The 115,343-nt window shown below is 50.5% G+C and carries 94 protein-coding genes, 1 other RNA gene and 2 pseudogenes (2 of these 97 cut by a window edge); 52 read left to right on the forward strand and 45 right to left on the reverse strand.

All coding sequences use genetic code 11. The annotated features are described in order from the left end of the window. The 13 genes from EHT25_RS08375 to EHT25_RS08435 form a co-directional block, all read left to right on the forward strand. Positions 1 to 1,586, forward strand: partial view of an FAD-dependent oxidoreductase gene (locus tag EHT25_RS08375; protein WP_124873199.1) — the 3' portion only. Its footprint begins 217 nt before the window's first position; 1,586 of the gene's 1,803 nt are visible here — the last part of the coding sequence; its start codon lies beyond the left edge, outside the window; it ends in the stop codon at positions 1,584 to 1,586. Positions 1,587 to 1,660: 74 nt separating this feature from the next. Continuing rightward, a complete protein-coding gene (locus tag EHT25_RS08380; protein ID WP_124873201.1) occupies positions 1,661 to 4,174 on the forward strand; it encodes a glycerophosphoryl diester phosphodiesterase in 2,514 nt (837 codons plus the stop codon). A gap of 18 nt (positions 4,175 to 4,192) precedes the next feature. Next, complete coding sequence (locus tag EHT25_RS08385) at positions 4,193 to 5,926, forward strand: sodium:solute symporter family protein (protein ID WP_124873203.1); 1,734 nt, start codon at positions 4,193 to 4,195, stop codon at positions 5,924 to 5,926. 29 nt (positions 5,927 to 5,955) lie between these two features. Further along, positions 5,956 to 8,007: a glycoside hydrolase family 2 protein gene (locus EHT25_RS08390; protein WP_124873204.1), complete on the forward strand. Its 2,052-nt coding sequence runs from the start codon at positions 5,956 to 5,958 to the stop codon at positions 8,005 to 8,007. Next, complete coding sequence (locus EHT25_RS08395; protein WP_124873205.1) at positions 7,982 to 10,264, forward strand: FAD-dependent oxidoreductase; 2,283 nt, start codon at positions 7,982 to 7,984, stop codon at positions 10,262 to 10,264. Before EHT25_RS08390 ends, EHT25_RS08395 begins: the two co-directional genes overlap by 26 nt. A gap of 888 nt (positions 10,265 to 11,152) precedes the next feature. Further along, complete coding sequence (locus tag EHT25_RS08400) at positions 11,153 to 11,707, forward strand: peroxiredoxin (RefSeq protein ID WP_124873206.1); 555 nt, start codon at positions 11,153 to 11,155, stop codon at positions 11,705 to 11,707. A gap of 100 nt (positions 11,708 to 11,807) precedes the next feature. Further along, positions 11,808 to 12,398: a carboxymuconolactone decarboxylase family protein gene (locus tag EHT25_RS08405; protein WP_124873207.1), complete on the forward strand. Its 591-nt coding sequence runs from the start codon at positions 11,808 to 11,810 to the stop codon at positions 12,396 to 12,398. Between the two features lie 185 nt (positions 12,399 to 12,583). Continuing rightward, a complete protein-coding gene (locus tag EHT25_RS08410; protein WP_124873208.1) occupies positions 12,584 to 13,588 on the forward strand; it encodes a cytochrome c in 1,005 nt (334 codons plus the stop codon). A gap of 191 nt (positions 13,589 to 13,779) precedes the next feature. Then, complete coding sequence (locus EHT25_RS08415) at positions 13,780 to 14,403, forward strand: response regulator (protein ID WP_124873209.1); 624 nt, start codon at positions 13,780 to 13,782, stop codon at positions 14,401 to 14,403. Between the two features lie 311 nt (positions 14,404 to 14,714). Further along, positions 14,715 to 15,053 carry a hypothetical protein gene (locus EHT25_RS08420; protein ID WP_124873210.1) on the forward strand — a complete coding sequence of 113 codons (339 nt, stop codon included), beginning with the start codon at positions 14,715 to 14,717 and terminating at the stop codon, positions 15,051 to 15,053. A 289-nt stretch (positions 15,054 to 15,342) separates the two neighbouring features. Continuing rightward, positions 15,343 to 18,165 carry a TonB-dependent receptor gene (locus EHT25_RS08425; protein WP_185731300.1) on the forward strand — a complete coding sequence of 941 codons (2,823 nt, stop codon included), beginning with the start codon at positions 15,343 to 15,345 and terminating at the stop codon, positions 18,163 to 18,165. Positions 18,166 to 18,307: 142 nt separating this feature from the next. Further along, positions 18,308 to 18,580 (forward strand): DUF4242 domain-containing protein, encoded by a 273-nt coding sequence (locus tag EHT25_RS08430; protein WP_124873213.1) that lies wholly within the window; start codon positions 18,308 to 18,310, stop codon positions 18,578 to 18,580. 32 nt (positions 18,581 to 18,612) lie between these two features. Continuing rightward, positions 18,613 to 19,119 (forward strand): OsmC family protein, encoded by a 507-nt coding sequence (locus tag EHT25_RS08435; protein WP_124873215.1) that lies wholly within the window; start codon positions 18,613 to 18,615, stop codon positions 19,117 to 19,119. Positions 19,120 to 19,200: 81 nt separating this feature from the next. Here EHT25_RS08435 and EHT25_RS08440 read toward each other — a convergent pair whose 3' ends face one another. Further along, positions 19,201 to 19,785, reverse strand: a complete 585-nt coding sequence (locus EHT25_RS08440; RefSeq protein ID WP_124873218.1) for a Uma2 family endonuclease — start codon at positions 19,783 to 19,785, stop codon at positions 19,201 to 19,203. A 41-nt stretch (positions 19,786 to 19,826) separates the two neighbouring features. Then, a complete protein-coding gene (gene hemH, locus EHT25_RS08445; RefSeq protein WP_124873220.1) occupies positions 19,827 to 20,894 on the reverse strand; it encodes a ferrochelatase in 1,068 nt (355 codons plus the stop codon). Between the two features lie 161 nt (positions 20,895 to 21,055). Here hemH and EHT25_RS08450 point away from each other — a divergent pair, with 161 nt between their 5' ends. Then, complete coding sequence (locus EHT25_RS08450; RefSeq protein ID WP_124873222.1) at positions 21,056 to 21,991, forward strand: hydrogen peroxide-inducible genes activator; 936 nt, start codon at positions 21,056 to 21,058, stop codon at positions 21,989 to 21,991. Here the strand turns inward: EHT25_RS08450 and EHT25_RS08455 are convergent. The 4 genes from EHT25_RS08455 to EHT25_RS08470 form a co-directional block, all read right to left on the reverse strand. Next, a complete protein-coding gene (locus tag EHT25_RS08455) occupies positions 21,988 to 23,247 on the reverse strand; it encodes a DEAD/DEAH box helicase (protein WP_124873224.1) in 1,260 nt (419 codons plus the stop codon). The genes EHT25_RS08450 and EHT25_RS08455 overlap by 4 nt on opposite strands. Positions 23,248 to 23,310: 63 nt before the next feature. Continuing rightward, positions 23,311 to 23,880, reverse strand: a complete 570-nt coding sequence (gene ybiA, locus EHT25_RS08460) for a riboflavin biosynthesis intermediates N-glycosidase (protein ID WP_124873226.1) — start codon at positions 23,878 to 23,880, stop codon at positions 23,311 to 23,313. Between the two features lie 53 nt (positions 23,881 to 23,933). After that, a complete protein-coding gene (locus EHT25_RS08465; RefSeq protein WP_124873228.1) occupies positions 23,934 to 24,191 on the reverse strand; it encodes a hypothetical protein in 258 nt (85 codons plus the stop codon). A 64-nt stretch (positions 24,192 to 24,255) separates the two neighbouring features. Further along, entirely contained in the window at positions 24,256 to 25,338 is a 1,083-nt protein-coding gene (locus tag EHT25_RS08470) for a complex I subunit 1/NuoH family protein (protein WP_124873230.1), read from the reverse strand. 194 nt (positions 25,339 to 25,532) lie between these two features. On the opposite strand from EHT25_RS08470, the gene EHT25_RS08475 reads away from it, so the two are divergent. The 3 genes from EHT25_RS08475 to EHT25_RS08485 all read left to right on the forward strand — a co-directional run bounded on the left by EHT25_RS08475 (position 25,533) and on the right by EHT25_RS08485 (position 30,342). After that, complete coding sequence (locus EHT25_RS08475) at positions 25,533 to 26,855, forward strand: cryptochrome/photolyase family protein (protein ID WP_229311470.1); 1,323 nt, start codon at positions 25,533 to 25,535, stop codon at positions 26,853 to 26,855. Between the two features lie 92 nt (positions 26,856 to 26,947). Then, positions 26,948 to 29,305, forward strand: coding sequence for a TonB-dependent receptor (locus tag EHT25_RS08480; RefSeq protein ID WP_124873232.1), 2,358 nt, complete (start codon positions 26,948 to 26,950; stop codon positions 29,303 to 29,305). After that, a complete protein-coding gene (locus EHT25_RS08485) occupies positions 29,305 to 30,342 on the forward strand; it encodes a DUF4249 domain-containing protein (protein ID WP_229311471.1) in 1,038 nt (345 codons plus the stop codon). The genes EHT25_RS08480 and EHT25_RS08485 overlap by 1 nt, the downstream gene beginning before the upstream one ends. Here the strand turns inward: EHT25_RS08485 and EHT25_RS08490 are convergent, their stop codons facing one another. Further along, a complete protein-coding gene (locus EHT25_RS08490; RefSeq protein WP_124873237.1) occupies positions 30,343 to 31,593 on the reverse strand; it encodes a lytic transglycosylase domain-containing protein in 1,251 nt (416 codons plus the stop codon). Positions 31,594 to 31,850: 257 nt separating this feature from the next. Between EHT25_RS08490 and EHT25_RS08495 the strand changes: the two genes are divergently transcribed. The 3 genes from EHT25_RS08495 (at position 31,851) to EHT25_RS08505 (ending at position 34,971) form a co-directional block, all read left to right on the forward strand. Beyond that, complete coding sequence (locus EHT25_RS08495; protein ID WP_124873240.1) at positions 31,851 to 32,666, forward strand: hypothetical protein; 816 nt, start codon at positions 31,851 to 31,853, stop codon at positions 32,664 to 32,666. 229 nt (positions 32,667 to 32,895) lie between these two features. Next, positions 32,896 to 33,477, forward strand: coding sequence for a DUF2911 domain-containing protein (locus EHT25_RS08500; RefSeq protein WP_124873242.1), 582 nt, complete (start codon positions 32,896 to 32,898; stop codon positions 33,475 to 33,477). 420 nt (positions 33,478 to 33,897) lie between these two features. After that, complete coding sequence (locus EHT25_RS08505; protein ID WP_124873244.1) at positions 33,898 to 34,971, forward strand: sensor histidine kinase; 1,074 nt, start codon at positions 33,898 to 33,900, stop codon at positions 34,969 to 34,971. Between the two features lie 63 nt (positions 34,972 to 35,034). On the opposite strand, the gene ssrA is transcribed toward EHT25_RS08505, so the two are convergent. Both ssrA and EHT25_RS08515 read right to left on the reverse strand, forming a co-directional pair. Beyond that, positions 35,035 to 35,406, reverse strand: a transfer-messenger RNA (tmRNA) gene (gene ssrA, locus EHT25_RS08510). 37 nt (positions 35,407 to 35,443) lie between these two features. Next, positions 35,444 to 36,073, reverse strand: a complete 630-nt coding sequence (locus tag EHT25_RS08515; protein WP_124873246.1) for a hypothetical protein — start codon at positions 36,071 to 36,073, stop codon at positions 35,444 to 35,446. A 209-nt stretch (positions 36,074 to 36,282) separates the two neighbouring features. Here EHT25_RS08515 and EHT25_RS08520 point away from each other — a divergent pair, with 209 nt between their 5' ends. Further along, positions 36,283 to 39,639, forward strand: a complete 3,357-nt coding sequence (locus tag EHT25_RS08520; RefSeq protein ID WP_229311480.1) for a ThuA domain-containing protein — start codon at positions 36,283 to 36,285, stop codon at positions 39,637 to 39,639. A 461-nt stretch (positions 39,640 to 40,100) separates the two neighbouring features. Here EHT25_RS08520 and EHT25_RS08525 read toward each other — a convergent pair whose 3' ends face one another. Then, the gene (locus EHT25_RS08525) at positions 40,101 to 41,663 is read right to left on the reverse strand and encodes a DUF1501 domain-containing protein (RefSeq protein ID WP_124873250.1); all 1,563 of its coding nucleotides are present in this window, start codon (positions 41,661 to 41,663) and stop codon (positions 40,101 to 40,103) included. A gap of 86 nt (positions 41,664 to 41,749) precedes the next feature. Then, positions 41,750 to 43,300, reverse strand: coding sequence for a DUF1800 domain-containing protein (locus EHT25_RS08530; protein WP_124873252.1), 1,551 nt, complete (start codon positions 43,298 to 43,300; stop codon positions 41,750 to 41,752). 473 nt (positions 43,301 to 43,773) lie between these two features. Here EHT25_RS08530 and EHT25_RS08535 point away from each other — a divergent pair, with 473 nt between their 5' ends. Continuing rightward, positions 43,774 to 44,565, forward strand: coding sequence for a hypothetical protein (locus tag EHT25_RS08535; protein ID WP_124873254.1), 792 nt, complete (start codon positions 43,774 to 43,776; stop codon positions 44,563 to 44,565). Positions 44,566 to 44,639: 74 nt separating this feature from the next. On the opposite strand, the gene EHT25_RS08540 is transcribed toward EHT25_RS08535, so the two are convergent. The 6 genes from EHT25_RS08540 to EHT25_RS08565 all read right to left on the reverse strand — a co-directional run bounded on the left by EHT25_RS08540 (position 44,640) and on the right by EHT25_RS08565 (position 54,088). Beyond that, complete coding sequence (locus EHT25_RS08540; protein ID WP_124873257.1) at positions 44,640 to 46,346, reverse strand: FAD-dependent oxidoreductase; 1,707 nt, start codon at positions 46,344 to 46,346, stop codon at positions 44,640 to 44,642. Positions 46,347 to 46,368: 22 nt separating this feature from the next. Further along, positions 46,369 to 47,091 carry an SGNH/GDSL hydrolase family protein gene (locus EHT25_RS08545; RefSeq protein ID WP_124873259.1) on the reverse strand — a complete coding sequence of 241 codons (723 nt, stop codon included), beginning with the start codon at positions 47,089 to 47,091 and terminating at the stop codon, positions 46,369 to 46,371. A gap of 261 nt (positions 47,092 to 47,352) precedes the next feature. After that, positions 47,353 to 48,774: a RagB/SusD family nutrient uptake outer membrane protein gene (locus EHT25_RS08550; RefSeq protein ID WP_124873261.1), complete on the reverse strand. Its 1,422-nt coding sequence runs from the start codon at positions 48,772 to 48,774 to the stop codon at positions 47,353 to 47,355. Between the two features lie 119 nt (positions 48,775 to 48,893). Further along, positions 48,894 to 52,373 carry a SusC/RagA family TonB-linked outer membrane protein gene (locus tag EHT25_RS08555; protein WP_124873263.1) on the reverse strand — a complete coding sequence of 1,160 codons (3,480 nt, stop codon included), beginning with the start codon at positions 52,371 to 52,373 and terminating at the stop codon, positions 48,894 to 48,896. Then, the gene (locus EHT25_RS08560; RefSeq protein WP_124873265.1) at positions 52,370 to 53,389 is read right to left on the reverse strand and encodes a FecR family protein; all 1,020 of its coding nucleotides are present in this window, start codon (positions 53,387 to 53,389) and stop codon (positions 52,370 to 52,372) included. Before EHT25_RS08560 ends, EHT25_RS08555 begins: the two co-directional genes overlap by 4 nt. Before the next feature lie 24 nt (positions 53,390 to 53,413). Then, on the reverse strand, positions 53,414 to 54,088 hold the full coding sequence (locus EHT25_RS08565) for an RNA polymerase sigma-70 factor (protein ID WP_124873267.1): 675 nt from the start codon (positions 54,086 to 54,088) through the stop codon (positions 53,414 to 53,416). 743 nt (positions 54,089 to 54,831) lie between these two features. Between EHT25_RS08565 and EHT25_RS08570 the strand changes: the two genes are divergently transcribed. Both EHT25_RS08570 and EHT25_RS08575 read left to right on the forward strand, forming a co-directional pair. Beyond that, positions 54,832 to 57,696, forward strand: a complete 2,865-nt coding sequence (locus EHT25_RS08570; RefSeq protein ID WP_124873269.1) for a PVC-type heme-binding CxxCH protein — start codon at positions 54,832 to 54,834, stop codon at positions 57,694 to 57,696. Positions 57,697 to 57,806: 110 nt separating this feature from the next. Further along, complete coding sequence (locus tag EHT25_RS08575) at positions 57,807 to 59,066, forward strand: FG-GAP repeat domain-containing protein (protein WP_124873272.1); 1,260 nt, start codon at positions 57,807 to 57,809, stop codon at positions 59,064 to 59,066. A gap of 129 nt (positions 59,067 to 59,195) precedes the next feature. Here the strand turns inward: EHT25_RS08575 and EHT25_RS33430 are convergent, their stop codons facing one another. Further along, positions 59,196 to 59,306, reverse strand: a complete 111-nt coding sequence (locus EHT25_RS33430; protein ID WP_124873581.1) for an Lrp/AsnC ligand binding domain-containing protein — start codon at positions 59,304 to 59,306, stop codon at positions 59,196 to 59,198. A gap of 442 nt (positions 59,307 to 59,748) precedes the next feature. Between EHT25_RS33430 and EHT25_RS08585 the strand changes: the two genes are divergently transcribed. Together EHT25_RS08585 and EHT25_RS08590 are read left to right on the forward strand one after the other, a co-directional pair. Next, on the forward strand, positions 59,749 to 59,937 hold the full coding sequence (locus tag EHT25_RS08585) for a hypothetical protein (RefSeq protein ID WP_124873274.1): 189 nt from the start codon (positions 59,749 to 59,751) through the stop codon (positions 59,935 to 59,937). Between the two features lie 184 nt (positions 59,938 to 60,121). Then, positions 60,122 to 60,886 (forward strand): carboxypeptidase-like regulatory domain-containing protein, encoded by a 765-nt coding sequence (locus EHT25_RS08590; RefSeq protein ID WP_124873276.1) that lies wholly within the window; start codon positions 60,122 to 60,124, stop codon positions 60,884 to 60,886. A 778-nt stretch (positions 60,887 to 61,664) separates the two neighbouring features. Here the strand turns inward: EHT25_RS08590 and EHT25_RS08595 are convergent. Then, a complete protein-coding gene (locus EHT25_RS08595) occupies positions 61,665 to 62,435 on the reverse strand; it encodes a hypothetical protein (protein ID WP_124873278.1) in 771 nt (256 codons plus the stop codon). A gap of 346 nt (positions 62,436 to 62,781) precedes the next feature. On the opposite strand from EHT25_RS08595, the gene EHT25_RS08600 reads away from it, so the two are divergent. After that, on the forward strand, positions 62,782 to 63,072 hold the full coding sequence (locus tag EHT25_RS08600) for a response regulator (protein WP_185731301.1): 291 nt from the start codon (positions 62,782 to 62,784) through the stop codon (positions 63,070 to 63,072). A 31-nt stretch (positions 63,073 to 63,103) separates the two neighbouring features. Here the strand turns inward: EHT25_RS08600 and EHT25_RS08605 are convergent, their stop codons facing one another. The 10 genes from EHT25_RS08605 to EHT25_RS08650 form a co-directional block, all read right to left on the reverse strand. Further along, positions 63,104 to 63,868 carry a slipin family protein gene (locus EHT25_RS08605; RefSeq protein WP_124873283.1) on the reverse strand — a complete coding sequence of 255 codons (765 nt, stop codon included), beginning with the start codon at positions 63,866 to 63,868 and terminating at the stop codon, positions 63,104 to 63,106. A gap of 76 nt (positions 63,869 to 63,944) precedes the next feature. Then, positions 63,945 to 65,888: a KUP/HAK/KT family potassium transporter gene (locus EHT25_RS08610; protein ID WP_124873285.1), complete on the reverse strand. Its 1,944-nt coding sequence runs from the start codon at positions 65,886 to 65,888 to the stop codon at positions 63,945 to 63,947. Positions 65,889 to 66,013: 125 nt separating this feature from the next. Next, positions 66,014 to 66,229: a hypothetical protein gene (locus EHT25_RS08615; RefSeq protein WP_124873287.1), complete on the reverse strand. Its 216-nt coding sequence runs from the start codon at positions 66,227 to 66,229 to the stop codon at positions 66,014 to 66,016. A gap of 176 nt (positions 66,230 to 66,405) precedes the next feature. Continuing rightward, a complete protein-coding gene (locus tag EHT25_RS08620; protein WP_124873289.1) occupies positions 66,406 to 67,053 on the reverse strand; it encodes a hypothetical protein in 648 nt (215 codons plus the stop codon). Between the two features lie 261 nt (positions 67,054 to 67,314). After that, positions 67,315 to 70,491: a putative Ig domain-containing protein gene (locus EHT25_RS08625; RefSeq protein WP_124873291.1), complete on the reverse strand. Its 3,177-nt coding sequence runs from the start codon at positions 70,489 to 70,491 to the stop codon at positions 67,315 to 67,317. Between the two features lie 486 nt (positions 70,492 to 70,977). Beyond that, positions 70,978 to 71,322, reverse strand: coding sequence for a hypothetical protein (locus EHT25_RS08630; protein ID WP_124873293.1), 345 nt, complete (start codon positions 71,320 to 71,322; stop codon positions 70,978 to 70,980). A 288-nt stretch (positions 71,323 to 71,610) separates the two neighbouring features. Next, a complete protein-coding gene (locus EHT25_RS08635) occupies positions 71,611 to 75,549 on the reverse strand; it encodes a hybrid sensor histidine kinase/response regulator transcription factor (protein ID WP_124873296.1) in 3,939 nt (1,312 codons plus the stop codon). A gap of 247 nt (positions 75,550 to 75,796) precedes the next feature. Then, on the reverse strand, positions 75,797 to 76,453 hold the full coding sequence (locus EHT25_RS08640) for a triple tyrosine motif-containing protein (RefSeq protein ID WP_124873298.1): 657 nt from the start codon (positions 76,451 to 76,453) through the stop codon (positions 75,797 to 75,799). Beyond that, entirely contained in the window at positions 76,386 to 76,766 is a 381-nt protein-coding gene (locus EHT25_RS08645) for a hypothetical protein (protein ID WP_124873300.1), read from the reverse strand. Before EHT25_RS08645 ends, EHT25_RS08640 begins: the two co-directional genes overlap by 68 nt. 229 nt (positions 76,767 to 76,995) lie before the next feature. Continuing rightward, positions 76,996 to 78,381 carry a serine hydrolase gene (locus tag EHT25_RS08650; protein ID WP_124873303.1) on the reverse strand — a complete coding sequence of 462 codons (1,386 nt, stop codon included), beginning with the start codon at positions 78,379 to 78,381 and terminating at the stop codon, positions 76,996 to 76,998. A gap of 134 nt (positions 78,382 to 78,515) precedes the next feature. Here EHT25_RS08650 and EHT25_RS08655 point away from each other — a divergent pair, with 134 nt between their 5' ends. The 4 genes from EHT25_RS08655 (at position 78,516) to EHT25_RS08670 (ending at position 82,216) form a co-directional block, all read left to right on the forward strand. Next, complete coding sequence (locus EHT25_RS08655) at positions 78,516 to 80,213, forward strand: histidine kinase (RefSeq protein ID WP_124873305.1); 1,698 nt, start codon at positions 78,516 to 78,518, stop codon at positions 80,211 to 80,213. Further along, positions 80,194 to 80,892, forward strand: a complete 699-nt coding sequence (locus tag EHT25_RS08660) for a LytR/AlgR family response regulator transcription factor (RefSeq protein ID WP_124873307.1) — start codon at positions 80,194 to 80,196, stop codon at positions 80,890 to 80,892. Before EHT25_RS08655 ends, EHT25_RS08660 begins: the two co-directional genes overlap by 20 nt. 88 nt (positions 80,893 to 80,980) lie before the next feature. Then, positions 80,981 to 81,379 carry a hypothetical protein gene (locus EHT25_RS08665; RefSeq protein ID WP_124873309.1) on the forward strand — a complete coding sequence of 133 codons (399 nt, stop codon included), beginning with the start codon at positions 80,981 to 80,983 and terminating at the stop codon, positions 81,377 to 81,379. Positions 81,380 to 81,526: 147 nt separating this feature from the next. Continuing rightward, positions 81,527 to 82,216 (forward strand): outer membrane beta-barrel protein, encoded by a 690-nt coding sequence (locus EHT25_RS08670; protein WP_124873311.1) that lies wholly within the window; start codon positions 81,527 to 81,529, stop codon positions 82,214 to 82,216. Between the two features lie 148 nt (positions 82,217 to 82,364). Here EHT25_RS08670 and EHT25_RS32955 read toward each other — a convergent pair whose 3' ends face one another. The 4 genes from EHT25_RS32955 to map form a co-directional block, all read right to left on the reverse strand. Next, entirely contained in the window at positions 82,365 to 82,559 is a 195-nt protein-coding gene (locus EHT25_RS32955) for a hypothetical protein (RefSeq protein WP_124873313.1), read from the reverse strand. Positions 82,560 to 82,607: 48 nt separating this feature from the next. Then, entirely contained in the window at positions 82,608 to 83,006 is a 399-nt protein-coding gene (locus tag EHT25_RS08680) for a TerB family tellurite resistance protein (protein ID WP_124873315.1), read from the reverse strand. Between the two features lie 61 nt (positions 83,007 to 83,067). Continuing rightward, positions 83,068 to 84,042, reverse strand: coding sequence for a hypothetical protein (locus tag EHT25_RS08685; RefSeq protein WP_124873317.1), 975 nt, complete (start codon positions 84,040 to 84,042; stop codon positions 83,068 to 83,070). A 138-nt stretch (positions 84,043 to 84,180) separates the two neighbouring features. Then, positions 84,181 to 84,960: a type I methionyl aminopeptidase gene (gene map, locus EHT25_RS08690; protein ID WP_124873320.1), complete on the reverse strand. Its 780-nt coding sequence runs from the start codon at positions 84,958 to 84,960 to the stop codon at positions 84,181 to 84,183. 335 nt (positions 84,961 to 85,295) lie between these two features. Between map and EHT25_RS08695 the strand changes: the two genes are divergently transcribed. From EHT25_RS08695 to EHT25_RS08735, 9 genes are all read left to right on the forward strand, one after another. Further along, the gene (locus tag EHT25_RS08695) at positions 85,296 to 86,216 is read left to right on the forward strand and encodes a Kelch repeat-containing protein (protein ID WP_124873322.1); all 921 of its coding nucleotides are present in this window, start codon (positions 85,296 to 85,298) and stop codon (positions 86,214 to 86,216) included. Between the two features lie 630 nt (positions 86,217 to 86,846). After that, entirely contained in the window at positions 86,847 to 87,575 is a 729-nt protein-coding gene (locus EHT25_RS08700; protein ID WP_124873324.1) for a hypothetical protein, read from the forward strand. A gap of 211 nt (positions 87,576 to 87,786) precedes the next feature. Beyond that, the gene (locus tag EHT25_RS08705) at positions 87,787 to 90,558 is read left to right on the forward strand and encodes a YVTN family beta-propeller repeat protein (protein WP_124873327.1); all 2,772 of its coding nucleotides are present in this window, start codon (positions 87,787 to 87,789) and stop codon (positions 90,556 to 90,558) included. 508 nt (positions 90,559 to 91,066) lie between these two features. Continuing rightward, positions 91,067 to 91,570 carry a response regulator gene (locus tag EHT25_RS08710; RefSeq protein WP_124873329.1) on the forward strand — a complete coding sequence of 168 codons (504 nt, stop codon included), beginning with the start codon at positions 91,067 to 91,069 and terminating at the stop codon, positions 91,568 to 91,570. Between the two features lie 178 nt (positions 91,571 to 91,748). Continuing rightward, positions 91,749 to 92,156: a hypothetical protein gene (locus tag EHT25_RS08715; RefSeq protein WP_124873331.1), complete on the forward strand. Its 408-nt coding sequence runs from the start codon at positions 91,749 to 91,751 to the stop codon at positions 92,154 to 92,156. 233 nt (positions 92,157 to 92,389) lie between these two features. After that, positions 92,390 to 92,869, forward strand: coding sequence for an outer membrane protein assembly factor BamB family protein (locus EHT25_RS08720; protein WP_124873333.1), 480 nt, complete (start codon positions 92,390 to 92,392; stop codon positions 92,867 to 92,869). Positions 92,870 to 92,876: 7 nt separating this feature from the next. Further along, positions 92,877 to 93,494 carry an outer membrane protein assembly factor BamB family protein gene (locus tag EHT25_RS08725; RefSeq protein ID WP_262707822.1) on the forward strand — a complete coding sequence of 206 codons (618 nt, stop codon included), beginning with the start codon at positions 92,877 to 92,879 and terminating at the stop codon, positions 93,492 to 93,494. Between the two features lie 729 nt (positions 93,495 to 94,223). Next, a complete protein-coding gene (locus tag EHT25_RS08730; RefSeq protein WP_124873338.1) occupies positions 94,224 to 94,673 on the forward strand; it encodes an Hsp20/alpha crystallin family protein in 450 nt (149 codons plus the stop codon). A gap of 99 nt (positions 94,674 to 94,772) precedes the next feature. Next, positions 94,773 to 95,087, forward strand: coding sequence for a hypothetical protein (locus tag EHT25_RS08735; RefSeq protein ID WP_124873340.1), 315 nt, complete (start codon positions 94,773 to 94,775; stop codon positions 95,085 to 95,087). Between the two features lie 204 nt (positions 95,088 to 95,291). On the opposite strand, the gene EHT25_RS08740 is transcribed toward EHT25_RS08735, so the two are convergent. Beyond that, positions 95,292 to 95,708 (reverse strand): hypothetical protein, encoded by a 417-nt coding sequence (locus tag EHT25_RS08740; protein WP_124873342.1) that lies wholly within the window; start codon positions 95,706 to 95,708, stop codon positions 95,292 to 95,294. Positions 95,709 to 96,163: 455 nt separating this feature from the next. Here EHT25_RS08740 and EHT25_RS08745 point away from each other — a divergent pair, with 455 nt between their 5' ends. After that, positions 96,164 to 97,639 (forward strand): SLC13 family permease, encoded by a 1,476-nt coding sequence (locus EHT25_RS08745; RefSeq protein ID WP_185731304.1) that lies wholly within the window; start codon positions 96,164 to 96,166, stop codon positions 97,637 to 97,639. A 121-nt stretch (positions 97,640 to 97,760) separates the two neighbouring features. Here EHT25_RS08745 and EHT25_RS33435 read toward each other — a convergent pair whose 3' ends face one another. From EHT25_RS33435 to EHT25_RS08760, 4 genes are all read right to left on the reverse strand, one after another. Beyond that, positions 97,761 to 98,096 (reverse strand): transposase family protein, encoded by a 336-nt coding sequence (locus EHT25_RS33435; RefSeq protein WP_185731305.1) that lies wholly within the window; start codon positions 98,094 to 98,096, stop codon positions 97,761 to 97,763. A gap of 144 nt (positions 98,097 to 98,240) precedes the next feature. Then, positions 98,241 to 101,132 carry a CheR family methyltransferase gene (locus tag EHT25_RS08750; RefSeq protein ID WP_124873346.1) on the reverse strand — a complete coding sequence of 964 codons (2,892 nt, stop codon included), beginning with the start codon at positions 101,130 to 101,132 and terminating at the stop codon, positions 98,241 to 98,243. A 53-nt stretch (positions 101,133 to 101,185) separates the two neighbouring features. Further along, on the reverse strand, positions 101,186 to 101,863 hold the full coding sequence (locus EHT25_RS08755; protein WP_124873348.1) for a hypothetical protein: 678 nt from the start codon (positions 101,861 to 101,863) through the stop codon (positions 101,186 to 101,188). A gap of 301 nt (positions 101,864 to 102,164) precedes the next feature. Beyond that, entirely contained in the window at positions 102,165 to 102,683 is a 519-nt protein-coding gene (locus tag EHT25_RS08760) for a transposase (protein ID WP_185731306.1), read from the reverse strand. A 55-nt stretch (positions 102,684 to 102,738) separates the two neighbouring features. Here EHT25_RS08760 and EHT25_RS08765 point away from each other — a divergent pair, with 55 nt between their 5' ends. The 3 genes from EHT25_RS08765 (at position 102,739) to EHT25_RS08775 (ending at position 104,805) form a co-directional block, all read left to right on the forward strand. After that, complete coding sequence (locus EHT25_RS08765) at positions 102,739 to 103,458, forward strand: OmpA family protein (protein ID WP_185731307.1); 720 nt, start codon at positions 102,739 to 102,741, stop codon at positions 103,456 to 103,458. Positions 103,459 to 103,518: 60 nt separating this feature from the next. After that, positions 103,519 to 103,785: a hypothetical protein gene (locus tag EHT25_RS08770; RefSeq protein ID WP_124873355.1), complete on the forward strand. Its 267-nt coding sequence runs from the start codon at positions 103,519 to 103,521 to the stop codon at positions 103,783 to 103,785. Positions 103,786 to 104,238: 453 nt separating this feature from the next. Then, positions 104,239 to 104,805: an HD domain-containing protein gene (locus EHT25_RS08775; RefSeq protein ID WP_185731308.1), complete on the forward strand. Its 567-nt coding sequence runs from the start codon at positions 104,239 to 104,241 to the stop codon at positions 104,803 to 104,805. Positions 104,806 to 105,153: 348 nt separating this feature from the next. On the opposite strand, the gene EHT25_RS08780 is transcribed toward EHT25_RS08775, so the two are convergent. Further along, positions 105,154 to 105,420 (reverse strand): hypothetical protein, encoded by a 267-nt coding sequence (locus tag EHT25_RS08780; RefSeq protein ID WP_221622252.1) that lies wholly within the window; start codon positions 105,418 to 105,420, stop codon positions 105,154 to 105,156. A 566-nt stretch (positions 105,421 to 105,986) separates the two neighbouring features. Here EHT25_RS08780 and EHT25_RS08785 point away from each other — a divergent pair. Next, complete coding sequence (locus EHT25_RS08785; protein WP_124873362.1) at positions 105,987 to 106,829, forward strand: hypothetical protein; 843 nt, start codon at positions 105,987 to 105,989, stop codon at positions 106,827 to 106,829. 247 nt (positions 106,830 to 107,076) lie between these two features. Here EHT25_RS08785 and EHT25_RS33305 read toward each other — a convergent pair whose 3' ends face one another. After that, entirely contained in the window at positions 107,077 to 107,370 is a 294-nt protein-coding gene (locus EHT25_RS33305) for a DNA/RNA non-specific endonuclease (protein WP_262707818.1), read from the reverse strand. After that, positions 107,327 to 107,818 carry a DNA/RNA non-specific endonuclease gene (locus tag EHT25_RS08790; protein WP_262707823.1) on the reverse strand — a complete coding sequence of 164 codons (492 nt, stop codon included), beginning with the start codon at positions 107,816 to 107,818 and terminating at the stop codon, positions 107,327 to 107,329. The genes EHT25_RS33305 and EHT25_RS08790 overlap by 44 nt, the downstream gene beginning before the upstream one ends. Positions 107,819 to 107,987: 169 nt before the next feature. Here EHT25_RS08790 and EHT25_RS08795 point away from each other — a divergent pair, with 169 nt between their 5' ends. Continuing rightward, on the forward strand, positions 107,988 to 108,437 hold the full coding sequence (locus tag EHT25_RS08795) for a CHRD domain-containing protein (RefSeq protein ID WP_185731309.1): 450 nt from the start codon (positions 107,988 to 107,990) through the stop codon (positions 108,435 to 108,437). A gap of 114 nt (positions 108,438 to 108,551) precedes the next feature. On the opposite strand, the gene EHT25_RS08800 is transcribed toward EHT25_RS08795, so the two are convergent. After that, positions 108,552 to 108,959: a response regulator gene (locus EHT25_RS08800; protein WP_124873366.1), complete on the reverse strand. Its 408-nt coding sequence runs from the start codon at positions 108,957 to 108,959 to the stop codon at positions 108,552 to 108,554. A gap of 330 nt (positions 108,960 to 109,289) precedes the next feature. Here EHT25_RS08800 and EHT25_RS08805 point away from each other — a divergent pair, with 330 nt between their 5' ends. The 4 genes from EHT25_RS08805 (at position 109,290) to EHT25_RS08815 (ending at position 111,696) form a co-directional block, all read left to right on the forward strand. After that, entirely contained in the window at positions 109,290 to 109,535 is a 246-nt protein-coding gene (locus EHT25_RS08805) for a hypothetical protein (RefSeq protein ID WP_124873369.1), read from the forward strand. Between the two features lie 160 nt (positions 109,536 to 109,695). Next, positions 109,696 to 110,804, forward strand: a protein-coding gene (locus EHT25_RS08810; protein WP_229311472.1) for an IS3 family transposase whose coding sequence is annotated in 2 segments (ribosomal slippage) — positions 109,696 to 109,942 and positions 109,942 to 110,804 — 1,110 coding nt in all. Because the reading frame shifts where the segments join, the coding sequence is not laid out codon by codon here. Between the two features lie 39 nt (positions 110,805 to 110,843). Beyond that, positions 110,844 to 111,008 (forward strand): hypothetical protein, encoded by a 165-nt coding sequence (locus EHT25_RS32960; protein WP_221622253.1) that lies wholly within the window; start codon positions 110,844 to 110,846, stop codon positions 111,006 to 111,008. A gap of 265 nt (positions 111,009 to 111,273) precedes the next feature. Next, positions 111,274 to 111,696: a BLUF domain-containing protein gene (locus tag EHT25_RS08815; RefSeq protein ID WP_124873373.1), complete on the forward strand. Its 423-nt coding sequence runs from the start codon at positions 111,274 to 111,276 to the stop codon at positions 111,694 to 111,696. A 59-nt stretch (positions 111,697 to 111,755) separates the two neighbouring features. On the opposite strand, the gene EHT25_RS08820 is transcribed toward EHT25_RS08815, so the two are convergent. From EHT25_RS08820 to EHT25_RS08830, 3 genes and pseudogenes are all read right to left on the reverse strand, one after another. Beyond that, positions 111,756 to 112,871: a hypothetical protein gene (locus EHT25_RS08820; RefSeq protein ID WP_124873375.1), complete on the reverse strand. Its 1,116-nt coding sequence runs from the start codon at positions 112,869 to 112,871 to the stop codon at positions 111,756 to 111,758. Between the two features lie 591 nt (positions 112,872 to 113,462). Beyond that, positions 113,463 to 113,738 (reverse strand): annotated as a pseudogene (locus EHT25_RS08825) (hypothetical protein); the annotation flags it as partial. A 62-nt stretch (positions 113,739 to 113,800) separates the two neighbouring features. Then, entirely contained in the window at positions 113,801 to 114,283 is a 483-nt protein-coding gene (locus EHT25_RS08830) for a nuclear transport factor 2 family protein (protein WP_185731310.1), read from the reverse strand. Between the two features lie 329 nt (positions 114,284 to 114,612). Between EHT25_RS08830 and EHT25_RS33440 the strand changes: the two are divergent. Both EHT25_RS33440 and EHT25_RS08835 read left to right on the forward strand, forming a co-directional pair. Continuing rightward, positions 114,613 to 114,900, forward strand: a pseudogene (locus EHT25_RS33440) (Arm DNA-binding domain-containing protein); the annotation flags it as partial. Positions 114,901 to 114,927: 27 nt separating this feature from the next. Next, positions 114,928 to 115,343 carry the 5' portion of a tyrosine-type recombinase/integrase gene (locus tag EHT25_RS08835; protein WP_229311473.1) on the forward strand. Its footprint extends 523 nt past the window's final position, so the window shows 416 of its 939 coding nt (coding positions 1-416); the start codon lies at positions 114,928 to 114,930; the stop codon falls past the right edge of the window.

The following is a 115,343-nucleotide window of genomic DNA, read 5'->3' on the forward strand; positions in this document are numbered from 1 at the left end:
GCAAATACCAGATCTGGGTTCGCACGAAAGACTGGGCGCCGTTTCCGAAAGGTCCGGGCAAATTTCAGGTTGTTCTTGACGGAAAACCGCTGAATCCGGTTTTCGGCGAAAGCGGTTCCGACGCCTGGAAATGGTACAACGGGGGCGAAATCGACGTTAAAACCGATCAGCTGAAACTCGCACTCCACGACCTGAGCGGTTTTAATGGCCGCTGCGACGCCATTCTGTTTACCAACATACCCAAATTTACACCTCCCGATAAACCGGCTGACCTGACTGCTTTCCGGAATAAATTGCTGAACCTGTCCGACAAACCCGCCGAAGCCGGAAACTTTGATCTGGTGGTGGTTGGCGGAGGCATTGCCGGAACCTGTGCCGCCATTTCGGCCGCCCGAATGGGACTGAAAGTAGCTTTGATTCAGGATCGACCGGTTTTGGGCGGTAACAACAGCTCCGAAGTTCGGGTGCATTTGCGGGGTGATGTGGACAAAAACCATTACCCGAAACTGGGCCGGATCGTCCGCGAAATGGATAACGGCGATCCCGGAAATGGCCACCCGGATGCGCAGGAATACGGCGATGCCCGGAAAACCGCCATTGTGAAAGGTGAACGCAACATAACGCTCTACCTGAATACGCACGTTTACAAAATTGAGAAAAAGGGCAGCGCCATTTCCGCCGTGATTGGCCGCGACATTGCCACCAACAAGGAAGTACGGTTTACAGGAACGTATTTTTCCGACTGCACGGGCGACGGAACGCTGGGCTATCTGGCCGGGGCCGACTACCGCTTTGGTCGCGAAAGCAAAGCCGAAACGGGTGAATCGCTGGCGGCCGAAAAATCGGATGATTTCACGCTGGGAACCTCAAATCTGTGGGCGTCGCTGGACCGCGATACGGCCACTACCTTTCCCGAAACACCCTGGGCGCTGCCGTTTTCGGATGAATACCACATCGACGAAGCCCGCTCGGACTGGCAGTGGGAAACCGGTTTTGGCAATTATAACACCATCACCGACGCCGAGAAAATCCGCGACCACAACCTGCGGGCGATCTACGGCAACTGGTCGTACCTGAAAAATCACAAGAAAGACAAATACGCCAAACGCGAACTGGCGTGGGTGGCCTACATCGGCGGCAAACGCGAGTCCCGGAGGCTGCTGGGCGATTATGTGCTGAACCAGATGGACATTCAGGAAGGCAAACAGTATTCAGATGGCACTGTGACCGCCACCTGGACAATCGACCTACACTTTCCGGACGCCCAAAACAGCAAACACTTTGAAGGTCAGGAGTTTTTCGCCGGCACCAAGCACATCAAGGTAGCGCCGTACACGATTCCGTACCGCTGCATGTATTCCAAAAACATTCCCAATCTGTTCATGGCGGGCCGGAACATCAGCACCACGCACGTGGCATTCGGCAGCACCCGCGTCATGCGGACCTGCGGTATGATGGGCGAGGTGGTCGGTTTTGCAGCTTATGTAGCCAAGAAATACAATACGTCACCGCGCGGGGTTTATCAGGAACATTTGCCGGAATTCATGGCGATTATCAAGGACGAACCGACGGCGGCAAAGCCGTAAATCGACGAATGACGATCGACCATTGACCATCGTCGGCGGTCAATCGTCAAAGGTCAAAAAACGAACTAACTACCATGAAATACAGCCTTAGTCTATTACTCGGATTTGTCAGCCTATGCGGTTTTTCTCAGAAACCGAAAACCGTCGGGTTGTCGAACGACCGGGTGCAACTGATCTGGGAATCAACCGCCAGCGGCTGGCGGTTGCAGAAAGTAGCGGTGCAAAAAAACAAGCAGTGGCAGACACTCGCCCAACCATCGGGCGAAAACACCTTGCTCTACGCAGCCGAAAAACCGTCGGACAAACCGGAGCGTACCTTCAAGGACATTACGGGTGCCGAATTCCCCGGTCACGAATACCATTATCAGCAGGTTCAGTGGGCCGAATGTACGAGCCCGGTTTCGCTGAATACCGCTGGACAAGCCATTCATTTTTTTCCGAAAGAAGCCCAGCAAACCGGTAAAAATCTGACGTTCAGGCAGGAAACCGACGCGGCTTCGATCAACACTGAATGGACGCTGGACCCGAAGTTTCCGCAGGATGTCATTGTCAAACAAACGCTGACAGCGAAAAAAGGCGGTTTTTTCTCATTGGCCAGTCCAACACTCGCTACGGTTTCGGAACAAAACCTGTCGTGGGCGACGGTGCCGGGGTATTTTCAGGGCAATAAACTACAGCCGAATTTTGTGCTGGCTTACGCCTACGGCCACGGTATTCCGCAATTGCCGGTGGTCTACCGCGAGCGCTGCGCCAGTACGCTGTCGCCGATGATCAGCACGAAAAACGGCCTGACGCTCGCCGTGATTCCGGAACCGGGTCTGGCGCGCGATCCGTGGGCGAACGACAAAATCACGCAGCTCGACTGGAACATCGGCTTGTCACACATGAACCGCAAAGCTCAGTTGTCGCCGACGCTGTATTATCCGGTTTTGGGGGAACCGAAATCGACCTTAAAACCGGGCGAAACCATCACGTATACGTTCCGCTACAGCCTGACCGACGGCGACTGGTTCAAAGCCCTGAACCACACGGTGTACGATATTTACCAGTTCAAGGAGTCGCTGGCGCTGCGGAAAAGCAGGCAGTCGCTGACCGATCGCATCCAGAAAATGCACCAGTACCTGATCGACCCGAAAACCTCGCTCTGGAACGTGGAAGAGTATGAAGGCAAGAAAATCGGGGCGCAGTCGTACCTCGGCGGGGTGGTCGGTTCCGACAAGGATGCCATGAAAAATTCGGATTACGGCGCAATGTGGATGCTGGCCACGGCCACCGGCGATTCGGCGCTGACGAAAAATGTGCTGCCTTATGCCGAAAATTTCAAGCTCGTTCAGCAGGAAACGAACAACGGTTTTTTCAAAGGCGCCGTGGAAGGACAATATTACCTGGCCAAATCGAAAAAGTTTGTGGAAGAATGGGGTGCCGTGGTTGAACCGATTGCGCTGACGTATTACACGATGCTCGACATTGGTAACATGTTACTGTTTGAACCGAACGACGCCGAGTTGAAAGAGCGGTTACGGTTTGGGGCCGAGCGTTTGCTGACCTGGCAAAAACCGGATGGCAGTTGGGCGGTGGCTTACGACAAGAAAACGGAACAGGAAATTTTCAAAGATATTCAGGACGTCCGGCCGACTTTTTACGGCATGATCGTCGCCCACCGCATCCTGAAAGACCCGAAATACCTCGCTGCGGCCCGTAAGGGTGCGGATTGGCTGATCAAAAATGCCGTTGAAACCGGGAGCTTTCTGGGGGTTTGCGGGGATGCCCGTTACGCGCCGGATTTTGCCACCGGACAGTCGGCGCAGGCTTTTCTGGATTTGTACGACCTGACGAAAGACGAGCGGTACAAAGCGGCCGCCATTGAGTGCGCCAAAATTTACACGACCTCGATTTACACACACCCGATTGCCAGCCACAAACCGAAAACCGTCAACGGCGTTGCGCGCGAAGACTGGGAAATCAGTCAGGCGGGTTTAAGTTTCGAGCACGGCGGGATTTTCGGCTCGGCGGGTCGGCACGGACCGATCCAGTTGTGCAGCCACGCGGGCCTGTTCATCCGGATGTATGGCATGACCAAAGAGCCCATTTTTGCGGACATGGCGCGGGCCGGTGCCATTGGACGGGATGCGTTTGTGGATGCCAAAACCAGTGTGGCGTCGTATTACTGGCAGGCCATGAACCGGGGCGCCGGACCGTATCCGCACCACGCCTGGTGGCAAATCGGCTGGCTCACGGATTACCTGCTGGCGGAAGCAAACCTTCGTTCGGGCGGCAAAGTGGTTTTCCCGCGCGGTTTCGTGACCCCGAAAGTGGGTCCGCACCAGACCTACGGTTTTGCCGCAGGAACCGTCAATGGCGAAAAAGCGAATCTGGTCATTGACGAAAAGCTGGTGACGATCGACAATCCATCCGTCGATTACATCCTGGCGAAATCCGAAACAAAAGACAAGGTATTTGTGATTCTGCTGAACAACAGCGCCCAGCCGTCTGATTTTCAACTAACTGCGAAAGGCCGGAAAGCCACTAAGAAGCAATTACCGGCTTTTGGATTTGAGGTGATAACGATTGAAAGCCGAAAGTTGTAAACCCAACAATCAAAGAACTTGAATACAACCATTGATACCATCGTCATCCTCGTTTTCTCCGCCTTTGTGCTTGGAATCGGGATGCTGTTTGCCCGGACCGGACGCAATCTCAAGTCGTTTTTTGCGGGGGGAGAAGCCGTGCCCTGGTTCATCGGCGGGCTGTCGCTGTTCATGAGTTTTTTCTCCGCCGGTACGTTTGTCGCCTGGGGTTCCATCGCGTACAAGCACGGCTGGGTCGCCATCACGATTCAGTGGACCATGTGCATTGGCGCGCTGGTCACCGGTTTGTACCTGGCCCCGCGCTGGAAAGCGACGGGTGCCTTAACCGCGGCCGAATACATCCGGAAACGGCTCGGGCTGACGGTTCAGAAAGTGTACATTTTCATTTTTACCCTCGTATCGGTTTTTATCAAAGGCTCGGTTCTATACCCGGTGGCGAAACTGGTCAGTTCGTCGCTGAACCTCCCCCTGATTCCCTGCACCATCGGTTTGGGCATTTTCATGATTGCCTACACCGCCGTCGGGGGTCTTTGGGCCGTCATGGTGACAGATATTCTGCAATTCGTGGTTCTGTCGGCTGCCGTGTTCATTCTGCTTCCCCTGTCGCTGGATCGGGTGGGCGGTTTTGACGGCTTCACGAACGCTGTTCCGGACGACTTTTTCAACCTGCTCAACGGCGAGTATACCTTCGGCTTTGTGGCGGCTTTTGTCATTTACCACATCTGTTACATCGGCGGCAACTGGACGTTCGTGCAGCGGTACACGAGCGTCGATAGTCCGAAATCGGCGCGAAAAGTGGCGTTTCTCTTTGCCGGATTGTATCTCGTCAGCCCGGTAATCTGGATGTTACCGCCGATGATTTACAAAGCCATCAATCCTGCGCTTACCGGTCTGGACACCGAAAACGCCTACCTGATGATTTGCAAGCTCGTCCTGCCGCCCGGTTTACTCGGACTGATGCTGACGGGCATGTATTTCTCAACCTCGGCCAGCGCCAATACGGCTCTGAATGTGGTGTCGGCGGTTTTCACTAACGATATTTACAAGGGGCTAATCAATCCGCAAGCGTCTGACAAACAATTGATTCGCGTGGCCCGGGGCTCGTCGTGGTTTTTCGGTTTTGGGATGATTGTTATTGCGTTGCTGGTTCCGAAAGCGGGCGGTATTGTCGAAGTGGTGTTAAGTATTTCGTCCATTTCGGGCGGTCCATTGCTGGCTCCTCCCCTCTGGGCTCTGTTTTCCAAACGCCTGACCGGGAAAGTAACCCTCGGGATTACGAGCATCGCGCTGACGGTCAACCTGTTTTTCAAAGCCATTTCTCCCTGGTTGCTGGATTTCAAGCTCAGTCGGGGTACCGAAACCATCATTGGTGTTGGCCTGCCCTTACTGCTTCTGCTGGCCTACGAACTCTGGGCGCGATCGCGTGAAAAAGTAGCGAATGAATACCTGGATTACCGCGCGGCAGCCCAGCAAAAAAGGGACGAAACTGCCGAAGCGGCAAGCGAAGAGGAAGCAATTGAAATTAAAAAGCAAAACCGGTTCGGCCTCCAGGTCATTGCGGTTTCGCTGGTTTTTACCGGCGTCATGCTGCTCGGACTGAGTTTCCTGACCACGCAGGGAGCCGTCATCACGGCGGTCATTTCAGCCGTAGTGCTGGTTTCGTCGCTGATTCCATGGTCGGCATCCCGCCGGGTTCAAATCCCTTCAGGATTGCAACAAACGGAGAAAATCGTCAAGTCGAATCACGGATAATCGGGAGAAAAATTTTCATACTTAATAGAATGAGACACAGACAAATCCTAATTACAACTTTATTTCTCCTTCAACTGGCCGCTGTGTCGTTCGCCCAATACACCATTCGCGATCCGAAAGCGATTCCCCTGAACGGGGAATGGGTGTTTGCGATGGACCCGAACGACGTGGGCGAAACCGGCAAGTGGTACCGGGAAGATGCGCCACTCAATCGCTGGAACAAAGTGACCGTGCCGCATTGCTTTTCGGTCGATCCGCGCTACCAGTTTTATACCGGAACCGCCTGGTACCGCCGGACATTTCCGTGGCAACCCACCACCGGCAAGCGGGTGCTACTCCATTTCGATGCCTCGTACTACGAAACCGATGTCTGGATCAATAACCGCAAAGTCGGGACGCACGAAGGGGGTTATACGCCTTTCCATTTCGACGTCACGGATTTCCTGAAAGCCGGTACGAATACCATTGCGGTTTCGGTCAACAACAACACCTGGCGACACGGTACCATCCCCGGCTCGAAAGACTACAACGAACCCAACGATCCGTTTCCGGGCTGGATTAACTACGGCGGCTTGATCCGTCCGGTTTACCTGACTGCCGAACCGGAAGTCTATACCGAAAACGTAAAAATTGAAGCCATTCCCGACCTCGCCAAAGGTACATCAACGCTCACAATCCGGACCCGCATCCGGAATGCGGGCGGTCAGGCAGTTTCGCCGAAACTCACCTTCCGGGTTGAACAAAATGGCAGGCTGCTGACACTCAACTGGAAACAGCAGCCGGGCAGCGTAGCTCCGAACCAAACGGCAGTTCTGGTTGCGGAAACCGCGCTAAAACCGGCCGACGTGAAACTCTGGAGCGTCGATCAGCCGACCTTGTACGATGTGCAGGTGGTGGCTGCCAGCGATACGGTTAAAACGCATTTCGGAATTCGGAAAGTGGAAGTTCGGAATGCCCAGTTGCTGCTGAACGGCCAGCCGATCAAGGTTGCGGGTGGAAACCGGGTAGTCGATTATCCTCATTTGGGGTCGCTCGAACCGGATTGGGTGGTTGAAAAAGACCTGCGGCTGATGAAGGAAGCGGGCATGGAATTTCAGCGCCTGACGCACTACACGCCCTCCGAAACCGTCTACGACTGGGCCGACCGCAACGGCATGCTGATCATTACGGAAGCCGGAAACTGGCAGCTGACGCCGAGACAGATGGACAACGACACCATCCGCACCAAGTTCCGCCAGCAGTTCCGCGAGATGGTCGAACGCGACTGGAATCACCCCAGCGTCATCGCCTATAGTGTTGGAAACGAGTACCTTTCCGAACAACCTGCCGGGCAGCGCTGGACCAAAGACATGATTGCCTACGCCCGCGAACTCGATCCAACCCGGTTGTATACGTTCGCATCGATGCGGTTGAACACGCTGCCGAAAAAACCGGAAGACGAAGCCACGCAATATTGTGATTTCGTTTCGACCAACACCTACGGCAACCACGCTAACATCCTGAAACACATCCATTCGCTCTATCCCGACAAACCGATTTTCATCAGTGAATACGGCACCCGGGCGGATGGCAAAGACGGCGAAGCGGGTCAGGTGAGTCACCTGGAGAAATTCCTGAGCGACATCCGGCAACTGCCGTACGTGGTTGGCGCTTCGTGGTGGTCGTACAACGATTACCTTAGTCGGCACGACGGCACCAATCCCGACGGCACTCGCCCCTGGGGGCTGGTTCGGCACGACCGTTCGAAGCGGCCGCTGTATAGCACACACCAAAAAGGGATGGCGCCGGTGACCGTTGAAAAAACCGCCTGGGAATTGGGGCCGGAAGGGGTGCATCAGCTTAAGTTACGGATCACCGCTCGCCAGGATTTCCCGGCCTATACCCTCAAAAATTACCAGCTAAAAACCACCGGGCAAACCCGGACCTTGCCCGATCTGCAACCCGGTCAGAGTGTCGATATTACGCTGCCGGTCAGTGGTTTTGACAAAACACTTACCATCGAACTAACGAAGCCGACTGGCTTTACTATTCTTACGCAAACGATTGATCTGACGAATGATACGCGAACAAGCAACCGATAAACGAGGTCCCAAAACCGTCCGGCACGAGGCTGATCTGATAGTAGTAGGTGGAGGACTTTCCGGTACCTGTTGTGCCGTTACGGCGGCCCGGGCGGGCATCCGCGTCGTGCTGGTGCAGGACCGGCCCGTACTGGGTGGCAACTCTTCCAGCGAAGTCCGGCTGTGGGTGCTGGGTGCCACCTCGCACATGGGGAACAACAACCGCTGGGCGCGCGAAGGCGGTTTCATCGACGAATTATTGCTCGAAAATCTCTACCGGAACCCGGAAGGTAATCCGCTGATTTTTGATACGATTGTGCTGGAAAAAGTGATCAATGAGCCAAATATCAAGCTGTTACTGAACACGGCGGTTTACGCAGTCGAAAAATCCGATGCGGAAACGATCACCGGTTTGAAGGCATTTTGCAGCCAGAACAGCACGGCCTATGAGCTCGTAGCGCCCCTGTTCTGCGATGCATCGGGCGACGGCGTTGTGGCTTTTCAGGCCGGAGCCGCGTTTCGGATGGGCGCCGAGTCGGCGGAGGAGTTCGGGGAGAAATTTGCCCCAACCGCCGAATACGGCGAATTGCTGGGCCATTCGCTGTACTTTTACTCGAAAGATACCGGCAAACCGGTCCGATTCGTACCTCCCTCCTACGCCCTGACGGACATCACCCAGATTCCGCGTTACCGCCGGTTTAATACCAAAGAATTTGGCTGTCAGCTGTGGTGGATCGAGTACGGCGGTCGGCTCGATACCGTGCACGATACCGAAACCATCAAGTGGGAACTCTGGAAAGTGGTCTATGGCGTCTGGAACCACATCAAAAATTCCGGTCAGTTTCCCGAAGCCGAAACGATGACGCTGGAATGGGTTGGTCAAATTCCGGGCAAGCGCGAAAGTCGCCGGTTCGAAGGCGATTACATCCTGAAACAGCAGGACGTGGTCGAACAACGGATGCATCCCGACGCCGTGGCTTTCGGGGGCTGGTCGCTGGATCTGCACCCCGCTGACGGCGTTTTTTCCGAAAAACCGGGTTGTAACCAATGGCATAGCAAGGGCATGTACCAGATTCCGTACCGCTCGTTTTACAGCCGCAACATCAAAAATCTGTTCATTGCCGGTCGGATCATCAGCGCGTCGCACGTGGCGTTTGCCTCTTCGCGGGTCATGGGAACCAGCGCTTACGGCGGACAGGCCGTTGGCATGGCGGCGGCACTCTGTGCGAAAGACGATTTGCTGCCCCGCGACCTGACTGAACCGGCCCGCATGAAAAATTTGCAGCAGGAGCTCTTAAAAACCGGTCAGCATATTCCCGGCCTGCACCTTCACGACACCGCTGATTTGACGCAGAAAGCTACGCTTTCGGCTTCGAGTGAATTGTCACTGAACGAGTTACCGCCCAATGGCCCGCTGTTGCCACTCACTTCCTCAGCGGGTCAGATGCTGCCGTTGCCTGCCGGAAAAGTGCCGGGCCTGACGGTTTGGGTCAGTGCGGATCAGGATACAACGCTGACCGTTGAATTGCGCCGGAGTAGTAAACCGGACAATCACACGCCGGATGTAACGCTCCAGACGCTCAGCGTGCCGGTCAAAAAAGGCAAGCAGGAATTGGAATTGAACGTTGAGGCAACGCTGGAGGAACCGGGGTATGTTTTTGTGCTTTTCCTGAAAAACGAACACCTCAGACTGCAATACAGCGCCCTGCGCGCAACCGGAATCCTGTCGGTTTTTAACAAGGTCAACGCGGCCGTTTCCAATTTTGGCAAACAGGAACCAACGGAAGACATCGGCGTGGATGCCTTTGAATTCTGGACACCCGAACGCCGTCCGAAAGGCCAGAATATTGCGATGAAAATCGAATCCGGCATTGCACTTTTCGGGGTCGAAAACCTGCGCAACGGGATTCAACGACCGACGAATCAGCCGAATGCCTACGTGGCGAATCCGGCCGATCCGAATCCAACGATTACGGTAAGCTGGCCGGAAACGCAGACGATTGGCCGGGTTGAATTGTTTTTCGATGGCGACTTCGACCACCCGCTCGAAACCGTGATCATGACGCACCCGGAGACGGAAGTGCCGTTTTGCGTTCGTGAATACATTCTCTGCAACGACCGCAAAGAGCGCGTTTTTCACCAAATCGATAACCACCAGACCCGCAATACCGTTCGCTTCGACCAGGCGATTGAAACCCGCAGCCTGACGATTCACCTGAAAGCCATGAACGGCCCGGTTCCGGCGGCTTTGCTGGAAATACGTTGTTATTCCAACTAGAAATACAGCGACCAACCGGTTTTATTCCCACCCGAAGTCAACGGGTGGGAATAACTGTTTATAATTCAGGTAAAAGGAAAAAGAAATTAGTCGTTTTCATAACTAATCTTGCCAGACTTGCGTTATACCAGGTATAAACCGCTGCTTCACCATCATCGATTTTGGCCTTCTGACAGAAATTGGTTGTCAGGTTCCCATTCTTCCATTTTGTAAAGCGCTGAATTTCAGAGTAAGTTGCTGGTTACCGGGCCGGTCTGATCATGCACAACTGCCTACCATTTTTTGACCGCTCATTCACCATTAAACAATTGGAGAAAATGACACGTTTGATTAATTCGCTCAAAGAAAAGTTAAAGGCACTCGGAAATAGCTTATTTGGCTGGAATCAGGAACCGGCGCCCGTGTATCAACCAATTCCGCTGCCTCAGTCAACGCCTAAATTTCCTCGTAAGAAATAATAACGATTTAGGGAATCCGTCGGAAATATCCGGATAGCGTTAACCTCCGCATCCAGACAACCGGGAGCCGTCAGGTAAGGTCTTTCTGCGCTATGAACCGCTCAAGACTACCTGAAGCCTGCTATACATTGAAAGTCAAATCAGAATTGCAAAATGAGCCAATCATTCCTGCAGTTTTGCTTTGACTTTTTTGTTTATAATCATTATTTAACTTGTTCTCGATAAAATTACATTACTCGATTATTATAAAAAACATATTATTTTTAATTATTTCAACCAAGACAAATTTGACTTACTGGTTTTTAAGGAGTTAAAAATCGCATTGATTTTATCTATATCCAATCAATAAATCGGATTTACATCCCAGCCCGTTTTTTTGCATTTTTGTACAGAATTTAGAAACTACAACCTGTACAAATAAATCCAATCCATGAAAAATCAAATTGTTTCTGTTGGTTCCGTATTTCCTGATTTCAAAAAACTGGCCGTAGTATCGCTGGAAAAAGGCAATGAGTTTTATGAAATATCGTCGGACGATCACAAGAATGCCGGTAAATGGCTGGTGATGTTCTGGTGGCCGAAAGACTTTACGTTTGTGTGCCCGACCGAAATCGCCGAATTCAACAACAAGTTCGAAGATTTCGCCGATCGTGATACGATTGTCATTGGCGCTTCCACCGACAGCGAATTTGTGCACCTGGCCTGGCGCAAAAACCACGACGACCTGCGTGGGCTCAAATTCCCGATGCTGGCGGACACCTCAAAATCACTGGCCGAAGAACTGGGCATTCTGGAAGCCAACGAAAAAATCGCTTACCGCGTTACGTACATCGTTGATCCTCAAGGCATTGTTCGCTGGGTATCGGTTAACGACCTGTCGGTAGGCCGGAACGTCAATGAAGTGATCCGCGTTCTGGACGCCCTCCAAACCGACGAGCTTTGCCCCTGCAACTGGGTGAAAGGCGAAGAAACACTTAACGCATAATTTCAATTTGCGATTGTGTGAATGAGCGATTGTGTGAGTAAAGAAGCGTAATCTTCGATCAATTCACTCAATTGCTCATTTACTTAATCACTCAACACATATGACGACTACCGTTCAAAACGAAACCGTACTATCGCTGCTGACCAATCTGGGGTTGGACACATCGGCCAGTTATCCCGCGTTGGAGACGCTCGGACAGGTTGACCACCGGTACCTGCGCGACCTGAAAATCAATGTGGGTAATGTGCTGAACAGCAGCCAGAATCTATCAAAAAAGCACGCTTATTTGTTGGCTTTGTCAGTAGCGGCCAACGAAAAACACCAGCCACTGATCGACAGTTTTTCCAACATTGCCCGTCAGGAAGGTGCAACGGATGCCGAAATTGCCGAAACGCTGGCCTGCACCTCGCTGTTGAGCACCAATAATATCTTTTATCGTTTCCGGCATTTCACCGGCAAGGAGTATTACCAGCAAACCCAGCCGGGCATTCGGATGAGCATCATGATGAACCCGGTTTTGGGAAAAGAATTTTTCGAACTGGTGAGCCTCGCGGTTTCCGCCGTGAATGGCTGCGAATTGTGCGTCCGTTCTCACGAGGAAAGTGTCCTGAAACACGGTGCCAGTGAAGCACGGGTGTTCGATGCCATTCGGCTGGCGTCCGTCATTAAAGGACTAATTACTGTCCTGTAAAAGTACTTAGTAGCGGTTCATCAATAAAAATATACACTTCATCGACAAACCTGCGGGGCTTTCGTGCATCGCAGGTTTTTTTTGTTTGCCAAATAATAAAACAAGTAACTTCCATCACCGCTTTCCAATTCCTTTTCAATAAGTTTACAGGGAATAATACCTAATCCCACTACAAAGACTATAGCATGAAAAAAATCGTACGAATTTTGCTGATTTTTCTGGGTGTCGTTGTACTGCTGGCGGCCGGAGGAATCGGTTACCTCAAGATGGCGCTGCCCAATGTCGGACCAGCTCCCGAATTGACCATTAAGACCGACTCGGCCCAGGTTGCTCGCGGGCAATACCTGGCCAATCACGTTGCGGTTTGCGTCGACTGCCACTCGGAACGCAACTGGGCGCTCCCCAGCGGGCCGATTATTCCCGGCACTGAAGGAAAAGGCGGTGAAGCCTTTACGCGCGAAATGGGCTTTCCGGGAAGCTATTACGCCCGAAACATTACACCCGCCCACCTGAGCGGCTGGAGCGACGGCGAAATTTACCGCGCAATCACGACCGGGGTTAGCAAAGACGGTCATCCGTTGTTTCCGGTGATGCCGTATCTGAACTTCGGTCAGACGGACCCCGACGATATCAAGGCGATCATTGCGTACCTGCGAACCCTGAAACCGATCGAGAACAAGTCGATTCCGAACCCCGAATCGGATTTTCCGATGAGTCTGATCATCAACACCATCCCGACAAAAACCGAAGGAGTAAAACGCCCGGAGCCAGCCGACTCCGTTGCGTACGGCAAATATCTGGTGACCTTTGCCAGCTGTGGCGAATGCCACACGCCCGTCGACGACAAAGGGCAGCACCTGGCCGGTCTGGAGTTTGCCGGTGGTCGCGGGTTTCCGATGCCTACCGGAACGGTTCGCTCGTTGAATATAACCCCGGACCCAGAAACCGGCATTGGTTCCTGGACCAAACAAGCTTTTATTGATCGGTTTAAAGCCGCCATTCAGCCGAATTTCAAACACCCGGCGACGCTCGAACACGCGGAATTCAATACCATTATGCCCTGGACCATGTACGGCGGAATGAGCGAGCAGGATCTGAGTGCCATTTTTGCGTATTTGAAAACGGTAAAACCAGTAAAAAATGCGGTTGTGAAATTCACGCCGAAAGGAAAAGAAGTCGCATCCCGCTAATCAAATCACTCTGTGAAGGCCCGTCCACAGGCGGGCCTTTGCCATTTCCAACCATCGGTTTTCCGGTTTCAGCCTTCCATCGTCCGGTTTTAAGTTATCGGTTCGGTTCTTCTCACTGCCGTTCAATCAAATAGTTAGTGAATTTCCCGGGAAAAACCCGACTATTGCGGGTGTTTACAGCACCTGAACCGATGATCTACTCAATTGCACTTCTGGACGACCATCAGGTTGTACTTGAAAGCTTTGCGAATCTGCTCGCAACGTTTGACCGCGTCCGTGTAGTTGGGACAGCCAATGACCGTGCATCCTTGCTCGACATCCTGGATCATAACCCGGTTGATGTGCTGATAAGCGACCTCATCATGCCTTCGCTGAACAGTACGGAACTCATTCCCGTATTGAAAAGCCGGTACAAGAATCTGGCGGTGCTGGTGCTGTCCGGCTCCTACGACCCCGCCCTGGTCCGGCAGGTCATGCAGGCAGGCGCTAATGGGTACATGACCAAAACCGCCGATAAATCCGAGCTTTTTGACGCCATTCTGGCCGTTGCGGCCGGTCGTCGACACATCGACAGCCGGGTGTTTTCGATGGAAGAAACCATATCGAAACCGGTGGAAAGCAATCCATTGTCGGAGCGTGAATCCCAGATTGCCAGCCTGATTCTGGACGAATTGTCGAGCACGGAAATTGCCGATCGCCTGTTTATTTCGTTTAACACCGTGGAAACCCACCGCAAGCGGATTTACCAGAAACTGGGCGTAACAACCGCGCTGGGCCTGATGAAGTTCTGGCTGAAGCGGGGTACCATCAAATAAGGTACTGGCCTCTTTCACCCTGCTTTTGCTTTCCTACCAGATCCTGGTCAAAACCGCCATCCAATTCCGCTACCGGAGTCCCGATTTACCTGGTCATCCTGCACCGTATTCGGATTCTCTTTCCCAAAACAATACGGCTTCATGAAGCGCCAAAACGGCGTTTAGCGCCGGAAAACCGACTGCTTTTCGTAAAAATCACCGAATTCAGTGACACGAAATCACCTGATTCAGTGATTTTTATTCCTGGAAGAAACCGGAAATTTGCAGCAGTAAATAACACATACACACCATACTTAAATACCATTGACGTTTTGAAAGCACGTAGTTTAGCCGCCGTATCCGTTACCGCCACGGTTTTACTGGCTTTGCCCCTGATACCCCATTCCCCACTTACAGACGACACTGCCTTTTTGTCAACATTCTACGGGGCCCAACCTCCGACCATTGTCATTCAGCAGTGCGACTGGTTCTCTCAAATTGATCGCGAACCGTTCCCACGGTTGAACCAGGAAAACCTGTCCGACATCCGGGTTGCGCAGACCCCAACGTCTTCACTGAACACCGCCGTTTTCCGCGACCTGTGGCTGATAGCCCGTTTGTATCCGGTTTACCAGACCGGGGCAACGATTTCCTGGTTGTTTATGCTCTGATGCCTGTTGAACCCACCCCATCTGACTTTGGTCTATTACCTATGAAGACTGTGATTATCTCGCTTTTCACCATTTTATGTGCATTAACCTGGCTCGGATTCGGCCAGATTGATCTTTCCGATCCGGACCAGGACGACATCACCTGGGATGAGATTGATGATGATTTGTGGCCTTAGTAACCACTTACTACCTTTAGTAAATATAACATCTTCAATTTATGATTGACTTATACAAAGTTAAAGCGGTCCTTCCCGGGCTAGTCTGTTTTTCCCTGCTCATAACGGGCGTGATGGCACAGGGAGTCCAGGGACGCATCACAAACGGAGCTTCGGGCGCGGCTATCCCGGGTGTCAGCATTGTGGTTTCGAATTCAACAACGGGTACCACCACAGACGAGAATGGTGCATATTCGTTGCCTTTGAGTGCGGGATCGCATACACTCCGGTTCAGCTCGCTGGGCTTCGAAACCCGTAGCGTTTCGGTTCAGACCACCAACGAAAAACCGGTTGTGCTGGATGTAAGTATGCATGAATCCTCGTCCAGTCTGGACGAGGTAGTCGTGGTGGGTTCCCGGTCCCAAACCGCCCGTACCAACATCCAGACGCCCGTACCGGTCGACGTAATCGGAACAAAAGAGCTGAAAGCATTTGCGCAAACCGACATTTCACAGATTCTGAATTACGCAGCTCCTTCGTTTAACTCCAACCGGCAAACGGTTGCCGACGGAACGGACCATATCGATCCGATATCGTTACGCGGGCTTGGCCCCGACCAGGTATTGGTGCTGGTCAACGGCAAACGCCGGCATACAACGGCACTGGTCAACATCAACGGCACGTTCGGGCGCGGAACCGTCGGAACAGACCTGAACACCATTCCGGCTGCGGCCATCGAACGCATCGAGGTGTTGCGCGATGGCGCTGCGGCCCAATATGGCTCCGACGCCATTGCCGGGGTGATCAACCTTGTTTTGAAAAAAGAAACACCCTGGACGGCCAGTCTGCTCTACGGGCAACACGCATCGAACACGCTGGGACGTTCCTTTGCCGACGGCCAGACTACCCAGTTTGATCTGAACAAAGGGTACAAAGTTGGAAGCCGGGGGTATATCAACATCGGGGCGCAATACCTCAATCGGGGTGCCACCAACCGCGGTGGCATCGACACCCGGCCCCTGCTGTACAGCGGTTTGCCAACGCGGGGAGCGAATGAGTCAGAGTCCGATTTTGTAAACCGCTACCGGGTGCTGAAAACCGACGACGACGCCAAAGCACAGGCGGCAGGCCTGGATCGGAACAACATGCTGGTCGGCAATTCGGCCATTCGGAATCTGGGCGTGCTGGCCAACGGCGCATTCGGGATTGGCAAAACCGCCGAGATGTATTTTCAGACCGGTTTTACCGACAAGCAGGGCAAAGCGGCTGGTTTTTACCGGATTCCGTCGCAAAGTACCCAAATTGACCTGTCGATTTATCCAAACGGTTTTTTGCCAACCATCAATACGCGTGTGCAGGATGTTTCCTTTTCCGCCGGGGTTCGGGGGCAAGTGGGTGGCTGGCAGTTCGACCTGAGTAACACGTTTGGTCAAAACCGCATTCGTTTCGATATTACCAACACCGTCAATGCGTCGTTGCCCACCGGCACCAGTCCAACCGGGTTTTATGCCGGAACGCTGCGGTTTGCCCAGAACACGGTCAATGCCGATGCCAGCAAACGGCACGAACTGAGCGGAGTAATAACGGCCCTGAACACGGCTTTCGGTGCCGAATTCCGAATGGATTCGTACGAGATCCAGGCCGGGGAAGAGTTGTCTTATTCGTTCGGGCAACCGTCCAAAAACATTGAAGGTCGCAAAATCGGCACGTCGTTTACGGCCGCCGGAGCGCAGGTGTTTCCCGGTTTCAAACCGTCGAATGCCTTGTCCAAATCTCGCACCAACACAGGTGTTTATGCCGATTTTGAAGCCGAATTTGGGCCCCGCTTGCTGCTGGGAGCGGCCGGGCGTTACGAAAATTACAGCGATTTTGGCGGTAATTTTTCCTACAAAGCTACGGGTCGTTACACGCTTTTCCGGGACATTTCCGTGCGGGGCGCATTGGCGACCGGTTTTCGGGCTCCGTCGTTACACCAGCGCTTCCTCAACAACGAAAGCACCCAGTTTGTCAACAACGTCCCGCGCCAGATTTTGACGGTTAATAACGACAACAGCGTGGTGCGGCAGTTCGGCGTTGGTTCGTTAAAACCGGAATTGACGAAGACCTACAGCCTTGGTTTGGTGGGGAAATTAGGGAAGGGCGTTACATTTTCGGTCGATGCGTACAAAATTCTCATCAAAGACCGGATTGTTTTCTCCAGCCAGTTTGTGCGGGAAGCCGATCCTTCCGGTATTGTCAACACCATTTTAAATACCGTTGACCCGAACCAGCAAATCAACAGCGTTCAATTTTTTACCAATGCCATTTCGACCCGCACCCTGGGGCTGGACGTTGTGCTGACCGATCGCATCCGAATCGAAAAAAACAGCCTGACGCTGACGGCTGCGGCAAATTTCAACAATACGAAGGTAACTCAAATCAAAGGGTCTGATCAAATTGAAAAGAATGCCGATCTGTACGCCAAATTGTTCGACCGAACGGAAAAATCGCGGTTTGAGTCGTCAGTGCCGCGCAGCAAAATTAACCTGAGTGCCACTTATACCGCGGGAAGATGGGATTTTCTGCTGCGTACCGTGCGGTTTGGGAAAGTAACGTTTATCAGTACGACGGACCCATTCAACAACGATGGGACACCCCGGATGGTAGACGGCGTCCCGTATCCGACGGCCAATGACCAGACGTTTTCGGCCAAATGGATAACGGACATCACGGTTACTTACCGGTTTTTGAAAACCGTCTCGGCGAGTATTGGTGCCACCAATCTATTTGATGTATACCCCGACCAGGCTTACATCAACCCCCGCAATAATGCAACCAATCTGTCGGGCGATCCCACCACCCGGTATTCCGGCAACCTTGACAACACCTCGAACGGGCGGTTTTTGTACAGTCGGGCGGTTACCCAGTTTGGGTTTAATGGGCGATTTTTGTTCGGCCGGGTAAACGTCAGTTTTTGAAGAATTTTAGTGCCATTGACCGGCATCCACCGTAACGGGTTGCCGGTCATCAAAGAAAAGCGGAGTCCAGAAACCGCTCAAAAAACGGGGCGCAACCGAAAAGCCTGATGAGTAGGAAACCATACATAAACAACAAAAAACCATGCCAAAGTACGTAATTGAACGAGAAATCCCCGGAGCCGGTAACTTGACTGCCGACCAGTTGAAAGGTATTTCGCAAACTTCCTGTGGGGTTCTCGATAAAATGGGACCACAAATTCAGTGGGTTCAAAGCTATGTCACGACCGATAAAATCTATTGTGTTTACAACGCTCCGAACGAAGAGATGATCTACGAACACGCCCGGCAAGGCGGTTTTCCGGCCAACTCGGTCAGTAAAGTTTCCACGATTATCGACCCGACTACTGCCGAATAAGTTCTTTGATCAGTAGTTGTGTAAATTGCCGAATGAAATCGGAAGAACTAAGAAGTCTGCAAGCTCCGCTGAAGGATCAGTACCGGGAACAACCGGAATCCGCTCTGATTACGCTGAAGGCCGAAGGGCGGCTGGGCGAAGGCATTTCCTGCAAAGTAGAAACCGGCCGGGCAATAGCGGAGGCCGGTTTGCATCCGGCAACGGGCGGCAACGGTTTGCTGGTTTGCTCGGGCGACATGCTGCTGGAAGCCCTGGTGGCCTGCGCCGGAGTAACCTTAGTAGCCGTCGCAACGGCCATTGGTGTCGAATTAAAAGGCGGAAGAATACGGGCCGAAGGTGACCTGGATTTCCGTGGAACGCTGGGCGTTGCAAAAGATGCGCCGGTTGGCTTTAAAAATATCCGCCTTTTTTTCGTGCTGGATACGAATGCGACGGAAGAACAGTTGCAATCTTTGGCGAAGCTGACCGAGCGGTATTGCGTCGTTTACCAGACATTGACCCGGGGCGTTTCCGTAGAAACTTCGTTTGACAGGCAATAAAGCACAGTGAACAGAAATTCATTTCAATGGCTTAGATGTGGGCCGTGAAATGAAAGGGGCCCGTCGTCTGGCGGGCCTTTTCTATTCCTGGTCTTCCTGAAGATCAACGCCGAGGTAAATCTCGCTCATCGGGATTTCCGCATCGACGGATTCCAGTCGGACAGTTTGTGATAGTTTCCAATACGATGCAATCCGCCAGAGATCATCGTCTACTTTCGTAAATACATCGACCAAAATCTGATTTGGGATAATTTGAACGTATTGGCGAAACGACGGTATTGGGCGGTATAACCTGAATTTCGCGCGTTTATCAAACCCTTTCGTTGATGGGGAGAAAACCTCAATAATCACAACCGGGTTGGTTGCCGCATTCTTATGCATTTCACCCGTCTGTACTGGACCACAGATAATGCTGGCAGCGGGATAAACATATTGATTCTGAGAAATGGCAAGTGCCAGATCGGAATTATAAATTCGACCCGGTTTACCTTTCAGGTTATTCCCTAATTCGCGGGTTGTATTTGTGGCAATCAGGCTATGCTCCGGAGTTCCTCCCGCCATACCATAGATCTGGCCACCAACGTATTCGTATTTACTGTCCGATTCCTGAACCAGCGCAATGTACTCCTCGACCGTATAGCGAATTTTCTCGGCGATTGGCTCCATGAGGTATTCGGTTCTGAAGCGAGTAAGTTACAGAAAAGTCGTCAATAAGCCGCCCGTTTCACCAGATCGACCAGCGTTTCGATCCAGATCGGGCTGTCGTTCAGGCTCTCGACCAGTTGCCAGTGTTCTCCGCCGTTTTTCTCGAAGAGCTCCTTGTATTCTACGCCGACTTCAATGATCGTTTCCAGACAGTCGGCCACAAAAGCCGGTGAAAACGCCAGCACCCGTTTGGCTCCTTTCTGCACCAGTTGCGGAATTACTTCGTCGGTATACGGTTTTATCCAGGGATTCTTGCCCAGCCGCGACTGAAAGGAAGTCGTGTATTTTCCCTCCGGAATACCCAGTTCACTCACCAGCCGCCGGGTGGTGTCGAAACACTGCGCACGGTAACAGTACTGATTCATGGCGTGCATCGACTGACAACAATCGCCGAATTTGCACACCTGACCGGTTACGTCGCCTTTCAAAATCTGACGTTCGGGCAAACCGTGGTAGCTAAACAGAAAATGGTCGTATTCCTGCTGTGCCATGTATTTACGACCCAGCCGAACAAACCCTTCGATAAATTTGGGATGGTCTGAAAACCGGTTGGTGAACGAAATCTTTGGAATGACCTGCCATTTCCCCACAATTTCCATCACTTTTTCATACACCGAACCCGTGCTGGCCGACGCATATTGCGGAAAAAACGGAATAACAATGATTTCCGTCAAACCAAGTTGCTGAAACGCCGTAAGCCCCGCTTCGATGCTCGGATTCTGATACCGCATCGCCAGCCTCACCACATAATCCTCGCCCAGCGCAGTTTGCAGCTCGCGTTCTACGACCTCACCATAATACTTTAAAGGTGAGCCATTTACCGTCCAGACATCCTTATAGACTTTTGCGGATTTGGGAGCCCGAAAGGGTGCAATAATACCGTTCACCAGAAAGGTTCGGGAAACAACCGGAATGTCGATCACCCGGCCATCCATCAGAAACTCACGCAGGTAATTCCGCACGTCCGGCACCGACGGGCTATCGGGCGTACCCAGATTCACAATCAGAACACCGGTTTTTCCGGGTTGTTTCTGCGCGGTTACGGTTTGTTGCAAAACGGGTATCTCCATACCGGGTACTTCTTAAATGAATAGCTGAAATAACAGGTCAAAATTACAACCTTATCGGTATCAACTCAATCAATATGTTTTATTTTTACATCGAAATTATTGATAATCATTCAAACCACCTCAACCGGTTATTACCATCCAGCCATTTTAGCCATTTAAAAATGACCCTTTCCCAATTAGAATACATTGTTGCCGTTGATACGCACCGCCATTTTGCCACGGCTGCCGATCATTGCCACGTCACGCAGCCGACCTTAAGCATGCAGATTCAGAAGCTGGAAGATGAATTAGGGGTGTTGTTATTTGATCGGTCGAAACAGCCGGTGGTTCCGACGGAAACCGGTCAACTCATTCTGAATCAGGCGCGGGATGTGCTGCGAACCGCCCGACGAATTCCGGAAATTGTCAAAGAATCAAAAGAAGATTTTAGCGGTGAACTTCGGTTGGGCATCATACCGACCCTGGCACCGTACCTGCTGCCGTATTTCATCGGTCAGTTTATCGATCGTTATCCCGCCGTAACCGTCCAGATTCAGGAAATGATGACGGAACAGGTGTTGGAACGACTGAAAAACGGGCAGATCGACGTTGGTATTGTTGTCACGCCATTGGACGAAAACGGACTGTTGGAAATCCCGCTGTTTTACGAACCGTTCGTCGTGTATGCCGCCGACTCCCACCCGTTATTTCAAAAAACCGCTATTTCGGCAACGGATTTAAAAACGGACGGTTTGTGGTTATTAACCGAAGGGCATTGCTTTCGAAATCAGGTAGTTAGCCTGTGTGGAACAGACAAAAGGCAGAACGGGAGCCAACCGCTCCGCTACGAAACCGGATCGCTCGAAACGCTCATCAAGCTGATTGATAAACAGGATGGTTTTACGCTCCTCCCCCAGCTCGCAACGGTTGATATGGACACTACCCGAAAGGCCCGCACCCGGCCCTTCGAGGCTCCACAGCCGGTGCGGGAAGTCAGTCTGGTGATGCACCGCAGTTTTCTGAAGCGGAAACTGATCGATGCCCTGAAGCAGGAAATTATCAATCACCTGCCCGTTGAACTGACTACGAAGAAAAAGAATACCGTTATCGGTATTTAACGCCGTCCAAAACGACGCCGGTTTGAGCCCCGGAATGCATTCTCACTCCGGTTTCCGGTGGCTCCACTGTTCGTTTGGGGTCTTGCCGCAGATGCAGTTCCCGTCGAAGCAATTGCGGTTTCCATCGGATACGGATGGTTATCAATCACCGGAATAGTTTTGGAAATCAACTTATTGATATCCCGCAGGTATTCTTTTTCTTCCGAATCACAGAACGACAGCGCAATCCCGTTGTTGCCCGCCCGTCCGGTCCGGCCAATGCGGTGAACGTACGTTTCCGGAATATTCGGTAATTCGTAATTGATCACGTGCGAAAGCTCTTCCACATCGATTCCGCGCGCGGCAATATCCGTTGCGACCAAAACCCGCGTTTGACGACTTTTGAAATTTGACAAAGCGCGTTGACGGGCATTTTGTGACTTATTCCCGTGAATGGCTTCTGCCGGAATACCGGCTTTCAGCAAGTCTTTGGCGACTTTGTCGGCACCGTGTTTCGTTCTGGCAAAAACCAGCGCCGAAGCGATCGCTTTATCATTCAAAAGATGAATCAATAAACGTTTTTTATCGACTTTGTCCACAAAATAAACCGCCTGTTTGACCGTCTCCGCCGTCGAAGAAATGGGGGTTACTTCCACCCGAACCGGTTTTCGCAGAATCGTATCTGCCAGTTTGGAAACTTCCGGCGGCATGGTTGCGGAGAAAAACAGCGACTGCCGTTGCGAAGGCAGTTTGGCAATTACTTTTTTGACATCGTGGATAAATCCCATATCCAGCATCCGGTCGGCTTCATCGAGCACAAACAGTTCGATGTTTTGCAAATGGACAAACCGCTGGTTCATCAGATCCAGTAACCGACCCGGTGTAGCGATCATAATATCGACACCCGCTTTCAGGGCCAGTGTTTGCGAATGCTGCGGGACGCCCCCAAAAATAACCGTATGACGAAGATTAAGGAATTTTCCGTAAGCCGAAAAGCTTTCGCCAATCTGAATGGCTAATTCACGTGTCGGCGTTAAAATCAGGGCTTTAATGGGGCGGGGACCGCGATCCGACAATTTTTGTTCACTCAGAATCTGGAGAATGGGAATGGCAAAAGCAGCGGTTTTTCCCGTACCGGTCTGGGCGCATCCCAGCAAATCCTTCCGTTCCAGTAAAATGGGAATGGCCTGTTCCTGTATAGGTGTTGGAGTTGTATAACCTTCGGCACTCAGAGCCTTCAGAATTGGCTCAATGAGCGATAATTTGGTAAAAGACATGTGTTGAATTTAGGTACTTACATTCGTACAACCCGTTCAGGACAAATAAAGTGCCATTGCTGTTTATTCCGCAGCCCGATGTTCCGTGTTCTTCAACATATCGCGGACTTCCATTAACGCAAAACCCAACAAATTCCGCCCCGGCCATTTGACTGGATTTTCCCGATTGGGATGATCAGCCGCCAATCCAATTCCCCAAATGGCGTCAACGGGACTGGCTTCCACCAGAATGCGTTCGCCAGTTTGAATAAGGAAGCTTTTTAAAGACTGATTCTGGGCGAATTTGTAGAAATTGCCCTTTCTGACTATGTCATAACACTGGCCGGTCCAGCTTGCCGCATCGAAATTCCGCACCTGCCTTCCCCATTTCTTCGCTTCACCGGGCGATTTGCAGCGAAGGATTTCCTTTAATACGGCTTCGTCGCCGAACAGCCGGGCTTTTTCAGCCATCATCCAATGTTCGGCTGTTTTATAAACAACGTTCTCAACGGTAAATGGAGCTCCCCACCACTGACTGAAGCAACTTTCACCAATCTGTCCATCCTTTCGGGGCTGATGTCCCCAGAAAAATAGATACTTTAATCGGACTTCTTCGTCCAACCGGTTAATCAGCCAGGGCAAACTGTATTTCATTGGATTTCACAGAAATCAATAACTGCTTTCAAGGTCAATAAATGCCAAAGAGTTTAGTTTTCTAATTGACGCAAATCGACATCTTTTAAAAGTTCCTTCATTGAATCATATTTCATCTGAAAGGCTTCATCAGCGGTTTTGTAAACCGTATCTTTTCCGTCCTGAATCTTTTGATTTGCGTTCTCAGCAAATAATTCTTTTCCAATTCTGTTAACTTCTTCTCTAAAATCATCAAAATCTTCCCGAGACCAATCATTCCATGAGCCAGCCATATCTAAGATTTTCTGATAGTTTTCGTCTTTTATGGTCATAGCTATTCGTTTTGATGAAATGTCTGTTTATTGAATCAGTTATTTTCATTAGTGGAAAATACTCTCACACCATCAACAACCGCCAGACGCCGGAAATCAGCAGCAGGATCAGGCCGACCGGCGTCAGGACCTTCCAGCACAGAAACATCATCTGATCGACCCGGACTCGGGGCAGCGTCCAGCGAACCCACATCTGCACCAGAACCGCAAGCATCGCTTTCGAGAACAACCAGAACACGCCGGTAATATTGCCCCAGACCGTGCCAGGCAAACCGCTCGTCCAGTCGGCCAGCCGAACGGGGCCGAGATTTGGCAGGGGCGTGTTCCAGCTTCCGAGAAACAAAATCGCGCCCAGAAACGAAACGAGCAGCATCATGGCGTATTCAGACAACATCAGCAACGCAAATCGCATGCCGCTGTATTCGGTGTTGTAACCACCCACCAGTTCAGATTCGCCTTCGGGCAAGTCGAAGGGCGCGCGGTTGCTTTCGGCCAGCGTCGTGATGAAGAAAATGACGTACGCAACCAGTAGAAACGGATTGCGCAGAATGTTCCAGCTAAAAATACCGCCCCAGTTCGTCACATCGACGCCCAATGCTTTCAGGCCGAACAGGTAATTGGTTTCTTCCGCATAAATACCCTGCTGAAAGCTGATGTCCTGCAAATTCAACGTCTGGCAAATCATGACTGCGCAGAGAATCGTCAGGCCGAGCGGGATTTCGTAGGAAACGATCTGAGCGACGGAACGCATCGCCCCGAACAGCGAATACTTGTTGTTGGAGCCCCAGCCCGCCATCAGAATTCCGATCACATCGACGGACACAATCGCCATCAGGTAAAATACGCCGACATTCGTAGCCGAGCCCTGCAAATCGGGTGTCAGGGGCAACACGGCATATCCGGCAAAAACCGACGCAAAAATGACCATCGGGGCCAGCAGAAACAGCCGACGGTCGGCGGCTTTGGGCACAATATCTTCTTTTTGCAGCAGTTTCAGTAAATCCGCAATCAGTTGCAGCAAACCGAATTTCCCGACTTCCATCGGCCCCAGGCGATCCTGAATAAAGGCCGAAACCTTGCGTTCGAGGTAAACGCCAACCACCACAAAACTGACTGAAATGCCTAAAAAGATCGGAAGTGCGAGCATATTTGTACCTACGGGTCGCACGGGCGTCCCCGTTCAGTCCGTGTTTGAATCCTATCACTGGAAATTGCTGAGATTTTCAGCAATGCAGCTTAATAATTTTCAAATATAGGGATGCCGGGTCTAAATTACGGACTTTAGTCCGCAGGTACATAAACATTTCCACTGAACCGGCCGTTGCCCAGAAAAACCATCGTATGTCAAAATCCATTTCTGAACCCGTTGTCCTGTTCTGGTACCGCCGGGATTTGCGCCTGCACGACAACGCCGGGCTCTACCACGCGCTTCGCAGCGGCTTTCCGGTTTTGCCCGTTTTTATTTTCGACCAGACCATCCTCGACGCGCTGGATGACAAGCAGGACCGTCGGCTGGAATTTATTCACCACACGATTCTGGAGATGCAGCAGGAGTTTCGGGCAATCGGAACGTCGTTGATTGTGCGCTACGGAAAACCGCTGGAGGTGTACAAAGAGCTACTCAACGAGTTTGATATACAGGCGGTTTACACCAATTATGACTACGAAGTGTACGCCAAAAACCGGGATAAAACCATGGCGGATATGCTGTATGAAAACGGAGCGGAGTTCTATGCTTACAAAGACCAAACGATCTTCGACCGCGACGAGATACTGACCGGCAGCGGCTCACCCTACACGGTTTTTACGCCCTACAGCCGCAACTGGCACAACAAACTGAACGACTTTTACCTCAAATCGTATCCGACCCAAAACTACTTTTCGAACTTTCTGAAAACCGCTGCCCACCCCATTCCGAAGCTGGAAGAACTGGGCTTCAAGCCATTGAACGAGCCGTTTCCGGGAAAAACCGTCCGGTCGGAACTGCTGAATCAGTACAAAGAAACCCGCGATTTCCCGGCGGTCAGAGGAACCAGCGAGTTGAGCATTCACCTCCGGTTCGGCACCGTCAGCATCCGCGAACTGGCCCGCAAAGCCCGGGAACGCAACTTCACGTTTCTGAACGAACTCGTCTGGCGGGATTTTTACTTTCAGGTCCTCGATCATTTTCCCCATGTCGAGACCAGTTCCTTCCGGCCCGCGTACGACCACATTCCGTGGCGCAACAACGAAGATGAATTTCAACGCTGGTGCGAAGGCCGAACCGGTTATCCGATTGTGGATGCGGGCATGCGGCAACTCAACGAAACGGGCTGGATGCACAACCGTGTCCGAATGATTACAGCCAGTTTTTTGTGTAAACACCTGCTGATCGACTGGCGCTGGGGCGAAGCGTATTTCGCTAAAAAACTGCGCGACTACGATCTGTCGGCCAACAACGGCGGCTGGCAGTGGGCCGCCGGTTCGGGCACGGATGCTGCGCCGTACTTCCGGGTTTTCAATCCAACCCTTCAGGCCCAGAAATTCGACCCCAAAGGCGAGTACATCCGGCGGTGGGTGCCGGAGTTCAATTCGCTAGCCTACGTTCAGCCAATGGTCGAACACACGATGGCGCGAAACCGGGCGATAGAAATGTATAAAAAAGGGTTCGCCGATTCGAAATAGGCCCAGAAATAGTATTAATAAAATTGTAACTTGGATGATTACAACTTTATCATACGTTTTGGTGTCTATACGAATACAATCTGCTGCCGCGCATGCGTAATCGATACTTTTATTGCTTTGCTCTTTTATTCCTTAGCCTTCAACAACTTATTGCCCAGCGGGTTACCTTAAGTGGAACGGTCATGCGGGCCGATACGGCGCTGCCCGTCGTGGGTGCAAGTCTATTTGTGGTGGAGTCCGGCGCGGGTACAACTACCGACGAACAGGGGCGGTTTTCGTTTTCACTGCGCCCCGGTTCCTACCACATTCAACTGTCGGCAGTCGGTTTTAAGTCCGAACGACCGTTCATTGTCGTCAACGCCAATCGCACGGCGGTTTTCAAACTGATTTCCCAAACCTTTGAACTGGATGAAGTACAGGTTCGCGATCGGCGCGCGGATCAGAATGTGAAGGATGTTCGGATGAGTCAGATTCAACTGGATGTCCGGCAGCTCAAAAAAATGCCGGTCGTTTTGGGCGAACCGGATATTCTGAAGGCGCTGACGCTTCAGGCCGGGGTTTCGACGGCGGGCGAAGGCGCGGGCGGTTTTAACGTACGCGGGGGCCGCACCGACCAGAATCTGGTGTTGCTCGATGGCGCGCCGATGTACAACACGTCGCACTTGCTCGGTTTTTACACGAACGTCAGTTCGGACGTCGTGCAGGATGTCAACCTGTACAAAGGCAGTTTTTCGTCGCAATATGGTGGGCGGATTTCGTCCCTGCTGCTCGTCAACACCAAAGCGGGCAACAGCGAACGCTGGCGGTTGTCGGGCGGAGTCAGTCCCGTCAGCGGACGGCTGGTGGTCAATGGTCCGATTGCGAAAGGGCTGACGCTGATGGCCGCTGGGCGGGTGGCTTATCCGAACTGGATTCTCAAATCGTTTCCGGAACGGAGCGCGGCCAAACAAAGCCGGGCCTTTTTCTACGACGGAAATCTGAAACTCAACTATTCACCCAACGCCATTAATACGTTTTCGCTGTCGGCGTATCGCAGCGCCGACAGTTTCAAATTTCCCGGCGACACGACCTACGGCTGGCAATCGAACGTGGTATCGGGACGGTGGAGCAGTCTGTTGCGTCGGAATTTACAACTGAATGTCAATGCGTTATACAGCGGTTATCAATACCACGTCGATGGAGAAACCGAAGGATATACGTTTCGGTTGACTTCATACATTCAGCACCGGGAGGTGAAAGCCGATCTGTTTTATACGCTTTTCGAGAAACACAAATTACAAATCGGGGCCAACGGGATTTTGTACAAAATTCAGAAGGGCGATCAGCAGCCAACGGGTGCCAATTCGAGCATCAATCCGAAACAACTGGAACCCGAAAATGCCCGCGAACTGGGCGTATATGGCAATACGGAATGGATTCTGACGCCATCGATCACGTTGCAGGCCGGTCTGCGGTATTCGGCTTACGCGCAGCTTGGACCGCAGACGGTTTATCGCTACGCCGGACAGGTGCCCCGTACGCCCGAAACCGTGGTTGACTCGACGGTTTATGCCGACGGAAAAACCATCCAGACCTACGGCGGTTTTGAACCCCGGCTGGGTTTGCGGATGCAGGTATCGCCGACGATGTCGCTGAAACTAAACTACAGCCGAAACCGCCAATACATTCATTTAATCTCCAACACCACCGCCATTACGCCCTCCGATTTCTGGAAAGTCAGCGACTCGTTCGTTCCCGCGCAGGTAGCCGATCAGATTGCCGTTGGGGTATTTAAAAACCTGAACGACAACGCCGTAGAACTTGCCATCGAAGGCTATTATAAAAGCATCGACAACCTGGTTGAATACCGCAACGGCGCCACGTTGCTCCTGAACGAACGACTCGAAACCGATTTGCTGCGGGCGCACGGCAAGGCGTACGGCGTGGAGTTGAGCCTGGCTAAAAACAAGGGGAAACTGACAGGGCAGTTCAATTATTCATACGCCCGCTCGCTCGTGGCCGTGCAGACGGCGTTTAGTGAGTTACAGGTCAATCAGGGTGCGTATTATCCGTCGAATTTCGATAAACCGCACAACCTGAATATCCAGACCCGGCTGGCGATGCGCTACAACTGGACGTTTACGACCAACTTTGTTTACAGCACCGGCGTTCCGGCCACCTACCCCGACGGCCAGTACGTTTTTGCCAACCAGCCAACGCTGAATTATTCCAAACGCAACGCCGACCGGGTGCAGGATTACCACCGGCTCGATATTGCCTTTTCGAAAGATACGCGCCTGAGCAACCGGCAAACCCGGTACAGCATCTGGACCATCGGCATTTACAATGTCTACGCCCGTAAAAATCCGTATTCGGTGTATTTCAACCGGGCTAATGCGCGATCGGAAGCTTACCGGCTGGCGGTTTTCGGCACTGTCATTCCGTCAGTTACGTATAATTTTAATTTTTGATGAAACAACTTCTTTTATTCTGGATGATCGCTGGTGCCGTGTCGGCCTGCATCGACCGGGTTTCGCTGCCCATCCGCAACGAAGCGCCCCGGCTGGTGGTCGATGGCCTGATTACGAACGAAAAACCGCCGTACAGCGTCCGACTCTCCTATTCCGGTAGTTTTACGTTCGATCAGGACACTCCGCAGGATCAGAAAATTACAAATGCGACGGTTACGCTCAAAGACGATGCGGGACATTCGACGCCCCTGGTGCATAGCATGTTTAATCAGGGCTATTACCAGACAACCGATTCGTCATTCGTTGGCCAACCCGGTCGTTCCTACACCCTGACGGTCCGGCTGGCCGACGGAAAAACCTACGTTTCGGCGCCCGAAAAGATGCCCGCCGTGCCGCCCATCGACAGCGTTTATGCTAAATTTACGGCTACCGAAAGCGTCACCCTTCCCTACCAGTATTACATTTACCTCGACGCAACCGACCCGGCGGCCCAAGCCAATTATTACCGCTGGACGGCCTTCACCTACACCGCCCGCCGTTCGACCGGCATCCCGTGTTGCCTGGGATGTCCGGGGAAATGCTACGACCGGTGCTGGTTGAAGTATTTCAGCCAGGATATCACCATTTTATCGGATAACGGTGTGAACGGAAACCGGTTGCGGCAACGGCAGGTAATGCGGTCGCCCATTTACACACCCGGCCCAACACTGATTGAAGTACAGCAGTTTAGCATGACGCCCGCGGCCTATCAATTCTGGAAGCTTTTTAAAGAGCAACAATCCCGAACCGGCACCATTTTCGATCCGCTACCGGCGTCGGTCATTGGGAACATCGCCAATGCCAGCGACAGCAAAGACCAGGCTTTAGGCTATTTCGGCGCATCGGCGGTGGCTCGAAAGCGGTTTCGGGAACGGGGTGACGAAACCTACGGCACGGCTATTTATGGCTACATTAGTTCGGTTCTGGTGCCGGAAGGCGACTGCCGACAAACCTACGGTTACGCGACTCCCGTGGTTGAGCCGCCCGGCTGGTTGTAGTCAAAGCACTTTCCAGTCAACGAGCCAGCCGCGACCACCCGGTTTTAGCTGGTCGGCTTTCGGGAGCGGAACACCCGCCAAACCGGTTTGCTGATTCAGACAAATGAGGGTCAGCTTGTAAGGAAGTTTGTCTACCGTTGAAACTATTTTGGTCGAACGCAGAAAGAGTTGTCCCGATTGAGTATCGACATCGTCAACGACCGCATAGACAACATCATTTTTACCCAATTTCTGGTCGCCGATCTGTACCTCGGACGTGATCTTGAATTGCCACGTTTGGCCCACCGCCAGTTTACCCGGTTTGACCAGTTCGGCCTGCACATCGCCTTTGAACAAAACCGCATTGGTTGCTTTTAACTGCGACAACGCGCCCAGCAGGCTATCGACGGAAGCGGTTTCAAACCGTAGTTCCATGCTTTCCTTCGGTTCGATGGCCAGCCCGACCGGCTCCGGTTCTTCGGTCGGAATCAGTCCCTTCGCCATCGCTTCGGCCCGCTCCCGTTCGTAGGAATTTCCCGCCGACGCCATGAGGTTGTTCGTCAGGTATTGGCCCGGAAACTGAAAAAACTCCTTGACAGCCACGATTTTATAGAGATAATCGCTCGTCTCCGGATTCATCGACAGAAAATAATAATTCGACTCCTGCTGCTTCTTCATGTGCGACTGCATCCGGCCAATACCGCCATTGTAGGCAGCGGCTACCATCGTCCAGGAGCCGAGGTTCCGATACAGAATCCGCAGGTAGCGACAGGCCGCGTCGGTAGACTTGAGCAAATCTTTGCGCTCGTCTACTTTGTCGGTGAATTTCAGCCCCAGTTCACTGGCGGTTTCCGGCATCAGTTGCCAGTAGCCCATCGCGCCTTTTCGCGAAACCGCATCGGCTTTGAGGCCGCTCTCGACCACCGCCAGATACTTAAAATCATCGGGAATCCGGTATTTTTTCAGGATCGGTTCAATAACCGGAAAGTATTGAGCGATGGCCCGGCGACGGAAATTGATGAGGTGGTTTTGCGACGAAATATTCCGCATCAGCGCCATCGACAGGTTGTGAGCCACGGCCCCGCTCTCCACCGGAACCGGTTCTCCGCAGAAATTGACTCCCGCCGGTTGGGGTGCCGAAACCGTTCGGGCGGGCGCCCGACGCCCGGTTTTGTGGGAATAACGCTGGGCAAAAACCGTAGCCGGAACCAGTATGCCCAGCAGACTTATAAAAGTTATTGTCGTGAAGATTGGTTGATGACGCACGCTCATTCTACCTGGTTGTCAGTGTAAAAACCCCCAATTCCGGGTTTGTGTTCCTACCAGACGTGGTTTTTAGGGAAAGGTCACCTTTCAGATCGTTTTTTGGCTGAGCCCTAAAGATTCCACCAGGCTGATCGACTGGCCGGAACAGCGTATACCGGGTCCGTATGATAAAACTTTCACTTGTTTTGCAACCCTTTTGCTTTAACTAAACTCTACCCCCTTAGTAATCAGTCCAATCCTATCTACAAAACCTTATTTTTCCTATGAACTCGTTTCCCCGAATGGCCCTTTTTTCGGCCACAATCGTCCTTTTGTTCGATTCCTGCGCCCTCGACGATCACCAACCGGTGCCCTCCATCCAGATTCCTGATTGCCCAATCCAAACCTATAGCGTTGTTGAAAAAAGTTCGTTTCGGGAAGGCCAGAATCGGGATGAGCCATTTCAGATCAATGGCCAGGACGTTCTGGTCGGGAAATTACGAAGTTATACGTATCAATTCGATGATCAGAACCGGGTCATTGAATCGCATTACATTCGTCATTTTGCCAGCCCGGTCGACCGAAGGGAGACTTACGAATATGGAACAGACAAAGTAATCCACAAAGTTTACGATTTCGGATCGTCATCTCCGTCGCTGGAGGAAGAAATTCCGCTGAATGCGCAGGGCTTGTGGGCCAAAACCGGTCGGACCTACGACGCAGACGGTTATTTGATTGAAGATACCAGTGAATTTGGAACGACCAATTATACCATTGCCGACGGTAATGTGGTCCGCATCGAATACCGCTCGACGCCGGGTGGCCCGGTTTCCAGTTACCGTACGTACGAATACGACCTGACCAAGCCGAGCCTTCCGAACATCGATGTAACTTTCAGGGGAAAAGCCAGTAAGAATCTGGCGCTTAAGGAGACCAACTATACCTACTCCGGAACGGAACCAACGGTTACTTCAGTTGTCAACTTTAACTATATAGACCAGGGTAATGGTAACATTCGCCGGTATTACGAGTTTACCGAATCGAATGTAAAGTATTATGCGCTACTCGATTATGCCATCACCTGTCAACCTACCCGGTAATTCGGGCAGGCAGCGCGATTCACTCATTTGCTCTTCCTAACAACACTTGCTAATCAACACCTTGGCGCATTTTTTAGGAAGAGCTGATTGATGTACCGGACCGTTTCAGTCGGCAGGTCAAGCGGTTTTTTCTGATCTATTCTTCCAATTGTGCTGTGTGACGCGCCCGGATTCTGTATATTAGGCACGAAAAAACCGCAAGTCGACTGAATAATTTCACAAAAACCTCATGAAAAAAACCGTACTGTTTCTTGGACTGCTTTTCCTGGCCCTGACCGGAGCAAATGCGCAAACGTTTACCTTTCGTGGCATCGACAAATCGCCGATGGACATGGCCTATTACCCCGACGATTACGCCCATGACCGCAAGTTTGCCCCTGCTAAAATCGGCTCGGACAAGGCAATGGTTCGGGTGGTTTACAGTCGGCCCGGGAAAAACGGACGGGAGCTTTTCGGAACGAAACTGGCACCCTACGGCAAGGCTTGGCGGGCGGGTGCGAACGAAGCCCCGGAAATCAAATTTTACCAGGATGTGACCTTTGGCGGCAAAAAAATAAAAGCGGGGAATTACGCCCTGCTGGCCATTCCAACCGAAAAAGAATGGACGATCATCCTCAGCTCCGACCTCGACCAATGGGGCGCCTACAGTTACAACGAAGCCCTCGACGTAGCCCGTGTGACGGTTCCGATACAAAAATCGGACAGCGTTATCGAGAACTTTTCCATCCAGTTTGCCAAGAAGGATGCCAAAACCGCTACCATGTACATGGGCTGGGACACGGTTCTGGTAGCCGTGCCGATTGAGTTTTAATTCCTGTTTCAGTGGACAAACCTGGAGTTTGTCCACTGAAACAGGAATAGAACGATTTACAACCTACAATCTGCCTGTGCCGGTTTTACTGTTTACCTGACTCGATTGGTTTTTATGCTCCAAAAAATACGCGTTAAGATAGCCGGATATGTGTAAAGTAATGAAAAGCAGGAACCACTTTGAAACCGCTCGGGATCGGGTTTATCGGTAAACAAAGAGTTTAATAGCCATTCGTAGTGTAACCAACAACCAACCTACCTATCAACCTGTTCCCCCTTTACCTTTGACCTCCTTGCTAGCTGTCCTGCGGTGGCAGCGAACGGGTTTACTCATCTGGATATCAAATGTATCTTATGCGGTTTTGTGAAACGGCTCACGAAAAGGAATTTAGATCTATTTGCCTGATTTAGTTTCTTACTTATGAAACAATGGTTTATCCTGGATCGCAGCGACTGGCTGCTGCTTCTGGGACAGTACCCCGTTATTCCATTTGTCAATTATTTCATACTGGGTGAGCCTTACCTCGCCGATGTTACCCTATTTCTGTTTGTCACAACTTCTACTTCAGTAACGTACCTGTTGTTTGTCTGGGTAATGGATAGTTGGCGTAAGTACATCCTTTATCGCTTTCCGGCATTGCAACAATCCACCCAACGGATTGGGGCGTCATTGAGTGTATACATAATCCTGACCTGGCTGTTGTGCGGGATCAACTTTGGGTTTTATGAACTGGCGGATTCCCCCGGTTACCAATTTTCAATGGCTAAATTTGGTGGCGTAGGCCTGCTCGGTACGGTGTTCAACGTGCTGTCTGCGAGCATTTTTGAAGCTCTTTATTTTCACAGCCAATGGCGACAGACCCTGGTGCGTGAATACGAACTAAAACAACTGAATATTCAGCAGCAACTCGACGTACTGAAGCAGCAGGTCAACCCGCACTTTCTGTTCAACAGTCTCAACTCACTCATCACACTCATTGGCGAAGACCCCGACCAAGCTGAGGTCTTCGCCGAAGAACTCAGTTCGGTTTACCGCTATGTGCTGCGGACCAATCGCAACGAGGGTATCAGCAGCAGCGGACCCGACTTAACTCAGCACCTAACCGATCTCGACTCGGAACTGCGGTTTATTCAGTCCTACTATCATCTGCTGAAAATGCGTCACGGCTACGGGTTGGATTTGGTGGTAAGCGTCGATGAGCAGTTTGGTCCTTACCGACTGCCTCCGCTTACGTTACAATTGCTGGTCGAGAACGCCGTAAAACACAATATTACGCTCCCCGATCAACCGTTACGCATTCAGATTCGTACGACCGAACGGGGTATGTTACAGATTCTCAACAACATCCAGCGTAAATACGTGCGGGTATCAAGTAATGGCGTAGGGCTGAGTAATATTCTGGCGAAGTATGCGATGCTAGGACAGCCCGCCCCTATTATCGAGGAAGTCAATAGTGCGTTTATCGTCACGCTTCCACTCATTAAAGCAACCTGAGGGAAGGCAAAGAGAAATAGGCCTTGCATTAAAAATGCCGCTTCCAAGATCAGAAGCGGCATTTGGTGGAGACGCAGGGAGTCGAACCCTGGTCCAGACAAGGAAACCGTCGTGCTTTCTACATGTTTAGCTGCGATTGGGATTGTCGGGAATCGGTCAGGCTCGCATCAGGCCAAACCTCATCCGTAGGTGCTTGTGTCTTACCCGGCCGTTAACACCATAAACCGGGCCAGCACTGCGAGTCGATGCCTCCTGATCCAGCCAGCAGTACGTAGGCCGGGGAGACAATGGCTATTGGTTAATCCTCCGGATTAAGCAGCCATGGCGTAGTTATATTCGCCAGTTATTGTTTGAAGGTTTGTTATACAGGAAATGCCCTCAACTCCCGACATGCTTACACGCAGCCTCATCAAGCTGTCAATTCCGGTCGTCCCCAGAAACGTGTGTAGGTTTTAACGCAAAGCTACGGAAATTAGTTTTCCTTTCCCGCATTGATTTTTTCCGACGCCATCAAACTGTTCAGCCAGACCGCATACAGACCGGTTTCAATGGCCACCGCCCGCTCCGCATGCCCCTGCCAGTCACCAAAAAAGGTTTCCATCTGCCGCAGCATTTCGGCCAGATGCCCTTCTTCTTCCACAATAATCGACCGGACGTTTACTTTGCTCCCCGCTTCGGTCAGCACGTCCTGATACACCGGATACAACTCGTCGGCCCGCACCTCGATGGCGTAGGTCACCAGCAGATAAGCCGCGTATCTCAGCTCCGTCCCCGACAGGCCCAGGGCGGTTTTCAGGTACCGGCACACCTGCACGTCGAGCCGGTTCAGATAGGCATGGCTGTCGGTGGGGGCCAGTAGAAAGTCCGGTTCGTAAGTCGGACAGTCGGTTTTGGCAAGTTTCTGAATTTGTTTTTTAAGGTAATAAGCGTGCCGGGCTTCTTCGGCCGCGTGTTTCAGCATCAGTAAATCGACGGTGGTTTTGGGTTCGGCCGCCGAAATCTTGCGGGCGCCGGTATTTTCCATCATCGAGAGCGTATTGAGCCAGCGGGCGTGCAACGAATCGTTGGCCACTATATTCGTTAACAGGTGTGTAAATTCCATTTAAAAACGTGAATAAGTACTCCGCAAAGATACGGCATTGAGGTGGGTAGCGGAACGGTTTTTTTTGTACTTTTGAAGCTTTGGAAAACCCTATTTGAAATCCAAATCGTTATAAGGGGATTTTTCCAGACAACAGCGTTTTTTAACTAACCTTTATGTATTCTTACAATCCCCAATCCTCGTTTCGCTTTCGGGCGTTTCGCTCCTGGATGCTGGTGTGTTGCCTGACGGTTTCGGCCTTGTGGTCGGTGGCCCAGACGCCCCAGAAACGATTATTAGTTTTCTCCAAAACCAAAGGTTTCCGGCACGCGTCGATTCCCGTCGGCAAGTTGGCCATCCTGAAACTAGGTAAAGAGAACGGTTTTGCGGTCGATACCACCGAAAACGCGGGCCAATTCACCGAAGCCAATCTGAAACGCTACAATGCCGTTGTTTTCCTGAGCACCACGGGCGATGTCCTCGACGATCAGCAACAGGCCGCTTTCGAACGCTACATTCAGGCCGGTGGCGGCTACGTTGGAATTCACGCAGCGGCCGACACCGAATACGACTGGCCTTGGTACGGTAAACTGGTGGGCGGGTATTTCATGAGCCACCCCGGCAATCCGAACGTCCAGGAGGGCGAAGCATATGTTGTCAGTAAAGACAACGTGTCGATGTTCGGATTCCCCGATCGCTGGAAGATCAAGGACGAGTTCTACGACTTTAAAAACGTCAATCCTGACATAAAAGTCCTCGTCAAAATCGACGAAAAAACGTATAAAGAAGGCAAAATGGGTGACAACCACCCCATGTCGTGGTTCCACGAATACGACGGCGGCAAGGTGTTCTACACCAACTTTGGTCACCCCGACGAAACCTATGCCAACCCGGTTTACCTCAAACATTTACTCGGTGGGATTCAGTATGCGGTTTCCGAAAAACTGGATTATTCCAAAGCCAAGACAATGCCGTTCCCGGAAGAAAACCGCTTCGACAAGGAAATACTGGCCGAAAAGCTGGACGAGCCGACCGAACTGGTGGTGCTCGATAATGGAAAAGTGTTGTTCACCGAACGTAAAGGCGCACTGAAAGTATACGACCCGAAGTCGAAAGTCACCAAAGTTGTCGCCAATCTGCCGGTGTATACGAAGCAGGAATACGGTTTGATGGGGATGAACATCGACCCGAAATTCAAAGACAATCAGTGGTTGTATCTGTATTATTCGCCAACCGCCGAGAAGTGGAAAGCCGACACCGCCCAGCACCTGTCGCGGTTTAAGTTCGATGCCGAGAAAAATGAGCTGAAAATGGAAAGCGAGCAGGTGATCCTGCGGGTTCCGGTTAAGCGCGATGACAAATGCTGCCACACCGGCGGTTCGGTGGCCTGGGACAAGTCGGGAAATCTCTACCTGTCAACGGGTGATGACACCAACCCCTTCGAGTCGCGCGGTTTTAGTCCATCCGACGACCGGCCCGGCCGTGAAGGTTTCAATGCGCTGACGACATCCAGCAATACAATGGATTTACGCGGCAAAATCCTGCGCATCAAACCGCTCGACGATGGCACGTACGCCATTCCCGAAGGCAATCTGTTTCCGAAAGGAACCCCAAATACCCGCCCGGAAATCTACGTGATGGGAAATCGGAATCCGTATCGGATTTCGGTCGATCAGCGCACCGGTTTTCTGTACTGGGGCGAAGTTGGTCCGGATGCCGCCAACAACATCGAAAAATACGGTCCGCGCGGTCACGACGAAATCAATCAGGCTCGCAAAGCCGGTTATTACGGCTGGCCGCTGTTCGTGGCCGATAACCGGCCGTACCGCCATTACAATTTCGCCGACAGCACCTCCGGCCCGGCTTTCGACCCGGCCAAACCGATCAATCCGTCGAAACTGATCAAAGGTATCAGTGAGTTACCGCCGGCGCAAAAAGCGTTTATCTATTATCCGTACGCCGATTCGCCGGAATTTGGCCCAATTGTCAGCAAAGGCGGCCGGAACGCGATGGGTGGACCGGTTTATTATTACGACGATTATCCGGAAACCGCCGTGAAATTCCCGCGCCACTACGATGGAAAATTCTTTGCTTACGACTGGATTCGCGACTGGATTCACCCGGTGACGATGACCAAAGAAGGTGATTTCGTGAAAATGGAAACCTTCATGCCGAATACGAAATTCAGCCATCCGATCGACATGCAATTCCACAAAGACGGTTCTTTGTATGTGCTCGAATACGGCCAGAACTGGTTCGCCCAGAACGACGACGCGCGCCTGTCGCACATTACCTACAACGCCGGAAACCGCAAACCGCTGGTCGTGGCCAGCGCCAGCAAAACCGTTGGAGCGGCTCCCCTGGCCGTGAAATTCGATGCCAAAGGCTCGCTGGATTACGACGGTGATGCGATCAAATACGAGTGGACGTTCGGCCCGGGTTTACCCAAAAGCACCCAGGCCGCTCCGGCGTTCACTTACGCCAAACCGGGTGTATATTACCCGACGCTGAAAGTTACCGATGCCGCCGGAAATGTATCGACGAAGAAACTGGAAGTTCGGGTTGGTAACGAAGTTCCGAAGGTGGAAGTCGCCGTGAAGGGCAATCAGACGTTTTTCTTCGATAACAAACCGGTCGAATACGAGGTAAAAGTCGCGGATAAAGAAGATGGTAGTTTGACGGCGGGTAAAATCAGCCCCGAAGACATTACGATGACCATAAACTACCTGGAAGGTTTCGACAAAACGTTGCTGGCGCAGGGTCATCAGGCCAATGTCGGTTTTGCCACCGGAAAACGCCTGATCGAACTCAGCGACTGCAAAGCCTGCCACAGCATCGACAAAAAATCGATTGGCCCGGCCTATCAGGACGTAGCGAAGAAATACGCGAAAGAACGCCGGACTGAGATTGTCAACAAACTGGCCACCAAGGTCATCGAAGGCGGTGGCGGAGTCTGGGGCGAACAAGCCATGAGCGCCCACCCGCAGTTGAAAGTCGATGAGGTCAAGGAAATGGTGAGCTACATCATGTCGCTGGGCGATAAGCAGCAAGTCGATAAAAAACCGCTGAAGGGCACCTACACCGCTCAACCGAAGGAAAAGGACGGTTCGTATCTGTTCTCGGCCAGCTACACCGACAAAGGCGGTTCGGTGATCGGGCCGCTGACGGGAACGTCGACGGTGGCGTTGCGCAGTGCCAAAATGAAAGCCGCTTCGTACGATGGTGGAAAGGATGTTACGAAATACAAACTACCCTCCGGAAATGAGATCGTATTCGGTGCTAAATCAGGCGGTTATATCTTCTTTGACGGCATCGACCTCACGGCCATCCAAAGTTTGACTGTTATGGGTTCTGCATCCAAGCAATACATGGCGGGAGGTACGCTCGAAATTCGGCTCGACTCCCCCACCGGAACCGTAGTCGGCACCGGGGAGGTGAATAGCAACGCCATGGAAGCCGTCAGCATTGCCTTTAAAACTCCGGTAACCGGTCAGCACAAGCTGTATTTCGTGTATGTCAATCCAGCTGCCGGGTCAAAGCCGTTGTTTGCGCTGGATAGCATTCAGTTTAACGCCGGAACGATGTAAGTCGAAATAAAAAAAGAAAGTGTTTCGCGGAGTTGAGCGGAGAAAAAAAGAGTTTAACAGCGCTTTCCTGCGTTACTCCTTTTCTCTCCGCTCAACTCCGCGAAACACTTTTTTATGCGCTATTCCTTCCTTTCGTTGTCTGATTATTCTTTTCAGTCCCAAAAACCGGGCGTAGTAACTTTGTACACTACAATTGCACAATCTTCCTTATAACAAGATTTAAGTGTAACTACTTACTATTCGCTGGTAAGTAGTTACTATGCAATAGTAACTTAATAAACTCCTTCGGAATAGAATAATAGTACAATCACCGTCTGACAATTGGGGTATATTCGAAAAATCATGACACTATTTTTCAATTCTGCCAGGGATTCGGCAAACCAGACTAAGGAGAAGTTGGTGAAGACTGAAAAATCCGGGAGGCAAAACTAAGTATTTACTACCAAAAAACCATTTAAACTTCAACGCGCTACCATCAGGCGTTTGGTGAACGTTCCGGTAGCGGTTTCGACTCGAAGCAGGTATTGCCCGACCGGCAAATTACCGACGTTGAACTGGACTGAAATAGATGTCGGGCGCGATGTTCTTACAGGCAAAACCCGCCCCTGCATGTCGGAAATCTGCATCAGCTTGATTCCCTGGGCCAGCCAGTCCGATTCCAGCACCACCTCGCTCGACGCCGGGTTGGGATACAATCGGGCGTCGGAAAGCAGCGGTTCGACCGCCGTAACGGTTTGCCGGAAAACCGGAGCAACCGGAAAATCCCTGAATAACGTGGTGGTTTCGGCACCGGCGTCGGCCCCAAACCAGTCGGTCAGGATGGCGGCATACACCTGCCGGAAATCCGTTTGCATCTTCAGGTTGTTGGCATCCAGATCGCTCAGGTTTGGATTTTTGCCCACCATCGTGGTTTTGACGGCATTCCCAAAAACAAACATCGGTGCCGATGTTCCGTGGTCGGTCCCCAGACTGCCGTTGGATTTGGCCCGCCGTCCAAATTCCGAAAACGTCATACCCACCACCCGATCGGCGACGTTCAATTGGGTCAGATCGTTTTGAAACGCCAGAACCGCATCGGAAAGTGTTTTGAGTAAATTCGCATGCGTGCCTGTCGTCGTATCACTGGCTACAACCTGGTTGGCGTGGTTGTCAAAACCGCCCAGTGTCAGATAATACACCTTCGTCTGCAAACCGCCACTGATCAGTCGGGCAATGATCTTGAGCTGATCGCCCAGGGCGTTTTTGTCGGGATAGGTCACCAGATTCTTCCCTTTCCCCGCTGCGGTTTTGATTTGGGCCGCGTAACTGACCGAACTGGCCTGCTGCTTCCGAATGTAGTCGATCTGCTGACCGGCGTACCCCGGAAGTGTCGACAACGGATCTTTGGGCGTATCCCCCACCAGCCGGGCAAAGGTGTCGGGATTTTCGAGCACAACAGCCATCGAGGTAGTCGGGCCCAACAAGGTCGTTGCGGTTACGTAACCAATTTGAATTGCCGGAGGATCGGGCAACTGATCGGTCGGGTATTTCTCCGGAAATCCCGGAAACCGGTTGTCGAGATAACGACCGGTCCAGCCCGAAGCCGAGGTTTTGTCCGAATCGACGCCCGTCATCCAGATGTCACTCGCCCGAAAATGGGAAAAATTGGGCGTTGGGTACGAAACGCCCTGCACAATGCTCAGTTTGCCGTCGTTAAAAAGTTGCTGCATTCCCGCCATGGCCGGATGCAGACCGGTTTCGGCGTAGTATTTCAGTTTCAGCGCTTTGGCTTCGGGAATGGCAATATTCCCCCGAAAACCGGCCGACGTATACACGCTCATCTGGTCGAGCGGAATAACCATGTTCAGGCCGTCGTTGCCCCCCTGCAATTGAATGATAACCAGCACCCGGTCACTCTGCCCGGCGAGACTGATCAACGATTGCACCAACGACGATGGCCGCGCAAATGCTTTGGCGCCATACCCGTCGATCAGAACCGGCAGCAGCGACGATGCTGCGCGTTGTAAAAAATGACGACGCTTCATAGGGTTGAGTGATTGTGCAAATGAGTAATTGAGTGAAAAGCTGACGCGAAACATGCGCTAAACCGCTCATCCACTAACCCATTCAATTAATAAATCTGATACTCGGCCATTCGGAAAATGTATTGCAGAAAAGCGGTCAGTTTGATCTGGACGGCCTGTTTTTTGGCTGCATCGTTCGGCGATTTTACGTAATCATTCCACTCGCCGGTCCATTCATAGCGCGGAATCGAATTGAGCAGAACCGTATCCGTCAAAAAGTCTTTTTGCGCCTGCGTAAGCGAAACAGCCAGTAACTGCCCCGTCAGATCGTTCACCAATTTGGCCGGGTCAGTCGGATCGGACAGCGTTTTGACGTACGCCAACACATCGATCACCGGTTTCCCGTTCAATTTTAAGGCATTGGTGGTCAGCGCATCGCCGAACGAACCACGAAGGCCCAGCGTCGTTGAGTTAATCCACTGTTGGTAAAAACCGGTCTGGTAAAAAGCGGTCCACCCGAAAACCGTTGGCGGATTCAGCAAATCCTGCTGCTGTTCCCTGACCCGGGCATACATGTAATTTCCGACCTGGTAAAAAGCCGGTAAACTCTGGGGCGAATCCGGCGCCAGAACTCCCCAGAATCGCAGCGTGCCGACCACCAGATCCACCGGCGATTTAATGATCGCTCCCCGCAACGCTTCATCAAAGAAATGCTGACTTTGAAAAAGAGCCGATAAAACCGGTTTCAGCTCAAAGTTATTTTTTCGGAAAAGCTCCGCGAGCGGCTGAATAAAATTGGCTTCAACCTCCGCCGGAATTTCCGAATTAACAAACCACCGGTAGAGTTTGCGGCAGATGTACCGGGGCGTTTCCACCTGGCGAAGAATCATGTCGATCAGCTCATTCAGTTCATCCAGCCCGGCGTTGTTGCCCGTGCGGCCTTTAATCACGGTATTCTGATACGCAGCCGAGAATTTTTTATCCGTTGTGTCGTGCCGGTTTGCCCGAAACGTGCTGCCAATGGCCGCGTTGTTCACGTCGCGATAACCGGTGTCGGCCCAGCCCGTCAGTACTTTCGCGGCCGCTTTTACATCGTCTTCCGTATAACCGCCGTTGCGCCCGATGGTGAAAAGTTCCTGCAATTCGCGGGCGTAGTTTTCGTTGGCAGTCCCCACTACGTTCTGGTTGCCATTCAAAAACCGCAACATGGACGGATCCTGGGTAATGGCGATCGTAAATGCTTTGAAATTGCCCAGCGCGTGTTGCCTCAGCAAGCTGTTGTAACGGTACGTGAAGCGGTAATCGTTGACGGTCGAATCATTGGTTACAAAATGGTTCGACCAGAACAGGGTCATCTTTTCGAGCAGCGATATGGGCTGGTTCAGCATCAGGTTCGCCCACCAGTTTTTTATGTAAACCTTTAATTTCCCCGTATTAACCGAATCGAATGGCAGGTCATGGAAGGCTTTGCCGGTTTCCAGCGCTAGTGGTGGCGTTGGCGTTGGTTGATCAGCCAGCAACGTCGTAACAACTTGGGCCACTGTCTGACCGGTCAGCGATTTAATCTGGCTGGCAGTTGACCCAAACGTCGTTCGTCGGAGCAGGTGGCCTACCTGCTCGGCCGTCAGCGGTTTTGAGTACGCATCGAGTAAGGCCACGTAAGGACAGAGTTAGTTTGTGTAACTGACTGACCATAAAAGGTAGCATAAGGTTTAATCAATTGCCAGTAATTAATTGGTTTTTAATCGCTTCCGGCCAATTCCGCTGGTCTGCCGGGGATGAGTGGGTGGTTAAAAAAAAGCCCGGCCATTGCTGGTCAGGCTGTGTTGTGCAGAGTAAATCAGAAAGTATCGTCACAAGTTTACCAATAAATCAGTGAAAACAAAAACCGGTTCATAAAGTTCGGCTTTTCAGCTATTCAGCTCGTTTCCAAATCATTGGATGTCCACTTCTGAAAGGTAACCATTCAGGCACTAGCTATTTACCCAAAACCGCCAGCTATCAATCGGAACTGGCAAGTTACCTCCGACGGATTGTACTTTTATTCCGTAATCGAACCAGCCGCCGGTCGGTATCGGGCGCACGTTCAACGAATCCAGATTCCGATGAAATCCACTTCATCATTCAAACTATGAACGCATTACTATTTCGGCTTTGTCTGCTGGCAACGGCCTGCTTTTTATGGGGATGTGACCCCGACGATAACATCCTGGTAGTGAGTGTATACAAAGGGCATACGCTCCAGCTAGTCGACCACATGAGCGCTCGAAGCATCGGCCAGTACAATCATCAGGCGGTTTTACGGTTTGACGGAAAAACCGTCAGCGATTACAACGTCGGATTTCCGCTGCTGCCCGAACAACATCCGGATTGGGTCATTCGGAACTACGATCTCGAAATGTCCAGTCCCGATCAGACGCCCTGGACGGTTTATATGTCACCTAAAACGTTCAGCCGCGCCGAATTCGACCAGATGATTGCCTGTTTTGAAGCCAAATGGAGTGATTTTGATACCACCCTGACCAACTTCCGCACCCCAAGTTACGGCAAGCCCGGACGCATCGAGCGAATCGTGTACGGTGAAGCCCCCCGTGAACTGGTGTTTCATCCCAAAAAGCTCCGCTATCAAACCGTTTATGGGCGCAAAGGCGAACCCGAAGAAACGTTTACCATCAAACCCGACGGAACCTGGTATTTTCAGATTGCCAGCAATGGCGATGGCAGTCGTTTCGTTGCCAATGCCGCCAACGGCATGCTGATGGCGAACAATGGGCAGTTGATCATCGAAAAACCGCTGGTCGTCGACAGCCCGATGTTGAGCGTCCGACCCGAAATGGCCGGTTTATCCGATTCGGATTACTTCCAATCCTTTGCCGACTCGACCGGAAAACCGCTGTTGAGCGTGATGAAATACCCGTATTAAGGACGTTTAAACCAATGAACAATGAATGGCTTGCTACTCTCTTTTACTCCTGGCATCCTTCATTGTTCATTCACTTACAACGTCAGTCGCTGCCCTTCTTTGAGCAAAACCGCCTGCAGTTTGGCGTAGGGCACCTGCTGAACCGAAGTCTTGTTTTCAATCGCCAGCACGGCCGCTGTGGCCGCCGATTGGCCCAGAATCATGAAAACCGGTTCCATCCGAATTGAGCCGTAGGCGATATGCGAACTCGACACGCAAACCGGCACGAGCAGGTTTTTGCACTGGTTTTCTTTGGGAACAATGGCGCCGTACGCAATGGAATATGGTTTGTCGGGATGTACGCCGATGTCGCCTTCGTTCTGCACAAAACCGTCTTTCTTCACAAACCGCTGCGCATTGTGGGCATCCAACGCGTACGACCCCATCCCGACCGGATTCGGTACGACGGTTTTGCCCAACGCGTCGGCTTCCTTCATGACGAATTCGCCAATCATGCGTCGGGCTTCGCGGATGTACAACTGGTGCGGCCAACCGCCATTGTCTTTGAACTCATCCTTCGGCAAGCCCCACTGCTGCATCGCTTCGTGAACATCGGCCGGAATTTTCGGGTCGTTCTGCAAATAATACATCAGGCCTTTCTGGTACAGCTCGTGGTCGCGAATGATCGCTTTCCGGCGCTCGTAAGTCGCATTGGGGTAATCGTAGTTTTTGCCCAGGTAATCGGTGCTGAATGGGCCGTGGTTGTTGGTATCGGTTTTGCGGTTCGGAATCGGGTCGTATTTGTCGAAGGTTTCGCGCCAGCCGATGGCAAACACGCGAGCCAGCAGCTCGTACCGGGCCGGATTATAGCCCGCCGGTTTCGGGAACGGCACCCGGTTTTCGGGGTGATTGCTGAGGCACATCCGGAAACAGTACGCCTGAATTTTGTTATCGCCCGTGCCATTGACACCCGGGACTTCCGCCGACACTTCGGGCAGCAAACCGCTTTTCGGATCACCCGCAATTTTATATGGGCTGACGTCCTTGCTGAAGTAGTGCCGGTGCTGAAAAACGCCCACCTGAAGGCCATTGTGGGTCTCGTTATACACGCTGTTGGCTTCCCGACCCACGTGGTATTTGACACCCGCAGCCGCCATCAGATCGCCTTCATAGGTCGCGTCGATGAACATGCTGCCTTCGTAAACCGTGCCGCTCAGCGTTTTAATCGACTTGATTACGCCGTTCTGTTTCTGAATGCCTTTGGCCGATCGGTCGAGCCATTCATTGCGGTAGATCGTCAGCTTGTTTTCCTTCACAAAATCCTCAAAAACCTGCTCGGCTGCGTGCGGTTCAAAAATCCACATCGTCCGGTTGGTACCATCGAGCGCGGGCGTTCCCTGGCCTTTGTTGCCGTATTCGCTCCGTTTTTGCCACATCCATGAAGCATCTTTCTGGTAATGCTCATAAAGCCGGTGGTAGAACTCGCGCGAAAGGCCACCGATGACTTCCTTGTTGCCCGTATCGGTGAACCCCAAACCGCCCGACGACAAACCGCCCAGGTGTTTATCGGGTGATACGACAATCACCGACTTGCCCATCTTCGTGACCTGAACAGCCGCCGTGACCGCAGCCGCCGTTCCGCCGTAAATGATGACATCAGCTTTACGCGTTGTCGTTGGTTTAAGTTTGGCCGTGCGGTAGCCCGGCAGTAAAATCAACGCGCTAAGGAGGACGATAGAAGCCGACCATTTCGCGGTCAGCTTGCTCAGCACGATTAAAAGCTGGGAGTTGGAAGTAGTCATAGAAAAATCTAAAAAACGACCTTCAGGCCGTAACGAGTTTTTGAAGGTATGCGGGATAATTTCTGCCCTGATCGTCGCCGTGGGTAATGCTGTCGCCGAAACAGACGATGCGGTTTTTAACCAATTGCCGCTGACTCAGAAACGTATAAACCGCCACCGCCATCGTCCGGTATCCTTCGGGCGTGGGGTGGATGCCGTCGGTTTTGTTGCTGTTGGCTTCGTTTTTCAACAAGCTGCTTGCCTCCAGGCCGATGTTACCCACGGTTTCAAAAATATGGTGCATATCCAGCAAAGGCGAATGCGTATCCGCAGCTACTTTCCGAATGACGTCATTCATCGCATTTTTTCGGGCGGTATGGCCTTCGGGCTGATAAAACGACGGGTCGTGGCGGGTCATCAGGTAGGGTTCATACACCGGCAGAATCGTCATCAGCATAACCTGGCTATTCACCGCCATCAGTTTCGAGCAAATGCTCCGCAGATTCCGCTCGTAGTCGGGCAGGTGAACGTGCTTTTTACTGTTTACGTCATTCGTACCCACCATTAGAATGGTCAGTTCGGGCCGCAACGCCAGGCAATCCTTCTCAATGCGGGCCAGTAAATCCACCGTATTGTTGCCTCCAACCCCGGCGTTGGTAACCATCGGATTCAGAGCAGCGGTTTTCGGCTGACGATTTTCTACGAGTTGCCAGTTGAGAAGTGGTGTAACGGCAATAGTGCTTTGCAAAAACGTTCGACGATGCATTTTTAAAATTGAAAGCTGACTGCGGTTTCCTATTTATGATTCTCAAACTAAACCAGGATTTTAAATAACAAGCATTTTCAGTCCCGTAGGGACACAATGTTTGTAGTAAAAAGGTGGCAAATGTTTCCCGCGTGCCTTTAGGTACGCAATTTTGACCTGTCAGATTGCGTACACGCCAGAATGCGAAAATCCAGCTATTTCTACAAATATTACGTCCCTAAGGGACTATACTCACGGCCTAATTGCCGATTGCTCTAAAGATCAATACCCCGGATTCTGGTCCAGTTTCGGGTTCACATCCCGTTCCGTTTGGGGAATGGGAAACAGGTAATGGTGTTCGGCGACGGGGATGGTCGGGTTCTGGGCTTTCATCGCACTGATCAGCCGTTTGGTGCGCACCAGATCATACCACCGATGCCCTTCGAAAGCCAGTTCCAACCGCCGTTCCAGCAGCAGACTATCGCGAAACTGGGCCTGACTGAGGTTCGCCGTCAGGTTCGGCAAACCCGCCCGGTTGCGGATTCGGTTGATCGTCGCGTAGGCGTCAGCGCTGTTGGCAGCCTGTTCGTTCAACGCTTCCGCGTACATCAGCAACACGTCGGGATACCGGATAATCGGGTAATTATTCCCGCCGTCACTCGTACCGGTCGAGGTGGGATCGAGGTATTTGTAAACGTAACAAGGGAACAGCACACTGGCCGGTGCGGCAGGCGTGGTGGTAGTCGAATAGAGCCTCAGCGTTACATTCCGGCGTTTGTCGTCCGGGCGGTAGGCTTTGTACAGGTTTTCAGTCGCGGGATCATCGCCAAATCCGGACACGCCGTTGACGCGGTCGAAGTTCGGACGCATATAGCCCTGCATCAGGCTTCCTTCGCCAAAACCGCCACTCAGCGCCTGCATTTCAAAAACCGCTTCCTTGCCGTTTTTATTGGCGATCAGAAACGCGTCGGCAAAATTGGCCCACAAATCGTATTGCCCCAGATCGATCACTTCCTTCGCCTTGGCCGCTGCTTTTGGCCAGTCCTGCCGGGTCAGGTATACTTTGGCCAGATACGCTTTGGCCGCGCCCTTCGTCGCCCGGCCCCGGTCGGCCGCCGAATACGTCACCGGTAGAGCGGTTTCGGCATCCGTGAAATCCTGAATGATCAGTTTATAAACGTCGTCGACGGAAGCCCGGGCGACGGCCAAATCATTCAGTGAAGTCGTTTCCGTCGTAATAAGTGGAACCCCACCGAAATACCGTACCAGCGTGAAATAATAAAACCCGCGCATGAATTTCGCTTCGGCCACGTACCGGGCTTTCAGGTCATTGTCCATCGTAATACCAGGAACCCGATTAATAACGGTATTGGCCCGGTTGATAGCGGCATACACCGTTGACCAAATCGCCTGAAAGGTGTTGGTTGCGGGGGTAAACGTGTACTTGTCGAGGTCGTTTTTGGGTTGATTGGCGGTCGAGCGGCCATTCCCCCATTCGGCGTCGTCGGTGGCCTGATCCTGCAAAATCCACATCACCTGACCGTATAAATTCTGGCTGTTCAGCGGATCATAAACCGCACTGACAGCCGCTTTGGCATCGTCGGCATTTTTGTAAAAATTGGCCGGTGTAAAACTCGATTCAGGCTTCTGGTCCAGCACTTCGCAGGACGACAGGAGGCAGAGGAGGAAGAGGTATCTTTTCATGATCTAAGTCGTTAGAAATGAATAATTAACAATTAACAATGAATGGAAAACCGAGTGCTGTCTTTTCGGAAATACGGACTGTTAATTGTTTATTCGGGGTCGCCCGGCGGTTAATTCGATTAAAATCCAACATTTAGTCCGAACAAAAGCGTTTTCGTGGCCGGGTAGCTGGCGTAGTCGAAGCCCTGGCTGCGGCTGTCCTGCCCAAACCGGTTTACTTCCGGATCGTAGCCCGAATAGCTGGTCCAGGTCAGGAAGTTCTGGGCGGTAACGTACACGCGAACCGACTGAATTTTCAGGGCCTGAATCACCGACGTCGGCAGGTTGTAGGCCAGCTGGAGATTCTTCAGCCGCAGGTACGACCCGTCTTCAATCTGCCGGGTCGAAACGCGGTTGGCGGGGCGGGTTGTCGAAGCCCGCGGAATGTCGGTGTTGGTGTTGGTCGGTGTCCAGCGGTTCAGTACATCCCGGTCCTGATTGGTGGTTGCGTTCAGGTATTCCAGCTCATACCGGTTGGCATTCAGGATGTTATTACCGTAAACGCCCTGAAAGAAAGCCGTCAGTTCGAAGCCCTTAAACGAGAACGTATTGCTGATGCCACCGATAAATTTGGGTTGCGCCCGGCCAATAATCGTGCGGTCGTTGTCATCAATTTTCTTGTCGCCGTTCAGATCGGCGTACTTGCGATCACCCGGTTTTCGGGCCTGCGGATCGGTCAGTGCCGTTAGCTCGTCGGTGGTTTGGTAGAGGCCGTTGGTCACGTAGCCAAAGAACGACCCCAGCGGTTCGCCAACCCGGATAATCCCGGAATTCAGCCCCTGGCCAATGTTGGCGACACTTCCGGCAAAAATCTGGGGTGCTCCGCCAATGTCGAGCACCTTGTTGCGGTTGGACGCAAAATTCAGGTCGGTATTCCATTTAAAAGCCCCGTCGATGTTGCGCGACGAAATGCTGAATTCAAGCCCTTTATTTTCAACCTTCCCGAGGTTTTTGATGGCACTCGAAAAACCCGACGTACTCGGAACGGTGACGTTCAGCAGCAAATCTTTCGTCCGTTTCAGGTACGCATCGGCGGTCAATGTGATCCGGTTATTCAGAAAACCGACGTCAATTCCAAAATCAGCCTGCGTGGTGGTTTCCCACGACAAATCCGGGTTGGCAATCTGATTCGGCCCTAAACCGGTCGAAACCGTGTTGCCAAATACGTAGTTCTGGGTTCCCAGCAGCGAATAGGCCGGGTAGTTTCCAACACCGTCCTGGTTGCCGGTCGCACCGTAGGTCAGCCGGACTTTCAGGTCGTTCACCACGCGGCTGCTTTTCATAAATGCTTCTTCCGAAACCCGCCACGCCAGAGCCGCCGAGGGAAAATAGCCGTTGCGTTTGTTGGTCCCGAACCGGGAAGAACCATCGGTCCGGAACGAAGCAGTTAACAGGTATTTGTCTTTGTACCCGTAATTAATCCGGGCCAGATACGACCGCAATCCCCAGGTTCCGATGCCCGATTCGGGTGTCAGCGGTACCGAACCCGACGCCAGGTTGCTCGAACCAAGGTTGTCATTCACAAAATTACGCGACTGCGCCCGGCTGGATTCCGTGCGGTTGGCCTGCTGCGTATACCCAATCAGGGCCGTAATATTGTGGATCGTATTAAAGGTTCGGGTGTACGTCAGCAGGTTCTCATTAAGCCAGGTTATCGATTGGGCGTTGTAAATAGTCGCGGACCCGCCCTGTGCCAAACCGCTCGAAACCGAGCGCGGGAGGTACGAATCCTGTTTTTGTAAAACCGCGTCAATGCCCAGCGACACGCGCAGGCTTAGGCCGTCAATGATCTGATAATCACCAAAAATGTTTCCGAAAACACGGTAAGCCGTGTTGCGGTTTTTGTTGTCGCGGGCCAGCGCCACCGGGTTGTCGGCGGTAAAGGCGAGCGCCGGATCGGTCAGCAAATAGGAACCGTTGGGCGTCGTCACCGGCAGAATGGGCGGGAATTGCAGTGCCGCAATCGTGACCAGACCAGCACTGCCCAGATCGCCGTCCGAACGCGCCTGATTGGTGACCGTCCGATTGACAGTCAGGCTATTACCGATTTTGATTTTACTGGTCAGCTTGCGGTCCAGGTTTACCCGGAACGAATACCGGTCGAAATCGGAGTTGACGATAATCCCGTTCTGTTTAAAATAACCGCCCGCGACGGCGTACTGGGTTTTTTCATCCCCGCCACTAAACGAAAGCTGGTAATTGGAAATGGGCGCCTGACGGAAAATCTCGTCCTGCCAGTCGGTGCCCACGCCGAAGGCATCAACCTGAGCCTGGGTGTAAACCGCCGGACGACCTTCGTTGGTATTGGCGTCGTTGACAAACTGCGCGTACTCCCGGGCGTTCAAAACCGGGTATTTCCGGCGGACATTTTGAACTCCGTAATAGCTCTCAAACGAAATGGTCGACTTTCCGGCTTTTCCGCGTTTGGTCGTGATAATCACCACGCCATTCGCCCCACGCGATCCGTAAATAGCCGTCGAAGACGCATCTTTCAGCACCGAAATCGATTCGATATCGCTGGGATTGAGCGTACTCAACACGTTGAAATTCGAGCCCGAACTGGCCCCATCGTTTTTAAACGGAATGCCGTCGATGACGTACAGCGGCTCGTTATCACCCTGTATCGAGTTGCCGCCCCGAATCCGGATGCTGGTCGTACCGCCCGGTGCACCTGAGTTCTGGGTGATCTGCACCCCGGCCGCCCGGCCCTGCAACGCCTGATCGAGCGAGGTAACGGCCACTTTCTTAATTTCTTCCACCGGAACCGTGGCCACCGCACCGGTCAGGTCGCTTTTCTTGACCTGTCCGTAGCCGACTACCACCACTTCGTTCAACGCTTTGGTATCCGGAACCAGTTGAATATCAATTACCGAGCGGTTTCCAATCACCTGTTCCTGACTCGCATAACCGACAAAACTGAAAACCAGTGTGACGTTCTCGTTGGGAACGCTGAGCTGATAGCGACCCTCGGCATCGGTGGACGTTCCACGCGGAGAGCCCTTCACCACCACACTCACGCCGGGAAGTCCTTCACCGGTTTCGCTCGTTACCCGGCCGCTGACTTTTACATCCACCGGGGCCACGCCGATCAGTTGGGCGGGTGAAATAGCGGTCAGGCCTGCCAGCGGAATGGGGCCGCTTTCGGCCGCGGAGGTGTTGGTCAATGGGGGCAGACTGTTGGTGGAGCGATCGCTGTTTTTGGGCGGCAAAATCAAATATGCGCCTGAACGTAGCTTCTTAAACCGCAGTCCGTAACGTTTTAGAACGGTAGTCAGATTCGTTTCCAGCCGGACGGTCAGATCAAGCGGTTCGGTCGGGCTGAGGTTTCGTCCGACAACCGATTCCTCGAACAGAATATCGACGCCATAATGCGCCTTCAGTTCTAGTAAGGTTTGCTTTAACGTCAGATTGGTGCCCGTCGAGGCCGCGGTTTTGCCCGCCTGCGGGGTGTCGATCTGCTGGGTTGTCCGGACCAGGGCGAGTGTCTGGGCGACGGTATTGCCGTAACCGACGCTGATCAATAACCCGGTTGCCAGGGCGAGGGGTAACGATTTTCTCATTGGGTAATGGAGTTTTCGGAAACAGTTGAAAAAATGAGATATTGGTCTAGGTGGCTGAGCCGCAGGTTGAGCAATTCCGCCAGGGCCTCCGCCAGTTCGTCGGACGATCCGGCCCGGATCGTTCCGGTCAGTTTCCGGCGGGCCAGCGCCGGGTCGGAAAGCTGGACATGGACCCCAAAAACCGCCTGAATCTGGCGGGCCACTTCGCGCAGGGGCGTGTTATTAAAACTAAACAGGCGATACCGCCAACTGGCAAATCGCGCCGTATCGGCCTTGGGCTGCAAATGAAGCGAGCCTTTGTCGTCGAGCAGCACCCGGTCGCCGGGTTTCATCAGCAGATTCTGCGGGGGCTGATTTTCGGAGGCATAGCGCAGATTCACCTTGCCGCGTTTCAGAACCACCTCGGCTTTGGCCGCCCGGCTGCGCACCGAAAATTCGGTTCCCAACACTTCTACATCCAGCCCATTCATGTCCTGCACTACAAAAGGCTGGTTGGTCGAAAGGTGTTTGACGTCGAAAACCGCATCACCCGTTAGGGCCACCCGCCGGGAAAGCCAGCCGTAGCCGATGCGGGGAATGGTTACCGATGAATTGCTGTTGAGCGCGATCGTTGAGCCATCGGGCAGGCTCAGCGACCGGAGCTGGTGCGAGCCGGTCGAGATGGTTTTGTACAGGAGCGGTTTTTGAAAAAACCAGCCCCCGGCGAGCAGTGCGAGTGCTACCGAAGCGGCAGCCAGCCAGCGGAGCGGTTTTTGAAACAAGCGGGCGTCTTCCGGAAGCTGACGTACCAAGCGGGGCTGTTCTTCGGCCGGATTTTCCATCCGCTGACGGAATAGATCGACGTGATGGGTCAAATCGGGGGCGTATTGCGGGAAGCTCCGCTCCCATTCATCCAGCCACTGAAAATACATTTCCCGGCTGGTTGGTCGGTTGAGCCATTCACCGATCACTTTCTGTTGCACCGAGGTTGCCTGGCCGGCAAAGTAGGTGAATAGCAATTCTTTAGTAGGTTCCATGAGGTGGAAGTATGGCGTTGATGATTACGGAAAAACCGTCAGCAGCAGCAGGGCCCAGCCAATCAGCTTTTGCTGCCGGAGAAACTGTCGAACGGTCGAAATGGCCTGTAGCAGGTGGTTTTCGACGGTTTTGGGCGAAAGCGACAGTTCCGCGGCAATTTCTTTGTAGGATTTCCCTTCGAAGCGGCTCAGCAGAAACACCCGCTGGCGTTGGGGAGACAGGCGCTGAACGGCCTGTTCGAGTGCCCGGTAGAGCTCGTCCTGCTGCAGGAGCCGGTCGGGCTGAGTGGCTTCCAGATCGGCCTGCTCGAGGTCGTCGGGCAGGGTTTCCTGCCGGTTTAGTTCCCAGCGCAAACTGTTGTAGGCCCGGTTGCGCACGGCCTGGTAAAGGTAAGCCCGGTACGAGCCCTTCACCTGCCTATACAGTGCCTTCTGGTAGAAGGTATAAAACAGATCCGCCACCACGTCTTCAGCCACCTGCCGGTCGTAGACGAACCGGATCGCGTGGCTGCACAAAGGCGCAAAATACTGCCGGAAGAGCAGCTCGCAGCCCAGTTTGGGGTCCGTATCAAACGCATTGCGAATGAACAATTCCGGATCGGTCGTCGCGGGGATTTCGGTGTCGTTCCGCAGCAGGGGCGTCAACCCGATGGAAGTCGGATCGGGAATGCGTCGGAATGGAAACGAGTTGACAGACATCGAATGAAGGGTCTAGTATAGCGAAGACAAGTTAGCGCCGGAAATCCCCCAATCGAATTTTATTTATTATTTACAAAATACAAATTTAAAAGACATTAGCCGATCGGCGAGCGTGAGAAATCAGCAGATAGCTATAATTCATGCGGATTGGCTGTCAGCAGCCCTGTATTTTTTTAAAATCGCTGGTATTCTGGGTCAGTCATGTAAAAGTATGCACCAATGCGGTAGCGGCAATGATGGCATCCGGAAGGTTGATCTTGTGTTTTTTGCGTATCGCAATCGATCCCAAATCCAGAAAAGCCCGAAGACGTTTCATCGATTCATCTTTGCCATTAAATCCCGGTACTTCAATGTAGACAATAATCAAGATATTAACTTCCTCATGAATATCGAATCAAGCGTCACTGCCACAGGTTCCGGAAGCAGCTCACCTGCATAATCAATGACGATATTGGAATCTAAAAGATAGCTCGATCCCATTCCTGTCTGGATTTTTCAACGTATTGATGCATTTCAAGAACCATCTTTTTGAAATAGAACCCCAAAATCCGCCGGTTTTTTCGGGGTAGCGATTGACAACGGGCCAGTCTGTCCAACAAAAAATTTGCACAAACAGGCTCTGCAAACCTTTGCAATCGGGCTTCGATTTTCCAGAATCGGATTTTGGCTCGTTCCGGTTTGACCGCGAAAGATTTTCTCCTAATTTTAACTAAATATTCCTAAGCAACTTACGACCTGTTACCATGTACGAACTTCGTTTGCTCATTCCATTTCTCATTACTCTTTTTTCAATTCCTAATATTGACTACCCGGTTCTATCGGCCAAAACCGCTGTCGCTCCGGACACGGCAAAATACGACCGGGATTACGCGCTGGAGGCTACCATGCTCGGTTACTTCGCCAAAGACGGTACGCGAAATCCAACCCTGAAAGCCAACAAAGGCGACCGCGTCCGCATTACGATTACCAACGGGGAGGTCATGACGCATGACATCACCCTCGAAAAACTGAAGCTGAAGAGCAAAACCATTCTGGAAAAGGGTTCCAGCACGAGCATTGTGTTCAAGGCGGAGCAGAACGACACCTATTACTGTTCGGTTCCCGGCCACCGCGCGGCTGGCATGGTCGGCACGATTGAAATTGTGGAAGGCACGATCTCCAACGCGACCATTGCCGGACAGCAGCCGATGAAAAACGGCCAGCCGCTGAACCTCAACTTTGAAACCGGTACTTTGAAAGACTGGACCGCCAAGGGCGATGCGTTTGCCAATCCGCTGATCAACGCCGACCCGTCGCCGGTTCACGAAAAAGAAATGACCATCGGTTTTGCCGGAAAATACTTTCTAAGTAGCGGTGGAACAACGAATTATAAACTAACCGGCACGTTGACCTCCGTTCCGTTTACCGTTACACAGCCGTTTGCCGCTTTCCGGGTTTCGGGCGGAGCATTACTCGATACGCGCGTTGAGATTGTACAAGCCGAAACGAATAAGGTTATTTACCAGATTACGGGACAAGGTCGTGCCACGCTGCAACCCGCCGTTGTCGATCTGCAACCGTACCTGAACAAGGAAATTTTCATCCGGATTATTGACAACGAAACCGGTATTTCGCAGATTCCGTACATTCCGAACGACAAATGGGCACACATCAATTTTGATGAATTCCTGTTCTATCCCACACGCCCGGAATTTCCGAACGAACTGAAACAGAAAGATATTATTATTCTTCCGCCACTGGATCCGGTTCTGCACGCCGGACTTTCGGGTGTTGAAGCGGCCAAGGCCATGACGCTGCCGAAAGGGTTTAAAATTACACTGGCGGCTTCCGAACCGGACATTATCAAACCCATCTGTTTTACGCTCGATGCGCGCGGACGGCTTTGGGTGGTGGAATCCCACACCTATCCGGTTCCCGCGCCCGAAGGCCAGGGCCGCGACCGGATTCTGATTTTTGAAGATACCAACGGCGACGGTACGCTGGACAAAAAGAAAGTGTTCATCGAAGGACTGAATCTGGTCAGTGGCATGGAGCTGGGTATGGGTGGAGTGTGGGTCGGGGCGGCCCCGTACCTGCTGTTCATCCCCGCCGATTTCAAAAACGACAAACCCACCGGGCCACCGCAAAAACTGCTCGACGGCTGGGGAACGCAGGATACACACGAAACCCTGAACAGCCTGCGCTGGGGGCCCGATGGGTGGCTCTACGGCAACCACGGTGTGTTTACGCATTCCAACGTCGGGAAACCGGGCGCGCCGGATTCGGAACGGAAGAAAATCAACGCGGGCGTCTGGCGGTTTCACCCCACGACGCAGGAGTTTGAGATTTTTGCCGAAGGCACGAGCAACCCCTGGGGACTTGATTTCAACGACTACGGGCATGCGTTCATCACGGCCTGCGTCATTCCGCACATGTACCACATGATTCAGGGCGGGCGCTACCAGCGTCAGGGTGGCAAACACTTCAACCCGTATACGTACGACGACATCAAAACGCACGCCGATCACGTGCACTGGCTGGGCGAACGCGGCCCGCACGCCGGTAATTTCCGCTCGGCAGCAGCCGGGGGTGGACACGCCCACGCCGGAGCCATGATCTACCTCGGCAACAGCTGGCCGAAGGAATACCGCAATGATATTTTCATGAACAACATCAACGGAGCCAAGCTGAACAACGACCACCCGATTCGCGAAGGATCCGGCTACAAGGTGACACACCGGCCGGATTTTCTGACCATGAACGACTCCTGGTCGCAGTGGCTGAACATGAAATACGACCCCAGCGGATCGGTTTTTGCCATCGACTGGTACGACAAAAACCAGTGCCACAGTTCGAACCCGGATGTACACAACAAGACGATGGGCCGGATTTTCAAGATCACCCACGAAAACGACAAATGGGTGCAGGTCGATCTCTGGAAGGCTTCGGACATGGAACTGGTGAAATACCAGTTGCATCCCAACGAATGGTACGTGCGGCAGGCCCGGGCGATTTTGCAGGAACGCGGCCCAAACAAGAAGGTGCACAAAGCCCTGAAAGAAATTCTGGCCAGTAACCCCGACGAAACCCGGAAACTCCGCGCGCTCTGGGCTTTGCACGTCACCAAAGGATTGACGGAAAAAGAGTTGACCGACCTGCTCAGCAGTGAAAGCGAATACGTCCGGAGCTGGGCGATTCAGTTGCTGGCGGAAGATAAAACCGTGCTGCCCGAAACGCTGAAACGGCTGGCCACCCTGGCCCAAAACGACAATTCGGCGCTCGTACGGCTTTACCTGACCTCGGCCATGATGCGGCTGGAACCGGGCCAACGCTGGGAAGTGATGGACGCGCTGGTGCAGAAATCGGTGGACAAAGACGACCACAACCTGCCGCTGATGGTGTGGTACGCCATCGAGCCGCTGTCGGTGCTGGATGCGAAGCGGTTTTTGCAGATGGGCGAAAAAGCGAAGCTGCCCAAAATCATGCCGTATACCATTCAGCGGGTGGGCGCCATTGGCAGCAACGACTCAAAAAAAGCACTGAAGGCTTTGAATGATCGACTTGGCAAAGGGCATTCGCACGAAAACCACGAAAGTCAGATGCTGATCGGCAAATACCTGGGCGAATGAGAATAATGAACAATGTAGAATGAACAATTAACAATGAAAAAGGTCTGACTACCAATAGCTTAAAAGTTGTTAATTGTTCATTCTACATTGTTCATTCTAATTCAAGAGCTATGAATTCGAGACTACACCGGTATTTAGTGGGCGGAATGCTGCTTTCCGTCTGGTTGACGAATGCGTATGGCCAGGAAAAACCGCTGTTCAAAATGCGGCAGCAGATGGCGTCCGGAACGGCAGCCAGCGCGGACAAATCCGGAAAACCGGTCGTGGCGTCCAACGACTTTAAAAAGATGAAGCTGACCGGCGATTTTATTTCCGAAGGCGTGGCGGTGGCCGACCTGAACAAGGACGGCAAGCTCGACATTGTGGCCGGTTATTACTGGTTCGAAGCCCCGAACTGGAAGCGGCACGAGCTGGCGCCGTCGCGGGTTTTTGATCCACGCAAGGAATATAGCAATTCATTCCTGAATCTGGGAATGGACGTCAATCAGGATGGCTGGGACGACGTCGTGATCGTTGATTTTCCCGGGAAACCCGGTTTCTGGTTTGAAAACAACCAAAACAAACCGGGCGAATGGCAGAAGCACATGCTGGCCGATTCCCTCGGAATTGCCAACGAATCCCCCGGTTTTATCGATATCAACGGCGACGGTCGGCTCGATATTCTCTGCGGTGATAAAGCCAAAAAACAGATTGTCTGGTTGCAGGCCCCCGAAAAACCGGGCGAAACGGCGTGGAAACGGTTTGCGATGAGCGCGGAAAATGTGCCGGGAACCGAGATTTTCTCGCACGGAATCGGCTACGGCGACGTGAACAAAGACGGTATTAAAGACGTCGTGGTTCGGGAAGGCTGGTTTGAAGGAACGGCGGATAAAAAAGCCGCCAACTGGGTCTTTCATCCGGCCAACCTGGGCGAGCCCTGTTCGCACATGCAGGTACTGGATGTCAACGGCGACGGCAAAAACGATGTCGTCAGTGCATCGGCGCACGCGCTGGGCATCTGGTGGCACGAACAGATCATCGATGAAACCGGTAAGCTCAATTTCAAAACGCACCTGATGAGCAACACCACGGCCCAGACGCACGCGTCGATTATGGCTGACCTGAATGACGACGGCCGCGCCGATTACATTACCGGCAAGCGATTCCTGGCGCACCACGGCCGCGACCCCGGCGACAGCGATCCGGCCATTTTACTGTGGTTTGAATTTACGCCCGGGAAAGAGCCGTTTTACAAGGAACACGTTATCGACACGGATTCCGGGGCCGGGCTCAACATTGTAGTGCAGGATATGAACGGCGATAAAAAACCGGACATCGTCATTGCCAACAAGAATGGCGTTTTTCTGTTCGAAAACAAAATTAAAAAATAGTCACACTTCTAAACCGATGGCGTGTCCAAACGACCGGTTTTCGGCTCGTCTGATTTGCTCCCTTTCCAAAAACCGGCTGCTTTACACCCGAAAGTGAACCTCTTTGAGGGTACTCATTAAAAAAATGCTTTAGGTCTGCCCAATTCCTTTAATTTCGTTCAAGTGATTGATCACGAACGAAGGGTAACTATCCATGCTGTCGACAACGATCTTCAGTATGAAATCAAATTCACCCGAGATAGTATATGACCCTCAATGGCAAAACACCTGAGCGGTTTTCTTATCGTGTTCTTTCAGGGAAACCTCACAAAGCGCCATCAAGCCTTTTTAACGTTCCGGTTATCGAGTAGGGCTACATAACTTGTAATCACCCAGTCGCTTGATCCGTTCGTAAACCGGCGTCGGGCTCAGGTGCACCTACCTGGTTCACTCCTCTTTTTACTGACTTCACTGGGTGCCGGTTTCGTGCGTCCTTCGAATCCATTGCCGTTTTCAGAACCTTGCAGGCCTTGCGGTTGTTGCTGGTTCCATTTAGTCTGATGTCGCTGCTCCTGTTGTCGGCGGCTTGCGTAACCGGTAGCGGCATGACCCTCTGTTTCACGAGTCTGATGGCCTTGCGGTTCGGGATATCCGCTCGAATTCCACAGTATAGCTTCCGGTCTTTCAACGAACTGCCTACTTTTTGGGAGCCGAACTGGGTTTGTCCACCGTAACCATGTCGCTCGAAAACAGCGGTTTAGGCAACGATCGATGCAGCATTCCAGCCCTGGTTCTAACCTTATTCGGGGCGTTAGGAGTCTTCTGGTTCCTGGTCTCGGCCCGAAAAAACCGCCCGATACGCGAAGCCATCGCTTTGGAAGAAGTCGTCTGAGCGGTCCGCCGGTTGACATCATCAGCCCAAATTCGCTTTACAATCCATCCGGACAAGTAGACAATTCAGGCAGCTCATTCCGCAACATGGTCATCCAACGGTTTCAGGCCGGGAGCGGTGAATCTATCTTCGCAAAAACAACGCATGTACACATCACGGTAAACAACATCCAACTCCAATTTTTATGAAACCGCTCAAACATTTTCTCTTCGCGCTTGCCCTGTTGACCACCGCAGCCTGCACCAAACCCGGAATTGATGGTCCGGATAGCAATGGCAACTCGCAGGAAGGCATTGTAAAAGGCCGCGTTGTCGACGAGCAGGGCAAGCCCGTCGCCAATGCCGTTATTGTCGCCAGCAGCACCGATTTTTACAACAAAACCTCCACGGGTTATACCGATGTGAACGGGAATTATAGCTTTAAGTTACCAACCGGTATTGCCGAAGGTTCGTACACTGTGGATGGAACCGTCACTTATAAATACCACAACAAAAACTATAAAATGGCTCTTTACCAGGAAGATACGCGCGTATTTTCCGCTTATGAAGGAGCTGTCCGCAATTTCAAATTCCGGTTGACGGGCAAGCGAACCATTGACGACGACGCAACCAGCCGACCATTGGGTGCCCGGCTTGAAGTTCATCACCAGGTTGATCATGTTGTGCTGGAGAATGTGGAAATTACCTTAGATCCCGTTGGGCCACTGGTCGACGGCAGTATCGGAACGAAAATCGTCGTTCCGATGGCGGATCGAAGCTATTACATTGAAGACATTCCCCTCGGTATGTACAAAATTACCGCCCGCGACCGGGTTAGCCGCCAGGCTCTGGGTGTAACTGTACTCGGCTCACTCAAGAAACACGAACCGTCCGTTACGAGTCTTTTTGAAAGCGAGCGTTTTGAAGGATCGACCTTCTATGAGTTAGGAATTGAGGTCGATACGCTGTAGACCTGCCTTATTGGAAAAATTAAATTCTTCACCCAGCGCTTTATTTATTCACAGCCCGTCCAAAAAGTGGATAGGCTGCTTGTTTTCCGGAATCAGGTATCGGGATTCCTATGGACCAAAGCAAAACCGGAGCGGTTTTGCCAACTTTCTGTTCCCTTTCCATTTTCTTTTTTCCTGACCTGTTCCTGGAGTAAAACCGGGTTTACAACGCTACAAAAGGAGATTTTCGATTCAATTTCTCCAATAACCAGCGCAGCCAGAAATTGTACTTTAACGACCTGCATCACAAGCAGAAGCTCGGCCAAATGAAAAAGAACGTGTCTTTAATGGGTTTTTAACCTTAATTAACGCACATTAAACTTTAGTTAATTAATTGTTTTTCAATTCTTTTACTCATATTTGTAGTTATTTTTGTTTCAAATTATATAAAACATTCTTCAAATATCATTCATGGATAAACATAATTCTACCGTTAATGAGTACTCTATGTGGGCTGTATTGATCCTGATGGCATCAATAGGTGTTGCTTGTATTGTAGGGATGATGATTTAAGCCGTTTATTCCTTGATTAACCCAATAGCTACTTGCACAAAAACTGGCCATAGGTGGCCGGTTTATTGTTTTCGGCCGAAAAACCGCCGAAAACAATAAACCGAATTTCTGTTCGGCACCGTTGGCACGGCAAACCGCTTTACTCCGAAAAATGATATTTTTCAGCCGGCTTGGAGTTAGTCGAAACGAACTGTATTCTTCCCTCTGTGAATGAATTGCGGGCTTCCTACCGGCAGGTGATGGTATAGTCGGCAACCAGGTAGCGCCCCTCCCCAATTTTCCGGTAGCGTCGTGTTTTCGTTCCCGATTCGTCAAATATGTATTTGTAAGCATACGAACTCGCCGAAACACCGGTTCCCGTCGTTACTTTCATCAGCAGGTTTTTACTGGTTTTCCCGTCGTAGGGATTCGTATTGGGCAAATTGGGCCGGGTCAGATCATATTCGTACGTCCACTCATAGACCATTGGATTTGGTGGGGCGGCCCGTTCCTGCTCGCGGACAATGTTCCCGTTTTCAATGGTGTAGGTTTTGGTTGCGCCATAATTTACGCTTTCAATCAAAAACCCATCTGCATTATATTTCAGATTGGCGCTCCCATTCAACCCCTGCTTATTGAGCGGAAATTTATGGATTTGCCGATCCATTCCCAGGTGGGTGGAAATGAGCGTAACGGTATCCGAAGTATATTGATAGAGCGTCTTTCCGCCGTTACCACCGTAATTGTAGGTGGCCCAGGTCGATTCGATAATCCGGTCTTGCTCATCATATTTATAAGTGCGGGTGCTGACTTTTCCAATTTTCACGGTATCCCGATCCAGCACGGCGGTTTCATCCCGAACGTAGGCTTCCGGACTCGATTCCTTACTCTCAATGGTATAAGTAAGGACCTGGCAGCCGGGTTTCAACAAAGAATGCTGATCTTTTCCCGGATTGCACGAATGCAAAAAAAACAGCAGGCAGGCGGAAAGACCGGCAAAACGGGTAACGATTTTCATAGGGCTTAAAAGGCATAGACAGGATTCTAAAACCGTAGAGCATAGATAGGGAAAAAGGGTTGGAAGTCCGGGGGCGGTTTTGATAAATTTATCAGGCAGGAAGGTGGGAACCCTTTTACCGGTTTTACAATAGCAACCTGTATTGGGCCATTTTGCATCTCATTACGATCAAATACCCCCGAAATTTCAGGAGGTTTTGCGAATACAGTCTCATTTTCTTCAAAAACCGTTTAAATGTAGCTTAAATTGTTATTATTCAGTATTTTTGCAGGAATTCTACTATTCCTAAAATATGAAGAATGTAGTGATTTGTACGTTTGTAGGCCGTTCCGAAGCAGCTCTTCAAATGGATAAAGTACTAAAGCACATCGGTGCCATTCGCAGTATAAAATTCTTCCCCAATGATTTAGCCTTATTTCAGTATCTGGGAACAACCGATGAATACCCTGACCTGATTACGCTTGATCTTCACTTGCCTTTAAAAGGAGGGCTTCAAATCCTTAAATCGCTCAAAAAAGACCTTCGCTGGAAAAACATTCCGGTCATGATGACCTGTAATGAGGCATCCCAGTTTGAGATTCTGGCCTGTTACAAAGCCGGGGCCGAATCGTTTTTAGTGGAATCCATTCTGTTTTGACTCCGAAAAAACCGCGGGTTCGTTATCCCTTTCAGGCGGTTTTCTGTTGAGCCACCCGTTCGCTAAAGCTTTTAGCAGCCGAAGTAAAATCGGACGGAACCATCACAATCGTCGTGGTATTGTTGTCGATGCCGATTTCGGAGAGCATTTGCATGCGCCGTAACTCGACCGCAATCGGGCTTTTTTCCATCTCCGTCGCGCCCTGGGTCAGCTTGATCGACGCTTCCAGTTCGGCTTCGGCCTTAACAATCCGGGCTCTTTTTTCCCGGGTGGCTTCGGCTTCGCGGGCCATCGCCCGTTGCATGGCCGCCGGAATTTCGACATCCTTCATCTCAACCATTTCAATTTTAATGCCCCAGGGTTCGGTCGTCGAGTCGACAATGCCTTGCAGCGTTTTATTGATCTGTTCCCGTTCCCGCAGCACTTCGTCGAGGGAATGCTGACCAATGATATTCCGCAGGGCCGTAACCGAAAACTGATACACTGCCTTGTTGTAGTCGGCCACCTCAATAATGGCATCTTTCGGCGTAATGATTCGAAACCACAAAACCGCATTTACTTTAATCGTTACGCTGTCTTTGGTAATCGTTTCCTGTTGTTCCAGGTCAACCGTTTTGGTCCGGATATCGACTTTCTGTTGCCGATCGATAAACGGAATCAGCCAGTAAAGACCCGGTCCCTGAATGGACTGAAACCGCCCGAGTCGGAATACAACTGCCCGCTGATATTCCTGAGCAATGCGAAAACCGGTCAGTAAAACGACCAGAATAAGTGCGAAAACGAGTAAGATAGCCATGGGATTTCGAACGATTAAACAACTGGTTTACAAAAAACGCTTTCAGAAAAGACATGCAGATCAATCAGACCTGCGTTCAGGCATCGATGCGCTTCAGCTTGATGTTTTCGACGGGCCGAATCACGAGCGGCACTTTTTCGATCTTGACCGAGCTGGTATCCAGGCCAAACCAGCGGTCCTCGGTGGTGGTGAATCCCTTGATGAAAAAATAGAAATTCATGATCATTCGCTCCATCCACGGCAGGTCGTTCTCGAAGGAGAGAAATTTTTCCAGCACGACAAACCGGAAGTCTCCAATCACATGCTGGCGGCTCAACGATTCGTAGCGGCTCGTAATATCGACTTCCTTGTTTTTCACCATGTCTTCGATCACCTTCCGAAAGAAGAGATTAATGCGCTGCTCGACCCGGAACCCCAGCCGGAACGTGATTTTGTAGGCGTCGTCTTCGGCAATGGTATTGACCTTGTATTCCATTGTATACGGATCATCGGTCGTATCGACGTGGACGAACCAGAAAATATCGGCCCGTTTGGGGCGCTTCTGGAAAATGGAATAGATAATCTTGGATTCGATCTCGGACTGCCGGGCTGCGTTACTCATAAAAACCAGGTGCGTGGCGTATTTGGGAATGCTGATGTCCCGGCTTAACTCCTTGAGCGGCTGCAGGTAGCTGTCGATCCGGACGTATTCGGTCAGCCGCAGTTTGATGTAAAAAGCCCGGAGCCAGGTATACATCACGATCGCAATCGTCGCTCCGATGAACAGCGAAACCCAGCCGCCATGCGGAAATTTGATCAGATTGGCCACCAGAAAAGCGCCTTCCAGCCCCACATACACCACCAGAAACAACACAACGCCCCAGGCCCGATACCGGTGGCTATACAGATAATACGTCATCAGAAGTGTGGTCATCAGCATCGTCAGCGTAATGGCGAGCCCATACGCAGCTTCCATATTCGACGACTCGCGGAAATACAGCACCACTCCCACACAGCCCATCCACAACAGCAAATTAATGCTGGGGACGTACAACTGCCCTTTCTTGATGGAAGGGTAACGCAGGACGACTTTCGGCCATAAATTCAAACGAATGGCTTCACTGATCAGCGTGAACGAACCGGTAATCAGGGCCTGGCTGGCAATGACCGTGGCGGCCGTGGCAATGCCGATTCCGGCGATGAGAAACCAGTCCGGCATCAATGAATAGAACGGTTTTTGGACGCCCAGCGCCCGTCCTTCCATGGTCAGCAACCAGGCACCCTGACCAAAATAATTCAGCAGCAGACAGGTTTTCACAAACAGCCAGCTCACCCGGATATTTCCCCGGCCGCAATGGCCCAGATCGGAATACAGCGCTTCGGCGCCCGTCGTACAGAGAAAAACCGATCCCAGGAGCCAGAAACCGCCGGGATATTCGACCAGCAGCCACCAGGCGTAATAAGGGTTGACGGCGGTCAGAATGGATGGTGCATGGGCAATGCTCATGAACCCTAAAACGCCCAGCATGAGAAACCAGAGCAACATCACCGGCCCAAAAGCCGTACCGACGACGCTGGTTCCCAGGGCCTGAATCAAAAACAAAACCGTCAGAATACCGATGACAATCGGGACCGTGGGAATATGCGGATAAAGCAGTTCGAGCCCCTCGACGGCGGAAGACACCGATACCGGTGGTGTGATGATGCCATCGGCCAGCAGGGCACTACCCCCAATTACGGCGGGAATGGTTAACCACTTCGCGTGACGTCGAACCAATGCATAGAGCGCAAAAATGCCACCTTCGCCCTTGTTATCGGCCCGCAATATCAGGACCACATATTTAACCGTTGTTTGCAGCGTCAGCGTCCAGAAAATACAGGAAATAGCCCCGCGCACCACATCCGCCCGGATGGGCTGATCAGGACCCATAATGGCCGAGAGAACGTAGAGCGGGGAAGTCCCAATGTCGCCAAAAATAATACCCATCGCCACCAGCAGCCCGGCAGCGGTCACTTTATCCAACTGATGTTTACTTTCCATACGGGGTCACCGGAGCCGGTGAATGCGAAGACGTGTAACGGTTTAAAGAACGGATTGCAAGCTGGGCAGGCTTAGGAAGTTAGGGAGGGAAAACGGTCGCGTTGGACATCTTCGTTGATCAAATCTCAGTCGGTCGTTGGGACAACCGCCGAAAACATTGTTACCAGAACCGGCTCCAACCCGGAACCGGTTTTCAATTCACCTATCGATAGTAGTTCACGCATCCAATGTAATGCCAATGTTAAGTCTGCCACACTACTTGACTGATAATCAAAGGAATAAAAATAACAGCCTGTACCAATAGCGATAAAACCTTTCCATTTTGGAAAGGTTTTTTTCATTTTGATAGTATGATTTTGGGGTAGTATCGAACTAATACGTACGAAGAGGCCAAAAAGCGACCCGATTTTCGTCTGTCAGACCAATTTTGAGCGGGGTTCGATTGGATGCAAGCCGAAACCGACCGCTCGTTCGGACCAGTCGCGGGTTAAAAGTAGCGTCGTAAATCCGGTGATTTTTACGGACGGGGCGTGATGGTCAGATTGGCGAAATCATTGGGGAGACCATCCGAGTACAAACCAAAAAGTCCTTCGGTTCTGTCATTGAGCAGGGTAACCTGCAGCGACGGTTTTGCCGAATGATTGACATAAACGCTCAGTGTTTTATGGATAAGAACCAGGGTGGCATGAAACCACTCGTCCGCTCTGGGTACCGGATCGACCGCGTTTTCGTACACCAACGGATGATCCCGGCGCAATACGGCGTAATTTTTATCGGGCAAACTCATGTAGGCAACGGACCATTTACGGCGCAGCGTGTCTTCATGTCGAAAATTGAACGGGCGGAAATACAGAATGTCACAGGTCGTCGTATCCACCCCGTGAAAGGCAATTCCCAGAAAACTCTTCAGAAAAACGTCCTTCCCCCGCAGGTCGATCTCGATCGTGCCCTGTTTAAAGTTTACTCCTTTCAGCCACACAATTCCCTTCATCGACACCGCCGGTTTGCCGGCAGTGGTCAAGGCTGTTACTTCGTTGGAAGGCAAGGCAACCAGGCGGTTTTCCCGGAGCAGCTGCGGCAGATGATAGGCCGTTTTCTGGGCCATTGCGGGTAAAAAAATACCACAACAGGCCATAAGACCCAGTAGCATCATCCTTCGTTTCATCGTGTTCATGTTCAGGGTTGATTTGACTTGGTAATGGTTTTTCCGTCTTTTTCTAACCGGCATTACCAATGGACCGTACAAACCTATTCACTCGGCCTCAGGACAGCCATTCATCCCGTGTTCAAGTTTGTTCAAGCCACATCAATCTGATAATCAAGCTCATACTTATTCACCAATACCCGTACCACTCTTATTTTTTCAAAAACAAACCCGGCTTTTGGGGAGCCGGGTTGTTCAGAAATATGCCGGTGCCTGAAACAACTAAGGTTTGAGCACTTTCAATGTCACCTTCCGGGAACCGCTGCTCACCCGCAGCAACAACATCCCCGCCGGTTGTCCACTCAGCGATAGGGTTTGCCGTTCGCTGAATCCGGCTTTTTCCACCCACTGCTCCGTCACTTGCTGGCCTTTCAGGTTCATCAATGTGAGCCGAACCGGCAGCCCTTCAGCCCCCCGGATTTCCACCGTCAACCGGTCTGAAACCGGGTTACCTAACATCGTCACCTGTAAATCCGGCGTCTCAACGGCCGACATGCGCACCGGAGCGGGTGGTGAACACGTCAGCGGTTTTCCGGAATCTTTCAGGACGTAGGTGCTGCCCGACACCCGTGCGCTAATCAGGTGGGTGATGTTATCTTTCAAAACCGACGGTACGTCGAAACTGTAGGCATGAATGCCGTTGCCCTTGCCCGCATTCAACAGATCCACCCGGTAAATGTTGGCAACCACACTGCCCCAAACCGTACTGCCGGTGTAGAATTCCACCGTCACCGGCGTGTTCGGTTTCTTCCGGTCCCAGACCCAGCCCCGAATCGTGCCGCATTCGACTTTGTCGAGATACCCTTCGAAATCACCCGTGACGACCGTCGTCGAACCCGCTACGGTCAGGTTGAAGCTTACGCTGTTGGTGGCTCCCTGCGGATCGGTGGCCGAATACGTCAAGACGAACAGGCCTTCGACTTCGGGTTTTCCGGTAATCTGACGGGTACCACTCGTAAACGTCAGCCCCGTGGGCAAACCCGCCAGACCATAGCTGAGCGTGCTGCCTTCCGGGTCGGTGAAAACTGGTAAGGTTGTCGTAAAACTCACCTCTTTCTGGGCCGTCAAAGCCACCCCGGTTGGCGCAACGGGCGGTTTATTGGCTGGGGGCGGTGGCGTGCCGGTTTGACACTGAATGGTTTTCGGGCCGTCTTTCAGCGTAAAACCGCTGCCCGAAATTCGGGCCGAGAGCGAATGCACCTGACCGTCTTTCAGTTCGGCCGGAATCGTCCAGCGAAACGCATGAATCCCGTTGCCTTTTCCGGCATCCTTCAAATCCTGCCGAAACTCGTTGGCGGCAATCGTGCCTTTGAAAGTGTCGCTATCGTAAATATCAACCGTAAAAACCGTATTGGGTTTGTTGCGATCCCAGGCCCAGCCCCGGAAGGTGGAGCAATCAGCCCCGTAGAGAAACCCATCGAAACTGCCGGTCACCGAAACTGCGGACGTGACCACTACCGTAAACGTGGTCGCTGGACTGGTACAACTGCCCTGCTGACACGAGACGGAATAAGCGAATGTTCCGGTCGCCGAAGTTGACACGGAAACCGTTGACCCCGTGGGCGATCCGGGACCGGTCCAGACCAGCGTTCCCGAACAGCCGCTCGCCGTCAATGAAACGGTTGGGCTGTTCTGAAGAACAAGTAAACTACCCGGACTACCGGCCGCCGGACTGCTGCTGAGCGTTGGGGCTGGAATTGACCCGGCAACGGTTATGTGGATCTCTTTCTCTTCAAAACAACCGTTGCTGTTCGTTACGGTAACTTTATACGTTCCGGTGGCCGTCACACTGATGATGGCAGTGGTTTCGCCGGTGTTCCACAGATAAGTTCCTCCACCCGAAGCGGTCAGCGTGGCCGATGTTCCGGCACATACTGCCGTGGCCGATGCCACAATCGTAACGGTTGGATGCGGTATGACGGTCAGGTTGAAGGGTTCGGACGTGATGGCATTGGAGGACTCGGCCGTGCTGACACTGCACGCATTACTCACCACCATGCGATACTCCCCGGAAGTCATATCCGAAGTATACTGAAAGGCCGAACCATCACCACTGGTCGTATATTCATCATATTTCACACCATCTTTATAAAATTGATAGGTTACGGGCCCCTTCCCCCCTAAACCAATGAGTTGCTGTTCACTTGAAAACAGGTGGCCTGTGGGAGTCGAACAGATCGTTAAACTCAAGGGTGTCGGGTTGATGAAAAAGAGGGCATCCGACTCTCCCTGAAATTCAATTGCCCCCCGGTCGATATAATCGCCGTAAACGCGGGTTTTCCCGGCGAGATCGGTATCCGGACCGCTCACAGCCGTGTAGGAATCCAGATTTCCGGAATTGATGGCAAACGAACAGGCCGTTAACCGCAGATCGCCGTTGGCTTCGTCGACGAAAGCCGGGCTGGCGGTTTGGTTGCCCTGGCCGGGAAGATTGTCCTGATTGATTGAAAAAGTGACCGTCTTCGTTCCGGCGCCGGTTATATCCAGGCCATCATCACCTTGAATCTCGCCATCATAATTGGGCCGGTTATTCCACAGGATGCTGTTCGTCAGGGTGAGTGCTCCTTCATTTCGGATGGCATTACCGTTTTTGGCCCGGTTTCCAACCAGTGTGCAATTGATCATCGTGAGCTCGGCGCCTGAACTCACAATGGCTCCGCCGGATCCATACACTATTTCATTAACTCCATAGGATTTATCAATCGCTTGATTATCAAAGAAAACGCAATTGATTAGTAGGGGACGAGAATTCTCGGCACTAAAATTCTCCCCACTGACGTAAATCGCGCCCCCCATAATGGCCTGATTGTTCGTGAAATAACAGTTGCGAATGGTGGGGCTGGCTCCTACCCCACAATTATAATAAATTAAAATTCCGCCCCCGGAAGCGTCAGCTCCATTTCCATCGCTATGCGCACCGCTGAAGACCAGCCCGTCCAGAATGGTGGACCGGGCGGAATAAAACATCTCCATAATTTTATACGAATTATCAGATATTTCGCCCGGATCACCAATTTCGCCACTGAGCGTTGTGGAGGATGGGAAAGTCAATTTCCGCTCGGCAAGTGTTGTTTCATTACCCTCAAAACCGCCATAAATTGCAAAATTATGCTTATCGACCAGGCTAAACGTATGATATCGCTCGTCGCCGGGCGTATACTTTCCAGCCGCTACCCAGATCTGATCGCCAGACTGTGACTGCTGAATCATTTGCCGAAGGTCGCCCGAAGCATCATCCCAGGTCAGCCCTTCACCGGTTCCTCCTTCTTTCACGTAACGTATCGTCTGGGCCTGAGCGCCCGTCAGTGTGCCCAACAGGCAAACCTGCACAAACAACAATAAACAACTGGCTAAAAACCGACCGCCGAGCCGTCGGATCTGATGTAGAGAAGGGTTCATACCAGAACTGGTTAAGTGGAAGAAATAGAACAGAAACAGGGCGTAAAATGCGTTAAACGGGTGTCGGTTGAACAGGACACGGCGGAACCCAAAAATGGAAAGAAGTATTTAGTTGCGCCAAAGGGCAAACCGGATGGAAACGATCGATAATCTTCATGGACAGAGGAGGTTGGCAACGCAGGAAACCGATTCCCTACGAAAGGCCCAAGCCGTTGCGCAGGTTCTGATTACGTCGCCAAAGTAGCAAACTATTTATGATATGTGCGAGATTTTAAACAAAAAAGTAACAAAAAGAAAAACCGCTTCAGGTCGCTGATAATCAGTGGCCTGAAGCGGTTTTAGTACAGCATTGGCCGCTCAGCGTTTAAGCACCTTCAAGCTTACGCTCCGAATGCCACTGGCAACCCGCAGCCACAACAACCCGGCGGGTTGCTGGCTGACGGTGAACAGCTGTTGCTCGACCGGGTTGGCGGTTTCGAGCTGACACTAGCTGATGAACCGCCCGCTGGCATCAGTCAGAAGCAGCAGGAGCGGCTGCCCTTCCGCTCCCCGGATTTCGACGGCCAGCTGCTCCGAAAACGGATTGCCCAAAACCGCCACCTGAAGTTCATCACCGGTTTCGGCCGATAACCAGGCTGCCGGTGAACAGGTCAGCGGTTTACCTGAATCCTTTAAATCGTACGTCGAACCCGAAACCCGCGCCCAAATCAGGCGCGTCGTATTGTCTTTCAAAACCGTCGGAACCGTAAAGCTGTAGGTATGGGATCTGTTGCCTTTGCCCGCATTCTTCAACTCATTCCGGTAAATATTGGGTGCCCCCGACACAGCCACTCAGCGTCAGCATGACGAACGGGGTGTTCTGGATAACCGTTAGCGGGCTGGGATGTCCTTGGGAAAACGCAATCGTCGGGGCGCTCAGCACCTGGACGGTAAAACCCGGCGACCAGGCTTCGGCCCCGGGCCCGAAGCAGATTGGGACTCAGCAGTGCCAGCGTAATCAATAGCCATTTCTTCATAACCGGATAAAGGGTTGGTTTATCCGGCCAAAGTAGAAGGACCGCCAAAAAGGGACCATAAGGGTTTTCCCAACGACTATAAAAATGTACCCACCCTGAAAAATCAGGCCATTCCGCCTTTAGCGACAAATTCGGTGGGGGTCATCTGGTACAGTTCGCGGAAACATTTGGTGAAATAGGCCGGACTGTCGAAGCCGACGCGGTAGGCGGTTTCGGTGCTGGTGAAACCCTCCCGCAAAAAATACGTCGCCCGTTTCAGGCGGTAATTTCGGATCAGTTCGTTGGTCGAAAGACCGGTCACGGCCTTCGTTTTGCGGTAAAAACTCATCCGGCTCATGCGCATTTGCGTGGTCAGTTCTTCCACGCCGAAAGCCGAATTGTCCAGATTAGTTTCCAAAATCGGATACAACACCTCCAGAAACGGCTCCGAGTCGGTGGTTTCTGCGCCACGAACCGGCGTGTCCGGATTGATCAGGGAAGCCCGAACCCAATCCCGGAATTGCCGCTGTTGTTCGAGCAGATTTCGAACCCGCAGCCGCAACTCCTCCAAATGAAACGGTTTGGTGATGTAATCGTTAGCTCCCGCCGTAAGGCCTTCCAAACGGCTTTCATGCGCCGATTTGGCCGTCAGCAAAATAACCGGGATGTGGCTCACCCGAAGGTCTTCTTTTAACTTCCGGACCAGTGTATACCCGTCCATGATCGGCATGAGCACGTCCGAAATGATCAGGTCGGGCATGTGTTCCAGGGCCAGGGCGAGCCCATCCGCGCCGTTGGCCGCCCGCCGAATATGGTAGGAATCCGGGAAACTCTCGGCGATATACATCGTCAGTTCCTGGTTATCTTCCACGATCAGCAAATGGATGCCTCCTTCCCGTTCTTCTCCGGGGGCTGCGGGCAGGTTCGCGGTTGAGGCCAATGGGGGAGCCGCCGGACGGTAGGGCAAAAAAAACGCAAATTCCGTACCGTCGCCCGGTTCGCTTTTCAGCTGAATGGCCCCTCCCTGCAATTCAACAAACTCTTTCACCAGCGACAGCCCGATGCCGGTGCCCCCCTGCTGTTTCTGAGCCAACAAGCCCGAAGCCGAATCCTCGACCTGGTAAAACCGGTCGAAAATATGCGGCAAATGGTTCGGGGAAATACCAATTCCCGAATCGCGCACGGTAATCTTTACCACCTCAGCGTTCTTGTATTCAACCATTTCGATCAGGCATTCCACCTGGCCACCGGACGGAGTAAACTTCAGGGCATTGGCCACGAGGTTGTACACGATCCGCTCCAGTTTCCCCTTGTCGAACCAGTATTCCTCCGCCAGTTGTCTTGCCAGAAACCGCAACATAATACCACGCTCTTCAGCTTCGGGCTGGAACGATTGCACAATGATTTCCACAAATTCGCGCAGATCACCCCGGGCTTCGTCGGTTTTGACCGCCCCCGCTTCCAGTTTCGACAGATCCAGCAATTGATTCACCAAATCGAGCAACTGATTGGCGTTCTGGCTGATGGTGTTCAGCCGTCGACGATCTTCGGGTTCCCGGAAGCGGTTCAGAAGTTGCTCGGTCGGCGTCATGATCAGGGTGATCGGGGTGCGAAACTCGTGCGTAATGTTGGAAAAAAACCGGGTTTTCATTTCATCGAGCAGCCGGAGTTGCTCGGCCTTTTTCTCCTGAAGCTCCATCGACTGCCGCAACCGGATGCGGTTCAGATACATGCGAATGAGTCCGTAGGCAATGCCGGCCAACAGCAGGAAATAAAGCATCAATGCCCACCAGGTGGTCCACCACGGCCGGTGAACGATAACGGAAACCGTGCGAACATGCGAACTCCAGACGGCGGACGTGTTCGATGCATTCAGTTTCAGCGTGTAGTATCCGGGGCGCAAATCTGTATAAACCGCAATTGGTCGTTCAGTAACAATCCAGTCGGGATCGAGTCCTTCCAACTGGTAGCGAAACCGGATTTTACTGCGCCGGTTAAACTGCATGGCCGCAAAACTAGCCGTTACGAAGTTCTGATTGTGGCTCAAATCCAGGACATCCAGCGTGTGAACGGCCCGATTGTTTGTCAAGCTCCCCGGCTCGAGCATCCGGTTATTGATCTGAATATCCGTCAGTTGCACTTCGGGCTGGTACGTATCTTCCTGCAATTCGTCGGGTTTGAAAGCAGTCAGTCCTTCCAGTCCGCCGAGGATGATCCGGCCATCGGGCAACTCCAGCTGATGAAACCTGTTGAACTCATCCGCCTGTAATCCATCTTCGTAGGTATAGACCCGGGTTTGAAACGTTTTCCGGTTCAACTGGCAAAGACCCTGGTTGGTGGCCACCCACACAAAACCGCGCCGGTCGGGGATCGCCGTATAGATCACTTCGTTCGGTAATCCGTCTTTCTGCGTCAGCCGCCGAACCCGGCCGGTTTGTTTATCAAAAAGACACAGCCCGCTGCCGTAAGTGCCAATCCAGAATTTGTTGGGATCAACCAAATCCGCCACCAGCCCCGTCAGGTTGTTGCTGCTCAGCGAGGTCGAATCGCCGGGCTGATGGGTATAGTGCCGAACAGTTCCGGTTTTACGGTCGGTCCGAAAAAAACCGTCCGATCCGGTGAGCACCCAGACAAATCGTTCATCAACAATCATCTGGATGGATTGTCGTTCGTTAGCCTGTTGGCGTCGGATTGGAAACGGAAACGCATGCCAGGTGCGGTGCAGCTCGTCATACTGCCAGGCTTTCAGTCGGTGAGCCAGCCAAATGCCCCCCTGCGGGTCGGAGGTCAGCAAAACCGGTTTTCCATCAGGTTTGTCGGGCAGCCCGGCCGGTTGCGGAATCATCTCCGCCAATTTCGTCCGCAAGTCGAGTCGATACAGATTGCCCGGACCGGCAGAAAACCATAGCTTTCCCTGCCGGTCGTACGTATAGCGAAAATTGTACGGGTTGGTTTTGGCAAACCGGGTCGAGAGCTCTGTTGTTTTCATACCTAGAATCCGGGTGAACAGATCCGAGGGAAACCCAACCCGGTAAGGCAGTGCCGTAAACCGACTCGAACGCAGGTTGTACTTGCGAATCCCCGCGCCCTGCGTCCCGAGCCACAACACATCCGAGCGATCAATGTAAATACTCTGGCAACTCTGAATCAGGGTGGAATCGTAAAGCAGTTGGGGTCCGGTTCGCTCGTTGAACCGGTATAAATCATTGACGGTGATGTAATCATTCCCCTGGCTGTCGGTCGCAAAGTCCGGAACAATCCCTTTGTAATAGCTTTTGGGTAGTCGAAACTGTTTAGGAGGCCCCGTCCGCGCCGGGTATACCGTCAGATGGCGACCGGACAGTAACAGCAAATCACCGTCGGGTTTGAGGTACAGACCGATAATCGAAGAATCCGGTTTATAGTCGGGTGCCGAGGTCGGTAACGGGAGATGGACAAACCGCCCCGTCGACTCATCGAAGCGATCCAGACCGGTATCGGTGGCGACCCAAAGCCGCTTTTGGTAGTCAATAACGATGTTTTTGACCATATCGTTGCTCAGCGAATGGGGATTACCCGGCTGATGGCGGAATCGGCGAAAGCGGTGGGTTGCCAGGTCAACGCTGACCAATCCTTCAAAAGCCAATCCTAACCAGATCCGGCTTGGGTTTTCGACAAAAAACGAACGGATGTGCTCCTGCGGAAAGTGTTTCCGAAAAAAGGGATGACGGGTAAACGGATGAAACGTTTCCGTAGCGGGGTCGAACCAATCCAGGTCATGTTCGCTTTTGAGCCAGAGCCTTCCCCAGTTGTCGGGCCTAACCTGCAGCGGACTGGCCGGGCGATAAACCTTAAATTCATTGCCGTCGTACCGGCATAAACCGTCCAGTGTTCCGACCCAAATAAAGCCCTGCCGATCCTGGGTGATTGCCGGAACAAAAGCCTGTGGCAATCCCTCCCGCTGGGTTATTCGTTCTGGTTGAGGAAGTCCCTCCGATTGCGCCCTGACACTCTTCGGAGCAAGGCTAATCCATCCGGATAGCACGATGAAGGCCAGGTACCAATGCAAATCTTTCCCGATCATGAAGTTTTCCTAACGCCCAGAGTAACCGATACAAAAATATAGCTAATATTTTCAAATCGTTAGGACAAATCACATTTCTAAACTTCCAAACAGGTATGACCGCACGTCTCAAGTATAAAACCGGTTGATCACCTGTCCGTTTCTGTATGGACGTTTGTTCATTTTTGGACAAACTATCACCTCCAGCCCACGCGGTAAAGCCCCTTTCAGACCCTATAAACCTATTTTTAAAAGTTTGGCCAAGTATTTATTCGACAAAGCCTATACGAATCATTCCGGCATACCACCGGGCCTGGGTTTCGGCAACGGACACCCGTCGCTGGATGCAGGGTTCGGGGTCTTCCTGCAGAAGCTGTTCCATGGGCGACAGAATCAGCGTCAAAGGCGTTCGAAACTCGTGGGTAACGTTTGAAAAAAACCGGGTTTTCATGGCATCGAGCGCCCGAAGCTGCTCGGCTTCCCGCAGGTTGGAAAGCATCCGTTGCTCCATGCGCACGCGATTGGCATAGTTCCGGAATAAGGCGTAGGCAATGCCGCCGATCATCAGTCCGTAGAGCACATAGGCCCACCAGGTTTCCAACCAGAGCGGCCGAATGGTAATGGGTAAAGTTCGGATGTGCGGACTCCAGATGCCCGATGTATTGGTGGTAATCAACCGTAACGTGTAACTACCGGGCCGTAAATCCGTAAAAACCGCAACGGGTCGGCTGTTTTCCACCCAGGCCCCGTTGAGGCCCGTCAATTGATACCGATAGCGGTTTTTGGTATGTTTGTTAAACTGAAGGGCCGAAAACTCAACCGTCAAAAAGTTTTGATCATACGGCAGGTCAAGCCGGTCAAGCGCCTGCGGTGGCAACTCGCCGAACGGCGTTGTTGTTGATTTGCAGGCTGGTAATCTCCACATTGGGCTGAAAAGGGTCGGGTCGAACCTGACTGGGATAAAACGCCGTAATGCCCTCCAGGCCCCCCATCAGAATCCGGTTGTCCGGCAGGTGTACAAAATGATAGCGGTTAAATTCATCGGCCAGAATCCCATCTTCGGTCGTATAATTCCGGATTTGCAGGGTTCGTCGGTTGATGCGGGCCAGGCCTTTGTTCGTACCGGCCCAGACATCACCGTGCGGATCGGGAATCACCGAATAAATGAGCAATTCGGGCGTCGGGAGGTGGTTCGGCTGGGCAAACAAAACCGGGGAGAGCCAAAACAGCCTACCCAAAACCGCGAAAATAGATCGAAATTTCCGATTGTACCTTTGCTTCATAGGCCACGGCTAATCAGCGCAACTACCCAAAGTAAGGAGAAAATTTCTCATGTTACTTTTTTTAACAAATCATTTATCAGAAGGAAACAATTGGTACAATTCGAAAACAACGGTTTTTAGACTTGCCGGTTTCCCCGAATGGTTAGCGCTATTTTAAATCTACCTTTATCCAGCACGCACTCTCCTATCGTACCAATTCGGCCAGATACCCTTTGGCATTGGCATTCGTCGGGTCTTTTTCAATGGCTTTCTGGTAGTAGACGATCGCCAGTTGTTTCACTCCCATTTTGGCGTAGCAGTCTGCAATCAATTGGTAGGCGTAGGAATAATCGCCCGGCTGAATGGGCAAGCTCGTACCCAGCTGAAATAGCCGGATTGCCTCTTCATACTTTTGTCGACGCATCAGGTATTTGCCGGTATTTACCAGATCCCCGATCTCGAACCCAAGATCATACCGCTCTCGCTGGTGCTCTTTGACCTCCCGGTAAAAGGCCATGCCCTCGTTGAAATCGGCCAGCACTTTTTCGCGCATATCCAGGTAGAGCGAGCGTTTGGGAACCGTGTACGGTTTTCCCTGAAGAATGGCGATAATGCTGTTGGTCAGCGCGTTGACCTTAAACTGCTGGCTATTGGTCATCAGAATTACGACAATATCATTCGCGACATCATGGGTCATCAGAGCTTCGTAGTTATAATTTGAGCCATGATGTTGATGCCAGGTCAGCTCGTCGTTTTTAAAAACTGCATGGCCCAGGCTGCTTTCGTTGCCGCCAAAATCCACGGCCAGCGCCTGCATGGACGCTTTAGTAATCAGTTGGTAACTATCCAGTTTGACCAGCCAGTTGTACAGATCATCAATCGACATGCGGGGCCAGCCCGTTAGTTGCTGCTCGTAGTTGCTTTCTTTAAAATTGCTGTCAAACGCCCGCGTCATTTCCGGGGCCGTAACCGGCAAATCCAGGAAGGTGTGGTGCATCTGCAGCGGTTTCAGCAGCTGTTCGGTGATAAATGCCGCATACGTCTGGCCCGAAACCCGCTCAATGATCCGGCGCTGGAGATATACATTGGAATAGCTATAGGCATAGGCATTGCCCGGCCGGAAGGCCAGGGCTTTCAGCGATTTCAGTTCATCAAGAATCTGCTGATCGCTCATCGCCCCCGTAATGGGCAAACCGCTGGTGTAGTTGATCAGGTGCTTGAGCTGGATGCTGTCGGACCAGCTCGGCAGGTCTTTCAGGTACTGGCTAAGCCGGTCAGTCAGCAACAGTTTTCCTCGTTGCTGTAACAGTAGAAGGGCGGCACCATTAAATTCCTTGGAAATGGAGCCAATATCGAAGAGCATATCGAGGCTCAGCCTGCGGCTGCGGCTGCCATCGGCGTAGCCAAAACTGTTGCGGTATTGGATCACTCCCCGATGCACCACAACCACGTTGCCATTGAAAACACCCAGGCCATGAGCCGCCTGCATGAGTGAGTCAAGCCGGTTTCTGATCTGATCCTGAGCAAGCGAAGAAAATGATATGATGGCCAGCAGGGCCAGACAGATTAGTTTTAGACGGAACGTGCGCATGTGATTAATCGGAAAAATCAATCAATAATACGGTGGTTATGTGTGATCAATTTTGGTAAACTTGCCAACGACACCACCCGTTTGTCAACGGCACCGGAACCCGCCTGGTGACTCTTATCTTTGTGCATTCGAAAATGTTGATGACTCGACTCAAACCGTGGATTCGCTGGTTTTGCCTGATGGGGTTGCTTGCGCTGGCAGGCTGTCAGCCGGTTTCGATCGGCCCGGAACAGATCCGACTGAAGCTCGGGGATCAGCCCGAGTGGGCGGTTTTGGACTGGAACGATCGGAACTGGTCAGTGACCAACGGCACCTCCCGGCAACAGGTTTTCTGGGTTCGCTTCCACTTCCACCTGGACTCGGCGGCCACGCTGCGTAAACCGCTGGGGGTCCGCGTCGTGGCCCTGGGTTCCTTCGATGCGTTCTGGGATGGGCGGTTGCTGGGTCATAATGGGCAGGTCGGAACGACGAAAACCGCCGAGCGTCCCGGTCAACATGCGACGTATTGGCTCCTGACCGATGCTGATACCAAACCGGGGGCGCATGTGCTGGCGCTTCGGGTATCCAATTTCTATTCCCGCGCGGGCTACAGTTTTTATAATGCCCGGATTGAACATGAGCCGGACCGGGCACGGGCCTCGTTGCAAACCGTTGCCTGGATGGCCATGCTGGCGGGAGCTTTTTTGATCGGTGCGTTCTACTACCTGTTTTTGTATTTTCACAACCGCCGGGAGCCCCTTTTTCGCTTATTTAGCCTGATTTGCGGGCTGTTCTTCGGCCTGCTCGTTGCCGAATATGTACCCTTTGTCTGGCCGTATCGCTATGACCTGCAAACACCCCGACTGGAAGTGATTGGGGCGCTGACGCTGTGTATTTCGCTGCTGGTTCCTTCCTTTTTGAACCGGCAATTCAGCCTCTTCAACCCCAGACGCTTTACGGGGCTCTTGCTGTTGGTTCTGCTGGGAATCTATCTGTACTTCCACGGACGGTATGATTTTACGGCCCAATTGCTGAGTTTAACGATGGGAATCAGTGCACTGTTCATAGCGGTTTTGGCGGTGCGGCAGCAGCGAAAAGGGGCCGCCAGCATCCTTATCTCGATCGTTTTGAGCGGGTTATGCACCCTCTTTTTCTACTATGACTACAGCCTGTACCTCGGTTTTGGCTTTTTACTGCTGGCTATGCTCTACGGACTGGTGACTCATTCGAGGGAAATGGATCAGGCTTATCGGGAGACCTTCGTGTTGTCGGAGCGGCTAAAAACGGAATTGCTCAAAAAAAGTATTCAACCCCATTTCTTGCTTAATACTCTGACCTCGCTTATCGACTGGATTGAGGAATCGCCCCGGCAGGGTGTGGTGTTCATTGAAGCACTCGCCAGCGAATTCAGGTTGTTGAGTCAAATGGTCGATGTGCGTCTGGTGCCGATCACGCATGAAATCGAGCTGTGCAAAAGCCACCTGGCCGTCATGCGGTTTCGGAAGGAAATTAATTATGTTTGGGAGGATTCCGGCATTGATCCGACCGATACGCTTCCCCCGGCTTTGCTGCATACCGTTCTGGAAAACGGAATTACCCACAGCTTACCGCTGGCCGACGGAACGATCCGGTTTCTGCTTTCTTTTCAGCGGAATGCGCATTACCGGCAGTATCAACTCCGCACCCGGGCCATCAACCGCAACCCGGGAGACCAACCAAAAACCGGAACGGGATGGCAGTATATGAAAGCCCGACTGACCGAAAGTTACGGCCAAAACTGGGCCCTGCTCTCGGAGGAAATCGAGGAGGGCTGGCTAACTCAACTAACGATTTATGCGAATCCTGATCATTGAAGATGAAGCCCGGATTGCGGCCCGGATCGAACGGTTCGTGCAGGAAATTCTGGGCACTGAGCTAAGCAGTCTGGCACGTTGCGATGGCGTTGAAAGTGGCACCGAATACATTCGCAGTCAAGGCATTGACTTGCTGTTTCTGGATCTAAACTTGAACGGACAAGACGGTTTTGAAGTACTGAAAAACGTAGTGGCCGAATCTTTTCACACGGTGGTGGTTTCGGCCTATACCGACAAGGCCATCACGGCTTTTGAGTATGGCGTGCTCGATTTTATTGCCAAACCCTTCTCGGTCGAGCGGGTCAGACAGGCTTTGGAACGGGTGGTCCAGAAACCGGCGGGTCCGCAGCCCCCCCTCCAATTTCTGGCGGTTAAGTCGCGGGGGCTAATCCGGTTGATTCCGGTAGAAGACGTGCTTTTTATACAAGGGTCCGGTGTGTATTCCGAACTGCATTTGCTGAACGGAACGAAAGCGTTGCATGATAAATCACTGGAAAAACTGGCCCAACTGCTGCCCGCCCGTTTTGAACGAATTCATAAATCCTACCTGGCCGACAGCCGTTATTTTGCCGCGATCCAGATTCAATCGGGTGGTCGCTATACGCTTCAGTTAACCACCGGCCACCAACTGCCCATCGGTCGGTCGCGGTATGAGCAGCTCAAACGACACTTCCAATAGTTACGGCGGTTATTCCACCTTCTATCCTTTCGAAACCTCCCGAATTTTCCTAATGTAGTATTTTAACAGGGCTATTTCACACACACATATGAAATTTCTCTACCGGTATTATTACACGTTTTTCCAACTTCACCTGCGGGACCGGGAAATTGGTAGAAATAAAAATCTACCCTGGTTTAGTGCCTTAATTCAAGTGACAGCTGGCCTTCTTTTCCTGTTCTTAGGTACGTATTGGGGACTATTGTGGCTAATTGAATCGAAACCAATCACAGGTGGGCTACAGAAGTACCACATCTACCTTTTGGTGGCTCTCCTCTTTTGGGCTTTGCATTATCTGCTTTTTCAGCACTTTGGCGTCAACAAACAAACCGGTTTAACCGATCAGTATACATTTGAAGGGACAGCTCAAACCAAACTGTTTTTCTGGATAATCTGGGTTGGTTCTTTCTTGTTTGTCGTCATACTAGGCTTTCTCCGTCACCAGTAGGGTTGCGTTGAACTTTGACTTCCGAATCGAGACGAATTAACCCGCGTTCATACTTTTGTTAAAAATACTTAATAACCGGATCTCATTACAACCTTTTGTAACCCACCCCGTTCTTTGTTCGTGATGTAATCCTCTAAAAATAATCGTATGAAAGCCTTTTACTATTCCCTCGTATTGGTAATGACCACTTCAACTTTTGCGTACAGCCAGGGCCGTTTTTCTTTATCGGCAACTCTCTCACCCACCTGGCGTAATCTGGATTACCGGATGACGATCCACGACAGCAGCCCCGATGTCTCCGGCGCCAATGTCCTGGCAAAAGATCACGGTGGTACCGTTGGACTGATGGCGAATTACCAGTTCCATCGCAATTGGTCGGTTTCGTCGGGTTTATGGTACAACCGCTCGAAAGGGTATATGGATTTTCAGGCCTTCAGAACGAATACAACGATTGAAGCTGAACCTACCCGACAGATGACGCTGAATCATTTGCAACTACCGGTTTTAATCAATTTTTCTCCCACCAAAAACCGCTTATCGCCTTACCTCTCGACAGGGCTGGTGTTCAATATGAATTACCAGAGTCGGATTTCACCTTTTCCGGGAAGTAATGAGGCCGGCGTAACTCACTCAAAAGAAATAAATACGCACGCGCTGGTGGGGGTTGGTGTTCAGTACCGGATCAGTTCGCGGTGGTCCGTAATCGTGCAGCCCACGGCCATGTACCGATTGGGAAGTCTTAAAAACAATTCAGATCACGGCTATCCTCTCCAAATTCAAAGCCGCAATCGGGACTGGCAATTCGGAGTTCAGGTTCGACTGAAATATACCTTTTAGAGATAGGCGCGTTAGTGTCGGCAATGAAGCCAAGTGCCTGGGGCCCCCTTTTTACCAATTTACGCTCCCGACGTGATCGTAAGCTAATTTTATGCCCACTTCCGGTCAGCGAGAATGGAACAATCAACGGAAAAACCGGCCGTACGTATCATTTCTTTTCTCTGCTTTTAACTTTGCGGGTTTTATGCTGGTACTTCCGTTGTTCCCACCAAAGAACAGGAATCGATAGCGTTACCACAAATAACGTAATGATCGACAGGACAAAAACTCCCATCGTATCCGCTAGCAGGAATAGGTGACGTGCGCTGGTGGCAAAGGCGGTTATCTGAAGTAGAGCCGTCATGGTGAATCATTCGTTGAAGGTATAGCTTCGTAGGTAGTCCCCGGAACCCTAAACCGGTCTCTCAAGGTCGGTTTTGCGGATGGAATGCTCCGGATATAATTGCTCCAATTCCCGCCAAAAAGAGCGGATAAAGCTCCGCTCGGCCCGCGAAATACTTTCCCGAGCCTGAACAACTCGCTGCAGAATATGCACAAACCGCTTCCGGGTCTGCCGATTTAGTTCCAGGCGAGAGTCGGTTCTGTGCGGGAAAGGCAACCGACCGGTTTCTCCCACAACTTCACCTATATTGTCCCACAGAAAACAGATGCAAACCGTCAAATTCCAGTTGGGGTCTTTCGCGAACAGGTCTTTAACTCCTGCGCTTTCCGGCTCCGGGAAAGAACCCGCCAGCTTTGTGAGGGTGAAGGCAACATTGCCCAAATCCTTGGCTACTTCAGGGGTGTACATTTTACGTTTCAGTTTGTTGAAGATTTTACGAGAAACAGGTCCGATTCACCTGTTTCTGTCCTTATGCGTACGTATGAGCGGCCAGTTGATGGAAAACCCGTTCATCCAGTCGGTATCGATCATTCAGCGTCAAACTACTCCGGCTGGTAAACAGGGCATAGTTCACCGCGTTATATAAAAGCCAGTATGACCCCGGGGTGTCGAGGAGACGTTCTTCCAGGCGCAATCGTTCGCTGGCCTGCTTGGCTAGCTGAACCGGAATGGGCAATTGACGCAACAAACGATCCTGAGCGCCGGATAAAGGCACTTGCTGAAGGTGGTTATACACCGTTGTCGTCAGCGAAGGTGGCGACTGCAAATGCTCCAGCAATACTTTGTGCAAATATTCCTGAAAGCGTTCGATCGTCAGCGCCCGGTGGTGGAGCTTGCGAATATCGGTAGCGGATCGTTCCGGTTTTCGTTGGGCCGAAGCCCCTTTGGAAGGCACTTTTTCCTTTCCGCTGGTCCATTTCTCCAGCCAGTTCTGGTACGAATTCAAATCGGTAAACGGGTCTGCCCAGCCCAACAAGCCATTCTGGCAGACGGAACGGTAGAGGCTGCTGCCCAGTTGAGTGGTTGAATCCGGCAGCGCGGTCAAGGTTTGTCCCTGAATGCTGAATGGTGTTCGTCCGTTATAACTGTTCGTCAGAATCAGACTCCGTTTTAGCCGTTCGCTACCCACCGATAAGGAAGTGGGTAGAACAATGCTGATGCTGAACTCCCCCGTCGTGGTGTACTTAATCAGAAGGTGATAATCGGGGATTAACTGGTCAACTACGGCCCGAATAGCGGCATTCGGGATAATTGTATAATCCGCGCTTTGAATGCCAAACAGCGTTTTTCGACCTCCGGCCATCTGCCCAACGATCAACTGTTGACGATCCGTTGCGACGATATCGTAGTCCGGCAATAATTCGGTGAGCCAAACCGGTTGTACGGGGTAACAAATATCATCCCAGGACTCGGTGATCTGCGGTTGAGCGCTCAGATAGGTCATAAAATTGATTTTTTACACGTGTAAATTTACAACTGTAAAAATTAAATGCAATAAAACCGATCATCAAAAGAATCGTTTGCCGGTTCCCGGATAAAAATTCGGCAAACGGTTTTTATCTTACTACCCGCAGCATGGCATTCAGGCGTTATTAAAGTGTAAATCCCACAGGTGATTCGCAGCGGTCAGGATGATGGGTTGTTTGTCGGTGACAATGATCGTCTGTTCGTGCTGCACGGCAACACTATCTTTGGCGATCAGTGTCCAGCCATCTCCTTTTTCCTGCGCGTAACTGGCGTTAGTGGATAAAAACGTCTCGATGGCCACGACCGAGTTCTTTCGAAAACGGGTTTTATTGGACCGGTCGTAATAACATAGAATCTCAAGCGGTTCTTCGTGCAGACTTCGGCCAATTCCGTGGCCGGCCAGGTTTTTAATGACCCGGTATCCACTCCGCCGGGCTTCCGTTTCGATCAAGCGCCCAATTTCAGCGATTTGTACCCCTCCCCGGATGTGGCGAATGGCTTTAGCCAGTATCCGCTTTGAGGTTTCTACCAGGTCACTACGCTGATGAATATCCCGCCCCAGAACGAACGATCCACCGTTGTCTGACCAATAACCATTTCGTTCGGCGGACACATCAATGTTGACCAAATCCCCTTCCTGAAGAAGCCGTTTTGCCGAGGGGATACCGTGACAAACCTCCTCATTTACACTAATACAGGTCCAGCCCGGAAAACCGTAGGTGAGTTTGGGGGCCGATCGGGCGCCCTGCTGTTCCAGCAATTGTCGCCCAAATTGATCCAGTTCAAGCGTCGACATTCCTGGCCGGGCATACTGTTGCATGCGCTTCAGGGTTGAGCCAACAATTTGGCTAATCTCCTGCATCCCGGCTAAATCCTCTTCCGATTTCAATGACATAGGTTTGTGTTCCAATGGTGTGCTCAACCGCAGGGATACTTTGCCACCGGCTCTCCCTCCTCTCCCAAAAGTTTACCAATTCGATTCATTTCCGGGTACAGACTTTAACTTGATTCCTACCTTTCCGGTTCAACGGGAGGACAATGGTGATCAAGAAAAACGAGATACGGTTTTTCGCAGCCGCAGTTGTCAAAACCGATTTTGGTGTAAAGACCCTGATCATTAGGGCCATACGCTAAAACCCGTACTTCTACGCTAAAACCACCCTGATATCCTTTTTAATTTCAATCATCAAATACACACGATAACCTTACTATTTTAAAACCATGAAGCTAATGTATTTCTGCCTTCTCATCGTTCTGGTGGGAAGCTGTAAAAGTAACGGAGACGGGGGTGCTTCGCCGGAAAAAACCGCCAATGACGTTGTCTTGACGGCGAAGCAACTCAGTATGCCGCTTAGTACCTTTGATATCGGCGCGTATCCCGTTCAATCCGTTCTGGTCGGAAATTCGATTTATTTTGGCAATTATTCCAACACGGCCAAAACGCAGTTCTTTGTTCGCTATGACCTGGGAAGCAATACGTTTTCCTCTTCCCTGGCGAAATCAGCTAATGTTTGTGGATGCGGTTATTCCAGTAAGCTGGTATCGGACGGAACCAATATCTTTTTCATTGCCAATGATGCGACCAAATACACGGTTTCGTCGAACACCTGGCAAACCTTAACGTACCCGACAACGGCGAAGGATAATAATGGCGAAGCGGGCGTCACGTATTACAATGGCAACATTTATTTTGTCGGTGGACGTACGCCCAGTACGCTGTTCAAATATTACAGTGTCAGTCAGGATAAATGGTTCACCGTTCCGAACTATCTTTTTGCCACAACCTCCAGTGAACTGGTCGTTTATAAAGATAAAATATACGCACTCGGAGGTCAGGGAGCGAAGCAGAAAATGGCCTATTTTTCAACCACCGGCAACACCTGGACGGCGTTGAAAGACCTGCCCTTCGAGGTTGCCAGCAGTTATCAGAATGTTTATTCGGCGGTTTTGGGTGATTATTTATTTGTGCTGCAAAACCAATCGGTCTACGTCTATGATCTTCTGAAAGACACCTGGGCCACGGAACCTATTAAACTGGAAAATGTCCCCGGCTACGGCAACCTGTTCTCGAATGGGCAAAAGCTTTACATCAGTGGCAAAAACAGTTCCAATACGCCCGCCATTACGGAATTGACGATGTCGATGAAATAACGAAGTTGAACGCAAAAACTAAAAACCGGGATAACAAACTGCTAGGTTTACTCATTTGGAATGTAACCCTGATCGAATTGTTTCCATTCATAGCCATAAGCTACCCACAACAAGATCAGAGGGCTGTCGCATTTGTACCAAACCCAAAAAATAGGGTCAACTACCGAATCGTTCCCCATATTTATCATTCCTGATACAAAAACGATCGTCGTTGGTACAAAAGCGACAGCCTTTCCCTGGCAGCTACGCTAGGTTTGCGATTGGTGGAAGACGAACCCCTCCACGCTAAGGTTTACTCCTATGACCCCGTTTTTACCCTTCCGCGGGCTGACGCCCAGGCGGATCAGCCAATTGCTCTTCCTGGCTCGGAAAATGAAACGCCAAAAAGTTCCTGACCATGGTATTCGGAACCCTGAACCAGTCAGTGATTGACTGACCTCCGGATTAGGAATAGGGTGGTTGAAGATCAGGAGGATAAAATACTTAAAATGAAAGTAAAAAGGCGGTCGTGCAAGATTTGTGATAGCCTTTGGGAGATTATTGATAGTGCGTTTGGGGGTAGTGGCCTTAGTTTGTTCTGCAATGAGAGACAAAACCGCATCCACGATTTTCGAACCTACGCGTGCTACTATGAAAACCCTTTTACACTATTTTACTGGACTACGAAATAACCATCTTGCCGTTCTGCTACTTGTCGGCCCCAACCTGTTCGCTCAGCATGCGACCAAGCTCTTTGACAAAACGATTGGAGGGACCGCCAGCGACGATCCGACTTCTATCGTAAAAACAGCCGATGGCGGTTACCTCGTGGGAGGTACGTCAAGCTCCGGTATGGGAGGAGACAAAACCACCGCTGCCCGAGGTGGGCGGGATTATTGGGTGGTCCCGCTGGTCAGTGGCAGCTTCGACGGCTTTGTCTATGGGGCGGATTGCTCCACCTTCCGGGGCTGGGCCTGGGATCGCAAGAAGCCCAATACCCCACTGACGGTCGAATTTTACCGGGATAGGTCGGGAACGGTTTTAGGCAGTACGATCGCCAACATCTACCGGCAAGACCGGAAAGATGCGGGGAAAGGCAACGCTTCGCATGCCTACAACTTCAGCCCGCCGGGCAGTGTGACCAGTGGGGCCTTGATCCGGGCGCGAGTGCTGGGTAGCACCTATGAACTGAAAAGGGGAGTCAAAGCGTATCAATGTGCGCCCGCCCGTTTATCGGCCGAAACCGGTTCGCAGCTTCAGGTGATGGTTTTGGGCAACCCGGTTTTCGATCAGGTCGAGGTGGAAATCCGGGGAGCCGAAAGGCAGCCACTTCGGTTACAAATGACGGATGCAAGCGGACGGTTGGTTGCGCCAGCTTGAAGAAGCAAAATTCATTGATAAACAGACTTTTGTTGTCGCTCAGCAACCGCCGGGATTGCTGTTTCTACGGATCACCAGTGGCTTGAAAACCGTAACATTGAAAGTCGTGACGCAGTAGCCCCCCATCACCCCGCCGGGTGGTAGCCGGGTAGGGTATTTTTCAACCATAAAGGAGACAACCGATCTTATATTCCACTAAAACCAGTTCCTGATGTATTTCATTTACTCTCATTTCCGGACCTCTCTGCTGGTATGCAGTCTGCTGGTCCTTGCCTACCTGCCCACCCTAGGGGCCTTTAGCCCAGTCGATCGACAGGGGAATGCCAAAAGAGGCTATTCCCCGGTGGCCTCCCCCTGTTCAGCGACAGTGACCGCTCCTCCCAATCAGACCTACTGCGCCGGCAGCATCACCGCCCCCATTTCCTTTATCGGAACAGGCCAGTTCTATAGTTGGACCAATTCCAATCCCGCCATCGGACTGCCCGCCAGCGGCACGGGCACAATCGGTTCTTTTACCGCCCTCAATGCGACAGGTTCAACCCAGACAGCCATCATCACGGTCATTCCCCGGCGCCAGACCTTTGCCTATATAACTAGCCAAGCTCCGAGCAACGTCAGTGTGATTGATGTGACCACGAATACGATAGTGACCACCATCGAGACGGGGGCTTTCCCAAATGGGGTCAGCGTAAGCCTCGACGGAAACCGCGTCTATGTCTCGAACTCGGGTTCAAACACGGTAAGCGTGATCGATGCAGCCACCAATATCGTCATGGCCACCATCGAGGTAGGAAATGCGCCGTTTGGTGTTAGTGTGAGCCCCGACGGTCGTAACGTTTATGTTTCAAATTCGGGCTCAAATACGGTGAGTGTGATCGATGCAACTACGAATACCGTCACAGCTACCATCGGGGTGGGGACTAGCCCGAATGGTGTCAGCGTGAGCCCCGACGGCAGCCACGTTTATGTTGCTAATTATGGATCGTCCAACCTGAGCGTGATCGATGCAGCCACCAATACTGTCACGGCCACCATTGATGTAGGAAGTGCCCCCTATGGGGTCAGTATAAGCCCTAACGGCAGCCATATCTATGTAGCGAATCATTTTTCGGACAATGTGAGCGTAATCGATGCAACCACGAATACCGTCATATACACCATCCCAGTGGGGGAAAGGCCGTATGGTGTCAGCGTGAGCCCGGACAACACCCGTGTCTACGTCACAAATTCTGGTGTGGATAATGTCAGCGTGATCGATGTAGCAACCCATACCGTGACGGCCACCATCGATGTGGGAAGTATACCGTTGGGTGTCAGCGTGAGCCCTGATGGCAGCTACGTCTATGTCACGAGTATATCCTCGGACGTTGTGAATGTGATCGATGCGACTACCAATACGGTGACGGCCACCATCGAAACGGGTTCAGTGCCTGTTAGCCTTGGCAATTTTATTGGACCCGCCAGTTGTGAGGGCACGCCCCAAAGCTTCACCCTGTTGGTCGAACCTGTCCCGACAGCCCCCTCCCTTAACCTAACCACTGTTCCGGCAGTTACTCAACCCATCTTGATCAATACTCCCGGCGTTACCCTGACCGCCACGGGGTGCAGCGGAGGAGTCGTCAGCTGGCACGGTCCTAATGGCACCCATGGCAGTAGCTCGATCATTCCGGTTCCCACCGCCAACTCGGGGGGGCTGGTGTACTCGGCTACCTGCACGCTGGGCAGTTGTGCTTCACCGCCCGGCAGTACGACCGTCACCATCAGTCCCCCGCTGGTCAGCGGCAGCTTCGACGGCTTTATCTATGGGGCGGATTGCTCCACCTTTCGGGGCTGGGCCTGGGATCGAAACAAGGTCAACACCCCGGTTTCGATCGATATTCTCGATGGTCCCAACGTCATCGCATCGTTTCTGGCCGATGTCTTCCGCCAGGACCTGCAAACCGCCGGAAAGGGCAACGGAAAACACGCTTTCAGCTGGAACATTCCCGATTCGTTCAAAGATGGGGTAACCCACAACCTCTCCGCCCGCATCAGTGGCAGCGGTTTTATCCTGAAAGACTCGCCTAAAGCCCTCATCTGTCAGGGCAGCAGTACTCCGGATAACAAAGCCCCGGTGCCTCCCTCCCCAACGGTCCTGATCGCTCCCCTGGCCGCTCAGGTAAATGTGCCGTTTTCGGGGACCTTGGTGGCCTTCACCGATCCGGAAAACCAGCCGCTGACCTACGCCCTGAGCGGGTTGCCCGACGGCTTAGCCATCAACATGACCAGCCGCGTGATCTCGGGAACGCCCACCGTTGCCGGTACCTTCGTGCTGGCCTACTCGGCCAGCGATGGCGTGCTGACTAATTCCGTGAGCTTTCCGCTAACGGTCAACCCGGCATCGACGACAACTGTAACGGGAGATTTTGAAGGATACCTGGACAAGCTGGATTGTGGCGGCATCCGGGGTTGGGTGTGGGATCGCAAGAAGCCCAATACCCCACTGACGGTCGAATTTTACCGGGATGGGTCGGGAACGGTTTTAGGCAGTACCGTGGCCAACATCTACCGGCAAGACCTGAAAGACGCCGGGAAAGGCAACGGTTCGCATGCCTACAACTTCAGCCCACCAGGTAGTGTGACCAGTGGGGCCTTGATCCGGGCGCGGGTGCTGGGTAGTACGTATGAACTGAAAGGGGGAGCCAAAGCGTATCAATGTGCGCCCGCCCGTCTATCGGCCGAAACCGGTTCCGAGCTTCGGGTGACGGTTTTGGGCAACCCGGTTTTCGATCAGGTCGAGGTGGAAATCCGGGGAGCCGAAGGGCAGCCGTTGCGGTTGCAGCTTACGGATGCCAGCGGCCGCTTGGTGGGTCAGCGGCAGCTTGAAAGCGCAAAAGCGATAGAGCGGCAGCATTTATCGGTTCAGGGGAAACCGGCGGGACTGTTGCTGCTGCGGGTTACGAGCGGGCTGAAAACCGTGACGGTAAAGGTGTTGAAGCAATAGGATAAAACAACTCAGATAGAAAGGCGCTGATCGCTGATCTGCGCCTTTCTGTATTATGACTTTCTTGGTTTGCCAATGGGATATCTCCACGGTCGTTTGATTGGTGATTTTGAGGTTAAAAACTGGAGGTTAAAAGAGATGCCCCCGCTCGACATAGGAGACAGCAACAAGGCTTAAGGTTAACACTACCACCATTACAGCCAGGATAACAGCTGACTTTTTCCGCAAAGAATACGCTTTCATAACTAAGACAGTTTTGTTTATTTGTGAAGATACGAGTGTGCGAAATCCGTTCTTATTGATTAAGAATTTTTAACGTTTTATGACCTGAAGGGAGGTTTTTTTAAACATTACACTGTTTTCATCGTTTATCGTATATAGAATAGCGTTCAACCACCGTACATCTATCTTAATTCCTTCAATCCGAGTTCCTTTCCTGCTCCTGTAATTCAAGCTGTCGGACAAGCCACTCCATCACCCGCAGCAAACAGGCACTTTATCGATTCGAATGCGCTCACGCATTCGCACTCGTTTTTTCCCTTCAAAAATCCAGCCTACGCTTTCCCCAAAAATCACCATGAAAAAGAAAAGTAGAATCTATGCCGTCAATAGCCAAAATGAGAATCAAGCAGCAACCAACCTCCTGATCAAACTCGTTGACGGGACTCACATGCTTAAAACGTTCCAGGATGGAGCCTGTCTGGTCGACAATATCTTATACAATCAACCGCCAGAGCTAATTATTTTGAATCATCAACCACCCAATCCGGATGCGATCTCAATTTTGAATACACTCAAAACAATGCCCGAATTGAGAGCGATTCCTATCGTCGTATGGAGTTCTTCGGCTACCCGCGAAGACATTCAGGCAAGTTACCAAGCCGGAGCAAATTGTTTCATTGAATTACCAGACAACAGTAACGAAATAGTGTCAAAGATTGAGCTAGTCTATCATTACTGGTTTGAAGTAGTTATTTTACCCAAGAGTACCATATTTGACAATTTCTTGTAAAAGGTAAACTATTAAGCTTTGATTAGGAGTCCATAAAACGGTGGTTAATGTTCAGACGTTTCTTTAGTTTGTTGTTGTCTTAAAAACTTATATACCCTTCTGAAACTGGAGCCTTATTGCTGTCGGGAAGACGAGCGGATGAGTTTTTGAGACCGGTACTTCAAACCAGGAGCAGCCAATGGCAAGTGTGTGGCACGATCCGTTTTTCACCCTGGAAGCAGATACACTCCTTTCGTTAGACGAAGTTGAGGCTGTTCCGCTCATCGAGCAAGCCGCTGAAATGATCCAGAAAATGTACAGCGTGATTCGAAAACTATTGGCCGTCTATCTGCATAAATTAAAATTACGACGGATCTATACGCAAAAAATGGGCAATCTGCCTGCTGAGCAGAAAACCAATCAGGCCCTGTTTAATCGATTTCGAAAAGTGATGGAGGAGTATTTCGGACAGTTGGCTACTGGCCAGCAATCGGTAATGCCATCAGTTTCCCTGCAACCCAAGTCGCTGGGAGTCATTAATGAAGTCATTAAACGCGTGACTAACCTACCCGCATCCGCTCATTGGCAGCGCAAAATGATTCTGTAGGTCAAAAGCTTTTTATTGCACTCCGATGACCAGGTCGGCCAAATTGCCTATCGATTTGGCTTTGACAACGTATCCTATCTCAATCGATTCGTCAAAAAACAAACGGGTCTGACATGAGTAATGGCCCAGGTCTGTATAGGAAAGATCCTCAGGCTGTTCGATAAGAACCGCTAAATAGATACCTGTTACAAGGAGTGAGCCAACGAATTATATTAGTGAAAAAATCTCCCCAAATGAAAAACGCCCTATTTTTCTTACTGGCGGCCCTCGGACTGATGGGTTGCCTGTTGTCCTGTCAGCAAAAGGATCCTAATGCCAATGCCGACGATGTGGTTTATGTGGGTAGTGAAAACAAGAAGCTCTATGCAGTGGATGCAGTGACTGGCACCAAAAAATGGGAATTTACTACGGGGGCTCCGATATTTAGCAGCCCGGTCGTGAGTAATGGAATCGTCTTTGTAGGGAGTGGTGACAAGAAGTTTTATGCCCTGGATGCGACCACCGGCACTAAAAAATGGGAATTTACCACCGGAAGTTTTGTGGATAGCAGCCCAGTGGTGAGCAACGGGCTGGTGTATGTAGGTAGTTATGACGACAAGGTCTATGCCCTGGATGCAACTACCGGCACCAAAAAGTGGGACTTTGCTACTGGAGGAGATATACCTGGCAGCCCGACGGTGAGCAACGGGATGATCTATACTAGGGAGCGTTGACAAGAAAATCTACGCCCTGGACGCGGCTATCGGTACCAAAAAGTGGGACTTTACCACCGGGGCCAGAATCGATAGCAGCCCGATAGTGAGTAATGGAATCGTCTACGTAGGCAGTAGTGACAAAAAGCTCTATGCCCTCGACGCGACCAGCGGTGCCAAAAAATGGGATTTTACCACCGGAAGCGATGTAAGTAGCAGCCCGATGGTGAGCGACGGAATTGTTTATGTAGGGAGTGGTGACAAAAAGCTTTACGCCCTGGACGCGGCTAGCGGCACCAAAAAGTGGGACTTTACGACCGGGGCCAGAATCGACGGCAGCCCGACGGTGAGTAACGGGCTGGTGTATGTGGGCAGTAATGACGGCAAGCTCTACGCGGTGGATGCAGCCACTGGCACCAAAAAGTGGGACCTTTCTATTGCGGGAAGTAAAAATATTAGCAGCCCGACGGTGAGCAACGGCGTACTCTATTTGAACGGCGATCCCACTAAGCTTTATGCGGTAGATGCGGCTACTGGCACTGGCAAATGGTCCTTCTTCACCACCGGGGGCAATGCAGAAACCCAAAGCAGCCCCTGCGTGGTGACCAAAAACGGAACCGTAGTCCATTGGGGTAACCGCAACTAAACTGCTTGCCAAAAATGTATTAAATTGTTCTTTTGACAAGTTAGTTTAAGTTAGACTGAGTCAGTTCAGGTAGAATAAGTACCTGATCGGCGCGAAATATCAGCGCTGTTTAAGCGACTTTCCGTCGATATAAAGGTTGGTAGTTGTAGCCCTTTCCAAATACCTCCTTTCTTGTTACATTCTTGATGACAACAAAACGGGCGATTTGTGATTGGGACAGAAAAACTAATCAGAGGAGTAGCTGCCACTTTGGGGGCATTTCCGGGCTAATTCGGCGTCAGCTGCCCGTAAATGGGGGCTGACAATGGGGAGATCGGCAAAATGTTCCGGTTGAACCTGTCCAATCAGCTCGGCATGTGAGACCCTCGAGGGTTGGTTTTCTTAAGATTTCATAAGTGTTGTTTACTGGTTGCTTCCTAAGCTACGTAAAAACCGGCTCTGTGAACGATTGCCAAAATGTATTTCCTCCACTATTTTCTGTCGATTTTAATTCATTGAAATGATGACGGTTGGCATATGGTAAAGCCCGCATGGAGCTAATCCCCAATTAAAACTGACAAAATTTCAGTTTCATCTTGGTGGCGCACTGGCTGAAAAAATGTCAGTATACAGGCAATTTTCTGCCAAAATTCGTTTGGCACAAGGATTGTAACAGCAATTTTTGAAGGGAAAGCCCTTCGGTTTCCCTTCTTTTTACTGTTGTGTAACTTTTAAAAAGCTAGGTTAACTATGTCACTCATCAAAAGAAATGGGGCGTTGCCCCCGGCATTTCCGGCGCTGTTCGACGACTTCTTTGGCCGGGATCTTTTTAATTGGAACAATCGCAATTTTTCCACCACTCAAACGAGTCTTCCGGCCGTCAACATCAAAGAAACAGCGGATGCCTTTGAGGTGGAAATGGCCGCTCCCGGCATGACCAAACAGGACTTCCGGGTCGAGCTAAATGGCAACCAGCTCACGATCTCCTGCAACAAAGAAAACCGGGAGGAAAAACAGGGCAATGGGTACACTCACCAGGAGTTTAGCTATCAATCCTTCCAGCGGATGTTTACTCTGCCTAAGGACGTGGTCGATGAGGACCGGATTGAGGGCAAATATGAAAATGGTCTTCTTCATCTGACGATTCCCAAACGGGAAGAATCCAAACAAAAAGCCCCCCGGCGTATCGAGATTGGCTAAGGCTGTACCATACGTCTTTACCGGCACTCCTTTGGGGTGCCGGTTTTTTGCTTATTTTCTAACAATTGATAGCGGGTAAAACAGATAAAGAATGGGGATATGGATCGCGGATATTATCTGATGGTAAAAATGAAATCTCCGAATGGCTGGGTTGAATACGGACGTTTTTATGTAGGAGATGAACGAGAACTGGCGAATACCACTTTCAATGGTTTGCAAGGCCGGACTCAGAGTGATGGGTGGCTCCGGCTGGAATTAATGGAAAGCCGGGGGCTGACCCAGGTGTCACTCCAAAGAATTTATTGTTCACTAGATGAACTGATGGAAAATTGCAGACGAATTACCAAAGAAGTTTTTAAACAATTTAATCTGGAACAAGATCCAGTACCGGCTCCAGAACTGCTGGCAGTTTGACATGTTATGGGCTAAAAATTGCCTCCAATTGGAAATATTGAGTACACTGATTGGTTAAAACAACAGTTAATCTTTCTCCATATGCAATTGAATAAAATACCCGGATGCGTTGGGTCCGGGTATTTTATTGAGCTTAGATTCTACCATTTTCTCATTCATTTTCCAGATTGTGTCAATTTATCTGAAGAATAAAAGAAAATGTCTTTACTTCAAGTGAATGGTTAGAATGTTAAAAATCGCACAAACTAAGATTAGTAGAACCATCAATAATAGCCTCCCTAAGCAACCGCTTCTTTTTTTTGGCACTTCCGTTCCACGGGTTGATTGGACGGAGGGCTCCATGTTTTTTTTCATGGCGTGGATAATAACCGGATCGGAATCTGCCAGCAAAATCTGCTGACGAACCTGATCGGCTTCATCCTGAGTTAGTTTATTATGTAAGGTGTTAAACAAAGTTTCTTTGTGAACGACGAATCGGTATTTTCCCAGACTGGTACGAACCTGAATGGTATAGGAATCAGCATCCCGGGGTTCATGAGTTAAATACTGCGCACTGGGCCCAAAGACAATCACAAGCATCTGTTCGATCAATTCCCGATCAACGATGAATTCCGGTTTCATAGGCTAGATATTGCTTTGTCAAAAGACAGCGGCAGACCAACGACAGTTGCTTGCAAAGAGACGTCAACAATAGATTTTTTGCACCGTCATTGTGAAACCTACAAAACGTGTTGATCACCCGAGGGCAGGGCCAACTTTTGAAATAATGAAAATTCAACAAAAGGGATTGCGACAATCATTTCTACGAAGTTGGCGATTAACTCAGCCTTTCAACGTGAAATTTGAGAGGTGAAAGTGGATTTGATTGAGTATGGAGACGGAAAGAAGTTTGGTGCATTTTCTACTGGCTTCGTATTGATGCGTGAGCAAGTTCGCGAAGTAGCCATTGTCATCTTGGCCTGCATGACCTATCTCGGGGAAGAGCTTTAAAGACTTATTCACCAATCAATAAGTTCAAAATAATAGCGCTTTGTTACCTAATTATTTACGTGCTTTACGGCCTTAACCGAAATGCTGTGAAACTTGCCCCTTTTAGTGCGCTACTAGCCGGACCTGCTGCTTTTTTTCTTGTTTTATTTTTTGCTGACTTAGACCCTGGCCATCCCGAAGTTACCCGAATGGCTGCGGTGGCCGTATGGGTGGCCATTTGGTGGCTTACCGAAGCAACGGACCTGGCTGTGACGGCTTTGCTGCCGTTTATACTTATTCCCATCCTTGGCATAGCCGATTCGCAAACGGTGGCGGCCCAATACATGGATCAAACCATTTTTTTATTTATTGGGGGCGTGCTGCTCGCTTTTGCGATTGAACGCTGGAACCTGCATCAACGGATTGCCTTGTCCATTTTATCGAAACTGGGAACCAACCCAGCTACCATGCTTGCGGGAGTAATGAGCGCTACTTTTTTTATTTCTATGTGGGTGTCAAATACGGCTACTGTCATGATGATGCTCTCCGCGGTGCTGGGCATTATCATTCAGGTGGAAAAACACAACCTATCTACGTTTCAAAAAAATGCGATCGCCAAGGCAATGCTGTTGGGGCTTGCTTATGCTGCATCCATTGGCGGCATGGCTACACTGGTGGGAACGGCCACGAATCTTGCTTTCTACAAAATATATGTAGATGCTTACCAGGATGCCCACGACATGAACTTTGTCAGGTGGTTTGTGTTGGCTTTCCCTGTTGCAGTCATATTGTTAGCCTCGGCATTTTTTATTCTTAAATTCTCCTTTCTACGCCAGGCAAAAAACGTTGTATTCGACCGCAGTTACTTTGTTGCCGCCCTACGGCAATTGGGCAAAATGGCTTTTGAAGAAAAGATCGTATTTACGGTTTTTGTTCTTACTGCCTACTTGTGGTTTGGCCGAAAAGATATTGATTTTGGCTCTTTTCATATAACCGGTTGGAGCCAGCTTTTGGGTACACAGGCATCGTTTATTACGGATAGCACGGTGGCTATTGTTATGGCATTTTTACTATTTCTAATTCCCTCGAAAAATGAGAAAGGAAAAATGCTGATGAGTTGGGAAGAAGCGAAGAAACTTCCGATCGGCATCATCCTTTTGTTGGGCAGTGGTTTTGCGTTGGCAAAAGGCTGCGATCAGTCGGGGCTAAGCACTTGGCTGGCTCAAGAACTGCTTTTTTTAAAGGATGCGTCTCCGGTTGTTATTATCGCGGGCCTATGCGTTATCGTTTGTGTCATTAGCGAACTTGCTTCAAATGTGGCCTGCATCCAATTGGTGCTACCCATTTTAATCGCCATTCAAAAAGTAACCCATCTGCCCCCCTTAATGCTGATGGTACCTGCCACGCTAGCTGCGTCGCTCGGGTTTATGCTTCCCGTAGCAACCCCGCCTAATACGATCGTGTTTGGAAGTGGGCGGATCCGTGCGGCTGATATGCGCAATGCAGGGTTGCTGCTCGACGTTACCGGTATTGTTATTATCACAGTTGTATCAATGATTATCCGGATATTTATTTGGAAATAAAGATAGCGCCGGGTTAAAAAATCTATTGGGTCAGTGGCGGAACTCTTTAAAGGAACGGGCTCCCTTTCCCACTGAGCGTTCCGAAAATCAAGTGTTAGTGAATGAGTAATACAAACGCGGATCAACACGGCGGAGTCTTTTGCAATGACCACCAATCGATACTCCGTTGCGCTTGAGCCAATCGTGTTGTACGACGGGCGTAAATAGGCAGCCAATCCGGACAGGGTTGGGCAAAAGTCCGTTTGGGACAAACTGGGTTAAGACAGCGAAATCCTCTCAATCGTAATCTCAACTGGACTTGTTTATTGCTAATGGGTAAATCTGTAGGCTGACGATAATCAAATCCGTGTAATCGGTTTAAGACTTGCTGGCAAAGCGGACAACCGGCCTGCTGATCAGTTGAATAGGCTACTAGAATGTAGCCCTTTGATGGAGCTGGCAGTCTATGATGTGACAATTGGGAAGGTAAACAGGAAATGAAAGCTCACTGCTCATTTAAACAGAACAACAAAAGCTAAAAATCAGCTCACTTAGTCAGCCACACAAAGCACGTAAGAGCCAGTTTTTAGAAGTCAGTCAGTCAGCGTCTTTCAGCGCCAGTTCAGTCTGTTGGCGGTCGGTGGGTGATGTCACTGGCCGCGCCGAACCACTCAGTAATAGCCCCAGCGGCATTTAAGATTGGGATGGCCCGCAAAAACGCCCAGCCCACAGTACCATCCTGCCGAATCACGCGGTGTTTTAACTCAAAGGTCTCTTTGTTTTCAATGGATTGTTGGATGGTGGCCTTTACCTGGGGCCGATCTTCCGAAGGAATGTATTGGTCCAGCCACGGTAAACCAGGCTGGTTGGGGTCGACTAAAAAGTCGTTGCCCTGCAGGTGGGACATCTCCGTCCAGTCAGCATTCATTTTAAACAAGGAGTCGGAACTGGCCAGGATAAATAACCGGAACCGTTCTTCACTGGCCCGCAGGGCTTCTTCGGCCGCTTTGCGCCGACTAATATCAACGAAGGTAATGACGACACCGTTGATGCGATCCTCAGCGGTACGGTATGGCAATATCCGCATGATAAACGTCCGACCGTTGGTCGTACTCACTTCCTGTTCCACGGTTTGCAGCGTAGTCAGCACCTTTTCAGCGTCAATCGACAGCTGATCGTAGTCCAACTGGTGGGTAATGTCGGTTAAGGGACGGCCAAAATCCGTTGGTATTAAATTGAAAATTTCCCGGGTCGTGGACGTAAACAGATTCACCCGTAAGCTGCGATCCAGAAACAAGGTTGCAATGTGGGTCGAGTTGATCAGATTCCGGAGGTTATTGCTCGACAGGGATACTTCTTCCACCTTAACCTTTAACTCCTGGTTGACCGTCGTCAGCTCTTCGTTGATTGACTGTAATTCTTCCTTGCTGGTCTCCAGTTCCTCGGCGGCCGAACGCAGTTCTTCGTTCATAGCCTGTAATTCTTCGTTGGAGGCTTTGAGCGCTTCGGCCTGCAATTCATAATGCTCGTTGGAAGCCCGCAACTGCGCCTTCACCCGGATCAGTTCTTCTTCCAACTGGCGGGCGATCGGCTCGACCGAAGCCACTACGGGCCGAGGGGGATTTGACTCCTCACTGACTGGTTCAAAAAGCACCAGAAAATAACCCCGCGCCGGATTAACGGTGCCCAGTACGGGTCGAACATGCAAGGTAAGCGTTTCAATACGCTCCTCCAGTTGCAGTTTCAGGTGACGAGCTTCGACATTGGTTTGCTGCTGGGAGGCCTGGTAGAAAGCCGTCCGTAATTCCAAACGTAATTCGGGGCGGATCAGCCTCAAAAGATTCTTCGACACTTCTCCTCCTGCGAAATGCAGGTAACGCCCGGCCCGTTCCGTGATGTGCAGGATGTCGTATTCATCATTGACAATGATCGAAGGAGGAGCATATTGCTCCAGCAAAGCCAAATGTAAATCACCGAAGTTCAACCGCTGGCCGGTTGACTCATTGCCCTGCGGGATAAGGGGCGTCTTTTTTTCCGGGACCAACCGGGGCACGTGTTCGGGAACCAGGTAGCGACGTCCCCGCACGGGCCGACTCTGGTACATATGATATTCCCGGTGGACATTGGCATACAGATCTTTGGTGGTTTCGACCGTCTCGGATTGGCCCAGCACCAGGTAAGCCCCCGGGTTGAGGGCGAAATGGAATGTTTCCAGTACCCGTTCCTGAGCAGTCTGGTTCAGGTAAATCAGCAGGTTACGACAGCTAATTAGATCCAACCGGGAAAAGGGCGGGTCCTTCAAAACATTGTGATGGGCGAACAGTACCAACTCGCGGATTTCCCGGCTGATGCGGAAGCTATCGCCTTCCGCTGTAAAAAAACGGCGCAGCCGCTCAGGGGGTACATCCGCTGCATCATTGAGGGTATAAAGCCCCTCGCGGGCTGTGGCAATGGCGGCTTCATCCAGATCGGTGGCGAAGATCTGCACGCTGGGCGCATCGATTACCACCGAAGTAGCTTCGGCACACAACATGGCCAAGGAGTAGGCTTCTTCGCCCGTAGCACAACCGGCGACCCAGATGCGCAGGGTATCACCGGCTTTTTTCTCCTGAATCAGCCGGGGCAGCACTTCTTGCTCTAAGGCTGTAAAGACCGCCTTGTCACGAAAAAAGTTGGTCACTGAAATCAGCAGGTCTTTCAGCAGGGCGGTCGTTTCCTGAGGGTGCTCATAGAGGTAAGCGGCATATGCGGACAAGTTAGGCAGATTACGCACGTTGATGCGTCGTTCCAACCGGCGCAGGAGCGTGGGACGTTTGTAGTTGGAAAAGTCATGACCGGTGCGCAGCCGCAGTTGAGTAAAGACCTCCCGCAAGGCCTGCTGCTGGTCCTCCGGCCTCAGCTGGACCTCCTGCGAAATAACCACCGTACCCAGGTTCTGGTGGTACGTAATCAACCGGGCTGGAATATGTGCCACCGGCAGCACGTCATCAACTAGCTCAGTGGCGATGGCATTGCGGGGCATTTCGGTAAAGGCCGCTTCGTAGGGATTTTGCACAAAGACCGCCCCTCCTTTTTCTTTAATGCGTTTGAGCCCCATTGAGCCGTTGGCTCCGGTACCGGACAGGATGACGGCCGTGGCTCGAGAACCGTGCGATTCGGCCAGCGTACGAAATAAAATATCCACGGGCGCCCGGCGATCTTCCACCGTCATATTGGGCAGGACCGCGATGTGACCGTCCTGCATTTCCAGATGTTGATTAGGAGCAATAACATAGATCTGGTCGGCAACCACCCGTTGTTTCTGCGTAACCTGACAGACGGAAATTGGGGTTACATTTTGCAGAATCTGGGTGAGCTGACTGTCATAATCGGGGGACAGATGCAGAATAACAATGTAAGCGATGCCCGACTGCGGGGGCACCTGCTCAAAAAAAGAGATAAGCGCTTCGACGCCCCCTGCGGAAGCCCCAATGCCGACCAGTAAGGATGGGGTATTTTCTAGTGTGTTAGGCATTGGCGAATCGTTTCAGGCACGTGTAATTTAACTTTATATTGGGGTGTACCGCCTTACCTCATTAGTATTTCTAAAAAATTAGTGGCATGTTGATGAGCGAGTTGTAACTGGCCCATCATGAGTTCGTGACGTTGCCGCAGCACTTCCAGCCGATTTAGATTCCAGGCACGTAGCTGTGCATCGGGCTGCGCTTTAGCCTGGTCGCAGGCTTGCTTTAGGTGGGCCAATTGGATCCTGGCCCAATGGATTTGTTGCTCATAATAACTGATTTGTCGGTCAAAAGTTGCCTGACGCAATTGATGAATCTGACGAGCATGCAAACTGGGTGACAGGATCGTTTCCCACTCGTGCTGGAGGTGTCGGGTTTGATTTAGCAACGATTGCCCGTCAAATAGGTCAATGGGCCACTGGATCCACCGACCTGTTTGATAGGTTTTCACTTCCTTAAGTACTAAGCCTTGGGCGACATACTCGGAAACTTTATCGAAGAGCTCTTCAAGGTTATTGGCTGCGAAACCAAAATTCGTCCAGACAACACCCTGGGATTCGCCCTGCAAAACGAGAACAAGCTGGCTCATTTGTCGATATGTTCTTACCTCTCCAATATTAAGAACGATGAATTGTATTTCTTCAGAAAACCTGACAGGAAACGGCAAGTTAATTAAATCAGGAAGGCCCTGGATTGTAAGTGGAATAATTCTTTTTAATCCGTCCTGAATATCTCTCCGCATACTTTCCCCGGTTCAAAGCGTGTGGGAACCTCCCCCAGAATGACTTCACCTGGTGAGTTCGTGCAACCTTTTTTCAAATGTATACTTACCGTAATGGATATCTAATAGCCAAGTACGGACGTTGACCGTATATTTAACTGTCTGATTTATACGAACAATGTCCGTATGGACTTGCAACAGTTTACTGGAGGAAGATTAAGATGTTTAAGCCAGTAATAGTACCCACTTGTACTAACATTCAACACTTTACACATCCGCGCGGTGGTCCGATTCTCAACGGGAAACTGTTGAGCGTGCAGTTTTATAAACCGAAAGGTTTCCCGTCGCCCTTGGAGAAGATGTTGACGACCTTTTTTAAAATATCACGTTCCAGCAAGGTTTCTTTCAACTCTTTCTGAAGCTGTCGAATTTGCTTTTGCTCCTCCGTTAGCCTAGTAGGCACTTTACCCAATATCTCCGGTTGAACCTTTTGTTGGCGCCATTTAGTAATTCGGCTCGGGTCAATTCCCAATTCCTTGGCAGCTTCTTTAACCGATCCCTTAGCAAAGGATAATTCCACAGCCATTTCTTTGAAAGCGGGATCAATTACGCGTCGTTTCACAATAGTCAAATTTAAGTAAATCCTTAAATCTGCCAAAAAGCACCCTCCAGTCAAAGTTAGCAAGTCCATGGGAGTTGACAGAATGTTTAGACCCATATAGCGTTTTAACTCAATAAACCAATTTTGGGCCAGTCCTAAGACTAAAGCCTTATCCAAAAATTTTATGAAAACAACCTTATTGAGTTTGTCAATATTCGTAATTACTTGTTTTTCTGCCACTTGTCAAGACCTGTCAGGAACCTGGTCAGGGAGTATAAACCAAGGTAAATCACCAATGTATACGTTCATAGTTAAGATCAATCAGGAAGGGAGCGAACTATCTGGTACGTGCGAAATCATAAATACCTATAAAAAGAATGGGGTCACCGAAAAGTTTCAGGGCACTTTTACGAATAATGAGATAAGCCTTACTGAAACCTCTGTTATCCGCTATAAAATGTCTCCTTCCGTGAAAGGATGGTGTTTGAAGATACTTTCTGGCACACTCACAACCCGTGAAAAAGAGTATGTAATCGAAGGAACCTGGACGAGTGATATGGGATTTACACCAGGCCGTGGGTATTCAAACTCTGATTGCGAACCGGGTATTTTTAGAATAGCGAAAGCAATTTCTTCCAAGGATGAGCCACCCACGCTCAGTCAATCTGATCAAAAAGAAAGTGGACCCATCTTATTGAAAAATGTCCTATTTGAGTTGCAAACTGATAAACTCTTTCCTCAGGCATACGCAGAGCTGGATACCTTGGTCATTCAACTGAAAGAGAAACCCCAGGTAAGAATTCGACTGGAAGGCCATACGGATTATATTAAAAACTCATCAGCTCAGGGGGATTTATTACTTTCTGAAAAACGGGTAAATAAAGTAAAAGGGTACTTAATTAAAAAAGGGATAAAGGGTGATCGGATTGAGACAAAAGGGTACGGTCACAGTAAGCCACTGCTTCCTCCCCCTAATGAAGCGAACCGGCGGGTCGAATTTGTCATTCTTAATTAATGGGAATTCCCAGCGTTGAAAGCATGTTACACCGTCCTCATCCATTAACTTCCACCCCGCATGAAAGATCCGAAATCCATCAAACAGTTCATAAAGGAAGGTAAAGAGGCATTGCGTTATCTGCGGTCTGAAGGAATAGATATTGATCTGGATAATTGGATATCGGTGAGAGAATATGTCAAACGTTTTCACCTAAAAGACGAAAGCGTAGTCAAAGACTGGGTACGCCGGGGTATCATACCGCCAGACCATGTGGATTTTGAGAAACCCAATACCATATGGGCCATTAAAGCCGTTCCTTATGCGGATCGGGGAATCGGTCGCTAATACCCCACTATCGCTTTCAATTTAAATATTGTTCTGGCTGCAATACCTAAACAAGATAGGAATATGGGAATTGCCAAGGCTCGATTCCCCTCGCCTTCCCGTCAGGAAAGCAAAATAGTGGATTTTGCCGGTTACTACTCTTGATTCATTTTGCAGGATGGTTTGTCAATATAGATCCCAATACAAAATAGGGAATGCAGGTAACCGGCCGCCGATTAGCCCGAAAGAGATCCTCATTTAACAAGTAAGCCATCGTTGCAACGAACATATTGGTTATCCTGGAAAATGGGTGCCAATTTTAAAAATAGTTTCGATTGTGATAACCTTTCCATTGGAAATGGCATAGATAGGACAAATGACTTCCTGCTTACTATTTCGGAAGAATTAGCAAAATCACAGGTAAACGTGGCGAAGACATTGAAGGCTAAATGACCAAATGACATGTCAAGGACAATGCAAAAACAGAAAGAGACTCCGTTCTCCTCACTCGAAAAACTGGTACTGGCTTTTGCGACCTACGCACACCGCAATCAGGTTCGCAAATATACCAATGAGCCGTATATTAATCATTGTATCGCTGTTGCTCAAATGGTCAAACTTTACGGCGGCACTGAAGAAATGGTTTGCGCGGCCTTATTACATGATACCGTTGAGGATACGGAAATAAGTGTTGACAACCTGATGAGCTTCTTTTCAAGTCTAAGAATACCTGAAAAATCCGCCATGCAAATTGGGCAATTTGTCGAGTGGTTGACGGATCAATTTACTAAAGATGCCTACCCAGAATTAAATAGACGTCAACGGAAAGAACAGGAGTTGCTCCGACTTTCTAAGTCATCTTCTGCAGTTCAAACTATCAAGTACTGCGACATGATCAATAATGCCTCTACTATTGGGAATTATAGTCCTGAATTTGCAAAGGTGTATTTACAGGAGAATCTCGACCTATTGGCCGTAATGGACAAAGGCGATCCCGAATTACGAAAAATCGCATTGGATTTAGCGGCACAGGAATCATGACAGCACTGCCAAAAGCTGACGTTTTGTTTAATGGATATGATTTGTGATCTAATCTGAAAAGGCTTGATATAGTGTCTGGTGAAGTCGAACTTTAAACAAAATCCTAATCTCCTGACTTTTTTACAAGATCTGTAAAAAATAAAACTATAGGCTTTAATCTGGGCATAAAGGGTCAGGTGAGATGGTCCAGGTTTGACGGACAGTTGAGTTGCTTAACTTAGCTGTTCGTCAAACCTGGACCATCTCAGACCACATCTACATACGCTGAAATTTTTATAGAAATCACGACTTTGGTTGTCAATTATTCGAGTCCATAAAACGAGTGGTTGTGAGGTTAAAAACTGGACGTTAATTGGATTGTGCTTTGAGTAAAAGTTTACGGCAGAAATGAGCAATCTGTCGGTCGGTAGGGTTGTCGTTACGGGTTTCCATGAACCAGATACCATTGTGGCAGGTATCGATTTTACAATAGTTCTTTTCGTCGTATACCGTCACGACTCCGAGCGAATGGTAGTAATGTTCAATCCGGTACTTCAGGCCCTTTGTGCCATATTTATCAATCCTCAGCGTCCCAAAACGAATAGTCCAGCGGTTGGATGTATTGAGCGGTTTCATTTCCATATCGAAGGTTTTCTGCATTAATTTTGATTATTCATGTCCTAAAAGGGGTAATTTAGTTTCGATTAAAGAAGTGAATGAACCACCTCAATAGAATTTAATCGATTTCCTATATGATAAAAGTTAGAAATTCGCTTCTAATCATTGTGATGGTACTTACTTGGGGATGGACAATTTTCATGGGAATCTTTGCAACCCATGCCCATGGTCGTCGAGCGGGCTGGATCATTGGAATCACATTGAATGTTCTATTAGCACTCTGCTATAGCTACTCGGTAAAACGTCCTAAAACGTGGAGAGAGTGGCTAAAAAAGTAACTGGTATTTGGAGGTTTGTTGGACTTGACGTTACAGATTGAAAACTGCAACGTCCAATATTGATCTAACGCCAGAGCTTTCTCATGATCTGGTTGAAATACCGAATCTATCCTTTTTATTTCGACAATTCAGACCAATTTTTCATCAATTCACCTCTTGCTGGTTGATAGATAGGGCAAATTAGGACTAAATTTAGGCTATTGCCCATTTCATTGAGGAATCTATACAACCTTAAAAATGATCAGGATGAATCGATTTATCCAATTTACTATCCCCACTGCTTTACTGCTTTTTTTCGGCTCCTGCTCGGTCCAAGATCACTTGCCCCCAGACTCCACACAACGCTGTAAAGTTGTGGAAGAAGTTCTCCAAAGTAATAATTCCTTTGGACCGGAGAGTATTGATATCGATGGTAATAAAGTTAATATTGGGGTATATGGACATTACTTCTATGAATATGATGATCAGGGCCGAATCAGTAAGTTTACGTCTGCACCGGTAGAAAATTCTTTGATAAATTTCTATACAGATCGCTACGAATACTTACCCAATCAGCTCAATAAATATCGAACCTTCCTTCCAGGAGGTACTTCTGAATTTAAAATACCTTTACCACTCAACGAACAGGGTACTATTATTTCCAACAATGATTATAAACATGAGTACAATACCGAAGGCTTTCTCGTGAAAACCACCTATCCGTATCAATCGCTATCAGATTGGAGAATGTATGATGATGGCGTAGATGAGTATACCGTTGAAAATGGAAACATAGTCAAACTTAAGATCACTCGACCTGGATACGACTTTATAGAGACCACTCTTTATGAGTATGATTTATCCAAGCCAAATCTTCCTTCAAGATTTGGAGCAAATGGCAAAGCGAGTAAAAACCTTCTAATCCGAGAAACGACGTATTGGGGAATTGACAAGTCGAAGGGCTATCGGGAATTCGAATCACGATATTTGTTCGACGGAAACGGTCAGGTAACGCGTCAAATAATACTAGATTATAGTTATAATGAGAAGGGTGAGAACCGTTCTAGAAATTCCATTCGAGTCATTGATTACAGTATCACCTGCAAGTAGGGTTTTAATCTGTTGGAGGGGTGATAGCCCTTTGCAATCTTCGTCAATGCAACCAACATGGCATTGAATTGTTGCTTCTGTTTCGTATCCATAAAACGAGCGATTGAATTTCTACAAAACGGCCCCTTTAGTAGTTCGCTGATTGTCAGTATTTGTCTTATTCAATAAAGAAACTCATTCCAACAATCAACGTATAGAAATTACCGCTATTTACGAGTTTTGAAACTGGGAGTTTATACATAAACCCTCACCAAACCGGATACCCCTCCACCGCCAGCACCATTACCTTATCCGCCTGCTTTTCAATCACCAACTCAACCGCATCAGGCACATTGGCCAGCAGGTCATAACCGGTTTTGCTTTCGATCTCATCCACACTGACCCGGTAGCTACTCCAGGACTGTTCTCCGGTCGTGTTGGGTACCCAGACGGCAAGAATATACGCTTCGTTGCCGCCCTCTATCAATTTCCGGGTGTAGCCTTCCAACTGGTTCCAGCTACCCCGGTTGAGCCTGGGAGCCTGTGGCACGATGTTGGTCATGAAGAAAGTGGTCCGGTTTTCCTCGGCGGTGGAATCCCGATTGTCCGACGGGCAGAGCCGGGCCTTCGCTACGGTGGCCACGTTCAAACCCGCTCAGGGAATAACCATCGTGTCTGACTTGATACCAGCCCGTCGGTAGCGTCCGATCCGGTATGAATATGCCGTTGTATCGTTTGGCTGATCCTTTCCAGGCTTTCGACAGATGCCACGAACACCAGTTGGCAATACCGGTGCTGCGGTTGTAGCTGAGCGAATAAGCGGGCCGCTCGATGAGGTAACTATTTTCTTGGTTGACCCCGCATTGCTGGGGTTTCCCAGGGCTAAGTTGGCATCGCGGGTAGGTACGGATGAATCCGGTTCGGGTTGGTCCGTCTTTCGGCAGGCGAAGGGAGCGAAGAGCAATAAAACAGAAGAAAACAGGTAAATGACGATTCGAAGCATTGAGCACGTTCAAATAATAAATGTCAAAAAGTGTCAGCAACTATTTATATCAAATAGCCGTTGTTTGTACTGCGTTTAAGACAAAAAATATAATTATCTTCGTTCATCTATTTAAAAGACAAAATATTAATTTGCACTAGTTAGGATTTTCCATGAATGTTCAAACTCGATCCTCTATGATCCTCAAAAGAACGGTTCTCTCCCCTCTACTTGCCTTAGGGCTTCTCCTGCTAGCTTGCCAGGATCACCTTGATTCCATAGTCACTCTGAAAGCTACACTCGATGGCAATTCGGTAAAGCCATTAGCAATCATTACGTCGGCGACTGGTATGTTTACGGGTAAACTGGATCTGACAACAAAAGTGTTAGACTACTCCCTTTCCTACTCAAATTTATCGGCCACATCCGTAGTGGCTCACCTGCACCAGGCTTCGGGGGTAAATGGTACGGGCCTGGTTGATATCATTATTCCAACGGGGAGTAACACATCGGGTAGTATTACAGGAACCTCATTTCCGCTGAGGCAGGCTCAGGTTGACAGTCTGGTTGCCGGTTTTTACTATGTTGATCTGCACACGGTAACTTACCCGGCCGGTGAAATTCGAGGAGAGGTCATAAAACAATAGACTGCATCTGAAGCTGGTTGGTTGGCTTTCTGCCATCTAACGGGAATGAACAATAGAAACAGAAGGGCGGCAAATCGGATCATTTTGAACATTTCACCCCAGTTGATCCATTCGCTAGTCGACCAGGTCTGTTTTGGGAAAGAAATATATCATAGATTCTATTTTTCCCAATAATTCCTGCATTGAAAAAGGCTTTAATAAAAAAGCGTCAGGCTGAGCTTCATTGGTTCCCTGCCGGGCAATGAGCCAATCGGCACCGGAAATCAAAATAACAGGTATTTTCCAAGTCGACGTCCTGAGAAGAGCCATCACGTCCAAACCACTTAATCGGGGCATCAGCAGGTCCAGCAAAATGAGATCGGGCCGTTGCTCGGAGCGGAGCCAATTAATGGCTTCCTGACCATCTCTGGCCAGCAATACCTCGTAACCGGCTTTCGTTAATTGAAGCGTTACCAGTTGGCGATAAGTAGCATCATCATCAACAATCAGTATTCTTGGTTTCCTGTGTATCTTCTCTTCCACCCTTTGCTCCTCTCAATAAACTATCCAGTGTCCTTTCGCCTATCAGGGGTTATCGGTAAGAACGATGTTGGCATTCAGTTGTTCAGGCTGATTTATTTTCCGGTAGCAGCCGCTGCATGTTTTAATTGACCGGTTGCGGAATGGGTGATATGTGTGATCAAGATTTGACAAGATTTGATTTGGTATCGATGTAAAATACCGTTGCATCAGCCGCTTAGCCATGATCCTCTCCACAAAAATCTTTAAGCCAATGAATGACTCGCAGATCAAGCAGGTGCGGGGTAAAAATTCAATGACAAAGAGATCAAGTACAACGCACTGCTTGAAATCATGGGGCCGTTTAGCAAATGCCTCGTGGTGGCCCAGCGTCCCATTCTTCCCGAAGTCGGTCGTGACCAGCGGCAGGGCGTCGAGTACAACCTTGGGTGTATCGCGTTAAATCGGGCGGATTATAAACCACTCCTCGCTATTCTGGAAGAGATGGCGGGCGGAGATATCCAAAATGATAACTACCTGAAGGCGCGGGTGATGATGGAGAAAAGTTTAACCGACCCGGATTGGGTATCCGAGCTTTAAAGAACTGGCCGGAGGTGATTGGAAGAACCCGCAACGCCTTCATATCCGGGTTATTATAGAACAGGAATCAAAGTAACAAACAATGCTGGCCATATGTAAGTATCCCTGAAATTCGGACAGTTTAGAATTAGAGAAAAATGCTAATTTTAAACTGATTCCTATGAAAAAGACGCGATTCACCGAATCCCAAATTGTCAAGATCCTCAAGCAGCAGGAGAATGGCATCCCCACCAAGGAAATTTGCCGTGAACATGGCATTTCCGAAGCCACCTTTTACAACTGGAAAAGCAAGTATGGCGGTATGGAAGCCTCCGATGTTAAACGTCTGAAAGATCTCGAAGAAGAGAACGCTCGACTGAAGAAGATGTATGCCGATCTGGCGATGGACAATCAAATCCTGAAGGATCTATTCACAAAAAAAGGCTGGGCCCTGCCACTAAAAGGCAATTAGCCGAAGAGATTGTTCTTGAACAAGCTATTCCCGTGAGCAGGGCCTGTCAGCTAGTTTCTTTACCGCGTTCGCAATTCTATTACAGTACTAAAAAGGACGACACCGCAGTGATTGAGGTGTTGCAAGACTTGGCTTTTGCCCATCCTTCGTATGGGTTCCGGAAACTGTTCGCCTACATTCGAAGATCTGGCCAGACTTGGAATCATAAAAAGGTGTATAGGATTTACAAACTGCTCAAGCTGAACAGAAAACGCAGGGGTAAACGCAGGCTGCCAACTCGCGTGAAGCATCCGCTGCAACAGCAAACAGTCATTAATAGTAGCTGGAGCATGGATTTCATGAGCGATACGATGGTGGGCAACCGCAAATTCCGGACGTTCAATGTCATCGACGACTGTACGCGGGAGGTTCTGGCGATTGAGATCGACACGTCTCTTTCCGCCAAAAGGATCATCCGAACTTTGGAACGGGTGATTAAAGAGCGGGGAAAGCCCAAGACAATTCGAACTGACAATGGCCCAGAATTTACTTCGGGTGATTTTGAGCTTTGGTGTAAGGGTGAGACGATTGAGATTCAGTATATCCAGCCAGGCAAACCGATGCAAAATGGCTATGTTGAGCGCTTCAATCGACTGTATCGAGAAGCTATTTTGGATGCCTATTTATTTTTTGAACTTGATCAGGTCCGACAACTGACTAGTGATTGGATGGAGGAATATAACCTAAGAAGGCCCCATGAGTCACTGGGTAATCTCACGCCCGAAGAGTGGAAAAACAGGGTGATTGAAAATGAAGAAACTCTAATTGTTACTGTCTGAAATTAGGGGTACTTACACATACAAATAATTTATCCGGAGATGACCTGCTGGATTTCCAAAGAGGTCGCTGACTACCGGGAAATACAAGACCCTTATGCCGTTGAGACAGAGGAAGAGTTTAAGGAAATTCAGGAAGCGCAAGCCATTTTTCATGGCAACCTTCTGATCCTGGAGTTTCATAAATACAAACATTGCCTGAACTGAAAGGAAGACAAGCTTTCAATGCATCAAGTGGGGCTTCTTTTCAAAATGCCTCAAATATGATGATGAATGCCCCAAACATGACAGGCCGTTTCTTTAAATAAGGCGAAGTTTGCGGATAGATAATACTGTTAGGGGAACAACCCGGCTACCGTTTAGCCGGGTTTGTTTTTGGGAGGTCTACCTGGCTATTTACTAGCTTTCTTCGTGTTCTGACTGAACCGGCATCTTTTTTGTTCTATTCGGTTGAATTCATCATTTTTTATCAATGGACTATTGCATTGTCTATCTGAGTTCTTCAAAAGCATTACTCTCCAACGAGGAGTTAACTGCCATCCTGCACTTAAGCCGAAAGAACAATAATGAGCGAGGGATCACCGGTATTTTACTATACTTCAACGGCAGTATTATTCAAGCCCTGGAGGGACCGAAAGAAAAAGTGAAAGCATTGTATGCAACAATTTGTCAGGATACCCGCCATCTGAATGTAACGCCTTTATACAGCAAAGCCATTGCCAAACGCTCCTTCGGCGATTGGTCGATGGGTTACAGGACCTTGTCAGCGACTGAATTGAAAGACTTGACGAGCCTACGCATCGGAAAAGGCGGGCAGCCTTTAGGGAGTAAAAGTGAGGACAGCATCGTCCTGCGGCTCATCCAACTCTTTTACATGACAAACTCCCGCAACTAAGGAACCTATCCTAAAAAGTAGTTCATAAAACGAGTTGTTTGTGAATGGGAGGTAATGGGTTACCGGTTCGTTTCGACCAATGCACCCACTAAATACCGAATAGAGCCTTGGTGAATCTTATTTTTGTAAACCTCTCCCCATATTTGTGAATAGCCTACTTGCAATCGTTTGCCCAGGCTTAACTCTACCAGAGCATTCTTTAATTGCTGTTCACCGTTTAGGCTCCAAATGCCAAAACCACCCCTTAGCCAGCCTTTATACCGCACATCCAGGTTTACATCGGTTAAGGAGGTAACATCCGAGTGGTCCTGAATCTTTTGAGAAAATGAGCGGAAGTAGACGCCGGGGCTTACTATAAATTGTTGGCCAAGAGAAATATGCCCTTCCGCATAAGCGGTAAAACGTTTGGGAAATGTAATCTCCTTCAAAACATCGTTGCCAACATCATAAGGTAGTTGATGGATCGTAAGAAAGGGCACAATGGGGAATGTGTTTTTTAGTATATCCAAGTAAGCAATGCCCACTGTAAAGTGAGGGTTTCGGATAGCTAATCCAATGCCACCATTGAAATTGTTACGGATAGCACGTAAATAAGGATCCGAACTGCTATAAAGATGGACATAGAAAGAAACGTTATGATACCCAATAATTTCAGGGTAAAACCCCAAAACCCTGGATAAATAGTGATTAGAGCTATGTCCATAGCTAAACTGGAAGCCTCCAATTACTTCGGTTTTGTTCCTGCTCCAAATAGGGATGGACAAGCCGCCGGTTAGACCAATTAATCTTTGCAAGGACCTGTAATCATATAAGTAGCGCTGAGGTTGGGGAAGTTCATCGTTGTAAACCTGGGTCGATACAAAATCAAATCCCCGACCGACTGTTAAGTCCAGTTTGAGCTTGCGCAAACAGGCCTGTATACTAACCTTTGAATGAATCGTATGGGGAAAAGGAGCTACAAGGAAGGATGACAGTATTGGCATCGGAATGTTCGTACCGATAAAACTATGGGAAGCCCGCACCGAAATCCTTGCTTTTGGACTGATCAATGCAGGATTTATACTTGATTGATCAAATCGATAAGTTAGCGCATTTAAATAATTCTGAGCTTTGCTTTTTAGAGGAAATACGAATGATAATATTAGAAAGTAGAGATAATAAGTAAAAACACGCATCGAAAGTAGAGTTAGGAGAACGTCTTGGAAATTTATGAAACTTGGTTAATATAATTTAATGAAACGAAAATTGTCTATTGGTTTGAGGAGTCGCTCCATCAGTAAAACCCTTATCTATTTCGGTAGCAATACACTCATGCACAGTGGAAAATCAAAGTATGTAGAAAATGCATGAAATGAAGCTCTAAAAAAATCTTCTTTTTTTCTTCAGCTTGTTTCTGGGTATGCTGAAGCATGTGGTGAGGTGGAATCCATACCTATATGCTGTTTATGATACTATTGCCGTGGGTAGGTATGGAAAATCTGTCATGCCGTTCTTAATTGCATTGGCTTTGCATTCCTGCTCTGTTTCAAAGTCAGTTTCAGAGCTTTTCGCGTATTTGCCATCGATTGACAGGTGCCATGACCAGCGATTTGCTTCGTTTCGAGTAAACAACCAACTCTGACTGTCTCCCATTTCTGAATTGTCTTGATTAGCCATTCCTTTATGACTTGCTAATGGTTCGGGGCGTTGATATTAACGCCCCGAACCACCGATAATATACTTTTGTCGGTTTTGTCGGGACGTCGCCCTAGGTATTTGAGAAAATATTACTGATACGGCCGATCAATAATTATCCGAATGCCGTGTTTAATTGGTATGGCGTCAACGCAGTTGGTGGGTATTACGCCCGCCGAAATCCAGTCTTCCACAACTTGGGGAGTAATGCCATACTTTTCTGCATATTCTGGCACCCGTAACCATTCTATTAAGTCCAATTCGTGGCCTCGTTCGCGCAGGAATGCAAGGGTGTGCTCCTGACCCCGTTTCATTTCCTCCAGCAAGGCGTCCAGATCGATTTTTTCACCATCATCCATATTGAGTCTGCCGTGATTTTGTAGGTATTCGACACTTGCTGAAGCTCAACGATTATTCAGATTGGATGGCTTTACTTCTTTAGATTTAGAACCGTAGAATGAAGCAATGCTAATTTCCATTCTGCATTCGTTTTCTCCAACACGGCACTTTCAAGCCAGCGAACCTGCCGTTGTTTTCCAGCTCTTGAAATATCGGCGGTATTGTGATAGCTCACCCACGCCACCGGTCCTTTAACCGTGACCTTGATAAAATCAATGGTATTTACCCGTTTCATACCACTGCCCTGATTGGGCTTCAAGCGATTCTCCAACGTATCAATGGTCCACACTTGTCCGTCTTCAAGCAGGCTGAAATCCGTTTGGCAATAGGCTCTTAGTTTGGGCAAGTCGAGATCGGCAATTGCCTGAAAAGCATCGACAACTACTTTTTTCACTTGATCTTCTTCCTTATTCACTTGACCACGGCCTGGCAAGGGTATAGTCAAGAGCACGACCAGTAAAAACCAAAGGCAGTATTTCTGTAAAATATCTCCGGTGCGGTTATTGGAAAGCATAGCCATCATGGTTTAATGGAGGAAAAGAAGTACGGGAATTTAACAAGGCTATTTATGGATCGAGTTTATAGCAGAGTTGTTAATAACCAATGTTTAAACCAACAAAAAAAGCAGCTATGATTTCACACATAACTGCTTGATTTCCAAGTGACCCCGGACAGGTTCGAACTGTCGACCCAGTGATTAAAAGTCATTGACCTTTTCCTATTCGTTAAAATTCAATACCATCCAATATATTCAAAATCAGCGTATTTACGACATTCTTACTAGTGGTTACTGTTGGTTAGTTCTGGTTATTTATATAGATTTGTGTAAACCGGAATTAATCAATGGGCAAAACCACTGATCATAAAGATAGTGATGCGGGTGTCCGTGTGATCCTGTATAAATCGAAGACGCTGGCCGACGGATCACATCCGTTGATGCTGCGAATTACCAAAGACCGTAAGCGTAAATATATCTCAATTGGAGAGAGTTGCCAATTAAAATATTGGGATGAGGAAAAGAACGAACCCCGGCGCGGACACCCGGATCGAAACCGAATCAAAGAAACGATTCGGGTTTGGGAATCAAAATACGCAAAGGCTGCCAAAGACCTCAGCCAGGAAGATACACCCTTTTCCGCCACAACGGTTGCTTCTCAGGTGGCCAAGATTATCCGGAAGGTTAAAGTCTTTTCATTTGTCGAAGAGGTCATCGAGCGTTTTACCCGTGAAAAACGGCTCGGTTCAGCCTCGACGATCAGTACTTTGCGTGGTGCGTTATTGACCTTTGAAAAGGCCGAAAACCGCAGTCCGGAGAATTTACTGTTTACCGATCTGACACCGGCCTACTTGGATGATTTCCGGGTCCATCTGGCCGAACGGGGACTGGCCGAAATTTCCATGGCAGTTTATTTCAGGACCCTACGCCAGGTTTATAACCAGGCAATCAAGCGCCGATTGGTAGCTGAAAAACATTACCCTTTTAAGGAATTCAAAATTAGCCAGTTTGACTTACGGACCCGGAAGCGGGCCATTAGTAAAGCCGATATTGCAGCCATTGCCGCACTGGAGGTATC

It is taken from the genome of Larkinella rosea (assembly GCF_003858635.1).
In the GTDB taxonomy this organism is placed as follows: Bacteria; Bacteroidota; Bacteroidia; order Cytophagales; family Spirosomataceae; genus Larkinella; species Larkinella rosea.

Excerpts from the sequence above, each read along its gene's own strand:
- EHT25_RS08380 (WP_124873201.1), top strand. The coding sequence starts at position 1,661 with ATGAAATACAGCCTTAGTCTATTACTCGGATTTGTCAGCCTATGCGGT.
- EHT25_RS08390 (WP_124873204.1), top strand. The coding sequence starts at position 5,956 with ATGAGACACAGACAAATCCTAATTACAACTTTATTTCTCCTTCAACTG.
- EHT25_RS08395 (WP_124873205.1), top strand. The coding sequence starts at position 7,982 with ATGATACGCGAACAAGCAACCGATAAACGAGGTCCCAAAACCGTCCGG.
- EHT25_RS08400 (WP_124873206.1), top strand. The coding sequence starts at position 11,153 with ATGAAAAATCAAATTGTTTCTGTTGGTTCCGTATTTCCTGATTTCAAA.
- EHT25_RS08405 (WP_124873207.1), top strand. The coding sequence starts at position 11,808 with ATGACGACTACCGTTCAAAACGAAACCGTACTATCGCTGCTGACCAAT.
- EHT25_RS08410 (WP_124873208.1), top strand. The coding sequence starts at position 12,584 with ATGAAAAAAATCGTACGAATTTTGCTGATTTTTCTGGGTGTCGTTGTA.
- EHT25_RS08415 (WP_124873209.1), top strand. The coding sequence starts at position 13,780 with ATGATCTACTCAATTGCACTTCTGGACGACCATCAGGTTGTACTTGAA.
- EHT25_RS08425 (WP_185731300.1), top strand. The coding sequence starts at position 15,343 with ATGGCACAGGGAGTCCAGGGACGCATCACAAACGGAGCTTCGGGCGCG.
- EHT25_RS08430 (WP_124873213.1), top strand. The coding sequence starts at position 18,308 with ATGCCAAAGTACGTAATTGAACGAGAAATCCCCGGAGCCGGTAACTTG.
- EHT25_RS08435 (WP_124873215.1), top strand. The coding sequence starts at position 18,613 with ATGAAATCGGAAGAACTAAGAAGTCTGCAAGCTCCGCTGAAGGATCAG.
- EHT25_RS08440 (WP_124873218.1), bottom strand. The coding sequence starts at position 19,785 with ATGGAGCCAATCGCCGAGAAAATTCGCTATACGGTCGAGGAGTACATT.
- hemH (WP_124873220.1), bottom strand. The coding sequence starts at position 20,894 with ATGGAGATACCCGTTTTGCAACAAACCGTAACCGCGCAGAAACAACCC.
- EHT25_RS08450 (WP_124873222.1), top strand. The coding sequence starts at position 21,056 with ATGACCCTTTCCCAATTAGAATACATTGTTGCCGTTGATACGCACCGC.
- EHT25_RS08455 (WP_124873224.1), bottom strand. The coding sequence starts at position 23,247 with ATGTCTTTTACCAAATTATCGCTCATTGAGCCAATTCTGAAGGCTCTG.
- ybiA (WP_124873226.1), bottom strand. The coding sequence starts at position 23,880 with ATGAAATACAGTTTGCCCTGGCTGATTAACCGGTTGGACGAAGAAGTC.
- EHT25_RS08465 (WP_124873228.1), bottom strand. The coding sequence starts at position 24,191 with ATGACCATAAAAGACGAAAACTATCAGAAAATCTTAGATATGGCTGGC.
- EHT25_RS08470 (WP_124873230.1), bottom strand. The coding sequence starts at position 25,338 with ATGCTCGCACTTCCGATCTTTTTAGGCATTTCAGTCAGTTTTGTGGTG.
- EHT25_RS08475 (WP_229311470.1), top strand. The coding sequence starts at position 25,533 with ATGTCAAAATCCATTTCTGAACCCGTTGTCCTGTTCTGGTACCGCCGG.
- EHT25_RS08480 (WP_124873232.1), top strand. The coding sequence starts at position 26,948 with ATGCGTAATCGATACTTTTATTGCTTTGCTCTTTTATTCCTTAGCCTT.
- EHT25_RS08485 (WP_229311471.1), top strand. The coding sequence starts at position 29,305 with ATGAAACAACTTCTTTTATTCTGGATGATCGCTGGTGCCGTGTCGGCC.
- EHT25_RS08490 (WP_124873237.1), bottom strand. The coding sequence starts at position 31,593 with ATGAGCGTGCGTCATCAACCAATCTTCACGACAATAACTTTTATAAGT.
- EHT25_RS08495 (WP_124873240.1), top strand. The coding sequence starts at position 31,851 with ATGAACTCGTTTCCCCGAATGGCCCTTTTTTCGGCCACAATCGTCCTT.
- EHT25_RS08500 (WP_124873242.1), top strand. The coding sequence starts at position 32,896 with ATGAAAAAAACCGTACTGTTTCTTGGACTGCTTTTCCTGGCCCTGACC.
- EHT25_RS08505 (WP_124873244.1), top strand. The coding sequence starts at position 33,898 with ATGAAACAATGGTTTATCCTGGATCGCAGCGACTGGCTGCTGCTTCTG.
- EHT25_RS08515 (WP_124873246.1), bottom strand. The coding sequence starts at position 36,073 with ATGGAATTTACACACCTGTTAACGAATATAGTGGCCAACGATTCGTTG.
- EHT25_RS08520 (WP_229311480.1), top strand. The coding sequence starts at position 36,283 with ATGCTGGTGTGTTGCCTGACGGTTTCGGCCTTGTGGTCGGTGGCCCAG.
- EHT25_RS08525 (WP_124873250.1), bottom strand. The coding sequence starts at position 41,663 with ATGAAGCGTCGTCATTTTTTACAACGCGCAGCATCGTCGCTGCTGCCG.
- EHT25_RS08535 (WP_124873254.1), top strand. The coding sequence starts at position 43,774 with ATGAACGCATTACTATTTCGGCTTTGTCTGCTGGCAACGGCCTGCTTT.
- EHT25_RS08540 (WP_124873257.1), bottom strand. The coding sequence starts at position 46,346 with ATGACTACTTCCAACTCCCAGCTTTTAATCGTGCTGAGCAAGCTGACC.
- EHT25_RS08545 (WP_124873259.1), bottom strand. The coding sequence starts at position 47,091 with ATGCATCGTCGAACGTTTTTGCAAAGCACTATTGCCGTTACACCACTT.
- EHT25_RS08550 (WP_124873261.1), bottom strand. The coding sequence starts at position 48,774 with ATGAAAAGATACCTCTTCCTCCTCTGCCTCCTGTCGTCCTGCGAAGTG.
- EHT25_RS08555 (WP_124873263.1), bottom strand. The coding sequence starts at position 52,373 with ATGAGAAAATCGTTACCCCTCGCCCTGGCAACCGGGTTATTGATCAGC.
- EHT25_RS08560 (WP_124873265.1), bottom strand. The coding sequence starts at position 53,389 with ATGGAACCTACTAAAGAATTGCTATTCACCTACTTTGCCGGCCAGGCA.
- EHT25_RS08565 (WP_124873267.1), bottom strand. The coding sequence starts at position 54,088 with ATGTCTGTCAACTCGTTTCCATTCCGACGCATTCCCGATCCGACTTCC.
- EHT25_RS08570 (WP_124873269.1), top strand. The coding sequence starts at position 54,832 with ATGTACGAACTTCGTTTGCTCATTCCATTTCTCATTACTCTTTTTTCA.
- EHT25_RS08575 (WP_124873272.1), top strand. The coding sequence starts at position 57,807 with ATGAATTCGAGACTACACCGGTATTTAGTGGGCGGAATGCTGCTTTCC.
- EHT25_RS08590 (WP_124873276.1), top strand. The coding sequence starts at position 60,122 with ATGAAACCGCTCAAACATTTTCTCTTCGCGCTTGCCCTGTTGACCACC.
- EHT25_RS08595 (WP_124873278.1), bottom strand. The coding sequence starts at position 62,435 with ATGAAAATCGTTACCCGTTTTGCCGGTCTTTCCGCCTGCCTGCTGTTT.
- EHT25_RS08600 (WP_185731301.1), top strand. The coding sequence starts at position 62,782 with ATGGATAAAGTACTAAAGCACATCGGTGCCATTCGCAGTATAAAATTC.
- EHT25_RS08605 (WP_124873283.1), bottom strand. The coding sequence starts at position 63,868 with ATGGCTATCTTACTCGTTTTCGCACTTATTCTGGTCGTTTTACTGACC.
- EHT25_RS08610 (WP_124873285.1), bottom strand. The coding sequence starts at position 65,888 with ATGGAAAGTAAACATCAGTTGGATAAAGTGACCGCTGCCGGGCTGCTG.
- EHT25_RS08615 (WP_124873287.1), bottom strand. The coding sequence starts at position 66,229 with ATGAAAAAAACCTTTCCAAAATGGAAAGGTTTTATCGCTATTGGTACA.
- EHT25_RS08620 (WP_124873289.1), bottom strand. The coding sequence starts at position 67,053 with ATGAAACGAAGGATGATGCTACTGGGTCTTATGGCCTGTTGTGGTATT.
- EHT25_RS08625 (WP_124873291.1), bottom strand. The coding sequence starts at position 70,491 with ATGAACCCTTCTCTACATCAGATCCGACGGCTCGGCGGTCGGTTTTTA.
- EHT25_RS08635 (WP_124873296.1), bottom strand. The coding sequence starts at position 75,549 with ATGATCGGGAAAGATTTGCATTGGTACCTGGCCTTCATCGTGCTATCC.
- EHT25_RS08640 (WP_124873298.1), bottom strand. The coding sequence starts at position 76,453 with ATGTGGAGATTACCAGCCTGCAAATCAACAACAACGCCGTTCGGCGAG.
- EHT25_RS08650 (WP_124873303.1), bottom strand. The coding sequence starts at position 78,381 with ATGCGCACGTTCCGTCTAAAACTAATCTGTCTGGCCCTGCTGGCCATC.
- EHT25_RS08655 (WP_124873305.1), top strand. The coding sequence starts at position 78,516 with ATGTTGATGACTCGACTCAAACCGTGGATTCGCTGGTTTTGCCTGATG.
- EHT25_RS08660 (WP_124873307.1), top strand. The coding sequence starts at position 80,194 with ATGCGAATCCTGATCATTGAAGATGAAGCCCGGATTGCGGCCCGGATC.
- EHT25_RS08665 (WP_124873309.1), top strand. The coding sequence starts at position 80,981 with ATGAAATTTCTCTACCGGTATTATTACACGTTTTTCCAACTTCACCTG.
- EHT25_RS08670 (WP_124873311.1), top strand. The coding sequence starts at position 81,527 with ATGAAAGCCTTTTACTATTCCCTCGTATTGGTAATGACCACTTCAACT.
- EHT25_RS32955 (WP_124873313.1), bottom strand. The coding sequence starts at position 82,559 with ATGACGGCTCTACTTCAGATAACCGCCTTTGCCACCAGCGCACGTCAC.
- EHT25_RS08680 (WP_124873315.1), bottom strand. The coding sequence starts at position 83,006 with ATGTACACCCCTGAAGTAGCCAAGGATTTGGGCAATGTTGCCTTCACC.
- EHT25_RS08685 (WP_124873317.1), bottom strand. The coding sequence starts at position 84,042 with ATGACCTATCTGAGCGCTCAACCGCAGATCACCGAGTCCTGGGATGAT.
- map (WP_124873320.1), bottom strand. The coding sequence starts at position 84,960 with ATGTCATTGAAATCGGAAGAGGATTTAGCCGGGATGCAGGAGATTAGC.
- EHT25_RS08695 (WP_124873322.1), top strand. The coding sequence starts at position 85,296 with ATGTATTTCTGCCTTCTCATCGTTCTGGTGGGAAGCTGTAAAAGTAAC.
- EHT25_RS08700 (WP_124873324.1), top strand. The coding sequence starts at position 86,847 with ATGAAAACCCTTTTACACTATTTTACTGGACTACGAAATAACCATCTT.
- EHT25_RS08705 (WP_124873327.1), top strand. The coding sequence starts at position 87,787 with ATGTATTTCATTTACTCTCATTTCCGGACCTCTCTGCTGGTATGCAGT.
- EHT25_RS08710 (WP_124873329.1), top strand. The coding sequence starts at position 91,067 with ATGCGCTCACGCATTCGCACTCGTTTTTTCCCTTCAAAAATCCAGCCT.
- EHT25_RS08715 (WP_124873331.1), top strand. The coding sequence starts at position 91,749 with ATGGCAAGTGTGTGGCACGATCCGTTTTTCACCCTGGAAGCAGATACA.
- EHT25_RS08720 (WP_124873333.1), top strand. The coding sequence starts at position 92,390 with ATGAAAAACGCCCTATTTTTCTTACTGGCGGCCCTCGGACTGATGGGT.
- EHT25_RS08730 (WP_124873338.1), top strand. The coding sequence starts at position 94,224 with ATGTCACTCATCAAAAGAAATGGGGCGTTGCCCCCGGCATTTCCGGCG.
- EHT25_RS08735 (WP_124873340.1), top strand. The coding sequence starts at position 94,773 with ATGGATCGCGGATATTATCTGATGGTAAAAATGAAATCTCCGAATGGC.
- EHT25_RS08740 (WP_124873342.1), bottom strand. The coding sequence starts at position 95,708 with ATGAAACCGGAATTCATCGTTGATCGGGAATTGATCGAACAGATGCTT.
- EHT25_RS08750 (WP_124873346.1), bottom strand. The coding sequence starts at position 101,132 with ATGCCTAACACACTAGAAAATACCCCATCCTTACTGGTCGGCATTGGG.
- EHT25_RS08755 (WP_124873348.1), bottom strand. The coding sequence starts at position 101,863 with ATGCGGAGAGATATTCAGGACGGATTAAAAAGAATTATTCCACTTACA.
- EHT25_RS08765 (WP_185731307.1), top strand. The coding sequence starts at position 102,739 with ATGTATACGTTCATAGTTAAGATCAATCAGGAAGGGAGCGAACTATCT.
- EHT25_RS08770 (WP_124873355.1), top strand. The coding sequence starts at position 103,519 with ATGAAAGATCCGAAATCCATCAAACAGTTCATAAAGGAAGGTAAAGAG.
- EHT25_RS08775 (WP_185731308.1), top strand. The coding sequence starts at position 104,239 with ATGCAAAAACAGAAAGAGACTCCGTTCTCCTCACTCGAAAAACTGGTA.
- EHT25_RS08780 (WP_221622252.1), bottom strand. The coding sequence starts at position 105,420 with ATGAAACCGCTCAATACATCCAACCGCTGGACTATTCGTTTTGGGACG.
- EHT25_RS08785 (WP_124873362.1), top strand. The coding sequence starts at position 105,987 with ATGAATCGATTTATCCAATTTACTATCCCCACTGCTTTACTGCTTTTT.
- EHT25_RS33305 (WP_262707818.1), bottom strand. The coding sequence starts at position 107,370 with ATGACCAACATCGTGCCACAGGCTCCCAGGCTCAACCGGGGTAGCTGG.
- EHT25_RS08795 (WP_185731309.1), top strand. The coding sequence starts at position 107,988 with ATGATCCTCAAAAGAACGGTTCTCTCCCCTCTACTTGCCTTAGGGCTT.
- EHT25_RS08805 (WP_124873369.1), top strand. The coding sequence starts at position 109,290 with ATGGGGCCGTTTAGCAAATGCCTCGTGGTGGCCCAGCGTCCCATTCTT.
- EHT25_RS32960 (WP_221622253.1), top strand. The coding sequence starts at position 110,844 with ATGACCTGCTGGATTTCCAAAGAGGTCGCTGACTACCGGGAAATACAA.
- EHT25_RS08815 (WP_124873373.1), top strand. The coding sequence starts at position 111,274 with ATGGACTATTGCATTGTCTATCTGAGTTCTTCAAAAGCATTACTCTCC.
- EHT25_RS08820 (WP_124873375.1), bottom strand. The coding sequence starts at position 112,871 with ATGCGTGTTTTTACTTATTATCTCTACTTTCTAATATTATCATTCGTA.
- EHT25_RS08830 (WP_185731310.1), bottom strand. The coding sequence starts at position 114,283 with ATGCTTTCCAATAACCGCACCGGAGATATTTTACAGAAATACTGCCTT.